Genomic DNA, 103,172 nt, shown 5'->3' on the forward strand with positions numbered 1-103,172 from the left:
TTTCGTAATCAGCTATTACTTTCTCATCCTCGGGTTCGTAAGTTACCCCATTAATGAATGAAATTCCCTTATCCTGTGCTAAAAATTCAACGTAATTATCTTCTTTATAGAACCATTCTAAAAATTCTTTTGCCAACTCTGGGTTTTCAGCACTTGATGGTATCCCCAAACCACCTCCACCTGCAATAGCAGATTGTTGTAATGAACCAATCGGTGAAGGCATTACACCCCAGTCAAAGGCAGTAATTTCTTCATACATAGGACTATACTCCCATGAACCTGATAAATAAATTCCTACATCACCGTTTTTAAAGTAATCTGCTGGATTATCTGTTGATCCACCTGTCCAAATAACTTTAGGCATTAAATCAGTTTCATTCCATTCTACAAAGTTTTCAAGGGTTTGAACATTTTCCTCACTATTTATTGAAACCACAAAACTATCTTCTGTTTCCTGGGTGATAGATCCTCCATTACTGTACATTAGGTTATCGTATCTTCCTCTGGAGAAATCAACGGCTAATCCGTAATTAACGTCTCCTGAATCTTTGAGTTTTTGTGCGTTACTTATTAATTCATCCATTGTCCATGGATCATCAATTGTTGGTACTTCAATACCTACCTCTTCAAATGCATCTGCATTATAAAAGTAAGATGTAATTGTATATTGGTTTGGGAGTGCAAGATTTGAATCACTATCATAATCCTGCCCAATTATTTCTAGAGCTGCCTGATCAAAAATACCTATATCTACTACATCTGTTAAATCTAAAAATTCCTCTGGATAAAGTCTGGTTAATCTGGTAGTTGAAACTAAATCAGGAACATCATCATTTTTTAACATTAACGGAAATTTTGTAATTTGATCATCGTAAGGTATCACAATGGTATCCACTTTATTCCCAGTTTCTTCAGCCCATTTTTTGAAAGAATTATTTAAAGCATCTTCACTAGAAGGCTCTTCTGACAAGAGAATTTTCAAAATACCCCCATCAGCCTCTTCTGAGTTATTGGCTCCATTTGTTTCGACTGATGTCTCTGAACTACATGCAGTTATAAATGATAAAAACAATACGCTACATAAAGTCAATAGAAATCCCCTCAAATTAATCATCTCCTAAAAATAGTTTGTTTGGTTTAAAAATAATGATATCTCATCCCTTTAATGCATCTAACATAAATGTAATACTTTTTTAATGAATTGTAAGATATATTTCTTAGGTTATCACCCCCTTCATTAAAGTGGGGTTGAGAATATAATTCCCATCATAGGTAATTGCTTGATCATTAATATATAAACATTCTTTAAAGTAATTTACACTTCCAAATTGATAATCATTGAGTGAAATACATTGATGTGAATCTGTAAGATTTACGTTTTTTATTAATGATTGGAATCTTTCAAATGATCCTACTTCATGAGAAGACGAGCATTTTAATAAAACTTGATGTTCTAAACCATTGGAACGAACCTCCCGAAACGATATAGCGCTTTCATTAGTAATCTCATAACCGTTAGAAAAGTAAGCGGCAAGATAACTATCATCTTTTTTAATGAATATCCACTTTCCTACTTTTATAACATTATCTAGTTCCCAGTATGGTAAGTACATATGAATAAATGGGATGGAATCTTTCTTTAATTTATAATGCAACAAAGCTAGATTTTGATATTGCTTTATTAAAGGAATATCACCATTCCCAGCCCAGAAACTTGGACGGTTTTCGCCGCTATATTCTATCTCTCCTGGGTGGTTAATCCATAGTAATGTACATTCACTCCCAAGTGATATATTGAGAACATGTTGTTGATGCCCTTTCTTATTTGCTTTAAAGTCTATTAAACTTGCTAACGAATATGCTTTGCATTTGAAAATATAAGTATAAGCTTGGTTCTTGCCTTGTTTGTATTCTGCTTTTAAAGCATTTCCTTCATTTAATTCCATATAAGGTATTAACTTATCAGGAGGGCTATAGTCTGAAATGGCAAATAACGTGGATGGTCGTAAAGCATTATTAAAATAACCATTTCTCCAAGCAATGCTCAAAATATTCGAAATTTCACCTAGTGGCATTGCCTTTAAATTATGTTCATATGATCTGCCATATGTGGAAGATAGAGTGCCTCCATGATAATTAATTGCGATAATTTTAAATGTATAGTCAAGCGCTCGCTTAGCTAGGTCTTTAATTTCCTGATCAGGTGCTGCAAGATATAGTCCAAAGAAACCAATTAAATCAATAGGTAAGTATGTTGTAGAATTCCATTCAGTAAATCCATAATTGTAAAAGTTATCAAACCAATCAACTAATCTTGACTTCGCAATGTGATATTGTTCCGAACCACTTCTTTTACTTACTGTAAATACTTCTTCTGGGAAAAGATAACCTGCATAGTATTGAGAAATATGAAATAATAAGGCATGATTTTCACTGAAATACCACATAACATCATTACCAGGCTCATCGATCCAGTACCTGAAATTAATTGCCAACTCTTTTACTTTTTCCTGCATCTCTTTTGGAAACTTCCATTTCTCTTTTGCATAAACTGAAAGCATGGGGACTAACACAAAATCTGCACAATCTCCCTTTGTTTCTATTAACTTAAATGCAGAATTGAAATTAGTGATAAAATCTTTATCAGGATTTCCTAAGTGAATATTTGCTAATAAAACATTAATATCTTCTAAAGGTAAACTAGCAAAGTAGAATAGAGCATTTGACTTTCTTTTTTCAAGAGAATCCTCATTCATATAAGCCTTAAACTTCTCTTGGTTGTATAACGTGAATTTAATTCTCCTAGTGAGATACTCCCCATTTGATAGGGGATATCCTATTTGACAAGTTGTAATACCTGCCGTCTTTAGTTTATCCACGGTACCTATAGAAATCTTACTATTTTCATTTCTTATATCTATGTGAAAGTCATCATACTTAAAATCCGTAATATTTCCGTCGTGCATATCATCTTCTACATACTTTTCTGGATTCAGGCGAACCTTAAGTGACTTATCAATCTTATTTTCTATATCAGGAGTAACTAATTTTATTTCTCCCTTACGATATATATCTTGGTCGAAATACAGTTTGTAAAGAAACGTTTCAGCGACTGAGAATTCATCTAGGGGAATTGGTATTGGTATAAAGCCTTTAATTGAGTCTTTAGATAAGTTTAGCAATTCAAAATAGTAATTAACATCCCGCTCTGCTAAATCATCAAAATATACCAAAATTTCATTTTTTCCTCTTTCGAAGGAGAGTTGGATAATTTTTTCAGTCCCATGGTTTCGAGTAAACGGCTCGAATACTTCTTGTAAATTGCCATTGACCCATATGCGAGTTCCTCCGCAAGTTTTTAATCTAAAAGGCATATTAACCTTTTTATTGGATAATATATAAGTTTTAACATAACACTCTAGTCTATGAGGGACTGAAATAAAAGAAGAAAAGTCAACCCTCGTATTTTCGAAGGGGATATAAACTTTGTTTATTCCATTATTAATATAGGGAATTGCTTCATTAAATCGATTTTTTAAGAACTTTTTACGAACAGGATAGTCTACCTGATAGTAACCCTCCGTATTGCTAACTGAAGTATTCATCGTTTCCTTTTCTGTTGAAATAGAGGTTAATCGAATATCCGAATGTAAAAAACGGTTAAGTGAACCATTGGATAACACTTTATAAAATAATTTGTGGTCCATTTTTTCATCTCCTTTCCTTTTATTACGGTCAAGAAATATTATCTGAATAGGTTGTCACCACTTATTAAACGTTTATATAAATCCTGTTAAAGTTCACTTGAAAAAGTATACCTTGTTAAATAGATTAGTTAGAATTCAGCGATCCCACTATCTGCTGGTCATAATTTATAGGCTTGGACTCTTAACTTTGTAGATCTCTTATAAACTAATATCTTTATATAACAGAAGAAGATTATATTGCTAATACTTAATGAATATTGTTTTAATTTCATAGGGATTGAACGACAGAAAAGTTTTATCTCCGCTACTTAGGATCTGACTTATTTTATTTTCAAGTAAATCACATTCCCACATCTCAGAAATAGACTTTGTGAATTCTATACTGCTTTTGGTTCTCATACCCCATGATTCATATAGCCGTAAAATTATCCCATCACCATCTTCTGCATACTTCAATGTCTCACAAATAACATTCTTTTTCTTAATTTGTAAAAATGAATAGCGGGCAGGTAACTTTCCTTTTTGTTTCTTAACTTCTGCTGTATAAACTGAATGATTTAAGTCATAGGCTTCCTCTACTACATTTCCATTACGGAAATCTCCTTCATGAGGATAGAGTGCGTATGTAAATGTATGAAGCCCTCTATCAGCTTTTGGGTTTGGATAAACGGCCGATTTAAGTAATGTTAATCTTAAAGATGCATTCAAAAAATCATGACCATATTTACCATTATTTAATAAAGCTATCCCATATCCAGGCTCAGATAAATCTACCCATTTATGTGCGCAAAGTTCAAATTTAGCCTGATCCCAACTAGTATTAGGATGTATCTGCCTTTCAACATTTCCAAATTGTATATCACAACTTGCTTTTGATGTATGAATGTCTACTGGAAATTCTACTTTCAATAAAAGATTTGTCTCATGCCAATCAACTGTCGTTTCAAAATCAATTCGTTTTGAATGCTGGTAAAATATTATTTTTTGTTTCATATAGGAGTTTAAAAAGGACTTTTTTAATTGAATAATAACTCTCAGAGGTGAACACTCCGTTATTTTAAATTCTTCACATGAATCTATATAGTATGCTTTATCCAAGTAACTTTTTTCGATATTCCATGCATCATATTCCCATGGACGGTCTTCATAAAGAACAAAATGATTTCCTAATTCATTTTCACGTAATATCTCACGCTTTTCAGACTTATCAAACAAAGATAAAATCTCACCCAGTTTGTTGAATTTCACATGATAAAATGGAGTATCTAATACTTTATTAATTCCGTCCCACAGGAAAGGATTTTCTTCGTTGTATGTTTTATTGCTGAAAGAATAACAAATATAACCTTTCGTCGGAATTTCAGGTGCCAAAAATGTTAATATTTCATTTTCTTTAAAGCTTGGCAAAGCCTTACCTTCATATGAAACCCCTAATATATCTTTTGAAACTGGAATCGTTATAACCCGAGGACGTCTCATTATTGTGTTTAATACAAGGACTCCTGATTTTTCTGCAGCCACTTCTGCAGATATAATTTCTAAAGCCTGTTGGATGAAAGCATGATTTGTAGTCAATATGTCCTTGTAATCCTTTTGAGAGTCTTCATATACTTCAGCAATAGCGGTACCTGGTAAAATATCATGAAACTGATTTAACATAGTCTTCTTCCAATTTCTTTCCATAAGTGAATATGGATACTCTTTTTGCAGATTATAAGTTTTTAAAAAGGAAGCCAAAAATTCTACATCTGAATTTGTGATTTCTGCTAATCGATTTGCTTTTTTGTTTTCAGCCATTGAAGTATAAGTTCCACGGTGATTTTCTAAATATAGTTCTCCATGCCATGTTGGAGGTTGTTTAGACTTGCTGAAATCTTTTGACAATGAATCAAAGAATTCCTTAGCGAAGGATTGTTGTGTTTTTGGAAAACCTTTAATTCCGTTTGAGAATCTTCTATTGGATTCTAGCATTTCATATGTAGGTCCTCCTCCTCCGTCTCCATAACCATAAAGTTGTAATACATGTCGTGATTCTTTTTTATTAAGATATTTTTCCCATGCTCCTTTTATCTGTGAAGCATTCAATAGGCCATTATATGTGGTATTTTTCATTTGAGTACGATCATGCATAAAGTCAGTAGTTGTTAGCAAGTGGGTTAATATCTTTGAACCATCAATTCCTTCCCACAAAAAGGTGTCATCTGGCATTATGTTTGTATCGTTCCAAGCAATTTTACTTGTCATAAAATACTTTATTCCGCTTTTTTTCATAATTTGTGGTAAAGCTGCACTGTATCCAAACACATCGGGCAACCATAAGATCTCATTCGATTTATTAAATTCCTTTTGGAAAAATGCTTTACCATATAGTATTTGACGAACTAGTGATTCACCACTTGGAACATTACAATCTGGTTCCACCCACATTGAACCTTCTGGTTCCCACCTACCTTGTCTCACCATTTCCTTAATCTTTTCAAAAAGAGAAGGGAAATCCTTTTTCACAAAATCATATAGTTGCGGTTGACTAGACATAAACTTGTATTCGGGATATTTATTCATCAAATATATGACTGTGGAAAAACTTCTAATAACTTTTTCTCGAGTTTGAGCTAGTGTCCATAGCCATGCCACATCAATATGAGTATGTCCTACAACATGTTCAATTACAGCAGCATCCTCGCAGTATTGCTTGAAGAAGTGCTGGGATAGGTATTCCTGGGTTTTAAACGCGGATTCCAAAAAGCTAGTACTTTGCAAATCCCTTAAATCTAAAAGCTGAAGAGCAGAATCTAATATATCAGTTATAGTAATAAATTCAGCGCTTCGTTCATCTAATACATTTAAAACGTCAAATAATGTTTTTATATCAAAATACAAATCCATTACTTCCAAATTTTTCGTTGATAGTTGAATATTTAAAAAAACGTCTTGCTTCTCTGTATTACAGTAAGTATAAAGTGCTATTTCGTATACTTCACCTGTCTTGGCAAGAGTAGTGAGTTCGAACTCTGTATGATTTATGTCCAACCCGCAAATCAACTCTCCATTAACAAAGGTGATGAATTGAGGGTTGTTGTTATTCCATATATCTGTTGCCCCTGTAGAAACTTGAACTGTTACTGCTTTTCCTTCATAGCTCTCGTCTAACTTAAATGTCGTTTTAAAAATAAAATGAGCATCTACGGCACCAAAACCTTGATTAGTATCATATACATCCCAGTTATTCGAATTTTCATGGACCAGATCCCAATCGTGATATTCACATTCAAGGTATTTTAAGGAAGATACAGTTTTAGTATTTTGATACATATTGTTTTTTAAAAGTTTTAAGATAGGTTGATACTTTCGAGTTGTTGCAACAGTTACCATATAGTCTCCTCTCCAAACTTTTCTTTAACGTAAGTTAAGCGCTTACTCACAATGTTAAAGTTATTGTATCACTCGAATGAATAACTATCAATGAACTTTTTGAAAATTTGGTATATTTCTTTAATTGAATCAATTTCATTATTCAGAACGCGGAATGAACCCGAGTTACTTGGGTTTGATAAACACTTTGCCCCAACCTCTGTGTGAGAATATTCTTATCGATATGGCAGCTTTAATAGAAAGTATTAAACATAAAATTTACCCAACCAAAAGAATGTCGAGAGTGTCCACTCGCCCATGACTCGCTATGTCAAAAATTCTATAAAATAAAAATGGAAACAGACTTATGGAAATATAGTGCTCCTGCACGAGTTTTTGAATCATGGAAGTTAAAGAAAGAAGTTCCTCTAAACGAGTGATTGCATGTCTAAAAGAGCAATTTCAACTAGACAGTATACGATACCAAACAGGAGAAAGAGCGAAAGTCATTTTGACTTTGCTACACTTGTTTACAATGCCATGAAACTCGCTGGATTACGGCTAAAAACAGAGAGAAACCAAGTAAAAGAAGCAGCCTAAAGTTACACAGAATTTTGATTGTTAATGTTGAAAACCTGTGAGACGTCATTATGTATCGTATACTAATTAGAGTAAGCGCTTACTCAATATATCGTGTATTGTAATATACTCTTTAAAGTATTTCAAGACTATTCTGATATTTTTTGAACTCATATTATATGTATCCTTTAGTTTCTTGGCATTTTGTATTTTAAAGAACACTTTTTTAAAGCTTATTTTCGCATCAATATATTATATTCAAACCTTTCTTTTAGACTCATGACTTCATTCAACTTGCGAAAGTTTAGGTATTTCAACTTGCGGTTCTAACACATCATTTACTTTTTCTACAATGATGTCTTCATCTACTTCAAATGTTGCTGATTCGTGAATGTTTTCAGAAGAAGAACCTATATTTACTTCATAGGAAATGTTGTAGAAAGTTTACCAGATGGATTCACACTACCTGACAATAGATCGGCTACTGCATGCACTGCTTCCTGACCAGGTTGCCATGCTAAGAGAATCGCATCCACTTTATCTCTCCAACTAGCTACTTCTATAGGTCCTCCTGTGTTAAGAACAACCACAACTTTTTTTCCTGCACCGTGATATTTATCTGCTACGGATTCAATCATTACTTGTTCATTATCAGATAAAAGAAAATCCCCTTTTTCATTCTTTCGATCTTCAAATTCTCCTGATATTCTGCCAATTACAATCACCCCAATATCGGTATCTTTTTCGACCGTACTAATCTCCTTGTTTTTAAGCGGTTTTTCCGGGATTGGCGGGATAACAAAACCAAAGTCAATTCCTAATGGATCTGGTTTAATTTTATACTCTGGCTTCTTTCTTAAGGTTGAAATATATGTCTTATAGCTGTTATAAAGTCCTTGATGGAGCTGAAATCCCCTATCCTCTAAACCTTCTGCAATAGAAACTACGTATGCCGAGTGCACATTACCACTTCCAGTACCTCCTTTAATCGTTTCAATCTGAGTGTTGCCAAACAAGCCGATTTTTGCTTTTTTATCAAAAGGCAAAGATGTTTGTTTATTCTTTAAAAGTATCATTCCCTCTGCTGCTGCCTGCTGTGCTAATTGTGCATGTACTTTTAAATTAGGATTATTAGAGGGTTGATCACCATTGAAACTTGGGGTTTTAACTAGAATTTTCAGAATGTGTTTAATGTTCCTGTCAAGAATATCTTCATCAAGCAAGCCACTTTTCACAGCATCTGTAATTTTAGCAATATGTTGTTGTTCTCCTGGCATAATGAGGTCGTTTCCCGCTCTCAATTGTGCAATCGGGTCAACTCCAGCAAACCAATCCGTCATCACAAAACCATTAAAATTCCAATCTTCTCTTAATACGGTTGTCAACAATTCCTCATTTTGAGACGTATAAATTCCATTAAGCTGATTATATGCACTCATTACTGCCCAAGGATTCGCTTCTTTTACTGCTATTTCAAAACCTTTTAGATACAATTCTCGTAAGGCCCTTTGTGATACGATGGTATCAATCTTCATCCTGTTTGTTTCTTGGTTATTAGCAACAAAGTGCTTAACCGTTGCTCCAACATCGTTAGATTGGACACCATTCACATAAGAAGTTCCCATTTCTCCCGTTAATAGAGGGTCTTCTGAAAAATATTCAAAGTTCCTTCCACCTAAAGGATTACGATGAAGATTCAATGCGGGTGCTAATAAAATATCGAGTCCGTAGTCTTTTACTTCATTTCCTATAGCTGCTCCAATATCTTCTACCATTTTCTTATCCCATGTTGAGGCCAATGCAGTCTCTATTGGAAATGCCGTTGAATAATATGTATCTGTGTCATCTTCTCTAATTGGACTAATCCTTAACCCAGCTGGACCGTCGGCAAATAATAATACTGGAATTCCTAACCTGGGAATTGCGTGTGTGACTCCCACAGCACCCCCCACCTCTGCTTTGGGATTCCCAAACATTCCAGGCATACCACTACCCACAACCATTTTTGCCTTTTCTTCTAGTGTCATTGCTCTTATTACTTCATCAATTGATGCAACATCTACTAATTTAGTGCCAGTCTGTTGTCCATTATCTTTTTGCCCGGATGGAATAAAATCTGCAAAAACAAATTTACTACTGAAAAAGAAAACCATTAGGAGAACAACGGTGATTGTACATGCCAGGAAAATCTTTCTCTTCTTTATTATTACTGATAGCATAATTTTACTCCTTGTATTTGCAAAATTGAGTACCTCTGATTTAAAAATGAAGGTTATGCATTTTTACTATAACTAGGTTTAATATGACACCGATCTAATATAAATATCCTTTCGCTCCCCCCACACACTTTCACTCATGCCACTTTCAACAGCTAATGCTTCAACTGGTTTAGTCGCATAAATTAGCCTTACTACTTTCAAAAAATAGTAGGATTGTCTTATTTCTCCGTACAACGCAAAGGTAAGCTGGGTTTGCATGGTAAAATATGATTATTATGATTGGAGGAATGTTAGATGGAACAAGAAGTAAGCGTATCTTTACGTGAACAATCATATTATATTAATTATTCTAGTGGTCACGACTCTTCCATGACTACTCACCACATGCATCAAGACTATGAGATATATTATTTGTTCAGAGGAGAACGTATATATTTAATTAACGGGAAGGAATATGTTGTTAGGAAAGATCACTTGGTTTTTATTAATAAAAATGTTGTTCACAAAACATTGGTAATGAATAACGATTTGTATGAACGTTTCGTAATTAACTTTCGAGAGGACTTCATGAGTTTTAATGAACAACACTTGATCAAGCAACTGTTTGAAGATGGTCCTCATGTTATCCCCATCTCTGAACATAAAAAAACATTGATTTATAACATTATGAAAAGCCAAATCCATGAATACCAAAAAAGTCAAAAAGACAAAGATACATATATTCGTTCTCTTTTAACGCAACTTCTTGTTGAAAGTACAAGATTATTGGAAGAACAGCAAAAAACATTTACTGACCTTCACCATCAACAAATTTCAAATAAAAACGAGATAGCAGATGTGATTAAGTACATTCATGATCATTATGCAGATTCTGTCTCACTTAGTGTATTGTCACACCAATTTCATTTAAATGAACAATATATTAGCCGATTATTTAAAAAGACTACTGGATGCAGTATAATCGGTTATTTGAATGCAGTTCGGGTGAATGAAGCCAAGAGATTACTAACTGAATCAAAGATGAAAATCAACCAAATAGCTAGAAAAGTAGGATATTCAAATAATATTCATTTATGGCGAGTATTTAAAAAGTTAACAGGCGAATCTCCTAATGAATATAGAATAACTAATTTAAAATAATAATGTTAGAGACACTTTCACTTATAAAATTTGCATAAAAGCAACTAAAATGTAAGCGTTAACAACTCGAAGCAACAAAATATGTAAAGAGATTATTGCTATGATTTAGGTATAAGCATTTCACAAAACAGGAGGAGTGATATTTTAATATTCATAAATTTTAAACACGTATATAAAATACTATTTTGAAAGGAGAAAATATGAGGAATTCATTAAAAAAGCATTGGTATAGAAGTAGAATCGTATTGGGATCATTTATCATTTTTGCTAGTGTCTTTTCGACTACAGGGTATGTTAGTGCTGAGGAAGCACCATCCCAAAGTCAGATCTATGAGGCGGAAAATGCAAGTGGAGACGGCTTTATCATTGATAATCAGCACCTTGGCTATACTGGAGATGGCTTTGTAGATTATAAACCGAACGAACCCGGCGGCTATATTGACTGGACAATTGATGTAGAGGAAGAAGCAAAATATGTATTAGCTTTTCGTTACGCTCATGGTAAAGCAGACAATCGTCACGCAGAGCTTCAAGTGGATGGAAACATTGTCGAGGAACAGTTAAATTTTCCGCAAAGTGGAGATTTTGATGATTATATATATGTCACAAAAACCACAGAATTAACGGCAGGTGAACATGCAATTCGATTAACTGCAACAGCTGAAAACGGTGGTGCTAATATTGATCACTTAGCAGTGTACAGAATGATAGATATCACTAGCGAAGCCGAGGATACCAATAATGAAGGGGTAGTTATTGATAACAAACACCTTGGTTTTACTGGAACGGGGTTTGCAGATTATAATCCGAATGTACCTGGCGGCTATCTTGAATGGACCGTTAATATCCCTGAATATGGAGAGTATAATTTGGATTTCCGTTATGCACATGCGGGTGGCAGTGAAAGACCTGCAGAAGTTAGTATCAATGGAACGACTCTAGAAGCCTTAAGCTTTCCTCCAACGGGAGATTGGGCAGGCTGGAGCAATCAATCATTACGTGCTCCTTTAGAAAAAGGTGAAAATATTATTCGCTTAACTGCAACCGGTGCAGAAGGTGGCGGTAATATAGACCATCTTCGCATTCACAACCTGATGGAGACAGATAATGTACTTGCCCCTGTTATAACAGAGGAAGTAGAATTATCCGAAGTTGTTGATGGTGTCACAATGAAAAAGTTAAAACAATTAGGTATATTAAGCAATATAGAAGAAAAGCATGATCAACCAGTGACTGCTTTAGAATTTATGGCATTAATTAATAATGCATTTGGATTTGGTGACAAAGAAATCTATGAAAATATGGAATCTAGACAGGATATTGGTAAAATTTCTGCTGAAGAATGGGGAATTTATGTTGCAGAAGTAGCTGAGTCTCATCAATATGTACCAGATTTTCTTTGGGAGGGATTACAACCAAATCAATCACTAGATAAAGATGAAATGGCCTTAATTATCGGTGATTTAATGGATATGGTGTCAGAGGATGAAGAGGATTCAAACATGATGGGTAAATTAGCTCGTCAAGGGCTCATGAATCCAAACAGTGATCATAACTATGGTATTAAATCAAATATGACTTGGAAAGAAGCGCAACAACTGGTTCAAAAGTTAGTGGATAAATCTGATACGTCTACTAATGACGTTAATATCGCACGTGTCGATGCATTAACTAGTAATCTAATAGCATTAACGTTTAATGGAACGTTTGAAACATTTGATTTTAGCGATGTAGCTATTTCGGTCCCAAGGGGAAGTTGGGAAAGTCTTTCTCCATTGTTGGATAGAAATCTACGGATAGCGAAAGCTGCCCATGGTACGGATACATTTGGGAACACGGTACTAATTTTGGAAAGTATAGACGAATTATCTGGTGATAAGTTTATTGAAGAAAAAGACCCTCAGCAATTTAGCGGCGACCTAGAGGAAGCCATCAAACAAGCTGATAATATGTTAACCTGGCAAATGGAACACGGTGGCTGGTCAAAAGCCATTGACTATAATCATGCTTGGGATGGTGAAGAATCAAGATCTGCATGGATAAACGGTGATGGTGTAGAACTAGGTACGATTGATAATGATGCAACGATCAAAGAAATACATTTCTTATCGGAAGTCTATGCAGAGACAAAAGATGAACGCTATAAGGAAAGTGTTTTGGCAGGAATTGATTTCCTAATGGATCTGCAATATGAAACAGGCGGATTTGCACAAGTATATCCAAGACGCGGAAATTACTCGGATATGGTGACTTTTAACGATGAAGCAATGATTCGTGTATTGAATACATTCGATAATATTTTAGATAAGGAATACCCGTTTCATTCTGGTGTGATAGATGACAACTATTATGAGATCGTAGAGACTTCCATGCAACAGGCTACTGATTACATTTTAGAAGCTCAAATAGAGGTTGATGGTGTCCTTACAGCGTGGGGTGCACAACATGATCCGTTCACATATGAACCTGTTCAAGCTCGTTCTTATGAACACCCATCGATTTCTGGAAGTGAGTCTATCGGTATTGTCCGATTCCTCATGTCTCGACAAAATCAAACAGAAGAAATTAGAAATGCCATAACAGGTGCTCTACATTGGTTCGATGAAAGTAAACTGGAAAATACTCGCTATGTTAGCGGCGGAACTGATAACGGAGAATACTTTGTCGAGCACGCCGGCACTGATACATGGTATAGATTTTATGAAATTGGTACGAATAAACCGATTTTCTCCGGACGTGATGGTGTCATTAAACATGATATCAAGGAGATTGAGGAAGAAAGAAGAAATGGATATCAGTGGGGCGGAAGTTATGCTACACAACTATTAGAAACGGCTAAAATGACAGGTTATTTTGAAGGCAACGTGTATGCTCGTATAGTGGATACACAATCTCAAGACAACATGGGTAAAACATTAGTTGAAGGACAAGTAGAAAAGATGGAAGATTATTCTAAACAACTTAACCAAATAGAAAGCAAGCTTATAGTAGCTCAAGATGGAAGTGGAGATTACGAAAAAGTTCAGGATGCGATTAATGCAGTTCCGGACAACAATAATCAAGAAGTAGAGATTTTAATTAAGAATGGGGTCTATAAAGAAGTACTTGATATTCCTGCGGACAAAGCCAATATCTCATTAATTGGAGAAAATCCAGAAAAAACAATTATTACGTATGATAATTACGCGGGAAAAGATAATGGCGTGGGTGGAACAATAGGTACATCTGGAAGTGCTACAGCGTTTTTGCGAGCAGATGATTTCAAAGCAGAAAACCTTACTTTTGAAAATGCTTTTGATGAAGCATCCACAGATGTAAATGGTAAACAAGCAGTTGCGGTTAACGCTAGTGGCGAAAGAATGATTTTTAATAATGTTCGTTTCCTCGGTAACCAGGATACCCTTCTTGCTCACTCGGGAATACAGTACTATTATAATAGCTACATTGAGGGTGATGTTGATTTTATTTTTGGCGCTGCTCGTGCAGTGTTTGAAAATAGTACTATCCATTCTCTAGACAGGGGTTCTGATTCAAATAATGGTTACATCACAGCGGCAAGTACGCTAATTGATCAGCCTTATGGTTTTTTGTTTTTGGACAGTGAGTTAACAAGTGATGCTCCTGCCAAGACTGTTTATCTTGGGCGTCCTTGGCAACCAAGTAGTAATCCGAGTGCAATTGCAAATGTAGTATTTAAAACTAGCAATCTTGGTGAACATATCAAAACAGAAGGTTGGACAGAAATGGGAGGGTTCAAACCAGAAGATGCAAGATTATATGAATATCAAAATCAAGGACCAGGAGCTGTTGTGAATGAGCAACGCCGACAGCTTAGCGATGAAGAAGCCGCTAAATATAGTGTTGAAAATGTACTAGATGGATGGCAACCGGATTTAGGTGAAGGGAATTAAGTAATGCCCAGCCAAATAGTCATCACATTAAAGGTGGGCTGTCTCACTAGTTTTATATTATAGTAAATTATTCTTTTTATTAGATCTGTTTTCGTAAATCTATTGTTTTTACAGAGATGCTCGAAGATGTGAGGGGCGGCGACTCGCGAAGTAAAGCTCCGCCTTCAGCAGCTTCGAGACTTCCCTGTTCAAACTTTTAGTCTTAAACATTAAACACTGACAGTTCTGAAATACCGATATATTTTTTCAAGCTTTTGTTTTTGCTTTCCACGCACACTCTCCATACTGCCAAATTCAAAAAACTTTACTCTCTTGATGCCTACATAATTTAAAAGGGCTTTTCGCATTAACACTTTGTGAGCATTACTTAACCATAACATCGGATAAAGGGTTGGTCCCTTCATGCTGGAGACACAAACGATTGATTTACCCTTCAGAAGCCCTTCCGGCAAAAGCCCTCCATTGTCCTTGTATGCAAACCCAGACGCAAACATCTTGTCTATATATCCTAGTAGCATAGCCGGAGGTCTTCCCCACCAAATCGGATATACAAAGACAATTTTATCAGCCCAGTTAAGTTGGTCTCTATAAGTTCAGGATCTCTATACATATCTCTTCTATTCACTTACCCCAAAAGGAGAAGCAATGATGAACGAAGCTTTTCAACGTATTGAATCTCAATTTAACACGCGTATAGAGAATATATCCGAAGAAGAACTAAAGGAAATCGAGCTTGCGCTGGAGTTGCTCCAAAAAAAGTATTTTATGAAGAAAATAATTCTAAATTTTAACCTAGAACATTAAAGGGTTTTCATTGTGCTCAAAACAACATTCATACTTTCATTTACTTCCATATCCTATTCCCCTCTCCAGATTCGGATACATACATAGGGTTGTAATAAAGGTGAAACTGAACTAATATTAATAGATTAGTGCATTTTATAATCTATATGAAAAGGTATTTTTCATGTGATTTATCGGCAAAAAGAGGCGTATCTATTAAAACGCCTAAACGTGTCAACAATATCCGAAATCGCAATCAGCTGATGACGGATTAAAAAAATGGAGTGAAATAAATTGGCAGGAAATCAAGAAACAAAGCGTATAGTTGTTAAAATTGGAAGTAGTTCATTAACTAGTCGAAACGGTGCCATTAGTTATCGGAAATTAGTGCGCTTAGTAGATGAAATTGCTCAAATTAAAGATGATGGTCACGAAGTTGTTTTGGTTTCATCCGGAGCTGTTGCTGCAGGGTATCGTAAGCTTGGGTTTATAGAACGCCCTAACCACTTAGCAGAGAAACAAGCTGCAGCTTCTATCGGTCAATGCCTATTGATGGAAGCTTATTCAGAAAGATTTGGCTCTCATGGATATGTTGCTTCACAAATTCTAATAACTAGAAGCGACTTTTTAGACCAGAAGCGCTATATGAACGCTCGAAATACGATCCAAGTACTTCTTGAACGAGGAGTCGTACCTATCGTTAATGAAAATGATACGATTACCATTAAGCAATTAAAATTCGGCGATAATGATACATTATCAGCTAAGGTAGCCGGACTGGTTGATGCAGACCAGCTGATTATTTTATCTGACATTGATGGCCTATATGACGATAATCCTCACACGAATCCAAACGCAAAGCTTTTAAAGGTTGTTCATGACATTACTCCAGAGATTGAAGAGGCAGCTGGCGAATCCGCTAGTGATGTCGGGACCGGTGGAATGAACTCTAAAATTGAAGCTGCAAAAATTTCATTGGCTGCCGGAATTGAGACGTTTATAGGCGATGCAAATCGACCTAACATCCTTTTTGAAGCTGTTAACCGCCAAGCTAGAGGAACATACTTCAAACCTAATGCAGACCAAGACGACTTAAATGTCCGAAAACATTGGATTGCTTTTAATTCAGGTCCAAAAGGGGAAGTCACCATTGATGAAGGCGCACGTATAGCTATCACGGAAGAACAAAGTCATTTACTCCCGCAAGGTGTTCGGGAAGTTAGTGGCACATTTGACTGTGGAGATGTTGTGGTCATATCTGATATGCAAGGAATGGAAGTTGGACGCGGTGTCATCAATTACTCAGCAGCTCAATTGCGTGAGATTAAAAGGTTCAAACTAAAAGATATACCTGAATATATAAAAGTTACAAAGAGTGAAGCCATTAGTCAAAATGACTTGGTATGTCACAATACAAACCTACCAACACCCACTTAATAAAAACTACATTGCAATAATTTTATAAATTCTTTTAAAAAAGGAGCGATTACTTTTGGATACAAATAATATCACTACAATAGATGTGGAAGAGCAAGCAAGAAAAGCACAAAAAGCAGGAAAGCCGCTAAGTACACTTTCAACAACGGATAAAAATGACGCTTTACTTACTATTGCAGATGAATTAGAAAAGAATAGTTCATTTATATTAGAAGAAAATCAAAAGGATCTAGCCAAAGGCAAAGAAAAAAACTTCGATCAGGCATATATGGACCGACTACTTTTAACGAAAGAACGAGTGAAGGACTTTGCGGATGGCCTGCGAGAGGTTGTAAATTTAAAAGACCCCGTTGGTGACATTCTCTCTGAATGGACGTTAGACAATGGACTGAATGTAAAGAAAAAAACAGTTTCACTTGGTGTAATCGGAATGATTTATGAAGCAAGACCCAATGTAACAGTTGATGCAACTGGACTCGCATTAAAATCAGGTAATGCCATCGTCCTAAAAGGTGGATCTTCCGCTTTGTATTCAAACAAAGCAATTGTTTCTGTCATTCATAGTGCCCTCAAGAAAACAAAAATACCAGTGGACGCAGTACAATTTATCGCAAGTACAGACAGAAGGGCTACAGAAAAACTATTTACATTAAAACAATATATTGATGTTCTCATTCCAAGGGGAGGCGCTTCATTAATTGAAACCGTTGTCCAAAAGGCGACGATTCCTGTTCTCGAAACGGGTGTTGGTAATGTACATGTTTATGTAGATAAAGAAGCCGATGTAGAGAAGGCTTTAAATATAATTGTTAACGCGAAGACTGATCGTCCAGCAGTATGTAATGCTTTAGAGACCGTACTCCTGCACAAAGACTGGTTTAATAGCAATAAAGAGGTCCTTATTGCCATGCTAAAAGACCATGATATTACTGTACACGGAGATGAAGAAGCAGTGAAGATGATACCTGGCTCGTTAGTGGCAGAAGAAAAAGATTGGACAGATGAATATTTAAGTTTAGATCTCGCAGTAAAACTTGTTGATGATATAGAAGAAGCCATTGCTCATATAGAAAAATATGGAACTAAACACTCTGAGGCTATTATTACAGAGAATCAAACAGCAGCAGATCAGTTTATCCAGGAAGTTGATGCTGCCGCCGTTTACCATAATGCATCCACTCGATTTACGGATGGAAGTGCATTAGGCTATGGAGCTGAAATCGGGATTTCCACGCAAAAACTGCATGCTCGTGGACCAATGGGGTTACCTGCTTTAACAACAACAAAACTATGTATTTACGGAAATGGACAAATTAGATAAAAATTATATAGAAACAAGCATTAATAAACCAGACACGTAGATTCCTGCACGTCTGGTTTTTTGTTATAAGATATTTATAAAATTATTAGTTTTTAAGCTCGGTGTTTGCTTTCGAACACAAGACCCGAATCCGCTTTCCGCAGGTACGGTCTCTTTTTCACAGCTATTTTAATGAGATGCAATCAACTTTGTCCGTCTCATCCATTCTCTAATTAAAGCGTTACATTCATGGGGAGACTTAGTTGGAACTTGATGTTTCATCTTATGGACATATGCAACCTCTGTTTTAGGGATCAACTTCCGAAAAAGATATTGATAGGACTGTATGTAGTAATCCTTGGCACCGTAAATTAATAGTAAAGATGCTTTTATTTGGTGAAGCCGATCTGTACTGCTGTAATGTAGGCCAACATGATATTGAGATGCTAACATTTTTGCATCTGATCGTATAATTTCATTAAATAGTTCATCCGCTGCTTGCTTATTGGTAAAATGGTTTTTCGCAAGCCCCGCTGCCAGGCTTGTCTTAAGGTTTTTGGCAGCCCATATTCCTATTTGATACTCCTTTTCCAATAAAAAGCTTCTTACCGCATAAAACCCACCAATAAGAATTAAACCTGCCGTCCGTTCTGGGTAGTTAATGGCAAATTCCTGGGCGATACTTGCACCGTTTGAATAGCCACAAATAACTGCTTTACCTACATGATTGGCATCTAAAACCCGTTTTACGTCATAAGCTAGTTGCTCCATTGCCATTGGTATAGAGGTTCTCCCACTTCGCCCATCGCCTCGTATATCAAAAGTGATGATCTGACATTCATCCATTAAACTAACTTGATAACGAAACGTCAAATGTCCCACACCTGGCGGCGGTATAAAAATTATTGGCATTCCCCTACCTATTGTTTCATAGTAAATAGAAGGTTCCCCTTTTTCTTTTGAAAATGGCACCTTATGTAATCAACTCCTTAAGAACGGTCATCCCAATAATAAATCTTGACCTATCATATACCTAAAATCCTAATATCCATAGTCATAGCAAGTTAACTATTCTTACTATGCCTTAAATCCTACCTATTATTCCATACAGTTTAGATGAAACACTAGAACAAGTTTTACAGATTAAATGACCGTCTTATAAACGAAGTTTTATGAGACAAATTCCCATATCCCCTTCTTGGAATAGTTTATTAAGAATATTTTCTGAGGAGGTAAAAATATGGAAAATTATTATCCCGATCATCTTGCATGGCATGAAACATTGGAAATTCATGAACTAACAGCTTTTCAATCAATTGGACTTATGAAGCTAAAGAAAGCTTACCCTGAAGTTACTGATCCTGCTCTAAAAGAATTGTACACACACGCCATAAATGGCTTAAGTACAAATATCCGTGAACTTCTCGAATTCTATCCCCTGGCACCCAGATCAGACGAAGATGATGATGAATTTCGAAATGCTGAAACACCCTTCTATGCGGGGGATTTATTAGTATTATTTAAAACAGGAGTTAGGAATTACGCTATTGCCATAACTGAAACAGCAACACCTGCAGTTAGAAAGGTTCTTAAACAGCAATTGATCCGTGCCATTGATACCCATGCCAAAGTATTTAACTACATGTATGAAAAAAGCTATTACCCCTCTTACAATTTAGAGCAATTACTGCAGAACGACATTAACCTGGCAAATAAAGCATTAAATAAAAGTATTTAACCTTAACTTTTATTACTTTCGTGCCTTCATGTCCCCCAAAAAGTAAAGCTTAGGTAATTACTTGCAGTTTTTAAAAAGTTTTGTGCCTTATTTTTATTTTGTTGCTTTTGTTATCAAGGAAGGTTGTTTGTAAGAATTACCGCTCGCTTTCCGTGGATGATCAAGCAAGCCTCCTCGAGCAAATGAACGCTCTTCGGGGTCTCGATTGGATCATTCTTCCACAGGAGTCTCGCGGATTCTTCCAAACAACATTTTTTTATAAAGGCAGTTTACATAACTGTTATTGTTTCTGATAAGAAGCTTGAAAAAGCAAATAAACAACAACTATTATAGAAAGGTTGTTTACGTTAACTTTCTTTTTATAAGAAACACGTAGCATATTTTGTTAAATACAGCGTGAGCTTCACCACCATCATTTAAGCGTCAAGGCTGGGCTTCTCTTGATGCGCGTGGCGTAAAGGTAGCTGTCAACTTCTCTTTGAACAAATTACTCGAAGTAGCGAAGGCGGCGACTCCTGCGGGAATAGCAATAGCTGAAGACCCCGCAGGGACGAACTTTCCCGAGGTGGCTGAAGCATTGCCCGCGGAAAGCGTCCGCCTAGATCGGATTCGGGCCCCTCTATTCGACGAAAACAAGAATCTCTAGAGTTTTTACAAATTCTTTTCAAAAAGAGGTCTTCTATTAAGATTTTATACTTAATAGAAGACCTCTTTACACCACTATTGAGTTTGATTTATAAACATCTAGCCTCATTAAAAAACATACCTTGGATCTATAGTATGTTTTAATATTTCTCTCTCTGGTTATAGCTTTGGATAGAAAAAAATCAGACTTCTTATCTAATGATCATGATTTTCCGTCTCCGTGCCATGATCATGGTCTATTTCAGTAGGTGGTGAGGTCGTCGAGAGCATCCCTGCAAAAACAAGAGAAACAATTACCAAAATCAGTTCCAGTCTTAATCCCCAGACTAATGCTTTTAATTGTTGTTGTTTATCTTGCATTCCTCTGAGTTTTTTAAGATTAGGTAGCCAAACGAATCGATGAAAAGCAGCTACGATAATCGCTATAACAAAGAATCCTATTTTCCATAAAAGAGTTTCTCCGTAAACACTAGCAAAAAGATTTTCCATCGAACCTACTAATCGATAGCTTAACCATAGTCCACTTGCCGACAGCAAAATCACGGAAGTTAGGGCAACCTTGGAGAACTTTCGCAAACGCTTATGAAACAGCATCATCAAGTCGGGTTCACTTGGTAGTGTAAAGGACATTACCGTGAAACCAAGTAGACCACCGATCCAAATGACGACCATACTCATATGCATATAGTGACTAACTACTTCACCAAAACCTGTAGCGTGACTCGTTACCGTAAAACTACCTAGAAAAACTAGCAAAAGTAAGGCACTTAGCCATTTAGACAGAGACAAAAATGTTAATCCAAAAAGCAGTAAAAAAAGTAATGGACGAAGGATAGCCATCCACCCGATTACAGATGATATGACAATAGATTCAGCTGACTGCCACATTAACTGCAGATCTTCCCCCTCCATAAATTGACGGGCACGCCAGAAAACATGACTCATTCCAGACATAGTAAACAACAGAAATCCTGAAAAATAAAGTCGTCTTTCCGTTCTTAACGAAGGATAATCTTCTAAGCTCTCCTTTCGCTTCCAAAAATGATATATAAATACATACCAACTCGCAATAACTACAAATACTAGGTTCTCTAACACTCTTAAAATGGAAAGAAAGCCATCACGCTCACTTGAAGGAACTACCTGTTCTTCTGCTTCCGCACCAATAGTTACGGTATCCTCCGGTAACTGTTTAGGCAGTTCTTCGCCCACCGAAAATCGAAAAGATCCTTCAGTGATATGAGAGTCCAAGGCAAGCACTTGCCAGGAAACATGATACCTGTCATTCTCAAGTTCAGGTATGAGTAGAACGAGAGAATTGTCTTCTTCCCCCGACAACAACTCACCTTCCATCACGTCACCGTCTCCATTTTTGAGTTTTATCTGACTGATCGCTGTATCAATCGGCTCGGAGAATTGCACTTTTATTTCAGTTGGTGATTCTTCTAACTGCGTTTCTTGAGAAGGTGATGACTGAGTTAAATAAGCATGCGCTTCCCCAATCATTGGGCTCGTAAAAAAGAAAATGACAAGAATATATAGTATGAATTTGATTTTCCCCACCGTCACCCTCTCCTTACTATCTTGGCTTCGCCTAGTTATCTTCTATCTTCTTAAGCGTAAAATTAGTAAGGTAATTAGTCCAAATCCCAGTAAAACCGTGAAGTGGAAAAATGGATTACTTAATACACGCCTGTTATCAGGTTGATTTTCGATGTCAGCGTTCGCCGATTCGCTAGCAATGTTTGTGTCACTATTTTCTGTGATCGCTTCTTCTTCATGCCGTTCATATCTTCTCCGTTCTGAACTGCAAACGTCATCGTTGCTTCATAGTTTAGAACGTTATACTCTTCTCCCTCTCCTTCTGTTTCTTCACTGGCACGAAGTAAATAGTAATCCGCTGGTCCCGAGGTGAAAGAGATCATTCCTTCCTCATCCGTCAAAAAGACTTCAGATTCAGAGGTGCTCCTTCGAACGAGCGTCACTTCCTCCTCTTGAACAGGGCTCCCCTCTCTTGCAAGTTGAACTTCGACAGTCTCCTCTGGCATTAATGCTACTGGGTTAAATTGAGGAAGAAACTCTGCTCGATCCTGTGTTACCTCTTCTCCGAAGCCATCCATCCCTTTCGCCTCATGAAAAGTTGGAACATCACTTACTGCCGCAAAAGATTTAGCACTTCGAAGCGTTCTGCTACTCGTTTCTCCTTGTGAAAAAATACTGTCGCTTTCTCCGGAAATAATATATATCCCTGTGTCTATAGCGGAGAAAGATGCTATATGATAATTATTTACTCCTGAATCGCCTTCATCAGATTCATCTAGCTCCCCTGTGTAAAACAAAGTACTCGTAACGTCCACTGCTTCTCCTGCTGGTGTATGAACATTTACTTTTGTATTATCTTCGTTCCAATTTCCTTCAATGCGATAACTTCCATGATCATTAGAGTGATTTCCAAACAATAACTCAATGTAAATATTTTCTTCCGGTTCTACGATCGTTGCGTTCGTTTGTGTCCATCCATCGTGCGCCTTTACTGGCTCAGCTGTTCCAATCACTAATAATATAAAACTTAATAAAATAATTTTTCGCATTTGATTGTGACCTCCCAAAGTTCTATACTCTAATAACGAAATAATGGAGAAAATGGATCACAAAGTGTTGAAATAGTTTTATATGCTAAATTAAACCCTCTAATCCTAAAGGATTAGAGGGTTTAATGGTTAACATCTATTTATAACTTTAAGTCTCTTCGGATTTCAATCAAATCTAATTTCAACAACAAACGATCAAAAATCGTACTCTGCCTCTTTATCTTCCCGAACTTTTTTAAACGTTTCGGTTAACACTACCGTGTCTTCTACAAGCCGGTCAAGTCGGTGTAAAACATCGTCATTCACAATTTCTTTTTGATGAAAGTCCCGTTCCTCTATGAATACGTATGTTTGTACAATCTGTGCTTTCATATAAGACAAAATAGGTTTGAGTTGGAGATCCGCCACTAAATAGTGCTTCGGCGAACCAGCCGTCACGAGCATACTCACGACCTTGTCCTGAAAGGCATTGACGGGAAGTAAATCAAATATGTTTTTTAAAGCAGCCGGTATTGAGGCTTGAAAAATGGGTGTTCCAATAATGATTGCATCTGCCTCCATGATCGTTTTGGTAACAAATCCTGTGTCACCTTCATAGTCCAAAAAATTACGACCATCACTAAACTTCACGTCATAATCAGCTAAATCAATCAGTGTCATTTCCAAGTCGGGATACTTCTCTGTCAGAGCCTTTTTCGCAGAATTCATAGCGATTCTCGTTTTAGAACCGACGATAGATCCTGATAAACCAACGATTTTCATAGTAACACCTCCTACTTTTTAGCCGTATACTTTTTAATTGCCGGTAAAATTTCTGTGCCAATTAAATCCAGGTTTTTCTTAATGTTATCCATCGGCATTCCACCAAAGTCAATCTGCGCAATGTAACGTTGGTGACCAAACATTTCGTGCTGATATAGAATTTTCTCAATGATCTCCTGCGGACTGCCGATATTCATAATGTTATGTGGATCGACACCCTGAGCGAAATGTTGCTTTGGAAAACCTTGTCCGTTTGTTCGCTTCATTCCTTCATTAATATGGGGGTACAATTCTTGTAGCGCCTGCTGCGAGGTTTCCGCAGCATAGAAGAAACCAGCTGTTGCTATTGGCAGCTCTGATGGGTCATGCCCGCCTGCTGTTGCCGCTTCCCGATAAGCATCTACCGTCCGCTTGAAAACAGAAGCCGTGCCACCTAAATGGGCCATGAACATTGGAACACCCGCGTACCCAGCTTTCATCGCACTAGCAGGAGTTCCGCCAACCGCACGCCAAATTGGCATAGACCCGTTTACCGGTCGTGGAAGCACCCTAGCGTCCTTTAGCGGAGCGCGGAATTCACCGCTCCAATTCACAACTTCTTCTTCATTTATCTGCCTTAATAAATCAAACTTTTCCTCATATAACTCTTCGTAATTACGAATGTCATACCCTAATAAATCAAAGAGACCTACTCTGGAGGCACGACCGGCAACGATCTCTGCTCGACCTTTTGAGATCAAATCAACCGTTGCAAAATTTTCATACACCCTTACAGGATCGGAAGTACTGATAATCGTCGAAGAGCTGGCAATCTTTATTTTTTCTGTCGCCTGAGCAATCGCTGAAAGAACAACAGCGTGCGCCTGCGTTGCAAAATATTCTTGATGACTCTCTCCTACACTAAAAAAATCAACGCCTGCCTGCTCAGCCAGTTTTGCGTAATCGATGATTTCATGTATCCGTTCCTGTGCAGAAATCCTTTCCCCGGTTGCAGGATTTGGTAAATGATCTCCAAGTGTATAGATACCAAATTCAAGTCCTTTACTTTCATCAATGCGATATTTCTTCATTTTTTATCCACCTTTCTTTTCATAGTTATTCATGCCATTTTTATTCGAACTGAATTATCTCTATTTTCTTATATAAGGTTTTCTTCTCAATTCAATATCTTTTTTCTTAACTCTAGGGTACAAAATTTTAGTTGTCATAACAACTATTGTATACTATTTGATTCATCGAACCCAGAAAGCAAGGTTAAACCAAAGGTCCCAACATACCTTGCTTTATAGAATTACTCTCAGCGAGTAACTTAAAGACTGTCCATCGATGGATAGATGAGTTTTAGAGAGTCGGATGTTCCATAGCTAAATGATCTTTATTCCATGCAGTCTCCTAATAACCTTATTATCTTAAGATTTTGTTTTTAGATCGGAATCAATTTAATGACAGTTCATCGCATTCTATGCGAGCTTAATATCAATTCGAAAATACTATCTTCAGTGATAAATCAAATTAGAACTTGAAAGACGATCGTCCAATCGTTTCCTCAGGCCATTTGTTAATTTTATTAACATATCTTATATGTTTGGTTAATTTACAGATCATTTTGCCTCTATTATCTTCGGAAATGATAGAGTACCAATATATAAGATAGTTTTAAGGAGGTCGGTGTCGAAAACAAATAATAGTTTGTTGATTTTAAACTTTAGGAGGAATATGTATGAAAAGTAAAATTAAAGCAATTAATAATGTTGCGATTTCATTCACTCTAGCTCTAAGTTTGTTTGCCTTTAGTTCGCAAATTCAAGCTGATCAAGAAGATGTGGAATTGATTAATGAATCATTCAATGAGATCGCTAACGGGGAAATTCCAGATAATTGGATATTAATTGAGGGTAATGGAAAAGTACAAGATGGTAAACTAGTATTGAGTTCGTCCTCTGCTTCCAGACCGTCTCGCATAGTCGTACCTATCGACTCTGAATATGGGAACTATACATTTGAAGCTGACATGACCTTCGAATCTTCCGTAGCTGATTCACGCTGGGCATCGCTGATGTATCGTATCCAAGATGAGAATAATTATTATCAATTTGCTGCAAGAAAAGGGGCAAGTGCATTGAATGGTTTAGAGTTCGCAAAAAGAATAGAAAATCGATGGGATGTTTTTCAGACAAACTCATACCATGAAAATTTTCATTATAATAAGAGCTATCACCTTAAAATAGTCGTAAGTCGTGATCGAGTACAGCAATTTGTCGATAACGAGTTGGTTATTGATAGTGCTGGAGCTACAGAATGGTTGGATGGTGATATAGGATTCCAGGTAAGCGGATCGAAAGTTCTATTTGATAACGTCAAAGTTACTACACATGATGAAGAACTGCCTCCTATCGAAGAATCCGATGCCTTTCTTCCTGATGAAGCCGAGACCAATATGATCAATCCACCTACAATCATTGCTGGTCCGGAATATTCGGGTGATAGTAGTAAAAGTGCATCATCGTTATTGCTGGTTAAAAGAAATCAAGAAGGACAGCTTGAGGCAAACGATCAGCCTTTAAACGAGCAATTAAAACGTATTAAGAATAAAAAGATTCCTGTTCTACATGTTGAACAGGAAGGTCTGCAAGAACAGATCGTACAAAGTTTGAAAGAAACCCAAACAACGGATATCCATGTTGTTTCCAGTAACCCGGATATAGTTAATTCCATTAAAGAGATCAACCCGAAAATCCGAAGCGGACTTGTTTATGACGGAAATTCTTTAAATACTAATGATTTGAGAAATTTACCTTCTGAAGTTCACTCAAGTAAAAGTAAACTTGTGCTGATTCCACAAAAATTGCTGACTCAGGAGATCGTTCATTATTTACATAATCGAATGGTTGCAGTATGGGGAGTAGGAGCCGATTCATTAGATTCGACTCATGAACTTATTCATACTGGTGTCGATGGTATTGTAACGAACCACCCCGAGTATACCGTAGAAGCTTTTAGCCAATTCCCTGAAAATACAATTGTACAACGCCCGATTGTCGCCGCACACCGTGGGGTTCCTTCCCTAGCTCCTGAAAACACAATGAGTAGTTATCGATTAGCATATGATCTAGAAGCAGATATGATCGAGACAGATATCCATAGAACAAAAGACGGTCACCTCGTCACTATTCACGATAGTACTGTCGACCGAACTACAGATGGGACAGGCGCTGTTACCGAGTTGACGCTTGATGAAATTCAAGAACTCGATGCAGGAATCACATTCAGTAAGGAATTTTCTGGTGAACATGTACCGACATTTAAAGAGTTTCTTCAAGAGTTCAAAGGAAAAGATGTTGTCCTTTTGGTCGAGTTAAAGGGGAGTGGTCTCGAGGAACAAGTCAATGAAGAAATCCAAGAAGAAGGTATGATGGATAAGGTTGTCATTCAAAACTTTAATTTAGAAAGCATGAAAAAATTTAACCAGATACAGCCCAAATTAGCAACAGGATATTTGTTCTCGGCAGCAGTCCCTGGATCTTATCAAGATAAGTTAAATAATGCAAAAGAGTTGGTCGATTACGGAACGATCTCGAATGTAACCCTTAACGCAAGTTATGGCAGCCTTTATAGCGAGTTTATTACTTATATGAGGCAAAGAGGTATGTTAAGTCTGCACTGGACATTCCGAGGAGAAGCACCATTTGCTGATAAATTAAGAGCAGGTTTAATTGGACCAATAACCGACTACACACAATGGTTAACACATTCTCCAATTAATCTTGAATCGCCGATTAAAAAAGTGAATCTAAAAGTTGGAAAGTCTCGTTCTATCCAAGCAAAAGGTTTCTTAAGCTACAGAACTGAAGAAAGAGTAAATATTGAAACCGAATTGTATGTAACAAACAACAATGGTGTAGTTCGGACGGAAGGGAATAACATTGAGGCATTATCACCTGGTAAGGCACAGGTGTTTATTAAGCACACATTCACAATGTTGGGACAGGAATGGAATTTGGTTTCTGAGCCGATTGAAGTCAATGTATCGAATTAATTCTCCTCATAGGTAAGGTGAAAAAGTAGTTTCATGGAATCCCTTCTCAACTACTGAGAAGGGATTTTTATTATAGTTCATCAGCAGCAATATAGTTCAAAATAATCGACCTTTACTAAAATTATTATTTTCCCTTACCTACCATTCCAAAGGCTTTGTTTCTCGTTAACAGCTCGTGAACCGCTATATGTATTGGATCTATAAAAATAATGTTATACCTGTGCCTTTCAGCAGTAACTTTTTATTTCGACAGAACCTCAAATTTTGTATGTACCTGGCACAAGACTTTACAAATATCTTAGCAAACTCTAATTTACCAGTTCCAGTGATTGTAGAAGAAGTTAAATACTCTAGCGTGACGTTTTACTTTATAAAAAATTCAAACAAACCTTTGAAATGATACGAGTGATTATAAAAAAATACTATATAAAAGGACAGAAGGATTGGTTTATTGCCCCACCAAAAAGATTTCACCGGGACAATGGTCCTTTTCTGTCTCCATGAGACAGAAAAGGACCAGGAACCACAAACAGACATTGTCCATTTGTGACCTGAGCCCAAATTCTTTCTTATGAAATAACAAACTACTTTAGATATTTCTCTTCTCTGTGTTCCTTACTTGTTTCCGGGTTTTTTACCTTTCCCTTCTTTATCTTTCTTTTCGCTTGCATCAGTCCAGGACAAACTGTCAATTCTTAAATCAGCCTCATTAAATACAACGTAAAGATCGTGTACCCCTGATATCTTTCTTATTAACTCACCACTTACTTCTTCATAACCCAATTCATTAACCTCAACCTCCGTGTTTTTGGCGGTATATGTGACTGGGCCTGTAACTGGTACATCAATCACCGCAATAGCTTCACTATCAGGCGAGCCAGCGTGCAATGAGATTTGACCACCCTTTACATTCGTAGCTACATTCGCAGTTACTTGCTTTACTTTTGAAAGATTGACATTTGGTATAGCCACCCACGATCCAGCTTGCTTAGATCTAACCGCATGGTAACCACCTACAACCTTCTCTTCTTTTAGACTTGATGCCGTTCTATCCTTTGAAACTTCGTGATAGATTACTTCATTAGAAGCAAAACTATGGTCGAATACATTAAACGTTTTATCTTGTAGAGTTGCTATTTTTTTGCCATTAACTTTAACTACTTGATCATCTTTAATGTTTTCAGATGATGTTCCTACCATTAACGTATATTGACCTTTTTCCACAATGAAATCGCCTAGGTTAACATCCCATACGGCAAAGTCTTCCGGATCAACCTTTAACGTCACAGTTTTTGTTTCACCTGCAGCAATTTGAACTTTTTCAAACGAAACCAATTGCTTTTCAGCTGCATATTCACCGTAAGCAGAATCATTGTTCTTTACATACAACTGGACTACTTCAGTTGTATCTACTGTGCCTGTATTTTTCACGTTAACCGATACATCAAATGGCTTGTTTTTATTTACATTGGAAGCAACCGTAAAATCACTATATTCAAAGTCACTGTATGATAGTCCATACCCAAAATCATACGTTACTGGTGCATCAGTGTACATATAAGTCAACTCTGATTCAATTGGATCAGCGTTGGTCATATCCACAGTAAATCGAGGATCTATATCAGCCAACGTTTGTGTATTTCCTTCTGGGATAGAATACTCACTGATCGAAGGTAAAGCAGACATGTCCGCGTACCATGTAGAGCTTAGTCTACCAGTTGGTGCATCATCACCATATAAAACTTCTGCCAATGCATATGATTCATATTGACCTGCATATGGCTGGTACACAATTGCGGAAACATTTTCGTTGTTTTGAATTTCATCCATACCCACTGGGAAGCTTGATTTAACTACTACAACTGTCTTTTTGCCTTTAGCGGCAAAAGCTGCAGATACTTTATCAACTAATTCATAATCGACCTCACCCATTTCAAGGCTTGAGCGATCATTTCCTTCTCCTGCACTATGACGAGGAATCGCACCAACAAAGACAACTGCGTAATCATCTTCTGTCGCGCGAGCTGCTGCTGCTTCTCCAACATCCTGAACAACGTGTGTATTGAACTTCACATCGTCTCCACGATTAGTAGCAGTGGCCGCATTTTCCAAAGGTTTATCAGGAACTAAACTTCCATCCTCCGTAGTTGTGATAAACCGTCCATTTTCGTAATACCAATTAGCAAAATTTCCACCAAAGCCTGTTTGGTATCCATCTGAGATGATAGAAACAGTCTCATCATCATTTTGCTCAATTCGTAGTCTAGGTGGAATCGTACTGGTGTCCCCATCCATTGTCTCTAGTTGCCAATCATTATTAGTAAGATTGAGAAGCGTGTCATCCGTATTACCTACAGGATCTCCATTTTCTCCTGGTGAAGTTACCCAACGCCCATTTACCATAGACTTTAAACTAGCTCCCTCTTGCCCCCAATCATATAGTTCGAATAAATGGCCATCATTTTCAGGATTTAGAGTAGCATCCGTAGTTATAAGGTTTGCACCTTCTTCTGCAGCATTCGGATCTGCAGAGACCGTTCCATCATTTAGTTCAGATGTAAGACCTAGAATTGGCGCTCCAGTCTCGTAAGATACTTTGTTACTGCCAATTTCTTTCATGATAGATAATAGTGGTGAACTACCAGCATTATCAATATCTGGTGTGGTATTTACAGAATACGTTGTCTTAAATCTAGCATCTGCATATATTCCTGAAACTGCAGCACTTTCATCTTTATCTAATGGCAATGCTCCATCATTCTTTAAAAGTACAATACTTTCTTTAGCTGCTCTCAATGCAATGTCTTGGTGGTCAGCATCATTATAGTCAGAGACTGTATCAGCTACATCCATAGCATCATCAGCAAATGGGTAAAACTTAGGAATCCCATCCTCATCCACTTCATTAAAGACACCTACTCGTACCAATTGATTAATATGTGAACGAGCCGCCTCAATTAAATCTTCCTCCGTAATTCCATATAAGCCATTTTCCACAGCATTGACTAAATTAAGCACATCATCTGCTTGAGCTTCTGTGTTAACACTTGGACGTCCTGCTTGTGCATCTGCAAGTATCATTAATACATTAGCGTGTGTTCGATCAACTGCATATTTTGTATCATAACCATTACCAAATGAGTTTCCAAACACATGAGCATCCCCACCAAAATCTGGTGAACTATAAGCACCATATTTGGCATTATTATTCAAATGGATTTGATACGGAGACAAAATGTTAGGTACACCATTTGTACGACCAAATGAAGTCATTACACCTGACAACGCCCCAGAATTCATACCCTTTAGAGGACTACGTGTTTGATATTCAAATATAGAACGCGGTCCAGCGCTATTATTTGCTGTTTGACGGAACCACTGTGAATTATAGACTGAATAGTGTTTCGTTCCTACAGCTGCACGCATCCAAAAACCATCGTCACTTTCAGGTTGGTCCGTTCCTCCAAGACCGGCAGCCATCGTGTCTATCATTTCTCCTGCCATGTAAGCATCCTCAGAGAAGCCTTCGTCAAAACGACCACTTAAAGGGTTTGTCCGCAAGTCACTTACCACAGAAAAGGCAACTGTTTGAGAAAAATCTTTAGAATCTGCCCCCCAACCTGTTGGATGTAAGTTAGAATCTCCTTGTTTCACTTTTAGCGTACTTATCTTTTCATTACCGATTACCTTACCAATGTCCGATAATAGATCCTTGTTCCATGACTGTCCCATACCAACTAAAGAAGGAAAGTCTGTGGAAACGCCTTGTACGTTATCCGCTGCGGATAGCGCACCTGGAATCGTCTTGCCTGCATTTTCTCCTTGTTTTAATACATAGTGATTTCGTGAACCCGATGCATAAACAGCAGGGCCTTCTAGACCGGTGTATTCAAAATAAGTATCCACGAATTCATCTAAATGGTCTGGATTGCCATTGAATAATGGCATTCCGTCAAACACACCGTCGACCTGTTTTTTAAATACAATATCCTCTTTCTTACTATCCGCTCCATTGACAATTGGTGCGAATTCTGTACCGATTAACGTTATTACGAGTGAGGTAAAAATAAATGTTTTCGTAAATTTCTTAAAACGTCGCATTCTCATCTCCCTTTCCTATTTTGATAACGCTTACAATAAAGAGTTCTAAACTACCTTCGAGGCCGTTTTATATGTATGTAATAAATTCTGAGAAGATCGACCTCTTCAATTGAATATTTAAAACTAACTTACATCCCCTCCTTTTCCAGTTTTCATATGGAGTAAAGCTGTTCTCCATACATTAAACCAATGTTAATATTTTCAGAGATTATTAACAACTTGTGATTTTAACTATTTAGGGTTAATTATTTAACTATTCTGAAATTATGTTAAATTTTAATTATTTCAGTTTTAACATTTGACTTAAAAACTGCAAAGAGGTTGCATTCTTTAAAAGAACACAACCTCTTTTATAAGTAATTTATATACACTGGAAATGGTATGTTGTGACAAAAACAATTATAAAAAATTGTATTATACTTCAAGAATTAACGAAGCATTTATCTAACGGAGAATAGTAATGGAGTGTTCCTCTGGTTGTAAGATGATGGGGTGATTATCTTTAACCCATTGTTTTAATTGTATATCTCCATCCTTTGAATACGTGCTTCTATCCAAAGATACCATTTGGCTAGGAAGATATTTATGATTTCCGGCTTTAATAAATAAAACATGTAACCTTTTTCAATAATGAGCGCATCCTGACCATGAACCTTCGTGCTAAACAGCATTTTTTTCAGGGGATAAGCGCTGCCGTCATGTCCTTTCAATGGATTAAATCGTTCACTTTATTTATTTCTTCAAATCTACTATTCCCTTTGTTTTAATGAGATCACCACTTTGAAACTAAATCTTTTTGTACTTCTTTCATACAACTTCCTCCATAGAAGGTATTGCAGAAATAGCCCCTATTTTCGTGCATACTAAGGCTCCTACCTTATTACTAATCATGGTTATTTTCTTTAATTGTTCGAAGTCTTCTAAAACTTTCTTAGGTTCTTCTTCCTTTGACAACTGAAAAAGCATTGCTCCAACAAATGCATCCCCTGCACCAGTGGAGTCTACTGAACTTACTTCAATACTAGTGATAGTTTCTTGGTGCTTTCCATTAGAAATCAACGTTCCGTTCTTACCTAATGTTACAGCAACGATTTTTGCTCCTAATTGATGAAGAACTTGAACTCCACCGTCTGTATCGTCCATACCAGAAATCATTCTTAGTTCCTCGTCACTAACTTTAACGAAATCAGCTAAGGCAACTCCCTCTTTACACAGGTCGACAAAGGTAGATTCTCTTCCTTTCCAAAGATCTCCCCTATAATTGGGATCAAACGAAATAAACTGTCCATCTCTATTAGCCGATTTAATAGTATTTAAGTAAGTCGATTGAAATGCCCCCTCTAAGAGAGCTGTCGCTGAGCCAAAATGCAAAATACTAGCCATTTTCAGCTTGTCTTTATCCAACTCATTTTCCGATAAATGAGCATCAGCCCCTCGATTAAAAACAAAATCTCTTTCTCCATTTTCCATTAAAGATACAAATGCTAATGTTGTTGGATGCTGCTCATCTAGGACGAGCATTGAGGTATCAACGTTTATTTCATCTAATTTATTTTTTAAAAAATAACCGAAAGGATCCTTTCCCACTTTGCCACTAAACATGGACGTTCCACCTAGTTTCACAACGGTTGCACACACATTAGCAGGTGCTCCACCCGCCTGCTTCTCAAAGTTCTTACCTTTTGTTAAGTCGATTCCAACATCTGTACAGAAAAAATCAATGATCAGCTCTCCCATACAAATGACTAATGAGTTTGATTTCATACCCTAATCACCTTTCCTGATATTTATGTATTATTTTTAGTCAATGTAATTAAAAAGAGGAAACGAGTCGTTACTTTAGTTAGTTTCAAATAAAATAACATTTACAAGTTTCCTCTCTATTTAATTTTATTCTATTTAATAATTCCTATGATTTTATTTAATAGGAGATAATAAATAGCTATTTGTAATTTTGATAGTACCGCCTGAAGTAAAATGTATTTTCTTTTCATTTTTCCCACTCACATAGATTGGGGATAAATTAGCTATTACTCCTGATCTCCTGACCACATTTTTAATAATTCTTTGACCTTAGCCTCTAAGTCTTCTTTGGCAGACTCGGATATATATCCTTGCATTGGACTCTTGTTTTGATGTTTCAAGAAGTCTTCCATATGTCTAATGGCTTGTGTCATTCGATCATTTTCGAAATGAATTTCTACCCGATTCAACCGGTTTTTTAACTGGTTCAGCAATGGGGAACGTAATTCATCCGATTCATTATAATAGTGAATTAGAGATCGGAGCGATTCAATGGTGACAGGATTTTCTGAAACTGATCCATTGTATATCGTGTAATTTATGAACTTAGCTTCTGTATTCTCATTGATAACTCCCACACTAATGTCACCAGTCATCTCTACTGTTCTTTCATACATTTCCTGATCATTAAAAGAAAAGGTAAAGGTATCCTCATATTTCTCAACTTTTAATGTTTGGGGTTCTCGAAGGTTTGTTCCTGTTGGTAATTGAACTCCTTCCCAACCTAGATCATTATTTCCTTCTTTCGCAAAGGTTTCTAACTGATCAATATCTTTGTTGAAGAATGCGGAAACGGTTGTACCTATTTCATCCGTCATAGTAATTCCGTATTTAGGAAAACCCTCATTCCCCTGATTAACCCATTCAATATCAGCAGCTACACTGAAATCACCTTTAACAACACCTTCTCTATAAATCTCTTTCCATTCAGGGCTGTATTCAACTCGACTTGTCACGCTTGATTCATTAATAGTACGCCAGTTACCGGAATATGCACCTGCAAGAGAAGGTCCCCAGCCATGTATATAATCTGAATTTTTGTCATCTAACACTCTAACAGCTAACTCTTTCGAAGTGCCATTCCGATCACGAACGATGACACGTGTCACTCCCGGTTCAACTCCGGTCAATGTTACGGTATTCTCATCGATTTAATTAATTTCTGCAAACTCAGGTTCGGCTACTTCCCAATCAAACACTTCTTGCTCTGTTAACCAATCTGGCTTAGCATGGGCAACAAGCTCGACGGACTCACCAACCTCGACATCTACATTTTCTTCACTGACAACAATACGTTCTATTTCACCTTCCGACGGAGCTTCACGCCATGTTGAATGTAAATGGAAGAAATCGAGAGAGACAACATCAACGCTTCCACCCTTCGAAAATAGTTCGATTCCACTATTTGTCGGTTTTGTGTAAATCAGATTGGAAAATGCGAATTCCCCTTCATTAATAAAGATTTCAACTGAGGACTCATCCACAAGGCCACGGATTTTAATGTGTTCTCTCTCTGTAGGATATTCAGTTTCAAAACGTTTTCCAAAATGGAATGAATCCCCATTTCGATCAATCAACGTATCTAGACCTGCATCCGTCCGATCAAGAAATACAGTTTGCGAATTTAGATCGACACCAACGACCGTTTCTTCCTCTTCTGATTGGCGGAGTCTAATTCCAAATTCTTCCACTTTATCCCATTCTATAATTGCTTCAAATTCATAGGACATACCAGAAAAATCAGTGATTTCGTGAACACCTTCCAATGTGAAAGGATCAATAAAATGCTCGGTTGCACGAATGCTCTCAATTTCGCTAATTGGCTCCTGAAATAAACGAATGCTGCCATCTTCTATTGTTCTTAATGATAATTCTCGCGGGATTGACATAGATCCCATCCATGGGTAGGTTGGTGACTGATAAGGGTAGCGCCAATTTGCCATCCACGCCAGCCAAATACGACGTCCATCTCCTGATTCTGCAAGTTCGTTAAATGATTGAGCGGCGTAAAAATCTTGACCGAAGTCTGTAATTAATACCTCATCTTCGGAGTTAGCATTGGTAAATTCAGAGCCATCAAATTCACCAATAAAATATTGAGCAGTAGAACCACCTGTTACATCATTATCACCTACACTGACATGAAGTACCCATTTTTGGTTATCTTCATCACCATCTACAGGTAAGCGAAATAAATCAGGACATTCCCATACAGCAACATGTGTACCGTGTCCATTACCAAATTGGCTCTGGTATTCCCAATCAATCAAGTTAGGCGAATTATAAAAAGTGACACTTTTATCGGTCGAAACAGCCATCACCCATTTTTCCGTTTCATCATGCCAAAATACTTTGGGATCACGAAAATCTTTTATGCCAGGATTTTCAATGACTGGGTTTCCTTCATACCGCTCCCAGGTTCGACCATTATCTTTACTATAAGCAATCCCCTGTGCCTCCCCCCCATGTGTACTTGTATAAATGGCTACCATCCCTGCTTCCCCATCAAAAAAACCTGATGTATCGTTCCAATCAATCACTGCACTTCCGGTTAATGCCTGCCCGAGTTCATCATGCTCTAATGCAATTGGCAAGTGCTCCCAATGCAGCAGATCCTCACTAACAGCATGTGCCCATGTTCCCATTTTCTGATGGAACAAATGATACTCACCTTCGAAATAAACAAGTCCGTTAGGATCGGCAAGTCGCCCCTCCGGTGTGGAAAAGTGGTATTGTGGTCGGTACATTTCCGTGTAATACTCATCTGTAGCATTAGGTATTTCCACTTCGGATCCGTTCATAGGTAGAACTCCCTCATCTGCATTTGCATTTGTTACACTAATAATCCCTTTAATTGTAATGAACATTAATGCTACTACTAGAATTGCTACATGTCTTTTCTTGATCAAAAACATTTGATAGCCTCCCTTTATTTCACACATTTTAATCGTGTATATATTGAGTATTTACTCTAGTAGTTTTGAGCATTGTTGACTAGGAATGAGTAAACTTAAATCGGTACCTTCTCATCTTTTATTGATCCGGTTTGGATCACTGACGAGGCAAGTAAGAAACGGATGTCCAAACTAAAACAATACAAAAGAAGAAGAGGAAAAGTTGACTAGCATGACATATGACCAACATCACTCTATAAAAATGCGCTACATCCAAAACTCGTAATCATGTTGTCCATCCAAACACAAGATCTTGATATAACCTTCAAACTAATATTTACATATATATAAAAGAACTATATAAATCCTTAAAAACTGATCAACAACTGGGTTTATCTGTCATAAAAATTGCTTGACAAATAAACCCAACGTGAACGAATAGATCAAATGCCAGTTTATTTCTTACAATCATTCAATAACTTTGATTTAATATGAGAGTCTATTTATTATTTAATTGGTGTTAATAAAGAACCTTTTATAATTTTGATATCACCATCTGAAGTGAAAATTGATACGCTTTCGCACGCTTTTTTCGGATAAATTAAGCTTGTTAACGCATACTTCCCTTCATTCACAAACAGTTCCACAGATGAAGAATCTACAACCATTCGTAGTTGAATGTCATTTGCGTTCTCCAATGTTAGCTTTTGTTCGTGTGGAAAATTATCCGAAAAGTCAATCTCGCCGGAATTTTGTCGATCTAATCTTAATGCCCTCTCTGTTGAATCAAATGTAATCGTTGTGGCCTTATCTTCGGTATGATGAAGGATGAGACCAAATTGTGTTGCATTCAACCTTTCAATTTTTAAGACCATATCGACATATGATTCATTCATTTTATACTTTTTAGTTTCTTTCCCACTAATGATAACATCGTGAATTTCATCTTTTTGAGAAAAGTAAGAATCCAATTCTATTACTGGTTTTTGAATAATGTGATAAGCCCCTCCATTTTTTCTTAGTGAAAGTTCCCTTGGTATGGTCATTTGACTTCTCCAATCACCAGTTGGAACTTCATTCGCATATCGCCAGTTACTCATCCATCCAAGGTAAATACGTCTTCCGTCTTCTTTAGGAATATCAGAAAAGCTGACTCCTGCATAATTGTCTTTTCCAAAGTCCAACCATTTAACAGAGGAGTGATCTGGAGTAAACGTTGAACCATCAAATTCCCCAATAAAATACTGTGTACGTGATCCATTATCAAATTGAGGGTTATCTCCAATACTGACGAGTAAAACCCACTTTTCTTCCTTGCTGTCTTCTACACTTAATTTAAATAAATCAGGACATTCCCACACGCCTTCATGAGAACCATAATCTTCTCCAAATTCGCTTTCAAACTCCCAATCTATTAGATTTGTCGAAGTATAAAAGGAAATCGATTGACCTGTAGCTAGTACCATCACCCATTTATTGGTTTCCGTATTCCAAAAAACCTTAGGATCTCTGAAATCTATCTTTGTTTCATGAGAAAGGACAGGATTTCCCTCATATTTTTTCCAAGTCCTTCCTTTATCATGACTGAACGCCAAACTTTGACTTTGAATTGGCGGTTGATCTTCCTCTCCATCTAAATGATGAGTAAATATTGCTACGATACCCGGCTTATCTGGGAAGAATCCTGTGGTATTCTCCCAATCCACCACTGCGCTACCAGAGAAAATCGTACCATTTTCATCTGGATATAATGCTATATCTAATTCTTCCCATGAAATCATATCTTTACTGACAGCATGGCCCCAATGCATGGGACCCCACACGCTGTCATTTGGATTGTATTGAAAAAATAAGTGATACTCACCCTCAAAATACACCATTCCGTTTGGGTCGTTCATCCAATTTTCTTTTGGCGCAAAGTGTAAATTAGGTCTGTATTTTTTTTGTAAATCTTGGATTGTCAATTTACTCGCCCTCCATTATTCTGTAGCTCGGTCATACCCTGCTTGTTTAATTTCTAACCACTCTGATAAACTTAGACGTTCTAATTCTTCTAAATACTCTTCCCACTCTTCTTCCACTTCTCCATTTGAAATCCATTCAGCCTTTTTTCTTTCTACATAAGGTATCAAATCTGCTTCAATAGAAGACAGTCTATCTAGTTCATCAACGGTGTGAAATACATTAGGATAAATATTATCTGCTTGCATGTGTGGAACCATCACTTCTTCCATTAATCCCAATCTCCAAGCAGCGTCATCTGGCTTTGTTGTCACTTCACCATAGTAACTATCTAAGATCGCTAATGGACCACCAACTGATGTTCTTTCTCTTAACTCAACAGGCGCTGTGCCTTCTAAATCTTTGTGCTTTAACATATCTTCGCTTTCATCAAATTCAAAAATGTTCTGTTGTTCTTCATCGCCATGCGTACCCCAGTTATTTTGAACGGACTGATGTGGATCATAAAGTTGATCGATCCATTTCGCTGTTAATTCAAGATTTTCATTTGCACTTGTAATGACCATTCTCGAACGATCAAAGCCCATTCCATTTGTTCTTGCAACATTTTTGTGACCATCGGGACCTTCTAGAGGAGGCATAAGATCAAAAGTATCATTCATGCCTGAAATATTTCCTTTATCCCAAGTGAAATACATACCATAACGACCTTCTTCTCCTTTTGAAACATACACAGGCCAATCTTGTTCAAATGCTTCAACATCTATTAATTCTTCTTCATATAACTCGTTCATGAAACTTATTGCGTCTTTATATCCATCCTCCGCTGCAGTTAATTTCACTTCTCCATCATTCGTTACTACGGTATGATCCCAATTATCACCTAGACCAAAGGAGCCAAATAGGAAACTTGGATCTTCTCCACCATGATTAATGATAAAAGACATTGGAATTGTTTGACCGTCTCCTGCTGGATCATTATCTCTAAATGCAATTAACACTTCTTTTAATTCTTCAGTAGTTGTTGGCATATCTAGCCCTAATTCATCTAACCACTCTACATTAATCCAAGGAAAGTTATCGACAGAGTGAATACTTTCTTTACCTTCACCTAACTCTTCTATCCACGGGAATGCATAAATATTCCCATCTTCAGCAGTCATCATCGCTTCGTACTCTGGTGCTTTCTCCAGTACACTTTGCAGATTAGGCATATAATCATCAATTAAATCGTTAAGTGGAATAATGGCATCATCATTTGCTAACTCTAATAATTCATAATCACTATACCCTGCATTTTTTATTGCATCCGGCATTTCACCGCTAGACATCGCTAAATTTCTTTTATCACCAAACGCTTCGCCTACAAAGCTTCTCCACTCGATATTGACACCTGTTTCTTCTGCTAATCTTTCATAAATCACCTTCTCATTAGGATCTTCAGGTGCCAATGAAGAACTTTCTGTCAAAAATCTTAACGATACTTCTTCTTCTAACGGGAAGCTAATATCTGACAACTCATAATCTTCCGACCATGTTTGGTCATCATTTCCACCACAACCTACTGTAATTAAACTTCCAACTGACAAAGCTGACATTAGTTTAATAATCTTGTTCATAATTAACCCCTCACTTTTCTTTTTTATTTTAATGATCCGACCATAACTCCCTTTTCAAAATACTTTTGGAAGAATGGATACATGATCAATAAAGGTAAACTGGCGACTACAATGGATGAGTATTTTATCATCTCAGAAATTCTTTGCATCTCAGCTCTAGCAAGTTGATCTGCAATCATTCCTGGTTGTACTTCGTTTTGGATTAGAATTTCTCGTAAAACTAATTGCAATGGATACAGTGATCGATCTTCAAGATAAATCATTGCGTTAAAATAAGCATTCCACTGTCCTATAAAAGCAAATAGCGCGAGTACAAAGATAATTGGTTTAGCCAAAGGTAATATAATTTTAATGAAGATCATGAAATCAGACGCACCATCTATTCTTGCAGCTTCCTTCAACTCATTTGGTAGAGCCTTAAAATAAGTTCTTGCTAAAATAATATTCCAAACTGTGACAGCACCAGGTAATATAATCGCCCAAGGCGTGTTAATCAATCCTAACTCTCGTATAAGTAAATATGTGGGAATTAATCCTCCATTAAAAAACATCGTAAAGAGAAAGAAAATCATAAATGCCTTTTTACCAACTAGCTCATCAATTGATAGCGCATATCCTGCAAGAATAGAAAATATAATAGAGACTATAGTAAATCCCCCAGCATACAGCACAGAATTGAGGAACCCTCTCATGATTGATCCATCTTGAAAGATTCTTACATAACCGTCAATTGTCCAATGATCAGGATTAAGTGAAATCCCATGTGATACCAGAATATTTGGCTGTAAAAAAGAGCCAAGTAATACATATAAAAGAGGTACAGTAACAATGACGACAACTAAACTCAACAGAATTTTATTTATTAGTAGTAATAATTGATCTGTTTTTGAGTTGTTTATTGTTTGAATTTTTTTTGAGTGTGCTATTTTACTCATCTAATTTTCCACTCCATTCTAGAAAAGGGATTCTCCTTTAAGTTTTTTCACTACTTGATTTACTGTTATTAGTAACATCAAATTAATAATGGACAAAAATAATCCAACTGCTGCACCAAATGACCAATCTGCTGCTTGCAACCCTCTTTTATATACATAGGTCTCAATAACTTCTGAAGCAGGTAAATTCATATCTGTTTGAAGTAAATATGCTTTTTCGAAACCAACTGCCATGATTCCTCCAACTGCTAGAATAAATAAGACAGCCATTACTGGTTTAAGCACTTGAACGTCAATATGCCAGATTCTCTGTAATAATGATGCCCCGTCAATCATTGCTGCATCATGGAGTTGTGGATCACTATTGGATAATGCAGCAACATAAATAATAGATGCAAAACCAGCTGCTTGCCATATACCAGATGCAACGAAAATGGTTCTAAAATAATTTGGCTCAGACATAAACGCAACAGGACGATCTAAGAATACAGTTAATATCGCATTAAGAGGTCCTGCAGGTGATAAAAACATAAATATCATCCCGCCGATGACTACTACTGAGATAAAATGTGGTGCATAAATAATTAATTGGATATTCTTTTTGATCCCTGATCTTCTCACCTGGTTTAACATCAGAGCCAATATTATCGGAATAGGAAATCCAATAAGAAGCTCATACGCACTTAGTTGAACGGTATTCATAAAAATTCGTAAAAAATTAGGCGACTGCATAAAATTTGTAAAATGACTGAAACCAACCCATTCGCTTGCCATGATCCCTCTAACGGGACTAAAATCCTTAAATGCAATAACCACTCCATACATCGGTATATAATTAAATATCAAAACAGAGAGTACTGCAGGGGATAAGAATAAGTATAGAATCCAATTTTTTCTGATATATTTTAAAAGTTCTGTTTTCTTTTTATTTTTTTTGGGAATCTGATTTAAAACATTTACTGATGAGTTACCTGAAGAACTCAAGTCTTTTGGCATGGTTATCCCCCCTTGATTTTAAGTAGTCATTTAAAACTCTCATAAACTATTTCTTTCTCCACCCACCTTTCGTTTAACCTCAGCTTTGTTTAAATCTGATATCCCCCTTTTAATAGAATAGGCTAAACTTACACGGTAGATTACTACACCTTAAGGAAACATTCAATATAGCATCTAATAGACCTTTTTGTTAACGCTTTCTTTTTGTTTTTAAAACTCAAACTACTTTGTTTGAATTCTATTTGTTAAGTAATCTTCTAATCAGATTGTATGTCAACCGGTTTCTTATGTCAACCGGTTAACACAAAAAGAATAAAAAAATCCCCCCTTATATTATGAGTCCACTGATAAAGTATAAAATTACCTGGCAATGGCTTCGTTTTCCGCGCGCCTATTAGGAGAAAGCGCTCCTAATAGGCTTAAAAAACTGCGGAAGCTTCGCTCATTGCATCAATAGGGCACTGAAAAAGTAAAAATCGACTTTTTCAGTGCCCTATATATTATTGGGGGCTCCTTCCATGCTTTCTATGTTGTTTTACCCTCTATTAATTCAACAGGCAATATTGTTTCTAATTGAAAATCACTTTCTGTACTATTTATTTGTTTCATTAAAAGTTTAATCGCAGTTTCTGCAATTTCTTTTATCGGCTGTTGCACTGTAGTTAACTCTGGCAGTAGTATTCTGGTTGTATCTGTCCCGTCATATCCTATTACTTTCAAATCTATAGGTATGTTAATGTTCCTTTCCTTAGCTTCTCTTATAACATTAGCTGCTATGAGATCATCACTCGCAAAAATACCATCGACTCCAGGATTTTCATCGAATACTTTTTTTATGATATCCTCACCTATCTCATATGCTATTGGATTTAGATTGTTGGCTATCATAACATCCTCATATGCTTTTCTTCTCAAATTCGCAGGGGTTTCTAAAGAACTTGGCCCATTTATATGCAAGATTTGTTGGCATCCTTTATTTATCAACAACTGTGTTGCTATTTTTCCTCCAATATAATTGTCACTTGATACAACGGGAACATTTTTCGATAAATAACGGTCGATCCCTACAAGTGGCAGATTAGGTGTGTTATATTCCTCAATTCCAGTATTATGAGCACCAGCTATAATACCATCTACCTGGTGTCTTTGAAGCATTTCCAGATACGTTTTCTCTTTATCTTCTCGACCTTGACTATTACACAACAAAACTTTGTATCCTAAAGACTCACAAATATTTTCCAAATGAAAAATAAGCTGCCCATAAAAAGGATTGCTTGTAGTTGGAAAAATAAGCCCTATTAAAAATGATTTATTAATAAACAGTGATCTAGCAATTTCATTCGGATAATAATTTAATTCTTCCATAGCGTCTTTTACTTTTTTCCTTGTTTTTTCACTAATATAACCACGGTTATTTAAGACTCTAGAAACGGTTGTAGGTGAAACCCCAGCAGCTTTGGCAACATCATTTAATTTTACTTTTATCATTGCGTTTCCTCCTGTATTTGTTTCCTTTGGTTGTAGAATAATTTTCTTCTAGTAATTATATTTTTTCGTTTTATAAATAGTATATAATATTTTCAAAGAATTGGTATAATGCGCGATTGGCAGACGTTGATTATTTCTAGTATTTGAAAGTGTTTTCTTACTCATAAATGTTAACCGGTTGACATTTTTCGATTGGTCAACCCATGTTAGAGACATTCAATTCCTTATTGTTTTACACTTTATTAATCTAACTCGTTACTTATCGAAGGTACACTGTCTTTTCTCGGTAATGATAGTGATGCTACTTTCATCATAACAAAAGCGATTAAGCTCATGCCGAAAACAAGGATTAATACTGTAAAATTGACGTACAAAAATAATACAATAGCTAACCCAACAATCATATACAATGTTTGGAACGGGCGGGCGATGGCCAAAATTAACGCATGTTTCGGATACTGCCAAAACTTCAAATCAAAATGAACGAAGATAGGAAAAATAAATAGTAAGATCAATAAATATACAAGCCCAATAACAAAAGTTATACTCGCCAAAGTTAATTGAAGAATATTATTGTCTAATAGTTGTAGTACTCTAAAATCAATGTATATAATTAATCCAATACTTAGGAAAAGATAACCCATAAGATTTGACATAATGAATTCAGATTTAAATTTGTTAAAGAATAGTTTCACGAGGGGCTGATCCTCATCTTCCATAATTAATGGTCTTAAAACAGCAAATAAAGCTGCAGTAGCTGGAAAGATGCCTAATACAAACAGGCCTAAAAATGAAAATGAAATCCATAGAAGGTTTAAAACTACTAAATTAAACCCCAAATTGCCTAATCGTATATACCATCGCGATGAATCAAGCATTCGTGCACCTCCATTTATTTTGTAAGAATATACAATTTTAAAGCTTCCCACCCAAAATATTGCTTAATATAGAAATAGCTTTTGAAGAAGAAATTTAGATTCTTATTTTACCCAAATACTATTAAAGCATTTACGGAAAAGAATACACTAATTATTTAGCATAGTAAAATGAATTTTAAATTTATATTATCCATCTAGCACGTATACATTCTCTCAATCGGCAAGATTGCTTAGATGAAAGGAAACAAATTCCCCTTTTAAAATTCAAGATAGCGAAAATAAAAGCTAGCTTGTATAATGAATTTTAATGCTTTAAAAAGGAAGTGGACTTAAATGGATTTACAAACAGCCTACAAGATAATGGACGTATCAGAAGATATAACAATAGAAAAGTTAGAGGCCCAATATCTGATATGGATTAGAAAAGATAAAGCACAACAAGGTAAGACTAGAATTAGCTCAAACGATGTGATTAATATGGATACAATCACCGAGGCATATAATCTTATTCTAAACTACATTCAATTCACCGATAATCAAATAGAGTCAAGAGGAGGAGTCAGAGAAAAAATAGGCCATTTCATCGAACATTATAAATATCATACATTAGGTATACTCTTTCTCATTTTTGTTTTTGGATCTATTATGTTTCATTTTATTGATCATAGAATAGAGCAAGCGAGAGAATCCGATATCCCTCCACCTGATTTAGAGATTTTGTTATTTGGCGACTATTATGCGGAAGATATCACCGTATTAGAAAACACTCTTGAAAAAACATTTCCTGAATGGGAGAACATGGAGGTTAATTTCGAATACTCTCCTACCGAAACAACATCTGAAATGGACATTACATCCGTCCAACAAAGACCACTCACTCTAATGATAGAAGAACCTGACATATATATTACGGATCAAACCCATTTTGATTTACTGCTAGATTTAGATACTCATCTTCCAATAGAAATAGATATATCCGATGATTTGAAAGAACAAATTGGTGACCATTCACTGAAGTTTCATCAAGTAGAGGGAGAAGAAAAGGAAGAATTATATGGAGTCGACCTATCTAGAAGCGAAGTTTTTAGTGAAGTTCAAATTGTCGGAAGTGAGAAAATAGTCTCTATAAGATCAGAGACGAATAATTATGAAAATGCGTTGACATTTATCAAAAAAGTATTAGAAAAGGTAGAAGAAACAGAATAGTTTAAAGTACGGAAATTCGACGGATAATCTCTGAATCCGAATCCTACCGAGTTGTATTCCCTATTTAGATGGAGGTGTTACCAAAGAGCCCTCCTTCCCCATCCGTGTGATAGTAAAGAAGCCACACCATTATTAAAAGTTTTGATTTTCATTAATTATATGCATCACGCTACCATTTTTGTTAAATCGTTCTTCAATAGCTTTACCAGACGCTATTCCTTCCAAGCAATCCTTATGAAATGGACAAGCACCTGCAAATGGTTCACTTTCATGCTTAAGAACTAAAATATGCCCCATTTCCGGATGGCTAAATCCCTCGTGAATTTGATCATGCCTCCCCAAATTCCAGTTCCTACTGTTAAGTACAGACAGCTTGTACTATCTATAGCGGCCCCCCGTATTTTTTCCTCATATGCAGCAGCATTCACGTCTGTCGTCCAAAAAATAGGAATGTCATAATTTTTTTATCGTCCCCACGAAATCAAAATTTCTCCAATATTTTTTAGGGGTGTCTATCACAAATCCGTATTTTGAAGAGTTTATATCAACTTCAATTGGTCCAAAAGAACCTATCCCAACCGATCTCAAGGTGTTTTGGTCAAAAAACTTAGTTACGTGATGAAAAGTATCTTTTGGTTTCGTTGTTGGAAATGAAACTCTATCAATAATGTTAAGGTCTTTACCTGCTACTGCACATTCAAAATTCCCATCTAAAATGAGAAAGAATGATTTGACTGTTTTAGGTTTTACCTTATGCAAGGCTAGTTTTAATTGTTAAGGCTGTTCAATCAAAAATCGAACAGCCTAGCCTTATTATTCTTTTACTTTTAGAAGTCGGAGAGCATTTAGTATTACTATAATAGCAGCACCTGTGTCACTTAGCACAGCCATCCAAAGTGTAAGCCATCCCGGAAATATAAGAATTAACGCTATAAATTTCACGCTTAAGGAAAACCAGATATTTTGTTTAATGATAGATAGTGCTCTCCTGCTTAGTTTAATCGTATGTGGTAATTTCTCCAGATTATCAGCCATTAAAACAATATCGGCAGTTTCCATTGCCGTATCCGTTCCTGCTCCACCCATTGCAATACCTAAATCAGCAGTGGCTAGTGCAGGTGCATCGTTTATTCCATCGCCAACCATGGCAACTTTGTGACCTTCGCTTTGTAATTGTTTAATCGCATCCACTTTATCTTCCGGTAATAGTTCCGCAAAATAGCGATTTACATTCGTTTCGCTTGAAATCAATTTTGCAGTACCTTCATTATCACCAGTTAACATAACAAGTTGTTTTACGCCTACTTGTTTCAACCCAGTCAACGCCCTAACAGCAGTTGATCGAAGGCTATCAGAAACAGAGATTATCCCCATTATTTCTTGTTGTGTACCGATAATCACTACCGTTTTTCCTAGACTTTGAATCTCATTTACTTTGCTCCTGACATCTCCTGTGAAAATATTCATTTCATCAAACAGTTTTAAATTGCCAGCATAATAAATGTCTTCATTAATTGTTGCTTGAACACCTTTACCGACTATACTTTTAAATAACTCTCCGTTTTTGGCCTTAACTCCCTTGTCTTTTGCATATGCAACAATTGTTTTTGCAATAGGATGTGTTGAGTAATTTTCTAATGTTAATGCGATAGAAATTAACTCTTCTTCCGAAACAGTTAGCGATTCAATTTCAGAAACTTTTGGTTTCCCTTCTGTTAATGTCCCTGTCTTATCAAACGCAATCGCATTAATAGCACCTGCTTTTTCTAGAAACGTCCCCCCTTTGATTAACACTCCATTCTTTGCAGCGTTTCCGATAGCAGAAACAATGGCAACAGGAGTAGATATAACCAATGCACAAGGGCAAGCAACTACTAACAATGCAAGTCCTTTATAAACCCATTCTCCCCATGTTCCAAATCCGAAAAGTGGTGGTAGGATAATGACAACGAATGCTAAAATAAATACAATTGGTGTGTATATGCTAGCAAATTTATCGATAAATGCTTGGGTAGGAGCTTTTTGTTCCTGTGCTTCTTCAACCAAATGGATGATTTTAGCTATTGTCGTTTCTTCTACTAACTTCGTGACTCTGACTTCAAGTGAACCACTTTCATTAATAGTACCTGCGTAAACCGCATCTCCAATCATTTTGTCAACGGGAATGGATTCTCCAGTAATAGGCGCCTGGTTTACACTGGTTTCCCCTTGGATGATTTCCCCATCTAATGGAATTCTATCACCCGGCTTAATCACAATAATCTTTCCAACCGGGATGTCTTCCACAGGTTTTTTAACTAACTCTGATTCAACTTTGATCCATGCCTCTGAGGGGGCTAAATCCATTAGATTATGGATGGATCTTCTAGTTTGTTCAATCGACCTATTTTGAAGAAACGTACCTAATGCAAATAACCATACTACTGTCGCACCTTCAAACCATTCTCCAATTAAAGCAGCGCCTATTGCTGCTACTGACATTAGAACATTCATATCTAACGAACGACTTTTTACAGCATAAAACGCACTTTTCACTGGTTTATAGCCACTTATAACGATAGCTATCGCATATAAGATGGTTGACATAAATAAGGGGATGCCATTGTAGGAACCAATAAAACCAAGAGCAATTAATATTCCCGATAAGGTAATTAAACCATATCCTTCCTTGTTTTCCGAAGTATCTATTGGTTTGCTGCCATTCTCAAGCAAAGAAGCTTTAAAACCAGTTTTAGAAACTTCCGAAACAATTTCATCAACACTATTTTCGTGCTCCACTTTCATTTTCCCAGTGGAAAAGTTTACACTTACATATCTAACTGTTCGAATAATATTCAAGTGATTTTCAATACTTTTCGCACAACTACCACAGTCCATTCCTTCAATACTATATGTTCTTATATTTTTGTTTTGTTTTAGTGGTTCGATCTTAAACCCTAGCTTCTTAACTTCATTTTCTACACTATCTGGAGAGAGGGCATTGGTACCGATTACTTGCAGCTTCGACGTGTTATAAGTTACTTTTGCATCTTGGATGTTGTCTAACCTTTTTAGTCCATTTTCTATCGTTATTGCACAGGAAGGACAATCCATTCCGTATATTCGATAATCGACTTTTTCACCATTAGCAGATGTTATTTGATTGTTTGAGCTTTCTTCCATTTCTCTACTACAACATCTTTTATTGTCTTCCGTACTCTTAAGTTCGTCATTTGATCGACTGCTTCTATCTGCCATTCATTCCACCCCATTAATCTATATGACTCTTACAACTAGCGATGTCATTTTGAACATCTTCCAGCACTACATCAAACATCGTTAACAGATCGCGTACTAATTGATTGCGTACACGGTAATACACATATTTTCCATCCTGCCTACCTACAATAAGTCCGCACCCTTTTAAACACGCCAAATGCTGCGATATATTTGATTGATTACCTTTTATGTCCTCGACAATCTGTGAAACTGTTTTTTCATTTTCTTTTATACATTCAAGTATTTGAATTCTCGTTTTATGAGAAAAGCCATGCATAAACTTCATCTTCGTATCTATATCTACTTTTAACATTGGTTATCCTCCCGTTATATTAGTTTACACTAATATGTTTTGTTATTATCATATTAGCAGTTACTAATATGTTTGTCAAACTTCCATTTGACAGTCCACTAATTACTGTTTTATGTATCTCCGCATAACATCCTCAAGTAGGTAAGACTTGATTCTCAATAAAGTTGCATATTTAGTTTTTAGTGAAAACTTTCTAGTAATACAAGGTCAGTGGCTAAAATTTTCCACCAATAAAATTGTCAAAGTTGATTAAAAATATCATGCAGAAAGGAAAAGATAAGGAGAGGCAGGAAACATGAGAAGTTATCTTATTTCAATTTGGAGTTTAATCGATCCCTTATACTATTTTTGCACCCGTCTGACATTCCCTCCAAGCAAAGGAAGAGAAAGAAATATTTTCAGGATCAGACTAACAAAATATAAAGGGAAAAGTATCGTCCTTTCAGATGGTACAAAAATAAACAAAAATGATACTTTAGTAAAAATTCATTTTCACAATGTCAGACTTTTATCAGAACTTAAAGACATAAAGAGTGAATTTAAAAAAGCCAAAATTATTTCCTCTTATGTCAAAAAGTCTTTACCAGGCGTTGAAATTTACATTCAGAACTATTGCAATTCTGACGAAATAAAAGGAATTATAGGAATTACACTATTAAATAAAGGCTGTGAACGCCTCGGTTTTGAGATTATCGACATCAAACATCCCATTTACAAGTTGTTTAAACGGTTATCTTTTTTGCCAATTGGATTTCTGTCCAGCAAAAATTCTTCCATCAGTCATATTCTCATGCATCAGGCACCAAGTTATTTATTTATGTCCAGAATTAAATTATCTAATATGTACAAACTTTAAATACACTTCTATAAGAAAAACGCGTAGCGTCTTTTATTAAATACAGCGTCAGCTTCCACCGCCATCTTTTAAGTATCAAGGGTGGGTTTCCCTTGATACTTGCGGTGTGAAGGTAGCTGCTAATTTTATAAATTCTTATCTTTTAAAAAAAGAAAAAAGCTGTTAAAGAATTTAACAGCTTTTCTCCTTAAATTGCTTCAACTACTTTTTTAACAGAGCCCGGCAATGAAAACTCATGAAATGTAATTTCCGGTCGGCTTCCAACGCGGATATTAACGCCTGTTTGACCTAACCCTTCACTAATATAAAAGGATTTTCCACCTTGTATATGCAAGCCTTTTACAATATTCATTCTTGCGAGTTGCCCCATTTTTACTAGGTGATACGCTTTTGGATAGCAGATTTGCCCTCCATGAAAATGACCGGCAAGCAAATAATCAAAATGGTATTTATCCATGTGCAGTACGATATTCGGATCATGGGTTAATACTAAGTTTATTCCTGATTTTATTCCATTATATGAAGCTGCAAGGTTGCTTCGCTTTGTACTAAAATCATCGATGCCAATAATATTAACGGGTTTTCCCTGAACAAAAATCATATCATTTTCGTTCTGTAAAACTTTGCAGTTATATTCTTCAAGCGTTTCTATTAATAGTTGTAAGTTTTGATTACGTAAAACATAATCATGGTTTCCCAAAACAGCGTAGATGCCATATCTTGCATTTAATTGGTTGAGTATTTTTAAATATGGAACTAGCTTAGGAATCGTTCTTTTACGGTCGAGGAAATCTCCAGTGAGTGCAATTAAGTCAATTGGTTCATCTTTTAATTTTTCAAAAAGCTCGGTAGGAGAAATAGAAATATTTTCGAGATGTAAATCGGAAAGTTGTAGAATATTTATTTTAGGGATATGTCCATTGGACACTTCATTATTGATTTTAATTTTATGAATAATGATATCCTTCGTGTTTTTATAGGCTTTTATAATGAAATAAAAAGTAATAATGGCTAATACTATAAAGAACAATATCTTCAATGACAATCACTCCTTCCCTATTAGATTATACAGGAGAAATACTGTTTTTCAGCAAGTAAATAATGCCTTAAATCCCATGGCAGCGAATACCATACCATCATGCTCAGAAGTAATAAAATTATCGTAGTTTTTAGAAGAGGTGCCCTATGAATAAACTTACTAAATCCGTGTTATTCTTGCCTTTTTTACAGATTCCATCTGGTCATCATCAGACTGCAACTGCTTTAATAGATGAAATTTTGCGAATGCATCCACAAATAAGGTGCGAAAAGGTAGATATTCTTGCATACAGTTACGGAAAAATTGAAGCTTTAGTTTCTAACGTCTATCTCAAATGGATACATGCTTTCCCTGGCATATATAATGCCATTTATCAAAACTCTGTCTACAAAAATATCGAAGAAAATAAACGTTATCGTTTGTATGAATTTTTATTTATTTATTTTATGAAAAGACTTATACAGGAAAAAAAACCAGATCTAATAATTTGTACCCATGCTTTACCCGCTTATATATTAAATTACTTAAAGGAAAAAAAGGAAATTAGAGTGCCGGTCATCAATGTTTATACGGATTATTTCATACACAGTTTTTGGGGAGTAGAGTATATCGACTTACATTTTGTTCCCTCTTATAACATGAAACATTTCTTACTTAAAAAGGGCATTAGAGATGAGCGAATTTTTATTACCGGAATTCCGATCCATTCTAAAATTATAAAACAGAAACAAACAGCAGAACTGTCAACAAAATCTATATCATCTGTTCTAATTTCTGGAGGAAACTTAGGTGTCGGCGCCATGGAGGACTTAATCCGAAAAATCAAAGAGGTCCCTGTCCAGGAAATTCAATATTATGTGTTGTGCGGAAAAAACAGAAAATTATATGAAAAGCTAAAAAGTATACAAAAAAATCATATTATTCCGTTCCCGTATATTACCTGCAGGGAAAAAATGAATTCGCTTTATGATCAGATAGATGCAATTATAACAAAGCCTGGAGGCGTCACGATAAGTGAAAGTCTTTTTAAGCGCAAGCCTATTTTTATTTATCATGCATTGCCAGGCCAAGAAGAAATTAATCTGCAGCAGCTAAAAGATTTAGGTTTGATCTTTCATCTAGATAAGCAGGATATTCATGAACAATTACATTCCATTCTCCGAAACCAAAATACACTCGAAAAATATCAAAATCACGTGGCAAATTTCCACTCGCATATCCACTCCAAAGAACCAGCGGAAATAATAGTGGAACAATTAATGTAATTTAAAAAAGCAATGCGAAATTTGGAAATTTGCATCCAGTTATTTTAGCCTAAAAGTACCAATTAAACATTTATAAAAGCAAATAGTTATTTTGTTTGCCACTATTTATCAATAATTCTATTTCTGTTAATAGCTTTTATTCAAATGAACCATTATTGACGAAGGATAAATAATTAAAGTGAATTAATGATAGAAATCTCGGTATTCAACAAACCTGGCCAACACACAAGTAAAAGCACATTTCTTTTATACAGAAATGTGCATGATTGATTGAATTTTCTATTACCGCCAAAAACTCGTATATTCTGCTTTATCTTGAATGTTAAATTCAATCATTTTCTTAAGCAATTCGTAATTTATCGGCTCATTCCAACGAATTCGAAACAAGCCTTTAGTAGCACTGTAGCCAGCTTGTGTAATGTCATCGGCAAAGTATGCAATACCTTTTTCTTCGGGTGAAACGCTCATATGATGCTTCGCTGTAGAAAAGCCGATGATAAATGTACCGTGATCGGAAAACATTGGCGTATTCCACTTGATTAGCGGTTCCATATTTGGAAATTTATTAGTAACCCACGCCAAAACTTCCTCTGTTCGTTCACGGTGATCAGGGTTATCGATACCTGCTAAATACTTTTCAAAAACTTCCATGTTGTCCCCTCCTAAAATAAAAATTAAATTTATTCTTCATTAAAGGTCTCACTATGTATTCAATTATGTCTTTAAAAATAATATCCCTACTCATTGTAACATTTCTACAACTAAATTCTTGTCCCATTGCGGTAGAATAATGAAAAAGGACGCTTCCGACAAAGTGAGATCTTTGTGCGAAAACGCCCTTCAAAACATTATATTTAAATTAATGTGATACCTTGGCTTAATTTGCTATTAGAACCAGTTGATAGATTCAGGTTTAAGGTTTTGGAATATATGCTTTGTTTCTGTGTATTCTTCCATACCTAGTTTTCCTAGTTCGCGTCCAATACCAGACTGCTTAAATCCACCCCATGGTGCATGTGGGAAGTACAGGTTGAATTCATTGATCCAAACAGTACCCATGCGCATCTTTGTTGCACAGCGTTCTGCTTTTGCAATATCGTTTGTCCATACGCCACCAGCAAGTCCATAGATCGAGTCATTAGCAAGCTTGACTGCTTCCTCTTCCGCACGGAATTTCTCAACCGTGATAACAGGACCAAAAGCTTCTTCTTGAACAATACTCATGTCTGTTGTACAGTCTGTGAAAACAGTGGGTAGGTAGAAAAATCCGTTTTGTAGTTCTGGATCTTCTGGACGGCTACCACCAACTGCAATTGTAGCACCTTCTTTAACACCTGTTTCTACATACTCTTCTACTTTCGCAAGTTGCTCTGCTGAAATAAGCGGGCCCATTTGTGTATCTTCATTAAATCCGCTTCCAAGCTTAAACTTTTTCACTCGCTCAACAAGTGCGTGAACGAACTCATCGTGAATACTTTCTTCTACAATCAGTCTTGTACCAGCGGAACAGATTTGACCTGCGTGGAAGAATACCCCGTTTAATGCTTGGTCGACAGCTATCTCAAAATCAGCGTCAGCAAAGATGATGTTAGGGTTTTTCCCACCAAGTTCAAGGGCAAGCTTCTTCACATTAACGCTAGCCGCTTGCATGATTTTCTTCCCGGTAACAATTCCACCTGTAAACGAAATAAGGTCCACATCCATGTTACTGGATAGCTCAGCACCAACTGTGCTACCAGCACCAAGTACTAGGTTAGCAACACCAGCAGGCACTCCCGCCTCTTCCATTAGTTCGAATACTTTAATCGTAGTTAGTGGTGTAATTTCACTTGGCTTCATTATTAAAGTATTTCCAGTCGCAAGAGCTGGAGCTAGTTTCCAAGACGCTTGAAGTAATGGATAATTCCAAGGTGTTATTTGACCACAAACACCAACTGGTTCGTGAACCACTCTACTAATAGAGTTTGGCACTGGAGAATCAATCAGGTCCCCGCCATTCTTGTCTGCAAGCTCTGCATAATATCGAAATACTCCAGCGATATCATCCATATCTCCACGACTTTCCTCTACTGTTTTACCAGTATCTAATGATTCTAATCTAGAAAGCTCTTCTTTATCTCTTTCTATTAATTCCGCAATTTTCCTTACAATAGTCCCTCGTTCTGTTGCTGGAGTAGAAGACCATTCTCCATTATCAAATGCTGCTCTTGCAGCAGCGATTGCTGCTTTTGTATCTGTTTCATCAGATTCTGGCACAGTAGCAATAATTTCCTTGTTAAATGGATTAATAATATCACGCGTATTACCTGAATTCGCGTCTACCCATTGACCATTAATGTATTGTTGTTGTTTTATACTCAAATCCATCAACTCCAGTTTTTCGAATAAATTAAGTTTGTTAAAAATATATTTAACGTTTTTAATATAATACCATTTATTATGGAGGCTGTCAAAGAGACATTTAAAACAAAAAGGTTTAGAAAGAATTAAAATTAACTAGAAGGCTTGTCATACTAACTTAGTAGACGTATGCAGTTGGCTAAAATCATGTTTTTCCATTTGACATTTAATCTGTACACGGTATCATAAAGTTTGTGAAGAAAATTAAAAAAAGATTTAACGCACTTAACTTTATATGAAGGGAGTGACTTTATGAGTGAATCTACTGATAGATCGAAAATTAAAATAGAAGAAGCCAAAGATAAAGTTATTGGCGCCATTGCAGAGACAATGGATTTATATGGTCTAACACCATCTGCTGCAAATTTATATGCGACGATGTACTTTAAAGATCAGATGACTCTTGATGAGATGCGTACGGAACTTGAAATGAGTAAACCTAGTATGAGTACTAGTGTCCGTAAGCTCCAAGAAATAGAAATGGTGAAGAAAACATTTACCCGTGGTTCTAGGAAGCATACCTATGTAGCTGAGAAAAATTTCTTCCGTTCCTTTATGGTGTTCTACTGTCACATGTGGGAACGCGAAGTAAAAATGAATTTGGAAGCAACTGAGGAAGCACAAGAGGATTTAATAGATGTCATAAAAGATCCTACTAGTACACCAGAAATTGTTGCAGAAGCAAAAAAATACTATGATCAATTAGAAGAGTCTAAAACATATTATCACTGGTTGACAGACTTAGTTGCAAGCATAAGAAGTGGTAAGATATTTGAATTTTTACCTAAAGACCAGCAAGATTAATTTAAGAAAAACGGCATAGCCGTCTTTTATTAAATGCAGCGTCAGCTTCCACCGCCATGTTTTAAGTATCAAGGAAGGGTTTCCCTTGATACGTGCGGTGTGAAGGTAGCTTTATCTCTTGAAAAGAAGTTATCAGGTAGTCTTTTGAAAAAAACTATTGACTACCTTCAATATAAATGTTTCACTTCTATCTTCTAAATAGGAGATGTTTAAGTTTTGTGTTATCGTTAAAATATTTCTTAACATTTTTAACGTTTGAAATATTTTAGTTTAGAAAATAAAAAAACAAAGGGGTTTTACAACATGAACAACTCGAAAAAAACACTTATTTTTATCTTAGCGATGCTAATGGCTGCTGTACTAACAGCATGCGGAAGCAATAATAGTGGGGAAACTAACAGTGCACAAGATGACGCCGAAACAGAAACCAAGGTAAGTGATGAAGAATTAACGATTGCTCAAATTAACTGGGCTGAAAATATTGCAGTAACAAACATGTGGAAAGTAATTTTAGAAGATAAAGGTTATGACGTGACGTTAAACTTATTGGACATGGGTGTTACGATGGAGGCTTTAGCAACTAGCGAGCTAGATGCTAGTTTAGAAATATGGTTACCGGTTCAAGATGCGAATTATTTGGAAACGTATGAAGATACTGTTAACTTTTCAGAATCTACTTGGTTTGATAATGCAAAAGTAGGACTTGTTGTTCCAACCTATTTAGAAGAAGTGAATAGTGTAGAAGATCTAAATGAACATATAGAACTGTTTGAAGGACAAATTATTGGTTTTGATTCTGGCGCAGGGACGATGGAAGTAACGGAACAATTAATTGAAGATTATAATCTTGAGTTTGAACTACTACCAAGCTCTGAACCTGCGATGATAACTGCGATTGGAGAAGCAATAAAAAATGAAGAACCAATCGTGTCACCACTTTGGAGCCCACACTCGGTATTCTCTAACTATGACTTGAAATTCCTAGAGGATCCGCAAAACACATTCGGTGGTGTAGAAAAAATTCACCATGCTACAAGACTTGGATTTGAAGAAGATCATCCAGAAGTGAGCGAGTGGTTTAAAAATTGGAAGATGGATGACGAACAAATTGGCCAACTTATCAGTTATGTAGATAATGCAGAAGACCCTCTTGATGGGGCTAAGAAATGGATTGAAGAAAATCAAGACTTGGTTGATGAATGGGTAAAATAAAGACATAAGTAAATAGTTGAAATACAAAAAAAGCTGGTCCCTCAATTGAACTGTAACCTATAAAATGGACAGTTTATAAAAGAGACCTATGCAGCTAGTAAATGACTTCGGTATTGAGCCGGGGTCATTTTCTTTAATCCCCACTGGTAACGATGACTATTATATTCTTCCATGTAGTCATCTACTTCTTGTCTTAATTGCATAAAGTTCTCGCATGCTTTGTGATCGACCATATCTTTGAAATGACCAAAGAATGATTCCATTGGTGCGTTGTCCCAACAATTTCCCTTTCTTGACATAGATTGACGTACCCCTAATTTTTTCACTCTGTCCTGGAACTCTGGATGAGTATAGTGAACCCCTTGATCAGAGTGGAGGATAGTCTCAGGGTGAAAGATACCCATCCCTTCCTTGAGGTTGTCTAATGTTTGATAAACAATATCCATTTCTAATGACCTTGACAATTTATACGCTAAAATCTCTTTTGTAGCTCCATCTTTCACACAGGATAAATAGGCTTTTTGACCTCCCCTATAGTAAAGATAAGTAATGTCAGTTAATAACACTTTACCAAATTCTTTTTGATCAAATTGACGTTTTAGTAAGTTCGGACATGTACGGTGTTCTTGTGTCGCCTTAAGCATTATTCTATAAGGCTTCACCCGCCTAATTTTCGTTTCAAGGCTGAATTTTTTCATTAAGCGTCTGATTTTCTTATGATTCATCACGACACTGTGATCATTCTCTAATATCATTTTAATTTGAAGCGCCCCTACTTTTTGATTCTTTACGAAGAAAATATTTTTAATAAGTTCAACTTCTTGTGTATCCCTTGCTTCTCGGACTTGACGGACGCCCTCTGCGCTTAACCAGGCGTAATAACCACTTTTACTTACTTCCGCTAACTGACACAGCTGGGTTACTTTTCCTTTTAATTGATGCTTTCTAATGATTTTTTCAATAAGTTCAAATTTCTCTGAAGGGGTTAATATTTCTTTTTCAACGCCTGCCTCTCTCGTTCTTCTAGCTTTTTTAAGAAGTCATTCTCAGCTTCTAAATACTTGATCCTTGTTTCTGCTTTTTTAAGTTTTTCTTCGGCAGATAACGTTTTAGATGAGGGGCGACCAGAACTTCCTTTTCCTCTTCGCTCCGATTCGAATCCAACTTCACCAAACTGCTCAAACGTATCGCGCCAACGCCTTAAGCAACGTATTGGTTGATCTTTACCTATAACCTCAAGGTTAAATCCATTCTCTAGAAAGATCTGAGAAGGTCTTTTTCCTGTTTTATATTCTTGAACAGCCTTTACTTTAAAATATGGTTGGTAAGAGATCGATCGATCCGACACACGTACAACATTCGGATTCTTCTCTAGTTCTTTCATTTGAAACTCTGAATATATGTTTTTACTCATGTCCATTCTCCGTTCTAATGATTTATTTTATTATAAACGGGTTTATCTTATAAAAACATAAAAACCCGAATAATGAGGCACTTTTTTTAAGTGTCCATTATTCGGGTTACAGTTCAAATTTGGAGAGACCAGCTTTTTTTGTCTTTCAAAACTGTTTTATATTTTATTTGGATACTTTCCCCTTTGATTACGGCCATAAAAATGTACTACTTCTGTCATGTTTTTAACAGGATTTGGCACAGTTTTTACTACATGCTACCAACAGTTTACCCGTGGAGTAGCTTCAAGAAATTACGGATTTACAACGTGAAGATAAGAAAAGTCTAATCCTCTTCAAAATAAGCAAGCTGTTACTTGAAGTACAATTCACAGGCAACTAGTTGTCAAACGTACATTATCCTCCTCCTTGAACAAATTCATATTAACAAGGAAAAAGAGTGAATATGGGTACAATGGCTCTAAGATGGAGCATAGTGAAGGAAGTAAACGTTATATACCTTGAAGTACGGACAACCTTACATTATACATACTATTTCGACAATAATTACTGTATTAACCGTTTGACTTGTACATCAACGAAAGCTTAACATTTAAAGCAGTTAGTCTCTAATCTCGCTATTTCATATGCTTTTACTGTTGGTGACATAGAACATAAAAGACAACTGAAAATTACTACATAGCAGAGCAGAAAAGTGGTAATAATAGTAACTAAAGGAGTGTACTAAACATGTTTAATTGGAGAAAAAATCTAGGGATTATTGCTGGTTTATCTTTATCCCTTATAGCCGCTGGATGTGGAACAGAGGAGTCAAATGACAGCGGGAATGGGCAGACAGAAGATACATCAAATGTCAGTGAAGAAATGGGATATCAAATTACTGGTATTGAGCCTGGTGCTGGGCAAACACAGACAAATGAGAAGGCTATAGCTGAGTATGAAAGTCTTGCTGGTTGGGAACAGGAAACGTCTTCAGCAGCTGCCATGTTGACCGCGTTAGGAGACGCTATTGAAAACGAAGAACCCATTATTGTTGCAGCATGGTCACCTCACTATATGTTTGCTAAATATGATATAAAGTACTTAGAAGATCCTGAACTTATCTTTGGTGAGGAGGAACACATTACAACAATTGTAAGACAAGGTCTAAAAGAAGACATGCCTAGTGCTTATACGATTCTTGATAGACTTCACTGGGAACTACCAGTATTCCAAGAAGCTTTACTTGAAGCTCAAGAAATGGATTTTGATTTTGAAAAAGTAGCTCAAGAGTGGGTGGATGAGAATCCAGAAAAGGTTACAGAATGGACAGAAGGGGTAGAACCTGTTGATGGTACTTCAATAGACTTAGTCTTAACTTCGTGGGATGCAGAAACTTTTTCAACGAATGTGGCTAAAATTGTTTTAGAACAACAAGGCTTCGATGTTATGCTTACACCAGTAGATCCATCTATTATGTTTAGTGCAATAGCATCTGGTGATTCTGATGCTACTCTATCTCCATGGATGCCTGCAACACATGGTGCACTTTATGAAGAGTATGATGGTCAATTTGAAGATTTAGGACCGAACCTTGAAGGGGCTAGGATTGGTTTAGCTGTACCATCCTATATGGACATCGATTCCATAGAGGATCTTGAGCCTGCAGAGTAAGAACACTGAATAAGAAAAACGGCATAGCCGTCTTTTATTAAATACAGCGTGATCTTTAGCCACCCCCGAGTAGCACCTACGTAGTGTGTGTAGGTGCTACTCGATAGGAGGTGGGGTTTCCCTTGGTACTTGTGGCGTAAAGATAGCTGTCAACTTACAGTTCTTAACTATATGCTCCCCTTTTAGTGAAGGGGAGCATTATTTATGTTTAAAAGAGCTTACGATACAGAGTATACGTTCAATAATTTACAATCATCACGTTCTTTAAAAAAATTCAATCAAGAAGATGAACTTCATCATTTACGTGAATGTACCCAGTTTTATCACAGAATCATAAACACCAAGATAATTATTTCTTTAACAAGTTCCAGACAAAAAAAGAAGGCACTCTTTCATGAAATGTATGCTTTGACCGGCAAATACATTTTGAAAGAGGCCTTCCTTATGAAAGCATTATTTAACTTAACCTTTTATAGTGCCTGCATCAGCTGGATGTACCCCATGACGATAGAAGTCCGTATTAATAGGCTTCAGTGGTTTACATCCAAGGATTAAGTCCGCTGCCTTTTCCGCCAACATCAATACCGGTGCATGGATATTACCGTTAGTAACATAGGGCATAGCAGACGCATCGGCCACTCGTAGATTGTCGAGCCCGTGGACCTTCATGGTTAGAGGATCTACGACAGCCATTGGGTCTGAAGCTGGTCCCATTTTTGCCGTACACGATGGATGAAGCGCAGTCTCCGCATCATTCGCCACCCAATCCAAAATCTCATCATCTGTTTGAACTGCATCACCAGGTGAAATTTCTCCTGAATTGTATCGTGCCATTGCTGGCTGAGACATAATATCCCTTGAAATTCGTACCGCTTCAATCCACTCACGTCGGTCCTGTTCGGTAGAAAGATAGTTGTAGACCATGCTCGGGTACTCTTTAGGGTTTTTCGAACGAATCTTTAATGTTCCTCGAGAATCGGAGTACATAGGTCCTACGTGGACCTGGAATCCGTGATCAGTGTCTGCTTTTTTTCCATCGTACCTTACCGCTACCGGAAGGAAGTGGAACATCAAATTTGGATAGTCGACGTCCTCGTTCGAACGAACAAAACCCCCACCTTCGAAATGGTTGGTTGCTGCTGGACCTTTGCGACTGAGCAACCACTGCAAACCAATCCAAGGCATACGCGCTTTATTTAAGTTAGGCTGCTCTGAAACCGGTTCTGGACAAGAGTATTGAATATAGGCTTCAAGATGATCCTGAAGGTTCTGACCTACACCAGGAAGATCAACTACAGGTTTAATGCCAAGTGAGCGCAAGTGCTTCGCGTCACCCACACCTGACAATTGAAGCAGCTGCGGCGTATTGATTGCACCACCAGAGAGTATGACTTCCCCTGCTTTAACTTGATGAGTTCTCCCGTTTCGTTCATATGTCACACCCTTAGCTCGGGTACCTTCGAAATCGATACTTGCAACAAAAGCACGAGTTTTCACAGTGAGGTTCTTACGTTTCATAGCCGGATGCAGATATGCACGTGAAGCTGACAATCGTCTGCCTTTGTATACATGCTTATCAAACGGACCAAATCCCTCCTGCCGAAAACCGTTCACATCGGGTGTTCGCGAGTAACCTGCCTCGACACCTGCGTTAAAAAAGGCTGGAAATAAAGGATTCTTAGCTGGCCCGCGTTCTAGTTTAAGAGGACCATCGTGACCGCGAAGCTCATCTTCCGGTGAAGCTAAAGCATTTTCCAGGCGTTTGAAATACGGAAGACAGTGCGCAAAATTCCACGTTTCCATACCTGGATCGGCGCCCCAACGTTCGTAGTCCATCGGATTACCACGTTGGAAAATCATACCGTTGATTGAGCTCGAACCTCCGAGAACTTTTCCACGGGCATGCTTGATATGCCGTCCATTCATATAAGGTTCAGGATCAGATTCATATTTCCAGTCGTATAATGATTTCCCTGCTGGGAACGGCAAAGCTGCTGGCATTTGGATCAATAGGTCCCATGAAAAATCTTTTCGCCCTGCCTCTAACACCAGAACACTGCGTGTCCCATCTGCACTTAAGCGATCGCCGAGAACAGAACCCGCACTACCGCCACCTATAATAACTATATCGTATGTTTCTTTCATATTTAGTACCTCCTTGGATGTTTGAAAACTAGTTTAGTGATTAAAGCTATACTAAAAGCATTTATCATAAACTCACCTTCTGTTATTGAAACCAGTTCGTAGTTTGATAGTTTTTTAATTAAATTTACTTGAGCAATTCAGTGGCTCAGATTCGACCTTTGTTAATTTTGTTAAATTTTTATTTAATGTATTTAACACTTTTAATTTACCACAGTATAATTTTTTTGTAAACCGGTGTTCATATTTTTTTAGATTTTTTTTACATTCACTCAGTAAAGGTCAAGATCATCTTAGCCTGAGCAAACCGAGCATGAGCACCACTGTGGTAGCCAACCGCAAACATTATTCCCAATTGCGATGTTATTTTGCCTAACTAAGTCAGTGTGTCATTAACTTTTATCGAATAACTATATGCACCGAGAGTAACACTACTCATAAAACTAATGAGGGGAGATTAATGACATGAAACAGATTATTCTCTGGGCACTCTTGATATTGCCTTGGATGTCCTTATTTTTATTGAAAATGGATACTGTACGCAGGTACATGCCGGTCGCTCTATTTATGACCATTATTCATACCTTGGCATATCAAGCGGCTTACCATTATGGATGGTGGAAAGAGGCAGGTTCCAGTCTTTTCGGGTGGGATAAAGTCGTCCCAATCCCTTGGGTGTATGGAGCATATTTAGTAATAGTCATCTGGGTATTCCACTTTACTTTCGGGAAATTTTGGGTGTATTTAACTGTCAATATACTTTTGGACGGGGTATTTATGTACGTTGTTTACCCGATATGGCAACGGATAGGGCTTGTTTCGAGTGAATCGACTTTGCCTACAATAGCTATTGTTGCTATGATGATCGGTTTTGCGATTATCATCTATGTGTATCAACTTTGGCAGGACGAAGTGTTCAAACAGCCCAAAGCGAAACACATAAATGATTAAGAACTGACTTGATATCCCCTTCATTCGGGATGAGGGAATCTCATTTATATTGACGCCTTAGACCGACCCGGAAGATCCTATAATGAAGTCATGGCAGAGTGGAAATATATCAAGCTTAATATTATCACTCTCGAAAATGGTCGTATGTAGAGAGAGATGGCTGGTATGGAAAAGTTGAAGGATGATCAGTTTTCATCGCTACTCGCTTATACTGAGGTGGATATTTTTGACGAAATTTAGTTGCTTGTAGAAAACTATTATTAAAGTAAGACAAGTTATGCAACTAATGTACCAGGCAAGTTAATAATGCAAGGACATCTTCATAAACCTAAATCTATTCTTTTTACAAGTGTTCTCAAAAAACCAGGATAACCTTTAATATTTATAAAATAAATAGAATGAGGAGACTATTATGGAAATACTACGTTGAAAAATATGTAGCATTTTTATAATTTATTGAATCTCTTTTCCCCTTCAAGGAACAAAGAGAGCATAAGGAAGTGAAGAATAAAGTCACTACAACATATACTTTATTTTTACCAAAATGGAGTGGCTACTTGCCTTAAAAAGTTTAAACTGGGAACTAACGCACAAAGCTTTCATCTAATTTTCCTTTATGTTTCTCTTTCAACAAAAGTTTGTATGTACTGTCTAATATCAATTGTTTTATATCTTATAGATATGCTACTATTTTACTTTACTACATAAAGAAAAGGATACTACAGCGAGAGTATGCATATGTCTAAAGCGGGTATATACGACCAATTGATTTCGGAATACGGAGAAAAATTCACTCAAGAACAAGCAGATTATGCAGTTGAAAATTTAGATTAATCTATATTATTAATTATGTATTGATGAACTCAAAAAAAATAATCTTTAAAGACCGGGCATAAAAACCATGCCCGGTCTTTTTAGGTCAGTTAATACACCACTTATATTGTTTTATCTTAGCTATTTCTTCCAAGATCACTTTCGCGGACCACACAAAGTGTTAAAAAGGTTTATTAATTCACTTTTTCATTAAGTAAGCTTAGCATGTCACACGGCCTGCCGGACTTAATCATTTTCCCTTTGTTTAAAATCACCATTTTATCAGTCAAAGCCCTTACATCATTTTCATCATGCGTAACAAAGATGGAAGTTGTCCCTGTCTTTTTGAGAATTACTTTTAGTTCCTCTCTAATCTTGTTTTGCAAATTAGCATCTAAATTGCTAAAGGGCTCATCAAATAATAAAAGAGCAGGATTAGGAGCCAAAGCTCTTGCTAAAGCTACTCGTTGCTGCTGACCACCACTTAATTCATGAGGATAGCGTTTTTGATACTCAGATAAGTTTACTAAATCAAGAACTTCTTCTAATCGCTGCTTCTTTTGTTGCCGGTTCCATTTCTTCAATCCATACGTGATATTCTGCGCAACTGTCATGTGAGGAAATAAAGCATAATCTTGAAAAACCATACCAATTCCTCGCTTTTCCGGTAATACAAATGTATATTCATCTCCTAGCAATCTATTATCAACTTTAATAGATCCTTTTGCAGAGACTTCTAAACCAGCAAGGAGTCGTAAAATTGTACTTTTACCACTGCCACTTTCACCAAGAATAGCGAGAATTTCACCCTTTTCTAAATCTATAGAAAAATGGTCCACCGTCAGCTTGTCGTTCCTTTTGTATGCAAAGCAAAGTTCCTTAATCTGGATATACAATTAGAACACCTCCTTTTCCATAAACAGATGTGAGAAAAAGATAAAAATACCACTAATCATAACAATAATAAGAGAAGGAATCGCAGCTTCCTGAACCATCTCATTTCCTGCATATTGAAAAGCTTTTGTCGCTAATGTTTCAAAGTTAAACGGTCTTAAGATTAATGTTAAGGGAAGTTCTTTAATGATTTCGACCCAAGCTAAAATAAACGCACTTATCACTGCACCTTTTATTAATTTTAAGTCAACTTTAAAAAATGTTTGTGTCATCGTCATTCCTAACATCCTGGAAGCCTCGGTAAAATGGTTTCCATTTTTTTCATAGCCTGCTTCGATAGAATTGTAGCCAATGGCCAAAAACCGAATGACGTATGCAAAGCATAACAATATAAGACTAGTACTTAGAACGAGTGTCTGATTCATCCCTATTAACGAATAAAAGGCCGAGAGTGTTTTATCCATACCGATAAATAAAATTAACACGCCAATGGCAATAACTGCACCAGGTATAGAATAGCCGAGAATAACAACTTTCGCGGATATTCTTGAAAAGAATCCGTTGCTTAACCTCGTAAAGTTACCAATGATGAGAGCAATGATTACAATTGCAATGGCACCAATACTTGCTACGAAAACAGAATTCCATATAAGTTTAATAAAATCCTTGTTGAGGACCGCATCGTAAGCCATGAACACCCACATGACCAACTGACTAAACGGAATTATAAAAGCTAGCATAAACACACTTCCACAATAAAAAGTCGTTAATCCTGCCTTCCATCCAGTTAGTTTAATTGGCTTAAGGGGACGTACCTTTGTAGTTGTTGAACTGTACTTTTTTCTACCGCGCATTATTTTTTCCATTAACAGAAGAAAAACCACAATCGCCATTAATGTTCCTGCTAGTTTTATCGCTGATTCAAGATCGCCTAATCCAAACCAAGTTTGAAAGATTGCCGTACTAAGCGTCTGAATCCCAAAATATTTAACCACACCATAGTCATTTAAAAATTCCAAAATAACTAGACTGCCTCCCCCAACGATAGCTACTCGCGAAATAGGCAAAACAATTCGAAAGAAAATCTCTACTGAACCACTACCTAGCAACCTTGCATTTTCAATAATAGAAGCCGATTGTTTTACCAGGAATGCACGCGTAATCATGTAGACATAAGGAAACAAAAACACCGTAAAAATAAAAACAGCACCCGGAATATTCATAATGTCAAAATATTTTTGATTTACTTGAATTCCAAACGAATTACGCAAAGTAGTTTGAATGATTCCAGTATAATTTAATAACCCATGATAAGCATAAGCGCCTATATAAGGTGGAATAGATAATGGTAAGATTAATCCCCATTTCAAAAAGCCTTTCATCGGAAAATCATATGCAGATACAAGCCATGCTAAACTAACACCTATAACAATCGTAAGAATGCCTAGCAACACGATCATAACGAATGTAGTAACTAGGTAATCTTGCAACATGTACGCTTTAATATGTTCCCAATTTTCATTTGGCTCAGAAAATAATTGAAGTAGAATAGATAAGTTGGGTAAAAGGATGAAGCAAACGAATAAAAAAGTTAATATAGACCAGCCATTTGTATGTATGAGTATTTTAGGAACTAGTTTGATGGTAGACACACCCTTGTACTTTAATTAAATTAAGTTAATTGTCTCATAAATACAACCCCCTTAGTGGGATATTTTAAGCAATAACACTATGATAAAAACTACAGAATGCCCCACCAAATGCTTTATTTGATGTGACATTCTGTATTGCATACTATTTTTTATTTCCAGCCAACTTCATTTAAGATCATAACCGCTTCAGCATTATTCTCGCCAAGTTTAGTTAGATTAAGATCTTGCGCTTTAAACTCCCCCCAAGATTTAAGCAACTCTGATACTTCGGCATTTGGGTTAACTGGATATTCATAGTTTGCTTCAGCAAAGCGCCCTTGCGCTTCTTCGCTAGATAGGAATTCGATTAACTTAATAGCATTATCTTTGTTTTTAGCATGCTTTGTTACACCAAGGCCACTAACGTTAATATGTGTTCCTGTTGTTTCTTGATTAGGGAAGAAAAGAGATAACCCTTCAGCAACCTTCACCTCTTCAGGATCTTCAGAATTCAACATATTACCGAAATAATACGTATTAATAACTGCGATGTCGCCTTCTCCAGATGCAATAGCTTTTGCTTGATCTCTATCTCCGCCTTGTGGCTCACGTGCCATATTTTCAACAATACCACTAGCCCACTCATTCGCAGCATCCGCTCCATTTAATTCGATAATGGAAGCTAGAAGAGACTGATTATAAATGTTTTCAGATGAACGGATTAGTACTCTTCCTTGCCACTTTTCTTCAGTTAGTGCTTCATAAGTTGAAAGCTCTGATTCGTCAACACGGTCATTCGCATATACAAATACACGAGCACGTTTTGTTAGACCAAACCACTGATTGTCAGTATCACGAAGACTTTCTGGAATATTATTAGTAATTGTTTCATTTTCTACAGCTTGTAATAGACCTGCATCTTTTGCACGGAATAAGCGTCCTGCATCAGCAGTAAAGAAAAGATCAGCTTCCGTTGCTTCTCCTTCACGATTAAGACGTTCAATTAACTCGTCAGAATCACCTTGTACTACATTAACTTCGATCCCTGTTTGTTCTGTAAAAGTTGCAAAAAGTTCATTATCAGAATCATAATGACGGCTAGTGTATAGATTTACAGCTCCACTATCATCTTTTTCTTCTACTTGTTCACTTGATTCATTGCTAGTTTCATTGCTTTGGTTATTTGTTGAATCTTTTGCAGCATTAGCTTCTTGCTGCTCCTCTCCTCCACAAGCTGATAAAACAAGTACGGTAGTTAGTAACATTACTAGTGCAGTTAAAATACGATTTTTCTTCAATCTCATTTCCCCCTATGTAAAATTTTTTATAACTGAAAGTGATTCTCATTATCATTCTACTGATAATTATTCTCAAGTCAATGCTTTTAACATAAAAGTTTTAATTTTTTTTTACTTCCCTATTTTTTCTTTTAAATAATGTTATGTACAGCTTATATGTTTGAGCAAATACGACATACACATTCGTCACTTCTTGCAAAGGCTGGTGGCGCTTCTGAACAAATTTAAGTTGTATCTGATATAATTATGAAGATCGTATATCGCCAGGTTACAAGAAAAAAGAAGCTTCCCATAAGTTCAGTGAACTCATGAGAAGCCTCTGGTAAAACCTAAATGTCAGCAAAATGTTAGCATTTTACATAAAACCCTTACGTATCAAGGGTAAACATTAGTACTTTTGGTGAAGGAATTACAGTCGTTTCGGGTTTCATCTTATTTTATCGATTAATCCACCGTAAAAATACCTCAACATTCTTTTTACTAATTGTCCCGCCTGTAAAACGGTCAATTTGTCTAAATGGCATGTTTATAATAAAGTACACGTTATTTGCCGTTAATGGTTTTCCAATCTTTTTGAAGAAAAAATGGAAGAGCATAATAAAATTATATAGTAATTTCCCTAACCAATTCTTATACTGCGCTTGATTAATCGTGTCATTCATTCCCAAATCTTTATGACGATCCCAACTTTTAGGTGGAAGTTTTCTCCCTAATATTTTTTCAAACTCTGAATCAGGGATATGCTCCATATTAGCCATTGCGTAGTGTGGATATTCAGTTTTTAGGAATACAGTTGGAGTAACACCCTCCATCTCAACAGTTTCCTCTAGATGAATCTCTTGAATGGAACTGCCAACTTGAATATTGTAATTCCCCGATTCAATTTCCCAATCCTTAATTTCAGGATTATAATAAGAGAAATCCCGTTTTGTTAATCCTAGTGTTACTCGCTTCGTTTCACCTGGTTCCAAGTAGACTTTATCAAAGCCTTTCAATTCTTTTTTTGAACGAAAAATTCTCGAATCTACCTTTTCAATATACAATTGAGCAATTTCTGCTCCAGCAACTTTACCTGTATTTGACAAACTAAAACTTACGGATAAGCCATCTATCACAATATCACTGTATTCAAATGTAGTATAAGATAGCCCATATCCAAATGGATAACGCACAGGTACATTGGCAGTTTCAAAATATCTATAACCAATGAATAGCCCTTCTTTATGTTCACTTGTTGCTTGATGTCCAGGGTAGTACGAAGAGGATGGGACATCAGTATAACGAATTGGGAATGTTTCACTTAATTTACCACTTGGATTGTATTTGCCAAGCAATATATCGACGACAGCTTCCCCCCCACCTTGTCCAGAAAGATACGTGTGTATAATTCCTTGTACTTTATCTGCAAAAGGTAATTCAAGTGCTGCACCACCAGCTAAAACAACAATCACATTCTTATTTACTTTTACTAAGGATTCAACAAGGTCTAGTTGATTTTGAGGCAGTTTTAAATCTTCTCGATCTACACCTTCTGCTTCTTTGCTTTCATCAAGCCCAATAAATAAAATTACTGTTTCAGCAGATTTCGCAAGACTTGTTGCTTCTTGCAGTAATTTATTACTCTTTCCTCCCATACGCTTATATCCTTGTGTATAACCAACTATATTTAAAGCAGAATTTTGTAAAGTATCAAATGGAATACTTAATTTATAGGGATTTATTAATGAACTCCCCGCTCCTTGGTATCTTGGATTTTTTGCAAAATCACCAATAACGGCTACTTTTGTTCCTTCAGTAAGCGGCAAAATATTATTTTCATTCTTCAGCATTACCATAGATTGACGAGCAGCTGCCACGGCCTTATTATGGTGCTCTTCATGATCTACTTGTACTGATTCTTTATCATCTAAACGCACTTTATCTATTAGAGACAGCAATTGATCTACTGCTTCATCTAATATTGATTCTTCTAATGATCCTGCATTTATTGCATCCATAATTTCTTTATCTGTAATCCCGTTAGTTGATGGCATTTCTAACTGATTATGAGCCTTTAACCCAGTAACACGGTCATTATTTCCTCCCCAGTCAGTTACAACAACACCGTCAAATCCCCATTCAGAATACAAAATGTCATTAGCTAAATGTTGATTTTCATTTGCGAATTCACCATTGACCTTATTATAAGAAGACATCATCGTATGAGGATCGCTCTCTTTTACAACTTTTTCAAAGCCTGTTAAATAAATTTCTCTAAGCGAACGTTCATCTACAATTTCGTCAATTGTCATTCGCATATGTTCTTGACTATTGACAGCATAATGCTTAGGGCAAGCTGAAATACCATTAGACTGAATTCCTTTTACCATTTCACTAGCGAGTTCACCAGTTAGGTATGGATCTTCTGAGAAATATTCAAAATTACGTCCACATAATGGATTACGCTTAATATTTAAACCAGGTCCAAGTAAGACACTTACTTTTTCACTGCGAGCTTCCTTACCGATATCTTGTCCTACGTCATATACAAGTGACTTATCCCAGCTATTTGCTAGCGTTGCTGCTGTTGGGTAACAAGTGGCTGGTATACTTTTGTTTAATCCTAGGTGATCAGCTTTCCCACCTTGTTTTCGCAGTCCATGCGGCCCATCGGTTAGCATAATAGATGGAATATCCAAACGTTCAATAGCCTTGGTATTCCAAAAGTTTTGTCCAGACATGAGGGAAGCTTTCTCTTCCAAAGTCATTTGTTTCATTATATCTTTGTGTTTCATTCTAGATCGCCACACTTCTTTTAAAATTAGTAAGAAGGCAACTTAGGCCGCCTTCTATATATCAAATAATACTTTTTAGTTAAAAATGTTAGTTTTAAGTGTTGCATATAGTGAGTTATGCATGCTATTTCGCAGTCCAACTGTAATCGCTTCTGGGTGCTCCTCATATGCTTCTTCTAAAAGCTGCTTTTGTTTTGGAACCGATAAAATATCTAACATTAAATCATTACCCGATGTAACAGCTTGTGGTGCTTCCATAAATCCGAACACTGCATCTGAAGATACTACACCTTCAAAACCCCACTCATCTCTAAGAATTCCATTTAGTAATTCAGGATTTGCCCATTTCCCATCAATGAAAGAGAAACTAGACATTGCACCAGTTACATCCCCCTCTTTGACAGTCATTTCGAAAGGACGTAGGTGAATTTCTCTCATCGTTTGTTCATTAGACCATATTAGAGTCCCAGAGCGTGCATTAGTTTCTTGCTCATTCATTATAAAGTGTTTCATGAATACTGTAACACCTTGGTCTTGAGCGCCTTTCGCCATACCTGCACCAATCATACCATTTAGTACAGGGTCTTCTGACATATACTCAAAGTTTCTTCCACCTCGTGGCGTACGATGAATATTAAGAGCTGGAGCGTACCATCCGTGAATCCCGTAAGCTTCTGCTTCTTGGCCAATAACATTACCCATCTCGTATGCTAAATCTTCATTCCAAGTCGATGCCACGACGATTTCCGTTGGGTAAGCACCTGCTTCAAATTGCTTAAAGAAAAAACTAAAACCAGCAGGTCCATCCATTAATACTGTGTTTGGAATACCAAGTTCATCAATTGCTATTGTGTGATAAGCAGCTTCTGATACATACTCTGTCATTTGATCTACAGTCAATTGGTCTAAAAATTCACCCCACAAAGGATCATCATAATCTAATCCTTTTAGGTCTTCCAATTTTAGACCATTGTCAGCACCGGTCGTAGGCATTTCTACATCATCATTATATTCATGTCCCTGAACTCTTTCGATAACTTTATCAGTTGCAACTTTTGAATCATCTTGATCTGATGGATATGTGCCTTCCCTATCGTTACGAGAAAGAACTGTTATTTCGTTTCCTGATTGAGTAAAACGATTTTTGTATTCTGTTTCTGTATCAGCATCTGTTTCGTACACAATATCTTCAGGTAATTCAAAGTTCAGTGTACTATCAATTTCATGAACATTTTTACCAAGTTTAATTTGGTATGTTCCATTTTCTAAAATATAATTCTCATTTGCCATATCGTAAGAAGCCATGTCTCTTGTATCATAACTAATACTTAATACTTCAGACTCTCCTGGTTCTAGTGATTTTGTTTTAGCAAATGTAGCTAAGTTAATGGCAGACTTCTCAATTCCTCCTGGTGTGTAAGGAGCAGAATAATAAACTTGAACTACGTCTTTTCCAGCTACTTCACCTGTATTTGTCACTTCTACTTGTAATTCAATTGAATCACTGTTTAATTGTTCACTAACTGTATTCCAATCAAATGTTGTATAACTTAGACCGGATCCAAAAGGAAATTGAACTGTTTGATTGTAGCCTTCTTCATTTCCTTGATAGAAAGTTTCATAAAATCTGTACCCTACATAAATTCCTTCTTCATAATTAATGTAAGCTTTATCTAAATTCTCATACTGATAGTCTCCAAAATTTTCACTAGCTGGTGAAGATTCAATATCATAAACATACGTATCCGTAATACGTCCAGAAGGATTTAATTCTCCTGACAAAACTTTAGCAAGGGAATTAGTTCCAAATGGTCCAGGTGTTCCAACCCAAACAACAGACTGAATACTTGGATATTCCTCAACAAACCCTAATTCTAAAGTATTACCAGCATTTACAACGATGGTTACATTATTAAAGTTCTCAGCTACTTTTCCAACTAAGTCATGCATTTCATCTGATAACTTTAAATCATCTAAACCTACATCTGATGCTTCTACACCTTCACTTTGAATAAGAATCATTGCATTTTCAGAGTACTCTTTCGCTTGGGCTAATGCAGCATCCGTTACATCTGGTTCACCATCTACCTCATCATCACTACTTAACATTCCTTTAATGACTTGAACAACTCCAGTGTCCGAATTCCCTGTCGTTGCTTCTAATTCTGGTAATCCCGCATAGTAATCATATAATTCCTGATTATATTCAATGTCTGCATTCGTAAGCGCATCAAATAAATTCACAGCACGAGTTTGGTCTGATGCACCAGAACCACCTCCACCATATTTAAAAGTAAATGCATCAGAACCAAATACATTCATTTTTTTATCTGCTAATGGCAGGGAGTTATTTTCATTTTTTAATAATACTAATCCTTCATTTGCAATCTCTTCTGAAACATCATCAGCAGCTTCCCTGGCTTCGTCAGCTTCTGCACCTGTTGTCTCAATCGTAATATGTTTACCAGTCACGTTTTCAAGTACGCTTGTAACTCTCGGCCCTATTGTTACACCAATAATTAGTATCAGTGCAGCAACAACTGACCAGCCCGTGATACGTCTTGGTCTATTTTTTAATTTTTTATAGATTTTAGTTTCTTTTTTTGCTACTTTTCTTTCTTTACGGCTTAACGATTTCAATTCTTCTTTTCTTTGTTGTTTCTGCTCTTTTCGCAAAAGTTTATCGCTTTTAATTTCATTCTTTCGTTCTGATTCTGGCAAAGCTGCAATTTCTTGCTTTCTTTCTTTACGCTTTGCTTTATCTTCCCTCACACGTCGTAATATTTCTTGTTTCTTGTTTTTTCTTTTTTTAAAGTATTCAATCATGATGTGCCCCTCCAACTTTCTGCTATTTACTTTTATTTCAAAGAATATCCAGCAATCGTTTGTTGCAAATGTTTTTAAAGCGTTGTTTTACTGGAAACGTTCATGATCAAACGTTTACTTTAGAACTTACCATTGTAATTTACAACGCAACCAAATATAGATTTTTAGCATTATATGGATCTTCCCTTCTTAAAGAAGAAAGACAACGTTTCCATTTTTATCGTATTTCAATGTTCGCTGTCATCACTTTTATTGTAGATTTAGCGACACTTGATCCAACATTCAATCCTATTCCTTTTCTGTCCCCTCTCGCCTTTTAATTATTAATTAATGGTTTTTGATAGAGTACTTTCCTACTCGTTAACTCCAATATACAATCCAACTCAATCGAATACATTCCATTATTTTAGAAATGCTATTCCGATTATTGACTTCTATAAAAGAAATGGACGTTGCCATAATTATGGCAACGTCCATTTCTTTTATTTAGATGTACAGGATTGTCTAACCTATTCAACATTGATCAATAACGGCGCTTGATCTCAAACAATTGTATTTCATGCGGCTGTAAAGATGTTTCCAAGTTATAACTTTTTTGTACATATTCATGCTGTATTTTCACTCCTGGTTCTGCCTTTCCTTTAATATAGTTGATCGTATCATTGTCCATATCATTTGGTGCTCCAATGTCTACCCAAGCATCATATGAAGACCCTTGCTGCCTGTTGACATACAGCTTCTTGATTATATACTCCCCATGCAGGCCTTCTAAATTTAGTTGAAATGACTTAACACGTTCATTTTCAAATACCTTATAGCGGCTAGTTGGGGACAATTGTGAATAATCAAATTTTCTGTATAATTGATTTGGATGACTGTAATTAAATAAGAGAATCTGGTAATCTTCGCCCCTTTTTGTAACAATCATATCTTCTTCCTTTAAAACTAGATTTTCACCGAGCTTGCTTAAGAAGAAGAATGCATGATACCCTGCCTTCTTGATTCCATTATAGGTCATGAGTCCAAATCCTCCATGGAATAACGGCTGCTCCAATTGAAACTCATCAAATATATCTGTAAATGTCCAAAAACCCATCCCTGTTACTTTTTCATTGTTTTCAATTACATTTTTAATGATAAAGGCACCCATATAACATGTGTCGTGTACCAAGTCCCTGCTTTCACTATTTGCGTTCCATTCCGTTATCCATAGTTCTTTAGTTAGTGAAGTCAATCCTTTGATCTTATCAATGATATGATCAATACTTGTTGAAAAATTTTGTTCATCTCCCAGCATGATGGCACCAGATTCAGCTAGTTTCTGTATAACGTCTCCTGTTACTTCAATACCACTCAATGTTTTTAATAAGTCCGATTCAGCCAAAGGATTTCTGGATAGATTATAAACATGAAAAGAGAAGAAATCGACGCCAACCTTTTCATTTTTAACAAAAGTATCAAAATCAATTAACCAATTTTGATGCTCGGTAAAGTCAATAATTCCAAATCCGCCAATTTTTATTTCAGAATCAATTGATTTAATACATCTATAACTTTCAGCATAAAAGGTAAAAAACTCTTGTCTTGTTCCGCTCCAAAAATATTGAACTTCCGGTTCGTTCCAGAACTCAAAATACCAAGTTCTCACTTCTTGCAGTCCGTATCGATTAATCAAATGTCTGAAGAAAGTATCCAGTAATTTCAGCCATCGATCCATTTCCTTTGGAGGCGATACATATGCATTCCACCAAAATATCTTATCTTCAGTACTTGCTAAATCTAATGGCATAAAACTAATTTCAATAAAAGGCTTTAAACCGGCATTAAGCAAATTATCCAAAAGGGAATCGATGTGATTAAAATTAAAATAATAGGATCCATCCGGCTTCTGGTTATATACTAAGAGCTGGTCTGAAAAAATCCCATGAAATCGAACGTACTCGAACCCTATTTCGCCCTGAATCTGTTTTAATTGATCATGAAAATCCTTTCTCAGGGCATGAGGTGCAAAGCCAAAGGTCAATAATTTAGTGAAGGAACGATTAATTTTTTTCAAGGATTTGGCAACATCAATTGTTTTGGTTTCCTTTTTATCTATTGGGAACCCGCTAAGATTTTTACGATCAAGATGTTTGAATAGATTTACGAAAGATTCTTTGCTGTTGATGCTCAAATAATCCTCCATGATGCCTTTTTTGAGCTCCATTCGAAATTGTTCTCGATACTGTATTGGCGTTATCCTTAATACTTCCTTAAAGACTCTATAATACGCTTTACTGTCTGGGAAACCGGATTTAAGAGCTATCTCAGTAACCTTTTCATCCGTTGTCCGTAAGGTAAACAATGATTTGTTTAAGCGCATATTATCTAAGTATTTTTTTAGAGATACTCCCACATTTGATTTGAAATATCTGGACAGGTATTGTGGATTTAATGAAAATTCTGTTGCAATATCCTGCAATCCGATTTGTGCATCGATACAATGTTCATTCATATATTGAAGTATTTCTACCAGTCTTTGATCATCTTCCATTCGCTTTTTCTTTGTTTTTGCAGGCACTTCAAAATGCTCCAGAAGAATGACCACAAGATCTAATAACATGATCTTAATCTTAAGATGGTAAAGTTTTTTCCTGTTCAATATCAGATCCATCATATTGGCTAGGAGATATTTTATTTCATCTAAGACATACATAGATCCTTCTTCAACGTCACTTGAGTTCAAATAGAATCTTTTTTGTTCTACATCAATTCCAAGCTTCTTAAAATACCTGGTATCAAATTGCAAAACCAATACCTGTGTTTTACCAAAAACTGTCTTAGAGTTGATAAAATGAAGTTCATTGTCATTTACAAGAAAAATATCACCCATTTTCAGATGGAAGTTATCTTGATTAACCCTGATTTCCAATTCACCTTCAAGCACGAAAAGGATTTCAGTTGCTTCGTGCCAATGATAAGGGAAATTTTCTACTGCATGTGTGAAAATATTAATTGGTAAATCAACTTGATAATCTATTAGCTCATATTGATAACGCATACTTCACCGTCCTCTACCCCACAATTATCAATACTTTAGCACAAAAAAAATATCTAAACAATTTTCCATGGGTTTAGATAAAGTTAATACTTTTAAACTTCCAGATGTACTATACTCATCAGATCGGACTATCACCATTTAGCAATTAACCGCTTGCTCGGCACTCTAAGAAAAACGCGTAGCGTCTTTTATTAAATACAGCGTATCTTTCGCCACCATCATTTAAGTGTCAAGGGTGGTTTTCCCTTGATACGCGTGGCGTAAAGATAGCTGTCATCTTATAAATTCTGTGAACAAAAAAGAAGCCTCTCAAAAGTTTATCTCTGTGTGATTTTTGATGTCTTTTCTAGAAAAGTAATTGCTTGGAATGTCTCTTATTCAATGACTACTAAACTTGTTTGTGATACGTTGAAAAGGGCTGTTACGCTAAGGAATCCAAGTTCTCCCGTGATTTTCCATTCAGATAGAGGCTCACAGTACCTTTCTTCTGAACTCCGTCAATGACAAGACCATTTAGCCATCGTTCCATCTTATTCAAAGCTCGCTTATCCCTGGGATAATGCAGTAATAGAACCTTTTTTCAAATATATGAAGAAAGAAGAACTTAATCGTAAAAAGAAGTAAAACTGGCTTGTTTCGAATATATTGAAGGGTTTTATAATCCTAGAAGACCTCATTCTGCCATTGTCATGCTTTCTCCAAACTTAAAAGAAGACATTTTGTGGCAGTCTTCCTAAAGAAACATTCCTTTTTTCTGTCTACTTTATTGGCATTTACCCAAATATGGGAAACACTATAAAAAGAGGCACTTCCATCGCTAGGAAGCACCCCCAAAATTAAATGACAAACGAAATAATTCAAGTGTCCGACTTTCAATTGAAACTTTGGAGCAAAAACTACCACAAAAACATAGTTGAATATATTATTTATGCTCCTGGCGTTGGAGTGGCTCTGAATGCATTTACAGTCTTGTCCATAACAACCTGTGGATCACTTCCCGAATCAAGAATCGTATTTTGAAACGATTCTTTTTCTACCAATACTGTTGTTACGGTAAGCGTCTCTGACGCTTCGGTAGTCAACAAAGCGTCGACTTGCGCAGAGAAACAAGAATCACTTATCTTGGCATGAACCTCCGTGGCAACAACATGATTATTAGAAATATAATTTCCATTACCCGAAACAATACGTATGATTACAGGTGTTGCACCTACCGGCTTGATGTTCTGAGTATTAATTACTTCAGAAAAGTGATTAGCAATTACAGAATTTTTATTGCCACTGATATAGAGGAGACCATACAAATCATCTAAACCATTGTCTATTCCCAGAAAAGGAGTCCAAGGTTCATGGTCACGTAAAAAGTGATTTGATGAAACCATGTTTTCCGAACAATTATCCCTGAATACCACCATTCCTGGATAAAATGAATGAAGTCTATTATTTGTGATACTGGAACGTGTCACACCATCAAAATAGATACTGCTCGCACCTCGTGGAAAAACATTATTCGCTGTAATCAAAAGTCCACCAAAATTTTGAGCGTAAATTGAATATCCTTTAAAACCGGCTCCTATCAAGTTATCAGTTATTTTTGAAGCCTGTCCCCAACCTCGTAGTTCTATACAGTTACCACATTCAGCTATGAAATTATCATGTATAGTCAGTGCATCTGCATGATAAATAGTAATTCCATGCTCTAAATACACAAACCCCATGCCTGTAATCCGAAATGAGTCACAAGCACTTGCAACATAAATACCCGTTTTCCCGTTAGTGTATGTGTTTTCCGGATTTGTTTCTCCTGAACCATCTTCAATAAAATGCAAACCATCAATACAAAAGTCAGAAAACTCTACCGAACTTATTCGGGGATTTCCACTTCGTTCAACATAAAATGCAGCTCCTTTATATTCCTCGTCATTCACTTCTAGGGGAATATCTACGAGTATGCGACTTCCTCCCGGCCACAATTCATGCAAATCCGCCCATTCATTTTCAGAAATATTAAAACGAATACTCGAAGATGTAAACCCGTGTCCAGAACCCATAATTTTAAGATAACTGATGTCTATAACTACTTGACTGCCAAGATGATAATCTCCCGGTGGAATATAGATAACCGCACCCGGTTTTCCACCTTTATTCACATCAGTGTCCGTTTGCCTACTTTTAATATCTGCTATAATGCTATTGATTACCTCACCAATATCCTCATACGGATTACCGACAGGCCACTCTGTTACGTCGTAATAATTTTTACTGGCCATAAATAAATTCTCCTATCAATTTAGTGTGTTTGTTCATATTAATCACAATGAACAAACACACTCTCTTTTATTACCATATTTCGAAGGTACCTTCAAATTAAAGAAGTAGTTAATGAACTTTACGACTCTATTGAGTATTGGAAGAGCAAAAAGGGTTGAATAATTTTTATTCATACAATGCCCCCCCTTTTCAACTTACCTTATGCAATTTATTTCCTTTGCTTTACTTTTTCTGCTAATAATAACGCACCGACAATACCTGCATCACCTTTTAAACCTGGTGAAACAATATAACTTGTAAGATCTGGTGTTGAAACGTATCCGCTTAAAAGCTTTTCAAATTGACTTCTGATTGAGTGAAGTAAATGGTCCTGCGTGGAACATGTCTCCGAAGGAATCGTTGTAGGAAACGAAACACGATCGATAATGTTAAAGTCTTCATCTGCAACTGCACATACAAACTTTGTGCCTCCTGCCTCTATACCTCCTAACAATTTTCTTCCTCCTCAATCTATTACTTTTTTGATTGACCATACTTTAAGGTCTTCAATTTTCATTTTCCCTGCTGATGCAAATAGCTTACATAAATTGCTGTTTAGATTTGGGAAGATTCGCTTTGTAATAACTTGCTCCCCCCCGTTTATAAACAATTCAATTGAAGTTGTATCTAATAATATTCTTAATTCTAATCTTCCATTTACAAATGAAACAGGAGCTCGCGAAACACTTTTTTCACCAGTTCCAGATAAATTGCGGTCCACAAGGACTTCTTGTTTCATTATATCTATTATAATTTTCGTTCTTTCGTGACCATCTTCACTTGACCGAACAAATAAACCAAACTCATTTGATGTACTTTGTGCGATATCGTAGACAATATGAATCTCAGACGATACAGATAGTTGAGGATCTATCATATATTCATTTTCATATTGAAATGATTGAAAATCCTTCAAGTTCTCTCTTAAAGTTTCTATTTCATCTACTGGTACTTGGTATAATTTATTATCAATGACCTTCAATTCACGAGGGAAAGTCATCGCACCAGCCCATCCTTCTTTCTGAGATGGTCTATGTGAAAACCACATGTCCATCCATGCAATCATAATGCGTCTATTTTTATCATCTACGAAAGTTTGTGGTGCATAAAAATCAGAACCATAATCTAAGGTATTTACTAGTCCTTGGGTAAATTGTTTAGTCTTGTAGCTCATATTACCAATGGTATAAAATGGTTTCTCATTTTTTGTGCCGTACATAGGTGAGATGATAAGGACATCCTTATTATCCAATGAAAATAAATCTGGACATTCCCACATATCTCCTTGAGTTCCATCACTCTCCGCTACAACTCCTACATACTTCCATTCATAAAGATCTTTAGATTGATATAAGAGAGCTTTTCCTATTCCTTCTTTTTTTGAGCCAACAATCATATAAAAGAATTCTTCATATTTCCATACTTTAGGATCGCGAAAATCCTTTGTTCCATCTTTCGGAAAGTCATTAATTATGGGATTCCCCTCATACTTTTTGAAGTTTACTCCATCTTGACTCGTCGCAACACATTGAACTTGCACTGGATCTTTTTCAATAGAGTGACCAGTATAAAACAGGTATAAATGATCATTGTTCACAATAGCACTACCCGAAAAACAACCATGATCATTAACTGTTCCATAATCATATTCCTCGGAAGGAGCTAAAGCGATTGGCAGGTGATCCCAATTAACTAAATCTCGACTCTTTGCATGCCCCCAATGCATTGGACCCCATTCTGGACTATAAGGATCATGTTGATAAAAAATATGATATTCACCTTTATAGAATACCAGACCATTAGGATCATTAATCCAACCCGTAGGTGCCATAAAATGATACTTCAACCTGTACTGACTTTTTTGCGTCTCTTTACTTAACTCGCTAATAATATTATTGGCTTTTTGTATTTCTTTTTCATGATATATCATTATAGAACTCCTTCCTGTTTGTTTAATTTTGTCTTGGGTTCATACTTTGTTCTAAATTCTAAAAATAATTATTACTCTTTTACAGCACCTAGCGTCATACCACTCACAATATATCTCTGAACTATAATTGAGAAAATCATTACCGGTAAGCTAAAACTTACAGCGGCAGCTGTCATCGGACCCAAATCCAAATTATATGCTGTCAAAAACTCTGAAATTCCCACAGTCGCCGTTTTGGCATTGGTGCTAGTCAGTAATAATGCAAATAAGAAATCATTCCACGCTAACATAAAACAGAATATTGCCGCTGTAGCCAATCCAGGGAGAGATACAGGAAGTATCACTTTAATAAATGCCGTAAAAATATTGCACCCATCTATTCTAGCTGCTTCATCAAATTCTTTTGGGATATTGTTGAAAAATCCGATCATGAGCCATATTGCAAAAGGAACATTGATGGCCGTATAAGTAATAATTAAAGCTACTCTAGTATCAATTAGCCCCATTCCATTAATGATAATGTACATTGGTATCGCTATACTGATCATTGGAACCATTCGAACACACAATGTAAGTAGGAGAAATATATTCCCTGTTTTCGAAGAAAACCTAGACAGTCCATATGCCGCAAGCGCTCCTAAGAAAACAGCTAATATTGTACTAATTGAAGCTGTAATAAAACTATTGAAAAAATATTTTGCAATTGGCATCTGATTAAACATGGTGACATAGTTTTCTAATGATAATTCTCGCGGAAAAAATGTTGGTGATGGACTGATCGCATCTGATGAAGGTTTAATAGATGTCAAGACTATATAGATATATGGACTAATAAATAGTAGCGCTAGGACAGTGGTAATTAAACCAATAATTGTTTTATTCTTCTTAAATAGTCTTCCTAGCGTATTCTCATTAGAAATTCCTGCATTAGGTTGACTCAATTTATATCTTCCTTTCTATTTCTTGTTAGCCTTGAACATTGCTATTAAGAAGTATGAGCTTATTGCTAACAAGAGAATAATGAATATTACTGCCATTGCACTTGATTCTCCAACTTGCCCATATCTAGTAAGTGTTTTGTACATATAAGTGCTTAATACCTCTGATGAATTCGATGGTCCCCCTTGTGTTAACACCCATACGATATCAAAGGTTCTAGCAGCATCAACGGTCCGAATTAGCACAGCAACAATCATTACTGGAAACAGCGAAGGTAGCGTCACATAAAGAAATGTTTGTATTTTATTCGCCCCATCAATATCTGCTGATTCATATAGTGTTTTAGAAATCCCTTGAAGTCCGGCTAATAAAACTAACATCATAAATGGAGTTGTTAACCATATATCCGCAATTATTGTCGACAGTAAAGCAAACCTCTCATCTGATAACCATTGAATTGCATGTCTACTTGAAGTAATGTTAAAATCGTAGAGTAACTTATTTACTATTCCAAATTGGTTATTTAACATGAATCTCCAAATTAAACCTGTTACTAAAGGGGCTATCATTAACGGAGCTAGCATTATTGTTCTTACAATACCATGCCCTTTAAAAGCAGTATTCAATAACAAAGCAAAAAATAATCCTAGTACTAATTCGAAACCTACTGCTACTACTACATAAATGAGCGTATTCGTTGTTGTATCAATAAATCTTTCAGATCTTATTGCCTCAATGTAATTACTCAAACCGACAAATGTACCTCTACCTTGAGCAATCATATCGATTTCAAAGAAACTATCTCTAACTAGCAAGGCTACAGGAAAGAACAAAAAAACTAACATAAAAATTCCTGCAGGAGCAAAAAAATAAATGGAAACTCTCGATTCTTTTGTCATACTATCACTCACTTCGATAATATTTTTTAAATGGATAGGGATGGTCCCCTACCCATTTAAATTTAGTTATCTCTAGTTCACTATTCCTTCAATTATTTCCTTCGCCTCATCTAAGGCTTCTTGTGGTGTTTGCGAACCACTAAATACATTCTGAACTGCTGGAAGTAAGGCTTCGCTTTCAATTTCTTCCCATTTTTCCGTTGACGGTCTATTTTGAGTTTGTTTTCCGTTTAATGTAGTAGCTAACTCGTTTAAATGTGCATACTCCTCTTGTTGACCATACTCTTCAAAGACTGACTGTCTAGCAGCAACCCCTAGAGCATCTGCATACAATTCATTGTTTTCGTACAAAAATAACAAATATTCTTTAGCAATGTCCTTTTTCTCTGATGAAGATGGAATTACCTGATACCAAGGTCCAGGGACAACACCTATTCCACCATCCCCTGCAATCATTGGAGCCGCACCTACATCCCCGGCCACATCTGATGTATCAGGATCATTTGAAGGAACAAAGAAATGCCCCCATGCTAACATCATTGCTAAATTACCATTATAAAATAATTCTGATGTTTCCGCCGAAGCTGTTTCCAGAACCCCTTCTGGAACTACACCTTCCTCATTCACTAAATCATTAAGAAATTCTAAAGCTGCTACATGGTCGTCGTCGTTAACAATAACTTCACCAGCATCATTAATCACTAAGGCTTCCGCTCCAGCTTGAGCGACGTGATCTAACCAACTAGCCACTGAGTCACCTGAAGTCGCTCCAAAAACACTGGTACCGTATAGTTCAGGGTAATTCTCATTATTACCGAAAAAATGGGCTACATCTTTATATTGATCCCAAGTTTCCGGAGGTGAAAGCTCATACCCGAATTCATCTAGGAATTCATCTTGATTATTTGAGTCATTAAATAAATCTTCCCTGTAGAGTAGAATTTTAGAGTTTGTCCAAGTAGGAAGCCCATAAACATTTCCATCCATTGAAGCACCGTCGATTAAACCAGGGAATAAATCGTCCTGCATTTCATCAGTTATCTCCTCTTGAATTGGCTCTAAGCCTTGGTAAAGTGCCGGTAACCAAATCGTATCAATTGTCGCAACGTCAAATGCACCCGCACCAGACGTTAATTCTGTTCTCATTCTGTCGTATACACCTGAATATGGTACAGACTCGATGATAACCTCATAGCCAGTATTTTCTTCGAACTCTTCTTTTGTCAGGTCTGCAACTGTTTGGGCTGGACTACCACCTTCAACAAGAACGGTTAATGTCTGATCGCTACTACTTTGATTTGTGTTATTACCTGCATTACTGACTTCATTATTTGAACCACAAGCAGATACCAACGCAACAAGCAATGAACTACCAATTATTAATAGTATTTTTTTCATATTAATACCTCCATTATTATTGCATCTTTCATAAAAGGTAACCCACCTAATGGGCTATTTGGACTCCATACATTCATAATAAACCCTCCATAAATTTAAATTATCTATTGCTTACGATTACTAAATTCACCTCCTTCGCTTGGTATGACATTTGTACAAATTTGCTATACAGTTAATCGATTAACTGAGATCTAAAAAAAATTAATAGGATGATCTTTTTAGATTTTCAGTCTTTAATTTAATATGCTGAAAGTCTGAGGTAGGTTTTTGTATTTTATTTAGAATTAATTCTGCAGCTTGCACCCCTATTTCGAATGCAGGCTGTTTAATTGCTGACAGAGGTGGGGAAATAATTTCTGTCCAATCAGAGTTGTCGTATCCAATAATTCCGATATCATCTGGAATTTTTAACTTTTGTTCTTGAATAAACTTAATGGAACCCATAGTCATTATATTGTTTGCTATAAATATAGCATCGATCTCTTTTGAAATTAGTTGTTTAGCCAGGTCGTACCCTGATTGAAAAGAGGATTCGCCAAATAGTACATAATCGGGATTAAAACTTATTTTATTATCTGATAGAGCAACTTTGTATGCTTGAAATCTTTCATTATTGGGGTTAACATATATTCTATTATTTGATAGTTCTTCATTTACTTCAAATTTATCATTAGAAGTAGTTATTCCTAATCCAGAACTTAAAAAGCCAATTTTTTTAAAACCAGATTTAATTAATTCATTGATACCTTCATAAGTTCCTTGGAAATTATCTACTAAAACATAATCTCCCTTATAACCAACAGGCAATCTATCAATCATAACAATTTGAAAGTTATGATCAATTGTTTCATTTATACCTTTAAAGTTTTCATTTGTCGGTGCCAATATTAATCCATCAACTTGAGTATTAAACATTTTTATAAGGTTTAATTCTTGTTCCGGATCCTCTTTTGAATTACTTAATATTAAATTATACCCCCTGCTTTTTAATTTTTCCTCTATCCCTTCTGCAATAGACATAAAAAAAGATTTAGCGGTATCCTCACTATTTATAGGAATTATAAATCCTATTGTATTTGTCTTAGTACTTCTTAAACTTCTTGCTGCAGAATTGGGGTGGTAATTCAGTTCCTTTAGCACTTTATTTACTTTATTTTTTATTTTTTCTGATACATATTTATTTCCATTAATCACATGTGACACTGTTGCAGTAGAAACTTCGGCTTTTTCAGCAACATCTTTAATACGTACATTTTTATTACTTTTCATATCTTCACCAAATTTCGTTTGTTGTTCTAAGTTAATCGATTAACTTATCATTTATATTAATTTTATTATATTTTAAATAAAATTTCATGTCAATACTTTTTTGTAAGTGTTTTCATTTTTTTATAAAGGAATCTATTATCCACTCAATCTTATGGCCATACTAGTTATTTTTATTGTTACTCTTTTTAACAGAACCTATATTTCAGTTAATCTGAAGGATATATTCTTACAAAACCTTAGCCCTTAACCTGAAGAAGAACTAGAAGAGTTTTTAAGTATAGCTAAGGAAGAAGGCTTAGAGGGGGATCTACTAGCTTTTACTATGTTAGCATATACTGGCTTACGGATTGGTGAAATGATTGCTCTGAGGTGGTCTGATATTGATTATACTGAACTTACATTACGTGTTTATATAACTTACTATAATCCAACAAATAACAAAACTATTTGGATTGGAAAACTGAGTGGAAAGTAGAAGATTATGAATAATACAGTTGTAGTTTGACTAAAAAAATAGTTGTTGAGTGTGTAACCTTTATGTAATTGCCAAAAGAGAAGCAGGAAGCAGTACTTCATCAACTGTAAAAGCCAAGAATATCGCAACAAAATATTAGAGCATTCTAAACAAGAAGGGTCAACTTAAGTCTAGTAAGTATCGATAACTTTAATGGATATGTAAGGAAAACAAAAAATGTTTAGCAACCTTCTAGAGTTGTGAAAGTATAAAATTAACAAATCAAAAAGCATATTGGATATATCAGGCGACCTATTCAGCTAGTAAATGACTCCGTTATTGAGCCGGGGTCATTTTCTTTAATCCCCACTGGGTTTTTATAATGTCAGATATATCTATTGAACTATTATTCCTTCTAAACATGGTTGGACATTTTAAAAAGAGGCTTCCAATAAGTTCGGAAACTTAATGGATAACCTCTCTAAAAAACTTATTTACTAATATTTTTTGGTTTTAAACTATCATTCCTCACGAACTTTGATATAAGAAAGTTATAAAACTTATATTACATCATGCCGCCCGTCAGTCTGTCTAACAATTATTAATAAATTTTGTTTTTTTGCATGAAAATGGATGCCTTTTGTCGAATCTCTATATCAAAGGATGAGTGTGTATGCCTTATATTGTAGGTGAAGATAGACATCAAATTTATTTACTGCCAAATACGTTGGACGACTTTGTAAATGAAGAAAATCCTGTCCGAGTTATCGATGCTTACATCGATAGTTTGAACCTAGAGGAATTGGGATTTCAAGTATATTCGGGCATCAAAGCTGGGCAAAAGCCTTATCGTCGAGAAGACTTACTTAAGCTCTATCTTTACTGTTATATGAATGGCATTCGTTCCTCTCGCAAAATGGAAACCGAAACGAATAGAAACATTGAACTAATGTGGCTAATCAGCAAGCTCCAGCCTGACCACGGCACTCTATCTGCTTTCATGAAGAATAACAAAACTGCAATAAAAAAGCTGTTTAAAGAGTTCACCTTAATGTTAAAAGGTTTCGGGTTAGTCGATGGTCAAATCGTCGCAATTGACGGCACAAAATTAAAGGCGAACAGCTCTAAAAAACAACACTTTAATGCGAATATTATCAGTAAAAAGCTAGAGCATATCGATGAAAAAATCGATTCATATTTGCGTGACTTTTTAACAGAGGACAATCGCCAAAAAAAGCAAGAAATCACAGAAAGGTTAGAGGCTTATCAAGAAAGAATTCACGAGCTGCAGGTAATGAAACAAGAACTCAAGGAAACAGGTGAAAAACAGCTTTGTGTTACCGATCCAGACGCCAAATCAATGAAAAATAACGGGAAGCATGAAGTTTGTTTCAATGTTCAAACTGCGGTGGACAGCAAGTATAAACTAATTGTGGACTGTGATACTGTCAATGATGTCAACGATCAAGGGCAATTGTCCAATATGGTGAAGGAAACAAAGGGGACCTTTCACAATCAAAAAACCACGGTTCTGGCCGATACAGGCTATTATAACTACCTTGAAATCATTGATGTTGTCGATGAAAGCACCGAACTCTTAATTAAGTCGCAAAAGGGAAAACAAAACAAACTAGCCAACGGATTTGATAGAACGAATTTTTCATACGATACCATAAACGATAGATATATTTGTCCGTTGGGTTATGAGTTACCTTTCAAATGGAACGGAAAGCAGAATGGGAAAGAGTATAAACGTTACACTTGCACAAACTTCGATACTTGCGGACAAAAAGAGTCCTGCACCTCTGCCAAAGGAGGAAGATCGATAACTAGATTAAAGGATGAGGAAGTAATCGAACAGATTACGAAAAATACACGTAGTCAAAGTGATATTTATAAGCAAAGAGGTGCGATAGTTGAGCATCCTTTTGGGACGATGAAACGTCACTGGGGCTATACATACTTTTTAACACGAGGGTTGGAATCAGTAAACACTGAGACCAATCTAATTTGTCTTGCCTATAATTTCAAGAGAGTAATTAAAATAAAGGGAGTAAAGGAGCTCTTACGTCTCTTCAGAGACCGAGCTCGCAGAAAATTTCTATGCACAAGGTTTATTCGAGTAAAATTGTATAAATCCCGCTTTATAGCTTGCTTAAATAAGCAATTGTTAGACAGACTGACGTAAGCTGAGGGTGTATAATATCTTTAACGATGTGTGCAAAAAGTGCGGTAAATCAAGGTTTTGGATATTGTTGACTGTAACATATTTAACGGCGATTTACCGTTTTTCATGAGATTGCGTTAGCAAAATGTTAGCATAAAATAAAGTTAAACGATAGGTGGTTTAAATGATGCTAAAGCAACTTGTCCAGCATCGAGATAATTATTATTTACAACACTATAAACTTAAATGTTTTGGCACATTTCCCGGTGATTCATGTTCCAATGGTTTGGAAAATATAACAGTAGCATCTTCGTGTGAAACAGATTTTCATAAAAGCTGAATGTATTTTCAGGGCATTCCTTATTTGTATTTTGTTTCATAAAATCCTTCTTTTCTGGATAGCCTGAGTCCTCTTCCGGTAAGACAGGAGATTGCGCTGTTTTCACGGGTATAAATTCAGTATGTTCTTTATCGTATTTTTTATATTTAGGATTAATACGGATAAAACCCTCTACATAATTAATAACGGTATTTGTAGAAAGAGCTTCTTTATTTTCCTCACTTAATTCATTATATGTTACATCATACTCAGAACCAGAATTACTGTTTTTCCAAGCTGTAAATTGCATTGACCGCGGTATATCTTCAAACACATTATTTTGGAAGGTAGGGTTGATGGCACCACTTGCCATAATCCCCCTGTTAGCGTTATTTTCACCAGGGTCTACATTTTTAAATGTATTGTTTTCTATCGTTGCATTACTCCAGTTCAATACCCGAATGGGATCCTGACGCATTTTCTCAATTTTATTATTCCTGATAATGATGTGATCATGATATTTTCCGCCGGAATATTTATGTGTGCCGATTGCCCGGTCTAGGTCATAGAAAATATTGCTATCTATCGAAATATTGGAGTTAGGTGTTTTATCGAACTTACTCCATTTAGAGCTCCAGCCATTCGTTAGCTTGTCAGGAGTATCAATATTGATCGCTTCTTTGATTTCAGTTGATGAAGCTATTGAATTCATAAATTTATTGTTGGATATAACAGCATCCTTCGTTGCATCAATCTCAATGAAATGGCCGGAATACATGTTTAGAAAATTAATATTTTTGATTCTGATATTTTGATTATGGCCGGCAATGATAGCAATACCATCCTTTTCGAAATTCAAATCAATTGTTGCTGTACCTGATCCAATGATGGAGATGTTTTTTTCACCATTGTATTTGCCATAGACACCTTCTTCTTTTCCAAGAGAGGGGCGGATAAATTGGAAAATTGATTTATCAGCATCGAATTGAGATGTGCCAGTTTCATTTCCATTTACAATCTTTGCACCATCTTCTAGTTTAATCGTTACATCTGAAGGTACGAACAATACATTTGACACCGTATAAGTTCCTTTTTCTAATACGAGTGTGCCTCCACCTGTTTCTTCAAGTTGTTCAAGATATGAACGAATTAAATAATAGTGTTTCGTATGCTTATTGTAGGTTGAATCACCCATAAATTCCCCATTATATGTATCGCTGTTTGGTGTAATAGTATATATTTCTACCTTAGCTTCAATTGAATTTGCAGGATAGATAACCCACAAGGTCAACACAACTAATATCAATAAAAACTTTTGCATGATCCCTATGTTCCTCCTGATAATTGTTTATAAGTATTATTAGTAAACTAAGTCGATTACCTTAGCTGCACTTATGTAAGGAGGAAAGCTTTTATACTTTCTTCCTTGTTAGATTAAAATGGGAATCAATTCCAATTTTAATCGATTGTTTGCTAGTATTTAATTTTCTTGGCTTTACAAAGGAAGTTTGTTACTCTATAAACTATTTACCCTATATACAAATAAATAAACTTATGCAAATTCATTCGATTAAGGTCATTCGATTAGTAGTTTCAAAAAATAATTGCAGGTTTCTGAGGTTATATAATGTGAAAAAGTTTATTTGACAGCTATCCTAAAACACAAGAAATGAAAAAAAGAAGCTTCCCAAAAGTTTACTCAACTTATGAGAAGCCTCTATTAAAAACCTTTTTGTTAGCATTTTACTCTCATCTCACTCAAAAACCCAATCATATCAAGGGTTGGAACGGCTTATTACATCATGCCGCCCTCTAGTAACCTTCAAAACTACTTGACGGTTACAATTGGTTAGCAAATACCTAATCTGGAAGGAATACTATTTTATTGATCCTTAAATGTGACTTCACATATGGAGTTTCTTTATCACTCAAGGATAGCTAAATACCAATAGTGTCGATGTTTTAGATAGATTGAATTCTGCGACAGTATAGTTCGTAACAAGTCCTTGTTTCGCCCAATAAGCCGTTGAGAAATTTAGATATTCCTTTCATAACTTCATAATATCTAAATTCGACAAGAGGCGGAGATTTACCTGTTTTTTCATTCGGTCAAATTTTGGTACTACTAACTCATATATCTATTAATTGTACCTTTTTTAATACGAAGCCAATAATTATAAATTAATGAATTTATTATCTGTTTATAAAGGTTTACTTTTAGGATGTGTCTAAAACCTATAAATTTACGTATAAAAAGGTTATAGAACGATTTTATAAACCTTTAAAAAATAACTGTCACCTTTTAGTCAAGAGCGCATCTGAAATTTTCACTTTAGAGTATTCAACAATAGCGCCTGATTGTTGAAGATTCTTTCTGCTGAATTGTATCGTTGTACTATGAAGTAAATGTCTATGTTTTGTTAAGGCATGAGAATTGCGCTTACATCACCGCAGGATCCTTCGAGTTTTCTTCTTCCGCTGAGCGGACAAACACGATCGATAATGCGATCATACCGCCAGCATAGCATATGCCATCCCCTGAGGAACCCGCATGACGAATAATGTTAAACCAGCAATCAAATCACACTTTAGATTTGTATTACTATGCTTTCTTAAAGATTCTGTTAACATAGCTCTTTCCTTTCTTTAACTTAATTACTAAATCTAACACTTCACACATGTCTTTTCATCAGCGCAATAAGTAATAGGAGTTGTCATATGACAACTCCTCGCTCACTATTAAACTCATGTTACACCATATTGGTTTATATGACCATGTGATTGATAAGATAAAGATTTAGTTAGTGACTTTACCTATCAAATGAAACCTTTTTCTATTTAAGGTGAGTATTGTTTTTCTTAATTTTATCCAGACTATTATAATTAATTAATCTGTGTATATGCACTGCAAGATACGCTAATTCCTCATTTGGAATAGACTTCCCATAAACTTGTTTGATATAATCCTTAATTTTAAAAGCCCCATCCATCGCCTGTGGATACAACGTTGCTAGTTGCTCAAATAATGCATTATCTTTATCATCTAGCATTTTATCTGAATAGAAACGTTCTACAAAAAATTTAACATGGGTTATAAATCGAGTATAATGAATGTTTTCATTATCTATGTTGATATTTAAAGTATATCGAACCAAGTTGACAATACTTCCAATCATTTTAGCAAACCTCATACCATTTTGAGACTCCTTCTTTTCCTCTTGAGCGTTAATTAAATGGAATGCAATATTTGCTGCTTCTTCAATTGGTAAATCGATTTGTATTTTTTCATTCATAAGCTTTAGAGCAAATTCCCCAATTTTAAATTCTTCGGAATAATAATTTTTAATTTCCCAATATACTCGGTTGGTGATATTGATATTTTTTTTATATCTTTCTACAGCGAAATTTAAATGATCCATTAACATAAAATAGATACTAGTATTGAGTTTAGCGTTAAGTTTTTCTTCCGCATATTGAACAATTTGTTGGGTCAATTCTATAAGCTCTGGAGGAATAGTATCCAATATCCCAAGGAACTCTTTCACTTTGATATTCTCTATTGGTATAAACATTTGTTCAGCTTGGTGTTCCTCAATGATATTACCAGTTTTTTGTCCGTAGCCAATTCCTTTGCCTAAAAGAATAAATTCTTCTTTTTGTTCATTTTCTGCTAATACGACACTAGAATTTAGGACTTTTTTGATTGTTATCATCGTGTAATCACCTTTCTACTAGGGAAGATCTGGATTGCTAATCCAAATCTTCTCCATTACTTTCAATTACCTTCTTATACCAGTAAAAGGAATCCTTTTTAATACGTTTGAATGTACCGTATCCATTATCATCGACATCTACATATATAAAGCCATATCTTTTTTCCATTTCACCTGTACTTGCTGAAATTAAATCTATTGGTCCCCACATTGTGTAACCCATGACAGGAACACCATCAACCTCTATAGCTTTTTTCATTTCTTTAAGGTGTTCTCTTAAATAATCAATTCGATATGAATCATGGATCTTACCATCTTCTTCAACTTTATCAATTGCTCCTAGTCCATTTTCAACAATCATTAGAGGTATTTGATAACGGTCATATAAAAGGTTTAATGAATAGCGAAGTCCCATAGGGTTAATGGCCCATCCCCACTCACTTGTTGGAAGATAAGGGTTTTTGTAACCTGTTTTAACACCATTAAGTCCTTTAAATTCTAAACTTGTTTCCTTGCCTACCACATGAGTCAAATAATAACTATAGGATAAGAAGTCAACTTTTCCTTTCAGCAATACTTCTTTATCTCCGTCTTGAATAGGTAAGATGATACCTTTACGTTCAAATTCTTTTAATTTATATGCCGGATAATAACCCCGGCATTTAACATCACAATAAAACAACATTTTATGCATAAAGTCAACATTTGTCTGAATATCTTCTGGATCACAACTATTTGGATAAGCAAAGTGTCCAGCATACATCATTCCAACTTTATTATTAGGATCAATTTCGTGAGCCAATTGAACAGCTTTGGCACTAGCTAAAAATTGATGATATGCGGCAATCATTCTTACTTGTTCATCATCAGAATTGATTCCACCAGCCATCCAAGCCTTTGTTGACATGACATTTATTTCGTTAAAAGTAAGCCAATATATGACTTTTCCTTTGTATCTTTTAAAAATTATTTCGCAGTAGCGCATATAGAAATCGATGACTTTACGATTCTCCCATGAACCATATTTCAGTAACCCGAGTGGAGTCTCAAAATGTGAGATCGTTACTAAAGGTTCAATTCCATATTTTTTACACGTATCGAATACCTGATCATAATGTTTTAGTCCTGCTTCATTGGGGTTTTCATCATCACCATTTGGAAAAATACGCGTCCAATTAATTGACAAACGATAACATTTGAACCCCATTTCTGCAAATAACGCAATATCTTCTTCAAAATGATTATAATGATCAACAGCAACATGACTTGGATAATACTTTCCTTCCATTACCCCATTCGTAATTTCCCTTGGTCTTTCAAGATTCCCTGCCGACATTACATCTGCAGTACTAAGTCCTTTACCATCTGTCAAGTAAGCACCTTCACATTGGTTTGCTGCTGTGGCTCCACCCCATAGAAAATTCTTTGGAAATCCTTTACTCATATTTATTCTCCTCCAATTTAGTTTTCTACAGCAGTTACAAGCATCAAAGCCTCATTATTATTAACAGCTTTTGAATCAGCAACTTTTACTGTGAATTGATCTTTATTAGTAACAACAGTAATTGTGGTCGGATCATATCCTTCTTCGACGATCTTGTTAAGGTCAAATTTCACTAGAAGATCGCCAGCTTTCACTTTGTCTCCAATCTTCACATGAGATTCAAAATACTTTCCACCTAGTTGGACTGTATCGATACCAATATGGAATAATAATTCAATTCCGTTAGCTATTTCCAATCCCAATGCATGATTCGTATTAAATACCATTTTAATTTCCCCACCGACTGGTGCGTATAATTCTCCTGTTGAAGGAATGACAGCAATTCCTTCTCCCATAACTTTGGTTGAAAAAACATCGTCACTTACTTCGGACAAAGGGATCACTTTCCCCTCGATAGGTTGCTTAATATTAATTGTTCCTACTGTACTCGTAGCTTTTTTATTTATTGGATCTTTAGTTTGTTGCTTATCATCTTTCCATGAAATAAAAGTTATTCCAAACGATACTATTAAAGATATTAATAAACCTACTAATGCAAAAATGAAATTCTTACTGTTGGCTGGATCTACAAACATTGAAATACTTGCAACACTAGGGCTTACTATTACAGATCCCGCTACTCCTAAAATACCAAGACTTAAACCACCTATTAAACAAGATATTACAACACCAATCAGTACACGTTTTCTCTGCAATGTTATACCATAAAGTGCAGGCTCAGAAATACCAAATAACGCTGAAATTCCAGAAGCCACTGCTGTTGATTTTAGAATCGTATCCTTAGTGCGTAAAGCCACCGCAAAGCACGCAGCGCTTTGAGACATATTGTGCGCTAATAATGCAGGTAGGAATAACATTTCTTTTCCAAGTGAAGTTACTGAGTTAATTGCATATGGAGTTAACGCTTTATGCATACCCGTAGCTATCATAAATGGAAGACCAGCAGCAAGAAGACCTACTGCAATCCAACCTGTTGTACCGTATATGGATAAAATACCATTTGTTAATAATGTTCCAAGTTGAAATCCTATTGGTCCTATAAATAATAATGTCATTGGTACTGTTAATAGCAATGCCATCATTGGCACAAAGAAAACGCGAATTGGCTTCGGTGAAACCTTTGTGAAAAATCTTTCCATGTATGCATAAAAAATTACACCTAATATAGAAGGGAATACTTGCGATGCATAATTAACATTTGTTAGTGGTATAGAAAAAAGACTTGCTCCCTCAGCTAAAAGTATTGTCATATTAGGAAATAAAAGTATACTCATAGCTGCAGCAGCAACTAAATGATTAACTTTCAATTTTTGTGCTGTGGTAATAGCAACGAATATCGGTAAAAAGTAAAAAACTGCACCACTAATGTTATTTAAGATAATATACGTCTGCCCATTCTCATCAATCAGATTAAGAACCGATAATAATAGCAATATCGATTTTAAAACACCCGCGCCAGCCATTGGTGGAATTAATGGCTGAAAAACACTAACTAAAAAGTCTAGGAATATAGCGCCCATTTTTCGCTTACCTTTGTTCGTTACTTTACTATTACTTTTATCATTCCCAAAGTTGCCCAGTTTTTGTAGTTCATTATAAACCTCATTAACATCATTTCCAATTATGACTTGGAATTGCGCTTTATTAACTATATCTATAACCCCATTGACCTTTTTAAGCTCTTCTATATTTACTTTACTATCGTCTACAAGTGTAAAACGTAATCTTGTTGAACAATGCCCTAAGTGAATTACATTGCTCTCACCACCAACATGCTTTAAAATGTCAGTTGCAGTCTGTTTGAAACTCATTTTATTTTCCCCCTTTATTTTATTGTGCGCTTACATTTCGGCCGAGAAAATAAGCTAACAAAAAAAGACAGGATCCCTAAAAACAATATAATATCCTTGTAGATATTATATCGTCCTTATGGATCCTGCCTGCATTACCAGTAACATGTCCTGATTTTATATTCATTTTGTTACTATCACTATATTGCATTTACATATAGAATGCAAGCGGTAAATTTAACATTCTAATCTCCTTAAAGCCTTTATCTATATACGGTTTCACTTCTTTGATTATTTATTAATAACAATTGATAATTTATAGTTTACATAATGGCTCAAGCCCTTTAAAAACTCATCCAATTGTTCATTAGAAGGAAATGTACACTCGAGGAGGTAACAGCTATCTCCACTAATTTTGTAGTTATTGATTATGTAGTTTTCTGATGTTTTTATAAATGATAAATAAGGTACATGATAAGCACTTTTTGTATAAATGTTGATCAATGCATGTATAGAATTTCCCAATTTAACTTGGTTAACTTTAATGGTATAACCCTCGATCACTCCACTATCCTCCAATTTTGCCACTCTAGCTGAAACAGCTGGACCAGTCAAATGGACTTTCTCACCTAATTCTTTCATTGTGAGCCGACTGTTCTTGGATAGTTCATGTAAGATCAGCATGTCCGTATTATCTAACATTTATCTAACTCCTTTCATTAATAAAGTAAAACGTGCAAAAGACTTTATTTAATCTATGTATCGGTTAATGGGTCATAGTATAGAATATACATTGTACGAAGGAATTTTTAAAGAAAAGGGGTTTTAATAGATGAATATACAACTAATTCGAAATGCAACAATCGTCGTTGAATACGCAGGGAAAAAGTTTTTAATCGATCCTATGTTAGCCGAAAAAGGGACTTTGCCTGCTTTTGGACCTGCGGTAGGCTTACCTGATGCACCAAGACAAGATCAGAACAATCCTTTGGTAAGCTTGCCAACATCCATTGAAACTATTATCCAAGATATTGATGCGGTCATCGTCACTCATCTGCATCCTGACCACTGGGATAATGTCGCTAAAGAAGCATTGCCAAAAGAAATTAAAATATTTGCTCAAAATGATGAGGATGCGTCAGAAATTCGAAACGCTGGTTTCAAAAATGTCGAGGTTTTACAAGAGGATACCGTTTTTGAAGATATCCAATTAATTAAGACAAAAGGCGAACACGGAAGAGGCGAAATCTTACAAGCTGCTGGTCTCGTATGTGGGATTGTTTTTAAACACTCATCGGAGAAAACATTATATGTTGCTGGGGATACGGTTTGGTATGATGCAGTTCAGGAAGTAATTAACACACATAAGCCTGAAATTATTGTCGTAAATGCTGGAGATAACCAATTCTTAGTAGGCGGTTCTTTAGTAATGGGGAAAGATGATGTCTATGAAGTTTATAAGGCTGCTCCTAAGGCAAAAATTATCGCCGTCCATATGGAATCTGTGAATCATTGGACATTATCAAGAGAAGAATTAAAAAACTTTGCTAACGAAAAAGGAATCTCCTTTAATATTTTAGTGCCAAATGACGGAGAAGCTTACACATATTAAATCAAAAGGAGATATACGATGTCAGTTGAAGCTAACAAGGATTTAGTTCGTCGTTTTTATGAAACGATTGAACAGGAAAACTATGAGGCGCTTAAAGGTTTCTGCCATAAAGACTTTGTGTTTTACCCGCAACTTGAAAAGCCTTTTCCTGGTATAGAAGGTCTTGTAGAATCAGAAAAGAAAAACTTTGATGCATTTCCAAACTTCAAAATGCCAATCAAAGCGATAATGGCTGAAGATGATCAAGTAGCTGTATATTTAATATTTGAAGGTACACATACAGGTATTCCGTTCCTTGGAGTTACTGCAACGGGAAAAAACGTTAAATTCTCTCTTATGATGCTATTACGAATAGCTGACGCCAAAATTATTGAGAAAAGATCACACGTTGATGTACATGACATTCTACTGCAACTTGGAGTTAATTCTTAATTCTTAATTCTTAATGAGACCACTTTAAAGACCCATTAGGTACCGACCCCCGAAAGTTAGAGTAGAAAATCTAACTTTCGGGGGTGTTTTTATGGCCAAATATAGTGAAGAATTTAAAAGAAAGCTCGTCACCGAGTATTTGTATGGGAATCTTGGATACAAATCGTTGTCGAAAAAATATAATATACCCAGTTCCACCCCCACCCCATTAAAAAATTGGGTGAGATCCTATAAAACACAGGGCATGGATTAAAACGAAGAAAGATGCAGGAAGGGTACTCTGTTCAATTTAAATTAGATACGATACAATTTATACTAGAGACAGGTGCTTCTTATCAGGAAACTGCTGATCAATTTAGATTGAACAATCCTTCCTTGGATGAAAACATTTAATGAACGAGGGATAGAAGGCCTGAAACCAATATCAAAGGGGCGACCTTCTATGTCTAAAAAACCAACTAAATCCAAGAAAAAGGAAGAGACAAAGTTAACGCGTGAAGAAGAATTAGAACGTGAGAATGAACTACTGAGACTAGAAAATACTTACCTAAAAAAGTTGAAAGCTTTTCGGGAGAATCCAAATGCCTTCCACGAAAAGCACAGGCAAAAGTGGCATTTGAACTCAAAGAAGAAGGATTCCGATTAATAGATATATTCATTGTTGTAGGTATTCCTGAAGCAACCTATCACTATCATGTGAAAAACTTTGGACAAGAAGACTCAGATACAGAACTAAAAAAACTGATTACAAGCCTATTTAAGCAGTTTCATGAACGCTATGGTTATAAACGTATCACAAGAGAATTAACCAAATTAGGACATTCTATCAACCATAAAAAAGTGTATCGCATTATGCGGGAACTAGGGTTAAAATGTGTGAAATTTATGCGGAAATCCCGTGAATACAATTCATATAAGGGAAACGTAGGAAAAGTAGCGGTAAACCGATTGTCCCGCCGCTTTAGCACACCTATCCCTCTTCAAAAGTTAGTAACCGACATTACAGAATTCAAATGTCTAGGCGAAGAGAAGTTATATTTAAATCCAATTCTTGACCTTTATAACGGAGAAATTATTGCGTTTGAAATCAGAAAACGTCCAACATTAGATCTTGTCATAGAACCTTTAACAAGGGCGCTGCAGATAATAAAGAATCATGCAACTTATCTTCTGATCAAGGTTGGCATTACCAGCACAACCAATGGGTGAGGACATTAAAAGAAAATAAAATATTCCAAAGCATGTCACGTAAAGCAACCTGCGCTGACAACGCTTCAATGGAGAATTTCTTTGGCATTTTAAAGCAAGAAATGTATTATGGGGAAGAATTAGTAAGCTATGAAGAATTAAAAAGACGGATAGAAGAATATATCGACTGGTATAACAATGAACGATCAAAAATAAAATTGGCCGGATTGAGTCCAGTAGAATACCGAACTCAATCCAGCCAATCAGTTGCATAAAAAAACTCTAACTTATGGGGGTAACCACCTTAAGGGTCTTTTTTCTTTTCATAGACATCTAGTTGTAAATACACTTTACTTTTATTCCTTCTTGAACATAACTGCTCATTACTTTAAGTACATTTTTCACAAATTCGTCTAAAAATGAAGACCTTTACTACGCAGTATCCGTCTACTACGCAATATAAGAGTAGGCCTTATACACAAAGAAATGACGCAACTCATATTACAGAATTGCGCCTGATTGTTGCAGATAGAACCGGTAGGAATTAGGTAGTAAAGGGCAGTTAGCTTTGCACTAACGCTTACCCTTTAGTTGAAGAATATGATTAACTATACTCTTTTTTAACCTCAAACCTACTAATAAGTTCGTATGGTCTAACCTTAAATGCTTCGTAAGGTAAATAGTTTGCCTCCATTGCATCAAGCGTTCTATTTCTAAAATGCTGTCTTGTAATTAATTGGTTTGCATTTTCTTTATTTAGTTTTGTAAAAACTACTTCTGATGTTTCATTTTCAGCAGTTCTTACGTCACCAGATTGATACTCACCTCTAAAGACAACACAAATTATCCCATTGGTAATATTTTGGTAAATGCCAGTAATACCAATTAAGTGAACCTCAACCCCTGTTTCTTCCATTATCTCTCGGTGGATAGCGTTTTCTAATGTCTCTCCCTCTTCTACTTGACCTCCAGGCATTTCCATTGTATCGGAACGATGAAAATTCCTAACAAGTAATACTTCTCCATCTTTATTTGTTATATATCCACTGACAGCCATTATATGTTTAGGTGGATGGTATGTAGCAGGATAAGCAGTCGAAGATAAAAAATCTTGGTTGCTCTCAATGTAAAGTTCGCCTATTTCTTTTCTTTTTTCTTTTGCTTTTTTGTGTAACTCACTATTTCTAATTTGGTTTTCTATACTATCATAGTGTTCAATACTTCTATATTCCCAAATAGCTAAAATCTCGTCTTTGTTGTCATTAACCCAACGACCTATTAATTTTGCACCGTGTTTAATTTGATTTGGATATAAAAAAGAATGAAAAAAATTATTAAAATCGTTTAGTTTTTCTGGCTGAATTTTATAAGTTTTTCTTCTATATATCATTATTAATCAATTCCTTTTCCCTTTAATTTAAACAAATCCATTAAAGTTCCTTCTTCAACTATTCTCCCCGTTAGTTTAAGTGAAAAATTTCACAAACTCTTATGTTCTCTATTATCATATTAACATAAATTTTCCAATTATAACTTTTATTTGTTATGATCTTCTGATAAAAAAATTATATTGATCTTCCACCATATGGCCCTATTAACAAAGAAAGGGCGCAATCCATATTACAGAATTGCTACCCGTTAGTTATAGAGTCTTTTGAAAATGATGACAAGTAATATCTAATCCACTTTTGAGATAAAATCTATGTGCTTCGTGCCTATGTACACCAGAATCTAGATGAAATTGTTCACAATCATTTTCCTTCGCTTTACTTATTAGCCAATCCCATAGGGTGTGTGCGTATCCTTTTTGACGGCTTTTTTCATCTGTAATCAAATCATCTAAATAAAAATAATTTCCCCAAGCTAGAGATTCAGTAATCCTATATCCAGCAACTGCTTTAACTTCATCATTCTCAATAACCGTAACGATATTAAAACCATAATTATCTTGCAATCGTCTGATTATCCCCAAAAAATTGTCTTCAGTTAAATGAGGACGTAGTTGTTTTAAAGTGCTGAAGGTGGACATTATTTCCGAATCAGATTTCATTATTTTTACAATTGGTTTCATTTAATTTCCCCCTAATGTTTGTTTATAAAATTCAATTAATTATACGTTCTTCTTATTCAACTATCTTTTCCCCTTTAGCCATAACAGACAGTACGGTTCTTCCACTAACGCTTCCCCGTTAGCATTCCTGTAGTGCGTTAATTTCGACTTTGAAAAAAATAGAGCCCCTCAGTAAGATAAGAGTATAGATACCAAACTAAAACTCAAATCTAAGGAGGAGCTCTTATATGAAGTTTAAAATGCAAGACAAACAAAATCAACTAATTGAAAGAATTTCTGATAAACATCTTGTTGTTGGTGTGGATATAGCACAGCATGTTCATGTTGCACGAGCTGTAAATTTCCGTGGTATTGTCGTCGGTGATCCTCTCACTTTTGAAAATAACGAGAAAGGTTTCGCTAGATTAATGGAATGGATTTGTCATTTAAAACTTTCAAAAGGATTAAATACTGAAATAGTTGGGATGGAACCTACCGGACATTACTGGTTGAACCTATCTAAATGGTTATATGATCAAGATATTGATGTAGTAACCGTTAATCCTCACCATGTGAAAAGAAATAAAGAAAATCGTGATAATACCCAATCTAAAAGCGATAAAAAAGATGCCCTTGTGATTGCAGATATGATCAAGAATGGGTATTACTCCTTTATCCGGCCCACTTCTGAAGCTTTTGAAAAGCTTCGAGTGCTAATGGCTAACCGAGATGTAATCGTTAAACGCCTCACCAGTTCTATTAACCAAATAAATCGTTGGGTAGATATTGTCTTCCCTGAACTTCGAGAAGTATTTAAAGATGTAAAAGGAAAAGGGGCAATCGCAACACTTCGGTTATTTCCTACACCTTCAGAACTATGTTCCATGAAAGCACAGGATATAGTGAAAGGTTGGAAAACAGTGATGAAACGTCACGCAGGACTTAAAAAAGCACAATCGTTAATTGACTTAGCAAAAAATTCTGTAGGCAGTAAACAAGCACACGAAGCCTATAAGCTTCATTTAGAACATTTACTTGAAGAATTCGATTTAGCAAAAGTCCAACTCGAAAGAGTAGAAAAAGAAGTCACTTCCGTACTTGATCAAATTACTTTCGCTAAAAAAATAATTGCCATTGAAGGAATTAGTGAAATTTCATTGGCGGGTATTTTAGGAGAAGCTGGTGATTTAAGTGGCTTCGCGCATGGTAATTCTCTATTACGACATGCGGGACTACATCTGGCAGAAGCAAGCTCGGGTAAATGGAAAGGACAAATTGTCGTTTCAAAACGTGGGAGATCTCGACTAAGGCGATTTTTATTTTTAACGACATTAAGCCTTGTGAGCAATAACTCTGATTTCAAGCAGATTCATTTTAATAATGTTAAAGTCAAAAAGATGAAAAAAATGAAATCTATCATGAAACTCGTGGGGAAATTAGCAAGAATATTGGTGGCAATATCTAAAAATCATGAATCATATTGTTCTCAGAAAGTACAACCATTAGCACCTATAGCAGCTTAATTCTAATCGTAAACTAAGTAAGGCTTTAAAGTAATTAAAAGTAGTTTAATAATTCTTGAATGTTGGCTTATTCGTAGGATTACAGAGAAAGCGCGGAGTACTGGATACCGTTGTACCTAAGGGCACTGACCCGTTTGCGCAGCAAAACCGGCCTCCACCCCTTGGATAGGCATGACGAAGGAATGAAAGGGCAAATGACCCGTTGAGACATGGGAGGGATAGCCTCCAGGGGCGGCGTGGAGATGCGTGCAGTATATTATGGAAATAAATGGAGCTACTATTGACTCCTCTATTCCCGCATGCCTTCATGTAGCCTTTATTATCAAAACTCATTCCATTCATCCGTCATTGTTCTTAGAAGTGGTCTGAAATCCTGCGAATAAGCGAGCATTTGTGAGTAAATAGAATCTAACTGAGGGAGTTTAGTTAGCTTTTAAACTCTATAAAGTGACTTGAATTGGGATAGAGATTTTCCTTTGAAAATCCTAAAGAAGTATAAAATTTATCAGCCTGTTCCGTATCTGTATGAAGCACCAAAATTTTATAATATCTTTTTGCATCGTCAATTATTTTTTTTACTAAAAGGCTTCCAATACCGTTTCTCCTATACTCTCTTCTAACATAAAACCTTCTCAACCTACCAATAGATTGTTCATTTGAGAATGGGTCTTTATTTAATCCACCAATAGCAACAAGAACACCTTCCTTACTAAACACGCCAAATAAACCTTCTCCAGAATGATTAAAAGTATTACTGCCACTTTTATAATCATTTACTAATCTTTCTACAAAACGAAACCCACCTTCTTTGCTTTGCTTTACTAAACTATCCAAATCACAATTCAACAGATTATTTATTTGCTTTACCTCATATTCCCCCAATTTACCCACCCTTCGAATTACGTAATTCTTGTTGAACTATTCTCCCCTTATAGCATTCCTGTAGATCGTTATTTATCAGGTTTGATAAAAAAAGAGCCCCTCAGTAAAATGATTATAGACACGAACACAAA

At 36.0% G+C, this 103,172-nt stretch carries 70 protein-coding genes and 6 pseudogenes (1 of these 76 cut by a window edge); 26 read left to right on the top strand and 50 right to left on the bottom strand.

Annotated elements, in window-relative coordinates; all coding sequences use genetic code 11:
• The 3 genes from CEF18_RS16470 to CEF18_RS16480 form a co-directional block, all read right to left on the bottom strand.
• On the bottom strand, nt 1-1,090 hold the 5' portion of the coding sequence (locus tag CEF18_RS16470) for an extracellular solute-binding protein (protein ID WP_220693819.1). 194 nt of this gene lie to the left of the window's left edge; 1,090 of the gene's 1,284 nt are visible here — the first part of the coding sequence; its start codon is at nt 1,088-1,090; the stop codon falls past the left edge of the window.
• A gap of 127 nt (nt 1,091-1,217) precedes the next feature.
• Nucleotides 1,218-3,707, bottom strand: a complete 2,490-nt coding sequence (locus CEF18_RS16475; protein WP_110937470.1) for a hypothetical protein — start codon at nt 3,705-3,707, stop codon at nt 1,218-1,220.
• 240 nt (nt 3,708-3,947) lie between these two features.
• The gene (locus CEF18_RS16480) at nt 3,948-6,587 is read right to left on the bottom strand and encodes an alpha-mannosidase (protein ID WP_190238696.1); all 2,640 of its coding nucleotides are present in this window, start codon (nt 6,585-6,587) and stop codon (nt 3,948-3,950) included.
• A 645-nt stretch (nt 6,588-7,232) separates the two neighbouring features.
• On the opposite strand from CEF18_RS16480, the pseudogene CEF18_RS27250 reads away from it, so the two are divergent.
• Nucleotides 7,233-7,658: pseudogene (locus CEF18_RS27250) on the top strand (IS5/IS1182 family transposase); the annotation flags it as partial.
• Between the two features lie 395 nt (nt 7,659-8,053).
• Here CEF18_RS27250 and CEF18_RS16485 read toward each other — a convergent pair.
• Nucleotides 8,054-9,856, bottom strand: a complete 1,803-nt coding sequence (locus CEF18_RS16485; RefSeq protein WP_110937472.1) for a glycoside hydrolase family 3 protein — start codon at nt 9,854-9,856, stop codon at nt 8,054-8,056.
• Nucleotides 9,857-10,150: 294 nt separating this feature from the next.
• On the opposite strand from CEF18_RS16485, the gene CEF18_RS16490 reads away from it, so the two are divergent.
• Together CEF18_RS16490 and pelA are read left to right on the top strand one after the other, a co-directional pair.
• Nucleotides 10,151-10,996, top strand: coding sequence for a helix-turn-helix domain-containing protein (locus CEF18_RS16490; RefSeq protein WP_110937473.1), 846 nt, complete (start codon nt 10,151-10,153; stop codon nt 10,994-10,996).
• 200 nt (nt 10,997-11,196) lie between these two features.
• A complete protein-coding gene (pelA, locus tag CEF18_RS16495) occupies nt 11,197-14,907 on the top strand; it encodes a pectate lyase (RefSeq protein ID WP_110937474.1) in 3,711 nt (1,236 codons plus the stop codon).
• 209 nt (nt 14,908-15,116) lie between these two features.
• Here pelA and CEF18_RS16500 read toward each other — a convergent pair.
• Nucleotides 15,117-15,526, bottom strand: a pseudogene (locus CEF18_RS16500) (NAD(P)H-dependent oxidoreductase); the annotation flags it as partial.
• A 26-nt stretch (nt 15,527-15,552) separates the two neighbouring features.
• Here CEF18_RS16500 and CEF18_RS26025 point away from each other — a divergent pair.
• From CEF18_RS26025 to CEF18_RS16510, 3 genes are all read left to right on the top strand, one after another.
• The gene (locus CEF18_RS26025) at nt 15,553-15,711 is read left to right on the top strand and encodes a hypothetical protein (protein WP_190238697.1); all 159 of its coding nucleotides are present in this window, start codon (nt 15,553-15,555) and stop codon (nt 15,709-15,711) included.
• 273 nt (nt 15,712-15,984) lie between these two features.
• A complete protein-coding gene (gene proB / locus CEF18_RS16505) occupies nt 15,985-17,127 on the top strand; it encodes a glutamate 5-kinase (protein ID WP_110937475.1) in 1,143 nt (380 codons plus the stop codon).
• 55 nt (nt 17,128-17,182) lie between these two features.
• Nucleotides 17,183-18,448: a glutamate-5-semialdehyde dehydrogenase gene (locus CEF18_RS16510; protein WP_183041058.1), complete on the top strand. Its 1,266-nt coding sequence runs from the start codon at nt 17,183-17,185 to the stop codon at nt 18,446-18,448.
• Between the two features lie 168 nt (nt 18,449-18,616).
• On the opposite strand, the gene CEF18_RS16515 is transcribed toward CEF18_RS16510, so the two are convergent.
• Nucleotides 18,617-19,399, bottom strand: coding sequence for an alpha/beta fold hydrolase (locus CEF18_RS16515; RefSeq protein ID WP_110937477.1), 783 nt, complete (start codon nt 19,397-19,399; stop codon nt 18,617-18,619).
• Nucleotides 19,400-19,667: 268 nt separating this feature from the next.
• Between CEF18_RS16515 and CEF18_RS16520 the strand changes: the two genes are divergently transcribed.
• Entirely contained in the window at nt 19,668-20,165 is a 498-nt protein-coding gene (locus CEF18_RS16520; protein WP_110937478.1) for a spore coat protein, read from the top strand.
• A gap of 840 nt (nt 20,166-21,005) precedes the next feature.
• On the opposite strand, the gene CEF18_RS16525 is transcribed toward CEF18_RS16520, so the two are convergent.
• The 4 genes from CEF18_RS16525 to CEF18_RS16540 all read right to left on the bottom strand — a co-directional run bounded on the left by CEF18_RS16525 (nt 21,006) and on the right by CEF18_RS16540 (nt 25,233).
• Nucleotides 21,006-22,373 (bottom strand): copper resistance CopC/CopD family protein, encoded by a 1,368-nt coding sequence (locus CEF18_RS16525; protein ID WP_110937479.1) that lies wholly within the window; start codon nt 22,371-22,373, stop codon nt 21,006-21,008.
• Nucleotides 22,374-22,492: 119 nt separating this feature from the next.
• The gene (locus CEF18_RS16530) at nt 22,493-23,401 is read right to left on the bottom strand and encodes a DUF4198 domain-containing protein (protein WP_110937480.1); all 909 of its coding nucleotides are present in this window, start codon (nt 23,399-23,401) and stop codon (nt 22,493-22,495) included.
• A 195-nt stretch (nt 23,402-23,596) separates the two neighbouring features.
• A complete protein-coding gene (locus CEF18_RS16535) occupies nt 23,597-24,163 on the bottom strand; it encodes an NADPH-dependent FMN reductase (protein ID WP_110937481.1) in 567 nt (188 codons plus the stop codon).
• Nucleotides 24,164-24,174: 11 nt separating this feature from the next.
• Entirely contained in the window at nt 24,175-25,233 is a 1,059-nt protein-coding gene (locus CEF18_RS16540; RefSeq protein WP_110937482.1) for an LLM class flavin-dependent oxidoreductase, read from the bottom strand.
• Between the two features lie 650 nt (nt 25,234-25,883).
• Between CEF18_RS16540 and CEF18_RS16545 the strand changes: the two genes are divergently transcribed.
• On the top strand, nt 25,884-28,199 hold the full coding sequence (locus CEF18_RS16545; protein ID WP_110937483.1) for a glycerophosphodiester phosphodiesterase family protein: 2,316 nt from the start codon (nt 25,884-25,886) through the stop codon (nt 28,197-28,199).
• Between the two features lie 615 nt (nt 28,200-28,814).
• Here CEF18_RS16545 and CEF18_RS16550 read toward each other — a convergent pair.
• The 10 genes from CEF18_RS16550 to CEF18_RS16600 all read right to left on the bottom strand — a co-directional run bounded on the left by CEF18_RS16550 (nt 28,815) and on the right by CEF18_RS16600 (nt 44,875).
• Nucleotides 28,815-32,300 (bottom strand): glycoside hydrolase family 3 protein, encoded by a 3,486-nt coding sequence (locus CEF18_RS16550; RefSeq protein ID WP_183041057.1) that lies wholly within the window; start codon nt 32,298-32,300, stop codon nt 28,815-28,817.
• 807 nt (nt 32,301-33,107) lie between these two features.
• On the bottom strand, nt 33,108-34,064 hold the full coding sequence (locus tag CEF18_RS16560) for a carbohydrate kinase family protein (protein WP_110937486.1): 957 nt from the start codon (nt 34,062-34,064) through the stop codon (nt 33,108-33,110).
• A gap of 266 nt (nt 34,065-34,330) precedes the next feature.
• Nucleotides 34,331-35,233 (bottom strand): FIMAH domain-containing protein, encoded by a 903-nt coding sequence (locus CEF18_RS16565; RefSeq protein WP_110937487.1) that lies wholly within the window; start codon nt 35,231-35,233, stop codon nt 34,331-34,333.
• A 21-nt stretch (nt 35,234-35,254) separates the two neighbouring features.
• Nucleotides 35,255-37,018, bottom strand: coding sequence for a glycoside hydrolase family 32 protein (locus tag CEF18_RS16570; protein ID WP_223292339.1), 1,764 nt, complete (start codon nt 37,016-37,018; stop codon nt 35,255-35,257).
• Between the two features lie 485 nt (nt 37,019-37,503).
• Nucleotides 37,504-38,961, bottom strand: coding sequence for a glycoside hydrolase family 32 protein (locus tag CEF18_RS16575; protein WP_110937488.1), 1,458 nt, complete (start codon nt 38,959-38,961; stop codon nt 37,504-37,506).
• 15 nt (nt 38,962-38,976) lie between these two features.
• Nucleotides 38,977-40,578: an extracellular solute-binding protein gene (locus CEF18_RS16580; RefSeq protein ID WP_110937489.1), complete on the bottom strand. Its 1,602-nt coding sequence runs from the start codon at nt 40,576-40,578 to the stop codon at nt 38,977-38,979.
• A 23-nt stretch (nt 40,579-40,601) separates the two neighbouring features.
• Complete coding sequence (locus CEF18_RS16585) at nt 40,602-41,513, bottom strand: carbohydrate ABC transporter permease (protein ID WP_110937490.1); 912 nt, start codon at nt 41,511-41,513, stop codon at nt 40,602-40,604.
• Nucleotides 41,514-41,531: 18 nt separating this feature from the next.
• The gene (locus tag CEF18_RS16590) at nt 41,532-42,509 is read right to left on the bottom strand and encodes an ABC transporter permease (RefSeq protein WP_110937491.1); all 978 of its coding nucleotides are present in this window, start codon (nt 42,507-42,509) and stop codon (nt 41,532-41,534) included.
• Nucleotides 42,510-43,034: 525 nt separating this feature from the next.
• Nucleotides 43,035-43,994 (bottom strand): LacI family DNA-binding transcriptional regulator, encoded by a 960-nt coding sequence (locus CEF18_RS16595; RefSeq protein WP_110937738.1) that lies wholly within the window; start codon nt 43,992-43,994, stop codon nt 43,035-43,037.
• 245 nt (nt 43,995-44,239) lie between these two features.
• The gene (locus CEF18_RS16600) at nt 44,240-44,875 is read right to left on the bottom strand and encodes a YesL family protein (protein ID WP_110937492.1); all 636 of its coding nucleotides are present in this window, start codon (nt 44,873-44,875) and stop codon (nt 44,240-44,242) included.
• A gap of 333 nt (nt 44,876-45,208) precedes the next feature.
• On the opposite strand from CEF18_RS16600, the gene CEF18_RS16605 reads away from it, so the two are divergent.
• Nucleotides 45,209-46,081: a hypothetical protein gene (locus CEF18_RS16605; protein ID WP_110937493.1), complete on the top strand. Its 873-nt coding sequence runs from the start codon at nt 45,209-45,211 to the stop codon at nt 46,079-46,081.
• Nucleotides 46,082-46,213: 132 nt separating this feature from the next.
• Here CEF18_RS16605 and CEF18_RS27045 read toward each other — a convergent pair.
• From CEF18_RS27045 to CEF18_RS16630, 3 genes and pseudogenes are all read right to left on the bottom strand, one after another.
• Nucleotides 46,214-46,840, bottom strand: a pseudogene (locus CEF18_RS27045) (ROK family protein).
• A gap of 54 nt (nt 46,841-46,894) precedes the next feature.
• The gene (locus tag CEF18_RS16625; protein WP_110937497.1) at nt 46,895-49,318 is read right to left on the bottom strand and encodes a heavy metal translocating P-type ATPase; all 2,424 of its coding nucleotides are present in this window, start codon (nt 49,316-49,318) and stop codon (nt 46,895-46,897) included.
• 13 nt (nt 49,319-49,331) lie between these two features.
• The gene (locus CEF18_RS16630; protein ID WP_110937498.1) at nt 49,332-49,652 is read right to left on the bottom strand and encodes an ArsR/SmtB family transcription factor; all 321 of its coding nucleotides are present in this window, start codon (nt 49,650-49,652) and stop codon (nt 49,332-49,334) included.
• Nucleotides 49,653-49,947: 295 nt separating this feature from the next.
• On the opposite strand from CEF18_RS16630, the gene CEF18_RS16635 reads away from it, so the two are divergent.
• Nucleotides 49,948-50,508, top strand: coding sequence for a YkoP family protein (locus CEF18_RS16635; RefSeq protein WP_110937499.1), 561 nt, complete (start codon nt 49,948-49,950; stop codon nt 50,506-50,508).
• A gap of 187 nt (nt 50,509-50,695) precedes the next feature.
• On the opposite strand, the gene CEF18_RS16640 is transcribed toward CEF18_RS16635, so the two are convergent.
• On the bottom strand, nt 50,696-51,547 hold the full coding sequence (locus CEF18_RS16640) for a metallophosphoesterase (protein WP_110937500.1): 852 nt from the start codon (nt 51,545-51,547) through the stop codon (nt 50,696-50,698).
• 146 nt (nt 51,548-51,693) lie between these two features.
• Between CEF18_RS16640 and CEF18_RS16645 the strand changes: the two genes are divergently transcribed.
• Nucleotides 51,694-52,812, top strand: coding sequence for an MGDG synthase family glycosyltransferase (locus CEF18_RS16645; RefSeq protein WP_110937501.1), 1,119 nt, complete (start codon nt 51,694-51,696; stop codon nt 52,810-52,812).
• A gap of 282 nt (nt 52,813-53,094) precedes the next feature.
• Here the strand turns inward: CEF18_RS16645 and CEF18_RS16650 are convergent, their stop codons facing one another.
• Both CEF18_RS16650 and betB read right to left on the bottom strand, forming a co-directional pair.
• On the bottom strand, nt 53,095-53,463 hold the full coding sequence (locus tag CEF18_RS16650; RefSeq protein WP_110937502.1) for an iron chaperone: 369 nt from the start codon (nt 53,461-53,463) through the stop codon (nt 53,095-53,097).
• Nucleotides 53,464-53,700: 237 nt separating this feature from the next.
• Complete coding sequence (betB, locus tag CEF18_RS16655) at nt 53,701-55,173, bottom strand: betaine-aldehyde dehydrogenase (protein WP_407690405.1); 1,473 nt, start codon at nt 55,171-55,173, stop codon at nt 53,701-53,703.
• A 291-nt stretch (nt 55,174-55,464) separates the two neighbouring features.
• Between betB and cudC the strand changes: the two genes are divergently transcribed.
• Together cudC and CEF18_RS16665 are read left to right on the top strand one after the other, a co-directional pair.
• Nucleotides 55,465-56,016, top strand: coding sequence for a choline uptake/conversion transcriptional regulator CudC (gene cudC / locus CEF18_RS16660; RefSeq protein ID WP_110937504.1), 552 nt, complete (start codon nt 55,465-55,467; stop codon nt 56,014-56,016).
• Nucleotides 56,017-56,319: 303 nt separating this feature from the next.
• Nucleotides 56,320-57,228 (top strand): glycine betaine ABC transporter substrate-binding protein, encoded by a 909-nt coding sequence (locus CEF18_RS16665; protein ID WP_110937505.1) that lies wholly within the window; start codon nt 56,320-56,322, stop codon nt 57,226-57,228.
• An 86-nt stretch (nt 57,229-57,314) separates the two neighbouring features.
• On the opposite strand, the gene CEF18_RS16670 is transcribed toward CEF18_RS16665, so the two are convergent.
• A protein-coding gene (locus CEF18_RS16670; protein ID WP_110937506.1) for an IS3 family transposase occupies nt 57,315-58,642 on the bottom strand; the annotation gives its coding sequence in 2 pieces (ribosomal slippage) (nt 57,315-58,270 and nt 58,270-58,642; 1,329 coding nt in all).
• A 727-nt stretch (nt 58,643-59,369) separates the two neighbouring features.
• Here CEF18_RS16670 and CEF18_RS16675 point away from each other — a divergent pair.
• Complete coding sequence (locus CEF18_RS16675) at nt 59,370-60,293, top strand: glycine betaine ABC transporter substrate-binding protein (protein ID WP_110937507.1); 924 nt, start codon at nt 59,370-59,372, stop codon at nt 60,291-60,293.
• Between the two features lie 462 nt (nt 60,294-60,755).
• Here CEF18_RS16675 and betA read toward each other — a convergent pair whose 3' ends face one another.
• Nucleotides 60,756-62,438, bottom strand: coding sequence for a choline dehydrogenase (gene betA, locus CEF18_RS16680; protein WP_110937508.1), 1,683 nt, complete (start codon nt 62,436-62,438; stop codon nt 60,756-60,758).
• Nucleotides 62,439-62,900: 462 nt separating this feature from the next.
• Here betA and CEF18_RS16685 point away from each other — a divergent pair, with 462 nt between their 5' ends.
• A complete protein-coding gene (locus tag CEF18_RS16685; protein ID WP_110937509.1) occupies nt 62,901-63,386 on the top strand; it encodes a hypothetical protein in 486 nt (161 codons plus the stop codon).
• Nucleotides 63,387-64,106: 720 nt separating this feature from the next.
• Nucleotides 64,107-64,217: pseudogene (locus CEF18_RS16690) on the top strand (Ltp family lipoprotein); the annotation flags it as partial.
• Between the two features lie 176 nt (nt 64,218-64,393).
• Here CEF18_RS16690 and CEF18_RS16695 read toward each other — a convergent pair.
• From CEF18_RS16695 to CEF18_RS16720, 6 genes are all read right to left on the bottom strand, one after another.
• Nucleotides 64,394-65,095 carry an ABC transporter ATP-binding protein gene (locus CEF18_RS16695; protein WP_110937511.1) on the bottom strand — a complete coding sequence of 234 codons (702 nt, stop codon included), beginning with the start codon at nt 65,093-65,095 and terminating at the stop codon, nt 64,394-64,396.
• Nucleotides 65,096-66,736, bottom strand: a complete 1,641-nt coding sequence (locus CEF18_RS16700) for an ABC transporter permease (protein ID WP_110937739.1) — start codon at nt 66,734-66,736, stop codon at nt 65,096-65,098. It lies immediately after the preceding gene.
• A 158-nt stretch (nt 66,737-66,894) separates the two neighbouring features.
• Nucleotides 66,895-68,022 (bottom strand): Fe(3+) ABC transporter substrate-binding protein, encoded by a 1,128-nt coding sequence (locus CEF18_RS16705; protein ID WP_223292340.1) that lies wholly within the window; start codon nt 68,020-68,022, stop codon nt 66,895-66,897.
• A gap of 437 nt (nt 68,023-68,459) precedes the next feature.
• The gene (locus CEF18_RS16710; RefSeq protein WP_110937513.1) at nt 68,460-70,796 is read right to left on the bottom strand and encodes a glycoside hydrolase family 3 C-terminal domain-containing protein; all 2,337 of its coding nucleotides are present in this window, start codon (nt 70,794-70,796) and stop codon (nt 68,460-68,462) included.
• A 75-nt stretch (nt 70,797-70,871) separates the two neighbouring features.
• Nucleotides 70,872-73,622 (bottom strand): glycoside hydrolase family 3 N-terminal domain-containing protein, encoded by a 2,751-nt coding sequence (locus CEF18_RS16715; protein ID WP_110937514.1) that lies wholly within the window; start codon nt 73,620-73,622, stop codon nt 70,872-70,874.
• Nucleotides 73,623-74,145: 523 nt separating this feature from the next.
• The gene (locus tag CEF18_RS16720; RefSeq protein ID WP_110937515.1) at nt 74,146-76,662 is read right to left on the bottom strand and encodes a GH39 family glycosyl hydrolase; all 2,517 of its coding nucleotides are present in this window, start codon (nt 76,660-76,662) and stop codon (nt 74,146-74,148) included.
• Between the two features lie 270 nt (nt 76,663-76,932).
• On the opposite strand from CEF18_RS16720, the gene CEF18_RS27255 reads away from it, so the two are divergent.
• Entirely contained in the window at nt 76,933-77,166 is a 234-nt protein-coding gene (locus CEF18_RS27255; RefSeq protein WP_110937516.1) for a DDE-type integrase/transposase/recombinase, read from the top strand.
• A 422-nt stretch (nt 77,167-77,588) separates the two neighbouring features.
• Here CEF18_RS27255 and CEF18_RS16730 read toward each other — a convergent pair whose 3' ends face one another.
• From CEF18_RS16730 to CEF18_RS16760, 7 genes and pseudogenes are all read right to left on the bottom strand, one after another.
• Nucleotides 77,589-78,932 (bottom strand): NosD domain-containing protein, encoded by a 1,344-nt coding sequence (locus CEF18_RS16730; RefSeq protein ID WP_110937517.1) that lies wholly within the window; start codon nt 78,930-78,932, stop codon nt 77,589-77,591.
• Nucleotides 78,933-79,315: 383 nt separating this feature from the next.
• Nucleotides 79,316-79,426, bottom strand: a pseudogene (locus CEF18_RS26565) (ROK family protein); the annotation flags it as partial.
• Nucleotides 79,427-79,438: 12 nt separating this feature from the next.
• Nucleotides 79,439-80,902: a glycoside hydrolase family 32 protein gene (locus tag CEF18_RS16740; RefSeq protein WP_110937519.1), complete on the bottom strand. Its 1,464-nt coding sequence runs from the start codon at nt 80,900-80,902 to the stop codon at nt 79,439-79,441.
• 71 nt (nt 80,903-80,973) lie between these two features.
• Nucleotides 80,974-81,843: a carbohydrate ABC transporter permease gene (locus CEF18_RS16745; RefSeq protein WP_110937520.1), complete on the bottom strand. Its 870-nt coding sequence runs from the start codon at nt 81,841-81,843 to the stop codon at nt 80,974-80,976.
• 15 nt (nt 81,844-81,858) lie between these two features.
• Nucleotides 81,859-82,740 carry a carbohydrate ABC transporter permease gene (locus CEF18_RS16750; RefSeq protein ID WP_110937521.1) on the bottom strand — a complete coding sequence of 294 codons (882 nt, stop codon included), beginning with the start codon at nt 82,738-82,740 and terminating at the stop codon, nt 81,859-81,861.
• A 72-nt stretch (nt 82,741-82,812) separates the two neighbouring features.
• On the bottom strand, nt 82,813-84,138 hold the full coding sequence (locus tag CEF18_RS16755; protein WP_110937522.1) for a sugar ABC transporter substrate-binding protein: 1,326 nt from the start codon (nt 84,136-84,138) through the stop codon (nt 82,813-82,815).
• A gap of 201 nt (nt 84,139-84,339) precedes the next feature.
• Entirely contained in the window at nt 84,340-85,407 is a 1,068-nt protein-coding gene (locus CEF18_RS16760; RefSeq protein WP_110937523.1) for a LacI family DNA-binding transcriptional regulator, read from the bottom strand.
• Nucleotides 85,408-85,669: 262 nt separating this feature from the next.
• Between CEF18_RS16760 and CEF18_RS16765 the strand changes: the two are divergent.
• Both CEF18_RS16765 and CEF18_RS16770 read left to right on the top strand, forming a co-directional pair.
• Nucleotides 85,670-85,882, top strand: a pseudogene (locus tag CEF18_RS16765) (tyrosine-type recombinase/integrase); the annotation flags it as partial.
• 652 nt (nt 85,883-86,534) lie between these two features.
• The gene (locus CEF18_RS16770; RefSeq protein WP_223292341.1) at nt 86,535-88,049 is read left to right on the top strand and encodes an IS1182 family transposase; all 1,515 of its coding nucleotides are present in this window, start codon (nt 86,535-86,537) and stop codon (nt 88,047-88,049) included.
• Between the two features lie 221 nt (nt 88,050-88,270).
• Here CEF18_RS16770 and CEF18_RS16775 read toward each other — a convergent pair whose 3' ends face one another.
• The 6 genes from CEF18_RS16775 to CEF18_RS16800 all read right to left on the bottom strand — a co-directional run bounded on the left by CEF18_RS16775 (nt 88,271) and on the right by CEF18_RS16800 (nt 96,056).
• On the bottom strand, nt 88,271-89,668 hold the full coding sequence (locus CEF18_RS16775; RefSeq protein ID WP_110937524.1) for a right-handed parallel beta-helix repeat-containing protein: 1,398 nt from the start codon (nt 89,666-89,668) through the stop codon (nt 88,271-88,273).
• Nucleotides 89,669-90,855: 1,187 nt separating this feature from the next.
• The gene (locus CEF18_RS16780; RefSeq protein WP_110937525.1) at nt 90,856-90,978 is read right to left on the bottom strand and encodes a SulP family inorganic anion transporter; all 123 of its coding nucleotides are present in this window, start codon (nt 90,976-90,978) and stop codon (nt 90,856-90,858) included.
• A gap of 203 nt (nt 90,979-91,181) precedes the next feature.
• Nucleotides 91,182-92,060: a PRD domain-containing protein gene (locus tag CEF18_RS16785; protein ID WP_110937526.1), complete on the bottom strand. Its 879-nt coding sequence runs from the start codon at nt 92,058-92,060 to the stop codon at nt 91,182-91,184.
• A 37-nt stretch (nt 92,061-92,097) separates the two neighbouring features.
• Nucleotides 92,098-93,504, bottom strand: coding sequence for a glycoside hydrolase family 1 protein (locus CEF18_RS16790; protein ID WP_110937527.1), 1,407 nt, complete (start codon nt 93,502-93,504; stop codon nt 92,098-92,100).
• Between the two features lie 17 nt (nt 93,505-93,521).
• Entirely contained in the window at nt 93,522-95,375 is a 1,854-nt protein-coding gene (locus tag CEF18_RS16795) for a beta-glucoside-specific PTS transporter subunit IIABC (protein WP_110937528.1), read from the bottom strand.
• 270 nt (nt 95,376-95,645) lie between these two features.
• Nucleotides 95,646-96,056, bottom strand: coding sequence for an Lrp/AsnC family transcriptional regulator (locus CEF18_RS16800; protein WP_110937529.1), 411 nt, complete (start codon nt 96,054-96,056; stop codon nt 95,646-95,648).
• A 130-nt stretch (nt 96,057-96,186) separates the two neighbouring features.
• On the opposite strand from CEF18_RS16800, the gene CEF18_RS16805 reads away from it, so the two are divergent.
• The 6 genes from CEF18_RS16805 to CEF18_RS16825 all read left to right on the top strand — a co-directional run bounded on the left by CEF18_RS16805 (nt 96,187) and on the right by CEF18_RS16825 (nt 98,861).
• On the top strand, nt 96,187-96,966 hold the full coding sequence (locus CEF18_RS16805; protein WP_110937530.1) for an MBL fold metallo-hydrolase: 780 nt from the start codon (nt 96,187-96,189) through the stop codon (nt 96,964-96,966).
• 18 nt (nt 96,967-96,984) lie between these two features.
• Nucleotides 96,985-97,398 carry an ester cyclase gene (locus tag CEF18_RS16810; protein ID WP_110937531.1) on the top strand — a complete coding sequence of 138 codons (414 nt, stop codon included), beginning with the start codon at nt 96,985-96,987 and terminating at the stop codon, nt 97,396-97,398.
• Between the two features lie 264 nt (nt 97,399-97,662).
• Nucleotides 97,663-97,791, top strand: a complete 129-nt coding sequence (locus CEF18_RS26030; protein WP_147422038.1) for a transposase — start codon at nt 97,663-97,665, stop codon at nt 97,789-97,791.
• Between the two features lie 49 nt (nt 97,792-97,840).
• Complete coding sequence (locus CEF18_RS16815; protein ID WP_110937532.1) at nt 97,841-98,044, top strand: hypothetical protein; 204 nt, start codon at nt 97,841-97,843, stop codon at nt 98,042-98,044.
• On the top strand, nt 98,008-98,607 hold the full coding sequence (locus CEF18_RS16820; RefSeq protein WP_110937533.1) for an IS3 family transposase: 600 nt from the start codon (nt 98,008-98,010) through the stop codon (nt 98,605-98,607). The genes CEF18_RS16815 and CEF18_RS16820 overlap by 37 nt, the downstream gene beginning before the upstream one ends.
• A complete protein-coding gene (locus CEF18_RS16825; RefSeq protein WP_190238698.1) occupies nt 98,604-98,861 on the top strand; it encodes an IS3 family transposase in 258 nt (85 codons plus the stop codon). Before CEF18_RS16820 ends, CEF18_RS16825 begins: the two co-directional genes overlap by 4 nt.
• A 329-nt stretch (nt 98,862-99,190) precedes the next feature.
• Here CEF18_RS16825 and CEF18_RS16830 read toward each other — a convergent pair whose 3' ends face one another.
• Nucleotides 99,191-99,976: an NUDIX domain-containing protein gene (locus CEF18_RS16830; protein ID WP_110937535.1), complete on the bottom strand. Its 786-nt coding sequence runs from the start codon at nt 99,974-99,976 to the stop codon at nt 99,191-99,193.
• A gap of 252 nt (nt 99,977-100,228) precedes the next feature.
• Nucleotides 100,229-100,657, bottom strand: a complete 429-nt coding sequence (locus tag CEF18_RS16835; protein WP_110937536.1) for a GNAT family N-acetyltransferase — start codon at nt 100,655-100,657, stop codon at nt 100,229-100,231.
• 227 nt (nt 100,658-100,884) lie between these two features.
• Between CEF18_RS16835 and CEF18_RS16840 the strand changes: the two genes are divergently transcribed.
• Complete coding sequence (locus CEF18_RS16840; protein ID WP_110934896.1) at nt 100,885-102,159, top strand: IS110 family RNA-guided transposase; 1,275 nt, start codon at nt 100,885-100,887, stop codon at nt 102,157-102,159.
• A gap of 426 nt (nt 102,160-102,585) precedes the next feature.
• Here CEF18_RS16840 and CEF18_RS16845 read toward each other — a convergent pair whose 3' ends face one another.
• Nucleotides 102,586-103,041 (bottom strand): GNAT family N-acetyltransferase, encoded by a 456-nt coding sequence (locus CEF18_RS16845; protein ID WP_110937537.1) that lies wholly within the window; start codon nt 103,039-103,041, stop codon nt 102,586-102,588.
• Nucleotides 103,042-103,172: the final 131 nt, after the last annotated feature.

The sequence above is a fragment of the Salipaludibacillus neizhouensis genome (genome assembly GCF_002886185.1).
In the GTDB taxonomy this organism is placed as follows: Bacteria; Bacillota; Bacilli; order Bacillales; family Salisediminibacteriaceae; genus Salipaludibacillus; species Salipaludibacillus neizhouensis.

What these genes read in the sequence shown, in the direction of transcription:
- CEF18_RS16475 (WP_110937470.1), bottom strand. Translation starts at nt 3,707, where the DNA reads ATGGACCACAAATTATTTTATAAAGTGTTATCCAATGGTTCACTTAAC.
- CEF18_RS16485 (WP_110937472.1), bottom strand. Translation starts at nt 9,856, where the DNA reads ATGCTATCAGTAATAATAAAGAAGAGAAAGATTTTCCTGGCATGTACA.
- CEF18_RS16490 (WP_110937473.1), top strand. Translation starts at nt 10,151, where the DNA reads ATGGAACAAGAAGTAAGCGTATCTTTACGTGAACAATCATATTATATT.
- pelA (WP_110937474.1), top strand. Translation starts at nt 11,197, where the DNA reads ATGAGGAATTCATTAAAAAAGCATTGGTATAGAAGTAGAATCGTATTG.
- CEF18_RS26025 (WP_190238697.1), top strand. Translation starts at nt 15,553, where the DNA reads ATGATGAACGAAGCTTTTCAACGTATTGAATCTCAATTTAACACGCGT.
- CEF18_RS16520 (WP_110937478.1), top strand. Translation starts at nt 19,668, where the DNA reads ATGGAAAATTATTATCCCGATCATCTTGCATGGCATGAAACATTGGAA.
- CEF18_RS16530 (WP_110937480.1), bottom strand. Translation starts at nt 23,401, where the DNA reads ATGCGAAAAATTATTTTATTAAGTTTTATATTATTAGTGATTGGAACA.
- CEF18_RS16535 (WP_110937481.1), bottom strand. Translation starts at nt 24,163, where the DNA reads ATGAAAATCGTTGGTTTATCAGGATCTATCGTCGGTTCTAAAACGAGA.
- CEF18_RS16540 (WP_110937482.1), bottom strand. Translation starts at nt 25,233, where the DNA reads ATGAAGAAATATCGCATTGATGAAAGTAAAGGACTTGAATTTGGTATC.
- CEF18_RS16545 (WP_110937483.1), top strand. Translation starts at nt 25,884, where the DNA reads ATGAAAAGTAAAATTAAAGCAATTAATAATGTTGCGATTTCATTCACT.
- CEF18_RS16550 (WP_183041057.1), bottom strand. Translation starts at nt 32,300, where the DNA reads ATGCGACGTTTTAAGAAATTTACGAAAACATTTATTTTTACCTCACTC.
- CEF18_RS16560 (WP_110937486.1), bottom strand. Translation starts at nt 34,064, where the DNA reads ATGAAATCAAACTCATTAGTCATTTGTATGGGAGAGCTGATCATTGAT.
- CEF18_RS16570 (WP_223292339.1), bottom strand. Translation starts at nt 37,018, where the DNA reads ATGTTTTTGATCAAGAAAAGACATGTAGCAATTCTAGTAGTAGCATTA.
- CEF18_RS16580 (WP_110937489.1), bottom strand. Translation starts at nt 40,578, where the DNA reads ATGAACAAGATTATTAAACTAATGTCAGCTTTGTCAGTTGGAAGTTTA.
- CEF18_RS16585 (WP_110937490.1), bottom strand. Translation starts at nt 41,513, where the DNA reads ATGAGTAAAATAGCACACTCAAAAAAAATTCAAACAATAAACAACTCA.
- CEF18_RS16590 (WP_110937491.1), bottom strand. Translation starts at nt 42,509, where the DNA reads ATGCCAAAAGACTTGAGTTCTTCAGGTAACTCATCAGTAAATGTTTTA.
- CEF18_RS16600 (WP_110937492.1), bottom strand. Translation starts at nt 44,875, where the DNA reads ATGCTTGATTCATCGCGATGGTATATACGATTAGGCAATTTGGGGTTT.
- CEF18_RS16605 (WP_110937493.1), top strand. Translation starts at nt 45,209, where the DNA reads ATGGATTTACAAACAGCCTACAAGATAATGGACGTATCAGAAGATATA.
- CEF18_RS16625 (WP_110937497.1), bottom strand. Translation starts at nt 49,318, where the DNA reads ATGGCAGATAGAAGCAGTCGATCAAATGACGAACTTAAGAGTACGGAA.
- CEF18_RS16630 (WP_110937498.1), bottom strand. Translation starts at nt 49,652, where the DNA reads ATGTTAAAAGTAGATATAGATACGAAGATGAAGTTTATGCATGGCTTT.
- CEF18_RS16635 (WP_110937499.1), top strand. Translation starts at nt 49,948, where the DNA reads ATGAGAAGTTATCTTATTTCAATTTGGAGTTTAATCGATCCCTTATAC.
- CEF18_RS16645 (WP_110937501.1), top strand. Translation starts at nt 51,694, where the DNA reads ATGAATAAACTTACTAAATCCGTGTTATTCTTGCCTTTTTTACAGATT.
- CEF18_RS16650 (WP_110937502.1), bottom strand. Translation starts at nt 53,463, where the DNA reads ATGGAAGTTTTTGAAAAGTATTTAGCAGGTATCGATAACCCTGATCAC.
- cudC (WP_110937504.1), top strand. Translation starts at nt 55,465, where the DNA reads ATGAGTGAATCTACTGATAGATCGAAAATTAAAATAGAAGAAGCCAAA.
- CEF18_RS16665 (WP_110937505.1), top strand. Translation starts at nt 56,320, where the DNA reads ATGAACAACTCGAAAAAAACACTTATTTTTATCTTAGCGATGCTAATG.
- CEF18_RS16675 (WP_110937507.1), top strand. Translation starts at nt 59,370, where the DNA reads ATGTTTAATTGGAGAAAAAATCTAGGGATTATTGCTGGTTTATCTTTA.
- betA (WP_110937508.1), bottom strand. Translation starts at nt 62,438, where the DNA reads ATGAAAGAAACATACGATATAGTTATTATAGGTGGCGGTAGTGCGGGT.
- CEF18_RS16685 (WP_110937509.1), top strand. Translation starts at nt 62,901, where the DNA reads ATGAAACAGATTATTCTCTGGGCACTCTTGATATTGCCTTGGATGTCC.
- CEF18_RS16710 (WP_110937513.1), bottom strand. Translation starts at nt 70,796, where the DNA reads ATGAAACACAAAGATATAATGAAACAAATGACTTTGGAAGAGAAAGCT.
- CEF18_RS16715 (WP_110937514.1), bottom strand. Translation starts at nt 73,622, where the DNA reads ATGATTGAATACTTTAAAAAAAGAAAAAACAAGAAACAAGAAATATTA.
- CEF18_RS16720 (WP_110937515.1), bottom strand. Translation starts at nt 76,662, where the DNA reads ATGCGTTATCAATATGAGCTAATAGATTATCAAGTTGATTTACCAATT.
- CEF18_RS16730 (WP_110937517.1), bottom strand. Translation starts at nt 78,932, where the DNA reads ATGGCCAGTAAAAATTATTACGACGTAACAGAGTGGCCTGTCGGTAAT.
- CEF18_RS16740 (WP_110937519.1), bottom strand. Translation starts at nt 80,902, where the DNA reads ATGATATATCATGAAAAAGAAATACAAAAAGCCAATAATATTATTAGC.
- CEF18_RS16750 (WP_110937521.1), bottom strand. Translation starts at nt 82,740, where the DNA reads ATGACAAAAGAATCGAGAGTTTCCATTTATTTTTTTGCTCCTGCAGGA.
- CEF18_RS16755 (WP_110937522.1), bottom strand. Translation starts at nt 84,138, where the DNA reads ATGAAAAAAATACTATTAATAATTGGTAGTTCATTGCTTGTTGCGTTG.
- CEF18_RS16760 (WP_110937523.1), bottom strand. Translation starts at nt 85,407, where the DNA reads ATGAAAAGTAATAAAAATGTACGTATTAAAGATGTTGCTGAAAAAGCC.
- CEF18_RS16770 (WP_223292341.1), top strand. Translation starts at nt 86,535, where the DNA reads ATGCCTTATATTGTAGGTGAAGATAGACATCAAATTTATTTACTGCCA.
- CEF18_RS16775 (WP_110937524.1), bottom strand. Translation starts at nt 89,668, where the DNA reads ATGCAAAAGTTTTTATTGATATTAGTTGTGTTGACCTTGTGGGTTATC.
- CEF18_RS16780 (WP_110937525.1), bottom strand. Translation starts at nt 90,978, where the DNA reads ATGTTAACAGAATCTTTAAGAAAGCATAGTAATACAAATCTAAAGTGT.
- CEF18_RS16785 (WP_110937526.1), bottom strand. Translation starts at nt 92,060, where the DNA reads ATGATAACAATCAAAAAAGTCCTAAATTCTAGTGTCGTATTAGCAGAA.
- CEF18_RS16790 (WP_110937527.1), bottom strand. Translation starts at nt 93,504, where the DNA reads ATGAGTAAAGGATTTCCAAAGAATTTTCTATGGGGTGGAGCCACAGCA.
- CEF18_RS16795 (WP_110937528.1), bottom strand. Translation starts at nt 95,375, where the DNA reads ATGAGTTTCAAACAGACTGCAACTGACATTTTAAAGCATGTTGGTGGT.
- CEF18_RS16800 (WP_110937529.1), bottom strand. Translation starts at nt 96,056, where the DNA reads ATGTTAGATAATACGGACATGCTGATCTTACATGAACTATCCAAGAAC.
- CEF18_RS16805 (WP_110937530.1), top strand. Translation starts at nt 96,187, where the DNA reads ATGAATATACAACTAATTCGAAATGCAACAATCGTCGTTGAATACGCA.
- CEF18_RS16810 (WP_110937531.1), top strand. Translation starts at nt 96,985, where the DNA reads ATGTCAGTTGAAGCTAACAAGGATTTAGTTCGTCGTTTTTATGAAACG.
- CEF18_RS26030 (WP_147422038.1), top strand. Translation starts at nt 97,663, where the DNA reads ATGCAGGAAGGGTACTCTGTTCAATTTAAATTAGATACGATACAATTT.
- CEF18_RS16815 (WP_110937532.1), top strand. Translation starts at nt 97,841, where the DNA reads ATGTCTAAAAAACCAACTAAATCCAAGAAAAAGGAAGAGACAAAGTTA.
- CEF18_RS16830 (WP_110937535.1), bottom strand. Translation starts at nt 99,976, where the DNA reads ATGATATATAGAAGAAAAACTTATAAAATTCAGCCAGAAAAACTAAAC.
- CEF18_RS16835 (WP_110937536.1), bottom strand. Translation starts at nt 100,657, where the DNA reads ATGAAACCAATTGTAAAAATAATGAAATCTGATTCGGAAATAATGTCC.
- CEF18_RS16840 (WP_110934896.1), top strand. Translation starts at nt 100,885, where the DNA reads ATGAAGTTTAAAATGCAAGACAAACAAAATCAACTAATTGAAAGAATT.